We start from the raw sequence: 115,343 nt of genomic DNA on the forward strand, positions 1-115,343 counted from the left end.
TGCCCGCCCTGCCCACCCCCGCGTATGGCGAAGCGCATGGACGGGCAAGAGGTGATGGGCGAAGCGCCCTCGGCGGATGCGATCGAGGCGCACGCGCGCGGCGTGATCGCGCGCCTTCCGGCCGAATTTCGCGCGCACGTGGGCGATATAGTCTTTGCGGTAGAAGAGCTCGCCGATAACGAGACGCTCGCCAATATGGGCATCGACCATCCGCTTGATCTGACGGGCCTGTATCATGGCCGGCCACTGGGCGAGAAATCCTCGCTCGATTCCGGCGCGATGCCCGATCGGATCCTGCTTTATCGTCAGGCCATCCTGGCCGAATGGTGCGAGACGGGGGTGCGGCTGGACGATCTGGTGGCGCATATCACGATCCATGAGATCGGGCATCATTTCGGCCTTTCCGACGACGACATGCACGCGCTGGAAGACGCGGTGGCGGATTGAGCGCGCGGCTGAATTTCAGCAACGTGCAGTGCGTGCGACGCGGGCGCACGCTGTTCGAGGGGTTGTCCTTCGCGCTTCAGGGGGGCGATGCGCTGATCCTCACGGGGCCTAACGGCGCCGGCAAATCGAGCCTGCTGCGCGTCGCCGCCGGCTTGCTGCCCGTCGCAGCCGGCAGCGTGCAGCATGAAGGCGACCGGGCCCTGCTCGCCGAAGCCACCGCGCTGGACGGGGCGCGCGAGGTCGCTGACGTGCTGCACTTCTGGGCGCGGCTGGATTCCCGGCCCGCACCAGCGGCGCGCGTCGCCGCCGCGCTCGACGCGCTCGATCTGGCAAACCTCGCAGACGTGCCGGTGCGCCTGCTCTCCACCGGGCAGCGGCGCCGCGTCGGGCTGGCGCGTGTGGCCGCGAGCGGCGCGCCGATCTGGCTGCTCGACGAACCCGCGACCGGTCTGGACGCCGCCGCCGTAACACGGCTGGAGGGGCTGATCGGGCGCCATCGCGCGCGCGGCGGGATTGCGCTTATCACCACGCATCAACCGCTTGCCGTGGTTGACGCGCTGGAGATAAGGCTGTGACCGCGCTGATCCTGCGCGACCTGCGCCGCGCCTATGCTTCTGGCGGGGCGACGCTGACCGTCACCTTCTTCCTGCTTGTTGCGATCCTTTTCCCGTTTGCGATCGGCCCGGATCAGAAGCTGCTCGCGCGGATCGGCAGCGGGGTGATCTGGGCGGCGGCGCTGGTGGCGGCACTGCTGCCGGTGGAGCGACTGATCGCGCCAGACCTCGATTCGGGAACGTTCGATCAGTTCGCGGTGCGCGGCCTATCCGCCACCACTGTTGCGACTGCCAAGATCGCCGCGCACTGGCTGGCTTTCGCGCCGCCGCTGATGGCCGCCGCGATCGCTGCCGCCGGGCTGCTCGATCTGTCGGCTGAGGTACTGGTGAAAGTGGAGATCGGGCTAGCGCTCGGCACCCCCGGCCTCGCCGCGCTGGCGGTGATGAGCGGGGCGCTGGTCGCCGGGCTGCGCGGTGCCGGCGCGATCGCTGGCCTTGTCATGCTGCCGCTCGCCATTCCGCTGCTGATCTTCGGCGCCGGGGCAATCGAGGGGGGCGCGGGCGGGCTGAAGCTGCTCGCGGCGACCAGCCTGCTGCTCGTCGCGGGCGCGCCATTCGTCGCGGGTGCCGCGATCCGCGCGGGGATGGAATGATCGCCCTCGCAGACATCGCCCTGGCCGCCGGAGCCGGGGTTGTCGGCGGGATGATGAATGCGCTGGCCGGCGGCGGCACCTTCGCCACACTTCCCGCGCTGCTGGCGCTCGGGGTGCCCGCCAATATCGCCAACGCCACCTCGAACGTCGCGCTGATGCCGGCGGCCGGCACGAGCGCATGGGCTTTTCGCGACGAACTGAAGCCGCTCGGGGACGTGAGCGTCCGCGTGCTGGCAGCGATCACGTTCGTGGGAGGGCTGATTGGCAGCGCGCTGCTGGTGCTGACGCCGAGCCACGCCTTCGATCTGATCGTACCCTGGCTGGTGCTCTATGCCTTCGTCCTGCTGGCGATCGGGCCGCGCGCGGCGACCTGGCTGCGCGCGCGCGTTTCGATCGGTGCACGCACGTTGATGACGGCGCAGGCGCTACTCGGTGTTTATGGCGGCTATTTCGGTGGCGGCGTGGGGATGATGACCACCGCGACCTATGGCCTGCTCGCCGGCCACTCCCCGCGTGAGATGTTCGCACCGCGCACGCTGATGCTCGCGATCGCCAATGCGGCGGCGGCAATCGTGTTCGTCATCGCCGGCATGGTAGCGTGGAGCGCCTGCGTGCCGATGGTGACGGGATCGATCATCGGCGGCTGGTTCGGCGCGCGGGTGGGCAGGCGCCTGCCGAACGGCGCGGTGCGAGTGTGGACACTTTTGGTGACCGGGGGAACGACGCTCGTGTTCTTCTGGCGCGCCTATCACTAAGCGGTTATCATGTGCCGTGATGGCCGACCCATTTCCCCCCGGCGCGCGCCTTTACCGCCACCGTATCGCCACGCGGCTCTGGCACTGGATCAACGCTATCGCGATCTTCATCCTGATCGGCAGCGGGTTGGGCATTTCGAACGCGCATCCGCGACTCTACTGGGGGCAATATGGCGCCAACTTCGATCATGCGTGGGCTGAACTGCCGCATTTTCCGGCGTGGCTGACGATTCCGGCGAATTACAATCTCGCGCTGTCGCGGCGCTGGCACCTGTTCTGCGCGCTGGTGCTGGCGTTCGGGCTGCTCGTCTATATGATCGCGAGCCTCGTAAACCGGCATTTCCGGGCCGATCTTCGGCTTCGCGCGGGGGATCTTGCGCCACGCCACCTGTGGGCGGACGCAAGGGCACATCTCGCCTTCCGCTTCCACGATCCGGCGCATCCGGGCGCATATAACGTGTTGCAGAAGATCGCCTATGTCGCGGTGATATTCGTGCTGCTGCCGCTCGTGATCCTTACCGGTCTCACGCTGTCGCCGGGGATGGACGCGGCGTGGCCGTGGCTGCTTGATCTGTTCGGCGGTCGGCAATCGGCGCGCTCGCTGCATTTCATCGCGATGGCCGCGATCTCCGGCTTTATCGTCATCCATCTGGCACTCGTGATCCTTGCCGGCGCGTGGAACGAGGTTCGTTCGATGGTGACAGGCTGGTGGCGAGTGCCGGAATGACATTGTTCACCCGCCGCTCGATCATCATTGGCGCGCCTGCCCTGCTCGCCGGATGCGACAAGGTGGTGCAAAATCCCACGGCCCGCGCCATCCTGTTCAAGGGCGAGGACATGCATCGCGGGCTGCAACGTGCGCTAACCGATCGCGGCGCGCTGGCGCGGGAGTTTTCGGCTGACCAGCGCTCGCCGATCTTCCGGTCGAACGGCACGCGGGATCCGGGCACGTCGGAATATGCCGCGCTCGCGGCAGGCAAATTCACGGACTGGCGGCTGCGCGTAGGCGGTCTGGTGGCACACCCGCTGTCGCTCACCTTGTCCGATCTCGCACGTCTGCCGAACCGCGCGCAGATCACCCGCCACGATTGCGTCGAGGGGTGGAGCGCGATCGCCAAATGGCAGGGGCCGACGCTCGGCGCGGTGCTGAAGGCCGCCGGATTGCGTGACGCGGCGCGCTACATCGTGTTCACCTGCGCGGATCTCTATGGTGGCGCGCCCTATTACGAATCGATCGACCTGGTTGATGCCTTTCACCCGCAGACGATCCTGGCCTGGGCACTGAACGACCGGATGCTTCCAATCGCCAATGGCGCGCCTTGCCGCCTGCGCGTGGAGCGGCAGCTGGGCTACAAGCATGCCAAGTATCTCATGCGGATCGATGCGGTGGCGAGCCTAGCCGACATCGGAAAGGGGCGCGGCGGCTATTGGGAGGATAATGTCGATTACGACTGGTATGCCGGCATCTGATTGCTATGCCCGTGCCATGTCCCTGATCGACCTGTTTCTTTCGCGCTCCGTCAAGCGCGGCCGCCTCACGCTCCTCCGCCCCGGCACCCAGCCCGCCTCCTTCGGCACCCCCGAACCCGGCTATCCCGACGTGACAATTCGCTTCGCCGACAAGCGCGTCGCGCTGGCGATCGCGCGCAACCCGGCGCTAGGCGCGGGCGAATGCTACATGCATGGCCGGCTGATCGTGGAGCAGGGAGATATCCGCGATCTCGTCAATCTGCTGACGATGAACGATAAGTGGGAAGCAGGCCAGAACAACCTGGATCCAAGCTGGCTCAGCCGCGCGGTGGGCGCGGTGAAGTATCGCCTCGATCGGATCAACATGGAGCGGCGATCGAAGAAGAACGTCGCGCATCACTATGATCTGTCGGCGCGACTGTACGATCTCTTCCTCGATCGCGACAAGCAATACAGCTGTGCCTATTTCACCGATCCGGACAACAGCCTGGAGCAGGCACAGCTCGACAAGCTCGCGCATATCGCCGCCAAGCTTGCACTGCAGCCGGGGATGCGCGTGCTCGATATCGGCTGCGGCTGGGGCGGGCTTGCCCTTTACCTGAACCGTCATTTCGGTGTCGAAGTGCTGGGCGTCACGCTGTCGGAGGAGCAGCTCAAGATCGCGCGCGAGCGGGCCGCGGCAGCGGGCGTGGCCGACAAGGTGCGTTTCGAGCTGATCGACTATCGCCGCGTGACCGGCAGCTTCGACCGTATCGTGTCTGTCGGGATGTTCGAGCATGTCGGCCCGCCGCAATATCGCACCTTCTTCAAAAAATGCCGCGATCTGCTGGCTGCCGAGGGCGTGATGCTCGTCCATACGATCGGCCGCATGGGCACGCCCGGCGTTACCGACGACTGGACGGTGAAATACATCTTCCCCGGCGGCTACAATCCCGCGCTGTCAGAAATTGTCCGCGCGTACGAGGGCCTGCGCCTCTTTCCCACCGATATCGAGACGTTGCGCGTCCATTATTCGTGGACGCTCGATCACTGGTACGACCGCACCGTCGCCGCGAAGAACGCGATCGTCGCGCTATATGACGAGAATTTCTATCGCATGTGGACCTTTTATCTCGCGGGCGCATCGGCGGCGTTCAGGCACGGCGGCCTGTGCAATTATCAGGTGCAGCTCACCAAGGGCCGTTTCGCGGTGCCGGTGACGCGCGATTACATGTTCGAGGGCGAACGGGCCTTGCGCGAATCCGCCTCCGCCGCATAGGGGGCGGCCATGAGCGAGAAGATCAACCGCGTCGTCCTGGCCTATTCGGGCGGGCTCGACACCAGCGTCATCCTGAAATGGCTCCAGCAGACCTATAACTGCGAGGTGGTGACCTTTACCGCCGATCTCGGCCAGGGCGAGGAGTTGGAGCCAGCGCGCCGCAAGGCGGAGCAAGCCGGCGTGAAGCCCGAGCATATCTTCATCGACGATCTGCGCGAGGAGTTCGTCAGGGACTACGTTTTTCCGATGATGCGCGCCAATGCCCTCTACGAAGGGCTGTATCTGCTCGGCACGTCGATCGCGCGGCCGCTGATCGCCAAGCGCCAGATCGAGATCGCGCGACAGGTGGGCGCCGACGCCGTCAGCCACGGCGCGACCGGCAAGGGCAACGATCAGGTCCGGTTTGAGCTGGGCTATTACGCGCTCGCGCCGGACATCAAGGTAATCGCCCCGTGGCGCGAGTGGGATCTCACCAGCCGCACCCGGCTGATCGAGTTCGCCGAGCAGCATCAGATCGCCGTTGCCAAAGACAAGCGCGGCGAGGCGCCCTTCTCTACCGACGCGAACCTGCTGCACACCTCGTCAGAGGGAAAAGTGCTGGAGGATCCGTGGCAGGAGGTGCCGGACTACGTTTATTCGCGCACCGTCAACCCCGAGGATGCACCGGATCAGCCAGAGTATATCACGATCGATTTCGAGCGTGGCGACGGCGTGGCGCTTAACGGCGAGGCCTGTTCTCCCGCGACGCTGCTGACCAGGCTCAACGAGCTAGGCCGCAGGCACGGCATCGGCCGGCTCGATCTGGTCGAGAACCGGTTTGTGGGGATGAAGTCGCGCGGGATGTACGAAACGCCGGGCGGCACCATCTATCACCTCGCGCATCGCGGGATCGAACAGCTCACGCTCGATCGCGGCGCGGCTCACCTTAAAGACGAGTTGGCGGTGCGGTATGCCGAGTTGCTCTATAACGGGTTCTGGTTCTCGCCAGAGCGCGAGATGCTGCAGGCGGCAGTCGATCATAGCCAGGCGAAGGTTTCCGGCACGGTGCGGCTGAAGCTGTACAAGGGCAGCGTGATCGTTGTCGGCCGCAAATCGCCCAACTCGCTTTACAGCGAGAAGGTGGTGACGTTCGAGGACGATCAGGGCGCGTACGATCAGCGCGACGCGGCTGGCTTCATCAAGCTCAATGCGCTGCGACTGCGCCTGCTGGGGCGCCGCGACCGCGAGTTCTGACGGCCGGTTTCATGCGCAGGCCGGGGCGCCCCGGAGCCGGCACGGCTTTAGCCCGATATTAACCACGCCGGCCTAGCCCGGACCCATGGTCAGATTGCCATCCCGGGCGTGGCGCGACGCGCTGATCGCGCTTCTGCTGGCGGTGGCGATCGGGGCCGCGCAGGTCTGGCGGGGCTGGGCAGACCTCAGCGCGTTGCGCCTTCCCGATTCAGACGACATGATGCGGCTGCAACAGATCCGCGACTGGCTCGGTGGACAACGCTTCGGCGACGTGGCGCAATATCGGCTCGGCCTGTCCGGCGTCGCGATGCACTGGTCGCGCCTCGACGATCTGATCCCGGCGGCTATAATCCGCGAGCTTGCACCGCTGGCCGGAAGGCACTGGGCGGAAGTCTGCGCGGTAATCGCCTGGCCGACGATATTGCTCGCGGCCGCGATCTGGCTGATCGGGCAAATCGCAGAAACCGTCGGGGGCAACGAAGCCGGCTGGCGCGCGATGATCCTGGCGCTAGCCGCGCACCCTGCCAGCAGCCTGTTCGTGCCGGGCCGGATCGATCATCACAATCTGCAGATGGTGATGATTCTGGTCGTGGCGCTCGTGCTGGTGCAACCCGCCACCTTTCGCTGCGGGATCGCCGCCGGGATCGCCGCGGGATTGAGCTTTGTTGTGGGCATGGAAACCGCACCGCTGCTAGCCGCCGCCACCGGGCTGATCGTGATCGAGTGGATATGGCGAGGAAATGAATCGCAGCGGCGCCGCCTGCTTGGTTTCGGGCTGGGGCTGGGCGGCGCGACGGCCGCAGGCGCCTTATTCTTCTCGACCGGCGACTGGGGCATGCCCGCCTGCGATGGCTTCACCGCGCTCGTCGCGCGCGCAGCGGGCACGATCGCTGCGCTGACGACCGTTATCGGCATGACCCGATCGAGTTCAGCCCGATGGCGCGCGCTGATCGCAACCATGGGCGGCTCGGTGCTTCTCTATACAATGATCGTGACGGCGCCGCAGTGCCTGTCGCCCTATGGCAATGTCGATCCGCTGCTGCGGCACTTGTGGCTGTCGCGGGTCGGCGAGGCGATCCCGCTTGCCGCCGCCTCGCCCGTGCTTTCGATCAGCTATGCGGGGTTGATGATCGCCGGCATCGTCGCCGGCGCATGGCTGACGCTACGGACGCGCAGCCGCGGCTGGGGGACATTACTGGCACTGCAGCTTTTCGCGCTGGCGGTGACGTTCGTCCAGATCCGCGGCGCGTACCCCGGCGCGTTGCTCGCCCTTCCGGCGCTTGCGTCGGTGATCGCGATCGCCACGCGACATGGCCGCGTGGCGCTGGCAGCATCATGGATCGCGGCAACGGGCATATTCTACCCGCTGGCGGCGGCGGCGCTCCCCGCCCCGCCCGCTCCGGCCAAAACCGCGGGCGGCGACTGCGCATCCACCGCGCTGATGGCCGCGCTGAACACCGCCCCGGTCGGGCTCGTAATGGCCCCGATCGATACGGGCGGCCCGGCAATCGCCACGACGCATCATCGGCTGGTCGCGGGTGCCTACCACCGCAACAACCCCGGAAATCTGGCGATGTATCGTTTCTATCTTGGCACGCCTGGGCATGCGCTGAGCGAAGCGAGGCGCCTGAAGCTCGATTACGTCATCGCCTGTGACGGTCTCGGCATCCGCCCGCCCTCAACCAGCCTTGGAGCGATGCTGGCGGGCGGCAGAAATCCTGATTGGCTGAAGCCGATAAGCAGATCTCCCGACGGGGCGACGCTGTATCGCGTACGCCCTGCAAGCGGACCGCCCGCGCGCTAGAGACCGACGCTGGCGGAGGCAATTCCGCAACGCTTCCCGCGTATCCGCCGCACACCGCCCAACCGCGACAGGTAAAGCCGGGCCGGATGCTCCCGAAGCCGTTGCCGTTTGCGAACCCGGACCCTAGAAGCGCGACGCATGGAAGGTCCGGGGGCTCCTTTACGCTGGTGGCAGACGCGCTGGTTCGTGGCGCTGGCAACGATCGTCGCGATCGTCCCGCTGCTATGGCCGACGATCCCGCCCCTGGTCGATCTGCCGGGGCATATGGGGCGCTATCGCGTCCAGCTTTCGCTCGATACGGCGCCGTGGCTCAGGCAGTGGTTTGATTTCCGATGGTCATTGATCGGCAATCTCGGAATCGATCTGCTCATCATCCCCTTCGCCAAGCTCTTCGGGCTGGAGCTGGGCGTAAAACTGATCGTCATGACGATCCCGGCACTCACCGTCGCCGGGCTGCTGTGGATCGCGCGAGAGGTGCATGGCCGCATCCCGCCGACCGCGCTGTTCGCGCTGCCGCTCGCTTATTGTTACCCGCTGCAATTCGGCTTCGTGAATTTCGCGCTGTCGATGGCGCTCGCGCTATGCCTGTTCGCGCTGTGGCTGCGGCTTGGACGACAGAAGCGCTTCTGGCTGCGCACCGCGATCTTCGTGCCCGCCTCCTGCATCCTGTGGCTGTGCCACACGTTCGGCTGGGGAGTGCTCGGCGTGCTCGCCTTCTCCGCCGAGATGGTACGCGAGCACGATCGCCGCAAGGATGCCGGGTCTGGCCATTGGGTGGCAAGCTGGTTCCGGGCGGGGCTAGCCTGCCTTCCGCTCGCGTTGCCGATGCTGATGATGGTGCTGTGGCGATCCGGCGACCACGTGACGGGCCAGACCACCGACTGGTTCAACTGGCGGCGCAAAGCGGCCTGGACCCTGATGGTGCTGCGCGACCGATGGCTGGCATGGGACGTGGCGGGGATCGCCGCGCTTTACCTGGTGCTGCTTCGCGCGGTGCGTGATCCGGCGAGTGAATATTCGCGCAACCTGGGGCTTTCGGCGCTGTTCCTCGCCGCCGTCTATCTGCTGCTCCCGCGAATTGTGTTCGGCTCGGCCTATGCCGACATGCGGCTGGCGCCGTTCGTGATCGCGATCGCGGTGATCGCGATCCGCCCGCGCACCACCATGTCGATGCGCCAGGCGGGCATCCTGGCCACGCTGGGGCTTGCCTTCTTCATCGCGCGGATCGGCGGCACCACGATAAGCTACTGGCTGTTCGCGCAGGATTATCGCACCGAACTGGCCGCGCTGAACAGGCTTCCTGTGGGCGCGAAGGTCGTCAGCTTCCTCGGCTATCGCTGCGACGATCCGTGGACGATGTCGCGGCTCGAGCATCTGCCGGCGATCGCGCTGGAACGGCGACTGGCCTATACGAACGATCAGTGGTCGATGGCGGGCGCGCAACTGCTCACCGCGCGCTATTTCATCGCCGGCGGTTTCGCGCACGATCCCTCGCAGATCGTCACGCGGAAATGGTGCCTTCGGCAATGGTGGCGGCCGGTGGGCTTCGCGATGGCGCGCTTTCCGCGCAACGCGTTCGATTATGTCTGGCTGATCCGCACACCTGCGTTCGACCCGCGCTACGCGAGCGATCTCGTGCCGATCTGGCGCTCGCCCGATGGGACGAGCCAGTTGCTCAAGGTGGATCACACCCGCCCCGTGCCGGACATCGACGATGCGGAACTGATCCCCGCGCCGCTGCTGGAACTGCGTGAGCGCATGCGTCAGAAGCGCGCCGCCGAAGCGGAAGCAGCCGCCCGGCCGCAGCCTGTCGCTACCCCTTCCTGAACGGCGTGAGCTGCTCAAGGAACGTGCGGTCTTCCTCGATCGCCGCGCGTTCGCGCACAAGGAAATCGGCCACCGCCCGGCGGAAGCCCGGATCGGGGAGATAATGAGCGGAGAAAGTGGGCACGGGCACATAGCCGCGCGCCAGCTTGTGTTCGCCCTGCGCCCCCGCCTCCACCGTCGACAGACCGCGCGTGATCGCCGCGTCGATGGCCTGATAATAGCACAGTTCGAAATGCAGGAAGGGCACCTCCTCAACGCAGCCCCAGTACCGCCCGTACAACGTATCCGCGCCCACCAGGTTGAGCGCGCCGGCGATCGGCGCGCCATCCCGCTCCGCGAGGATCAGCAACACCTTGTCTCCCATCCGCTCGCCGAGCAGCGGGAAGAAGCCGCGCGCAAGATATGGCCGGCCCCATTTGCGGCTGCCGGTATCCTGATAGAATTCCCAAAACGCGTCCCATTCGCGCGTTCCGATTTCCGCCCCGGTCAGGTGGCGGATCGTCAGCCCGTCCACCGCCGCCGCGCGCTCCTTGCGGATCGCCTTGCGCTTGCGGCTGGAAAGACGCGCGAGGAAATCATCGAACGTGGCATAGCCTTCGTTGCGCCAGTGATATTGCGTGCCCTGCCGGACCAGCCAGCCGGCGGCATCGAACAGCGGCACCTGATCGGGCGCGAGGAAAGTGGCGTGGGCGGAAGAAAGCTGGTGCCGGTCCGTAACCGCCTCCAGCGCGGCGATCAGCGCGGGCGCGGCGGCGGGATCACGCAACAACAGGCGCGGTCCGGGCACCGGCGTGACGGGCACAGCGACCTGCAATTTCGGGTAGTAAGCCCCGCCCGCGCGCTGCCACGCCTCCGCCCAGGCGTGATCGAAGACATATTCGCCCTGGCTGTGACTCTTGGCGTAGCTTGGCGCGATCGCGGCCGGGCGGCCATCCGCGCCATCGACGATGACGGGCAGGGGCTGCCACCCGCTGCGGCCGCCGACGCTGCCCGACTTCTCGAGCGCTGAGAGAAAAGCATGGGAAACGAAGGGATTGGCGCTGCCCGCGCAGGCATCCCAATCATCCGGGGAAACCGCGGAAACCCCCTCGACCATCCGCGCGGTAAGCCCGGTCATCGGCGCGACCGCCATGGCCGCGCCGATGACCGGGCGATAGGGTGAAGCATCGAGGAAAGCGCCATCGCCCCTAACTTAAGACGCGCGGCGCTTCACTCAAGCGGCGATCACAGCGGCTCGCCAACCTCGACGATCGCATCGACCTCCACGGCGGCGCCGAGCGGCAACACCGGGACACCCACCGCCGAGCGCGCATGCTTGCCGGCATCACCGAACAGCGCGACCATCAGCTCGCTGGCGCCATTGGCGACTTTCGGCTGATCGACGAAATCGCCGTGCGAGTTGATGAACACGCCCAGCTTAACGATCCGCTTCACGCGGGCAAGATCGCCGAGCGCGGCCTTCACCTGTGCGACCAGCATCAGCGCACACCGCTGGGCGGCATCCTGCCCTTCCTCGACGCTGACATTCTCGCCAAGGCGGCCAGTGACGACCTTGCCGTCCTTGAACGGCAATTGCCCGGAAACGTGCAGCAGGTTGCCCGCCAGGACGGCAGGCACATAAGCCGCCACCGGAGCGGCGGCTACGGGGAGGGAAAGGCCGAGTTCGGCCAGCTTGCGATCGATGAGTTCGGTCATGCGCGCAGCTTCAACACCGCCACGCCGCGCCGGTCAATCCTCCGCGTGCCGCCCGGCGGCGAAACGCGCCGCGATCCATGCTTCGGCCTCCCGCCAGTCGTCGATCCGCGCGTGCGCTTCAGGCGCGGCGGGCACGCCGGGGGCCAGTTCGGGCTCAGACACCATGTGCAGCCGGTGGACGCGCGGAGCATGTTCGGCGACCGAGGCGTGATGATGCGGCAGATCGTCGACGAACACCGTGACCGGATCACCGTGTTCGGCGACCAATTGTGCCACGGGGCCGCCCTTCCCGCCCTGGTTGCACTCGACGCGATGCTCGATGCCGAAAGCGGCCAGTTGCTCGATGCGCGGCGCACGGCATTCGTCGCCAATATTGGTGAGGATCACGATATCCGCCTGCCCAGCCAGGACCGCCAGCGCCTCACGCGCATGTGGCACCAACGTCTGGCGATGCATCTGCGACGGAAAAAAGCCGCCGAGAAAGCCAAACATCTGCTCCCGCGACGGTGGCTCGCCGGTCACGCGGTGGCGCATATTGGCCGCAAGCTCCCACGAGCGCGGGCGGAAATCGATGTCGTGAACCTCGCCCAGCCAGTCACCAAAGTGGCGGATCATATGAAGCAGCACTTCATCGCAATCGCAGATCAGCAAGGGGCGGGTCATGCAGCCTCCAGTGCGACGCGCGCCGCTACCAATTGTCCCGGCGTGACGCCAAGCGCCTCGGCGCAGGCGATCAGATCCGGCTCATGCCCTTCGAGAAACGTCAGACACGCCGCGAGCACCGCCGCATCGCCGATACGCGCGCGCAGATCATCGGGCGCAAGCCCGGTCAGCGCGATTAGCCGCTCGGCCCGCCGCGGCTCGGCTAACACCCACACCAGGGCGTGGAGCGCGAGCGCCTGAAGGTCGGTGTTTGTGTCTGCCTCTCGCATTGCGTATCTTGTCACCAATAGGGGGATATGGCGTGGCAAAAAGGGTGCTCGTTGTCGAGGACAACGAACTCAATCTGAAGCTGTTCTGCGATCTGCTGCGCGCGCACGAATATGCCGCCGAGCCGGTGCGCGACGGGCGCGAGGCGCTGGACCGCGCGCGCGCGTTCGAACCGGACCTGATCGTCATGGATATCCAGATGCCCTATGTCACCGGGCACGAACTTATCCTCGAGCTCAAGGCGGACGAGGCGCTGTGCGGCATTCCCGTGATGGCGGTGACCGCTTATGCCGGGCGCGAGGACGAGGACCGGATCCGCGCGGCCGGGGCAGCCGCCTATGTATCCAAGCCGATCAGCCTAGCGCGCTTCATGGATACGGTCGGCGGGCTGATTTGAGGGCCACAGCAAAAGAGCCGCTGGCGGATCGCCTGCGGCCCCTCTATCCCGGATATTCCGGGCAAGGATGCGGGCGGCGCATTCACGCCGCCGACGGGATCACTTGATCTTCGCTTCCTTGAACTCGACATGCTTGCGCACGACGGGATCGTATTTGTTGAAGGAGAGCTTTTCGGTCTTGGTCCGCGGATTCTTCTTCGTGACGTAGAAGAAGCCGGTGTCGGCCGAACTGACGAGCTTGATCTTGACGGTGGTCGGCTTGGCCATCACCAATTCCTGTACTTGCGAAATAGAAAAAGCGGCGAACTGGCGCGCGCCGCTGACAGGGTCGGGCGAATGACGCAGCACGCGCCGGATGTCAAGCGCCGACAGCGGTTAACGCCGTCTTTACCCGCCGGGCGCATCCTTCCAGCGCAGGGGAGGATCGAGCCATGCGTGGAGAAGATGTGTCTGACGTGCGGGCCGAATTGTCACGCCGGATCGTGGCGATCGAATGGCGCGGCGGGACCGGCGCGGTAGCGCGCGAGGTGGATGCGATTCGCCGGATCGCGCACCGCAACGGCATGATGCCGGCCGTGACGGTCGCGCATCTGCTCGAATCGGCGCTGGCGCGGGGCGAGCACGGCGCGCTGGTGCACGACTGGCTCGCGATGCTGCGCGAGGCGGTGCAGAGCGAGCGGCAGGATGACGCGACCTCCGACGCTTTCGCCGCTGCCTGCCAGGTGCGGTTCGCCTGACACGCGATGGATGCGCTGATGGCCGGGCTGGTGCTGGGCGCCCTGTGCCAGATTGGCGATCGCACGCCGTGGCTCGCGGCGATCCTTTCAGACCGATATCGTGCGCCGGGCACGATCATCCTTTCCGCGATCATCGCGCTGACGGCGAATTACGCGCTCGGAGCGGTGGGCGGCCTGATGATTGCCCCGCTGCTGGCGCCCGAGGCGCGCGATCTGCTGCTCGCGCTGGCCCTGATGCTCGCGGGGGTCAGCGCGTCTTGGCGCGACAAGGCGCCTGACAGGCTGGCGAACTGGAGATTGGGGGCGTTCGGCACCAGCGCGATCGGCCTTGCGATCATGGTATTCGGCGATCGCATGCAGTTCATCGCCGCCGGGCTGGCCATGCGATCCCCGCTGCCGTCGCTGGCGGCGGTTGGCGCGACGATCGGTGCGCTCGCGGTGATCGTGCCGGCGATCGTCATCGGCGAGGCGGGATGGGTGGCACTGCCCCGGCGCCTGATGAGCCTTGCCAGCGCGGCGATCCTTGCGCTTGCCGGCATCATTATCGCGCTCAGATCAATTGCTCTGATCTGATTTCCCGATGGAGCGAATCCAGTATTGATCCGTTATCGCAACGAACCAGATCAATGGAGGATTTCCCGTGGCCGATCCCAATCCGAAGCTGAAAACCCCGAGCGATCTCGCGCGCAACGAGACGCGCACGGTGGCGGACGCGCTCAATTCCGCGCTGGCCGATTGCTTCGCGCTGTATCTCAAGACCAAGAATTTCCACTGGCACGTATCCGGCCCGCACTTCCGTGACTATCACCTGCTGATGGACGATCAGGCGGCGCAGATCCTCGGCGTCACCGATGCGATCGCGGAACGTGTCCGCAAGACCGGCAACACCACGCTGCGCTCGATCGGCGATATCGCGCGTCACCAGACGATCGGCGACAACGACAAGCCGTTCGTATCGCCGGAAGACATGCTGGCCGAGCTGCGCGACGACAACCTCAAGCTGGTCGAGAGCTTCCGCACGGTGAAGGAAGCGGCCGAAGAGGCGAAGGACAATGCCACCAGCGGCATCGTCGACGAATGGACCGACCAGGCCGAAGAGCGCGCATGGTTCCTGTTCGAGGCAAGCCGCAAGGGCTGACGCACGGCGCGCCGGGGAGGCATGTGAAATCCTCCCCGGAGCGACCGATCAGTGCGTGTCGTGGCTCGCCGGCGTCGCGCGCAACATCAGCATCGGCGCGGGCATTGCCGTCATGTGCCACGCGGCGGGTGATGCCGGGATGTTTACCCAGTCGTTGCTGCCAGATGCGCAACGCTGAGTCGTACGGAAAAAGAGCGGGCCGGCCGTAGCCGGCAGCTTCATCATGATTCCGAACTGGTCGAACTGGTCGCCAGGCAACTCTCCCGTCCAGGTGATCGCCGAGACGCGCTCGGTAACAAGCGCCCCCCCTTCCCCCGTTACGGCAGACTTGAGCGGCTGACGCTCCACCGCGAGCGTCCAGCCCGGCTTCGGCTGTGGCCGCGCGGATATCACGCTTTCCGGTATCTCAACACGCACGGATCGCGTCGGGGACGCGCCACAGCCGTGGGCGATGCGGAGGAAGCCGGCATAATAGCCGCCCGCCTGCGCCTCCGGATCGGCGAACACGACATGCGCGCCAGCCGCCGTTCCGGCCAGCACGATGGAAAACGCGGCAAGCGTCGATGAAATGCGCATGGTTGCACCTCCGATTAGAAAGTGAAGCGGACACCGCCGAACACTGAACGGCCCTCGCCCGGGAAAAAGACCGCGCGATTGATGCCGGGCTGGCTGGCATCGGTGATCGCGGCGAATTCGGCGGTATATCGCTTGTCGGCAAGGTTTCGCGCATCGACGAAGATCGTCGCCGGCCCGACCGCGAACCCGCCGCTGATATTCACCACGGCATAACCCGGCGCCTTCATCGTATTGGCATAATCCACCCAGACCGATTTCATCCGCCAGTCGAGGAACGGCTCCAGATAAACGCCGTGCGCGCCATCGTAGCGAACGCCGATGCGATACTGGTGTTCGGGCGCGACCGGCAGGCGATTGTTGCGATAGACGGGATCGTTGACGAAGCGGAAATCCGACCAGGCATAGGTCTGGCGCAGGCGAAGGCCGGGCGCGATCCGCCAGTCGAGGCTCGCCTCCACGCCCTGGTGCCGCGTGCGACCCGCGTTGAACACCGCCGCGGGCAGATTCGCGGCGGGCAGGAAGCTCAGCAATTCACCATCGATATCGGCGCGGTAATAGTCCACGTCCCAGGTGAAGGCGCCTGCGCGGCCGCGCGTGCCTGCTTCCGCCGTCCAGGCTCGCTGCGTATCGAGCGGCACGAACAGCGAGCCGCTGGTATTGGTCTGCGTCAGCGCGCCGAAATGCGGCGGCTCTACCGAGCGGGTATAGTTCGCATAGACCTGCGTGGCGCCATGTTCGAACAGCAGGCCGATACGTGGCGCGAACCAGTCGTAGCTCACGTCGTCGGCCTTGCTGGCGAGCCGGTTCTTGTAGTCACGCGTGGCACGGCCCCACGAGCCGCCCGCGACGAGCGCCAGCTCGGGCACGACGAAAAAGCGCCCCTCCGCAAACACGTCCAGCCCGCTTGCGAGTTGCTGCGCGTCACCGATCCGCGGGCCGTTCTGGCCGCCGAAGTTTAAGTAGAGGTTCTGCTCGGTGCCGCCTTGACGGTAATAGGCACCGAAGAACAGGTCCGCCTTATGTCCGGCGATCTCGCCCGACACGTCGAAGCGGCCGAACAGCCCCTGCGTGTCGGTATCCTGATCGATCACGATCGAGATCGGGTGGTGAAGATCGGTCTGCGTGGCATAGGCGCCGCCCTCGAACACCACATTGTCGCTGAGGCGCAGCCGCGTCTGGAGCGTGACGCGTTCCACCGTCTGGTCGCGCGCCTGCTTGCGCGCCACCACGCCGTCGCCGGCATAGCGCGGATTGTTCAGGGCATCGCTCAGCGTGAGCGCGCCAGGCACGCCCTGGCGGATATCGGCCGCATAGCCGATCAGCCGCACTTCGTTATCCTCGCCGAAGCTGTAGCCAAGGTTTACCGTGCCGCGCGTCACGTCCGACTTTTCCTGCTGGCGAAAGCCGTCGGAATGATAGCTGTGGACCGAGGCGTAATAATCGAACGACCCCGCCTTCCCAGCCGCAGCCGCCCGCACCCGATATGTTTCGAACGAGCCGCCCTCCAGCCGAAAATCGAACGGCGTCTCCGCCGTCTTGCCGTTCGGGGTGACGAGGTTCACGGCGCCGCCAAGCTGCGCACCACCGAAGCGCAGTGCGTTGCCACCCTTGTACACCTCGATATAGCGCGCGCCGAGCGGATCGATCTTCTGGAAATCGGAAAAGCCATCCGCATCCGCGAACGGCACGCCATCCTGCGCGAGCAGCACGCCGCGCTGATGATAGCTCTGGTCCAGCCCCGAGCCACGGATCGACAGCCGCGATTCATCGCCATAGCGCTTGTTGGCAAGCACGCCCGGCACGTCCCGCAGCAGATCGTAGATGCCGGTGACGCTGCGATCCTCATAGGTTTCGGCCGCCACCACGGATACCGAGCCCGGCGTGCGCGCGAGCCGCTGGCGCGCCTCCGAAACGACCGCCGGATCGCCAGCCTGGGCGGCAGCGGTTACGATGATATCGGGCTGCTTTCCATCCGCGCCGTCAGTCGGATCGGCAAAGGCGGGCGTGGCAATGATGGTGGAGGCGAGCAGCGCCGCCTGAATGGTCCTGAACATGAGAATCCCCTTTGCGGCGCGCATCGGTGGCGCGCCGGATATGTCGCTGGTTGTCGAGCGGGCGCGGCCCGTCGGGTCAGGCGATCAGGGGCGGCCCGCGCAGGGGCGGCCGCAACCACGCGGCGGCGCGCGGCGGCAGGGTGACAGCGAGCAGCAGCGCAATCGCGAGGATGAACAGCAATGCCTGCGCAAGCTGGATCGCATCCGCCCCGCCGATCAGCGGCAGCGCGAGATCGGCGAAGGCGCACGGGCTGCGCGCCTGATCGCCTTCGTCGCCGGTGTGGTGCACCTGTTCGAGGCCCGGGACAGACACGGCCATCATCGTCGGTCCGTAACCGCTACAGATGCCGATCACGACGCGGCCATTATCAAGCGTCGGCATAAAGCCCGCCGGCACCAGCACGCGCACCGCCAGCGTTGCCGCGACGATCAGCACGGCAAGTAGAGGAAAGGTTCGCAAAAGGCGACGAAGCGCGCTCACGCGGTTGCGTTAGCGGGGTGCGATACGCTTGTCACCGGCTCTGCCGACAAATCGGGAGGGGTCGCCTTTTCCACTGAAGGAAAGGCGACCCTGCGGGCGTTCCGCCCCTATCGACCGAGCAATACGCGCGCCTGACCCGCGATCTGTGCGAGCATCGCGGCATTGAGCGCGGGGGCGTGGCGGGCACGATCGACCAGCGCCTTGAACTGCGCCACGCGCGCACCATTGGCACCCAGCCATTCATCGACCAGCTTGCCGGGATCGCCCTTTCCGGCGCGGCCGAGGAAATCGAAGCGCAATTGCTGGAAATCGCGCGCCAGCCCGGCGATCAGCAGCCGCTCCCACGGATCGCTGGGAATGATGCGCGCCGCATTGGTCTGCGCCCAATCCAGCCCGAGCGCCTGGCCCAGCCCGGTAAAGGCACGTGCGACCTTCGTTTCGTCAAGCCGCAGGCGATCGCTGAGATCCGCGAGGCCGATCGCGCCGTCCAGCTCGAACAGTCGCACGACCTTGCCGGCCAGCGCCGCCGGGGCGCCCGAAGCTTCCAGCGTGGCAACGATGCGCCCGCTCTGCGCGCGTGCCTCTTCAAGCAGCAGTTCGCCGGTATGCGCGTCGAGATTGGCGAAGCCCTTGCCGATCCGCTTCAGCACCGCCTCCGGCGCGGTGCCCGGCGCAGTGACTCGCAGCAGATCCGCGATCTGCGAACGGGTAGCCGCCGCCACCTCGTCGAACAGCGCTAGCCGAGCGGCCTCCGGCATCGCGCCCGTCTCGATCTCGCCCCACAGCGTGGGCAGATCGAACAGCCGCTCGACCACCACGAACATCGCCGCGATGTCGGAAAGCGCTGCGCCCTCCTCCTCCGCAAGCTCGAACGGGTGAAGCACGCCGATGCGGTTGATGATCCGGTTGGCGAGCTTGGTGGCGACGATCTCGCCGCGCAGCCGGTGTTCGTCGATCGCCTTGCCGAACCGTTCCCGCATCGCCGGCGGGAAGGCGGCATGGAGATCGCGTTTCATCGCCGGATCGGTGGCGAGCGCGGCATGTTCGATCGCCTCCTGCAACGCGAGCTTGGCGGTGGCGAGCAGCACGGCCAGCTCCGGCCGGGTCAGCCCGCGCCCTTCGATGCCGCGACGCAGAAGCTCGTCATTCGACGCGAGGCCCTCTACCTTGCGATCGAGGCGGCCGGCATCCTCGAACATCTCGATCACGCGGACATAGCTCGGCAGCCCGCGCGCACCATCGCCCTCCGCGATCGACAGCGCGAGCGTCTGGAGGCGATTATCCTCCAGCACCAAGTGCGCCACGTCATCGGTCATCGACACGAGCAGCTGGTTGCGATCCTCGAACGCGAGGCGCTTCTCGATCATCTCGCGGTTGAGCGCGATCTTGATATTCACCTCATTATCCGAGCAATCGACGCCGGCCGAATTATCGATGAAGTCGGTATTGATGCGCCCGCCGCGCGCGGCGAACGCGATGCGCGCCGCCTGCGTGACGCCAAGGTTCGCCCCCTCGCCCACCGCAATCGCGCGCACGTCCTCCGCATCGACGCGCAGACGATCGTTGGCGGGATCGCCGACGGTGGCGTTATTCTCCGCCGCCGCCTTGATGTACGTGCCGATGCCGCCGAACCATATCAGGTCAACCGGGCTCTTCAGGATCGCCGAGATCAGCCCGGCCGGCTCGATCTCATCCACCGCAATATCGAGCGCGGCTTTCACTTCCGGGGTCAATCTGATCGATTTGGCGCTGCGCGGAAAGACGCCGCCGCCTTTGGAAATCAACGCCTTGTCATAATCTTCCCAGCTCGACCGCGGCAGTGCGAAAAGGCGCGCGCGCTCGTTCCAGCTCGTCGCGGGATCTGGATCGGGATCAAGGAAGATGTGGCGGTGGTCGTAGGCCGCGACGATCTTCAGCGTCTTGCTTAGCAGCATCCCGTTGCCGAACACGTCCCCGGACATGTCGCCGCAACCGACGACCCGGATCGATTGGGTTTGCACGTCCACACCGCGCTCGGCGAAATGACGCTGCACCGAGATCCACGCGCCCTTGGCGGTGATACCCATCGCCTTGTGGTCATAGCCGACCGAGCCGCCGCTGGCGAAGGCGTCGCCCAGCCAAAAATCACGCTCCAGCGCGATCGCATTGGCGACATCGCTGAACGTCGCGGTGCCCTTGTCGGCCGCGACGACGAAATAGGGGTCGTCGTCATCCAGGATCGCGACGCCCTTCGGGTGCACCACCTTCCCGCCGACGATGTTGTCGGTGATCGACAGCAGCGTGCGGATGAAGATGCGATAGCTCTCCGTCCCCTCCGCCAGCCAGGCGTCACGATCGACCGCAGGGTTCGGGAGTTGCTTGGGGTAAAAGCCGCCCTTCGCGCCGGTCGGCACGATCACCGCGTTCTTGACGCGCTGCGCCTTCATCAGGCCGAGGATCTCGGTGCGGAAGTCGTCGCGCCGGTCCGACCAGCGCAGGCCGCCACGGGCGACCGGCCCGGCGCGCAGGTGGATGCCCTCCACGCGCGGTGAATAGACCCACACCTCGCGCCACGGCAGCGGTGCCGGCAGGCCAGGTATCTTCGCGCTGTCCAGCTTGAACGCCAGCGCCTCGCGCGCCGCATCGGTGAAGGCATTGGTCCGCAGCGTCGCGCCGATCACCGCGCGATACGCGCGCAGGATGCGATCGTCATCGATCGCGACCACGGCCTCTAGCCCCGCTTCAATCGCGTGATCGACCGCCGCATCATCGCCCTTCGCACCGGGCTTGTGGGTGAGGATGAACCGATCGATAAGCGCGCGCGTCACGGCGGGCGCACGGCCGAGCGCATCGACGACGGTGGTGAGGCCGTAGCTCATTCCCGCCTGCCGCAGATAGCGGAACCAAGCGCGCAACAGCACCACCGCATCCGGTGCGATGCCGACATCGAGGATAAGGCGGTTGAACTCGTCATTCTCCGCCTCGCCTTTCAGCACAGCGGCGACGGCGCCCTCGAGCACTTCCTTCGCCACCGCGCCGTCGGCCTCGTTCGCCTCCAGTGTGAAATCATGGACGTAGCTTTCGGCTTCCTCGCGCAGGCGCGTCGCCCATTCGCCGATCACCCGAAAGCCGAAATTCTCCAGCACGGGCACCGCATCCGACAATGCCAGCGGGCCGTTGGTCTTGTAGATCTTGAGGCGCTGCTCGCCCGCGGTGGCTGGGTAGAGATTAACCTGGCGATCCTCCGCGCCATCAAGTTCGGCAAGCCGCAGCACGTCCTCGGCCGCCTCCTCCGCCGTGCCGACGGTACGATAGCTCATCGGGAAGGCCGCCGCCCAGCGCAGCGAAAGGCGCGCCGCGCGCGGCGCCGGCAGACGCTCCATCAGCGCGGCCTCGACATCGCGAACCCAGCCGCGCACCATTTTCTCAAGCTGCGCGTCGAGCGCATCCTCGTCCGGCATCCCGCTCGATCCACGCAGATCAACGGTATAGCGGATCAGCGCGGTGCTGCCGTCCTCCATCGCGACCGTCCAGTTGAGGATCGCCCCGCCGGCGGCATCGGCGATCATATCCCCGATGGCGACGCGGCGCGCGGTGGTCAGTTCGTCGCGCGGCAGCCAGACGAAACCGAACAACTGCCGCCCGAGCGGCGAGCGCACCAGCACCAGCTTCGGGCGCGGGCGATCGGCGATGCTCATCGCGATCAGCGCCAGCCGCTCGAGCGATTCCTGATCGAAGGCGATGACCAGATCGTGCGGCAGCGAGCCCATCGCGTGCGCCAGTGCCTTTCCAGTGTGGCCGGCCGGATCGAAGCCGAACTTCCCCTCCATATCCGCCAGACGCTGGCGCAGCACCGGCACGGCACGCGGCGGCGCGGCGAGCGCGGCGCTCGTCCACAGCCCGGCGTGAATCGACAGCCCGGCGTAGTTGCCGCCCTCGATCACCGGCACGATAATGAGGTCGATCGGCACGCGGCGATGCACCGGGGAGATCAGGCTGGACTTCAGCAGCAGCGGCGCCTCGCCGCCATTCTTGGCGAACCATGCCAGCGCCAGCTCAAGCGAACGCTGGGCGAGCAGCGGCACCTTGTGCGGATTGCGCGCGATGCCAAGCGCCTCGCCCGACCCACGTCCATCCGCGAACCAGCGCAGGTGGCCGATCAGCGTGAAATGACGATCGAGGAACCAGCGCATCAGCGTGGCGCCCTCACTCGACCCCCCAGTATCCTCGATCGATCCGGCATCGGCGGCGAGCGTGGCCTGCATCGCCCGCCAGTCCGAAACGGCCGCGCGCACATCGGCGAGCGCGCTTTCGATATCGGCGACGAGATCGCGACGCTCGCGCGCATCGGCGCGCTGCATCTCGATATAGACCATCGATTCGCGCGCGCCATCGGCATCCGAGACGCCCTTGATAACGCCGTCGGCCCCACGCGTTACGGCGATAACCGGGTGGATGATGCGATCGATCGCAATGTCATGCGCCGCGATCGCCGCCGCGATCGAGTCAACGAGAAACGGCATGTCGTCATTGACGATCGCCAGCCGTTGGCGCCTAGCGCCGGCGTCACCGGGAAGCTGTTCCAGCGCGATCGCGACCGTGCCCGGGGGCCGCCGCTCGGCGGTCGCGGCGAGGAAGCCGGCGGCCTCCGTCTGCTCGGCTGGGCCGAAGCCGTGAAGCTCCCCCGGAAGTGCGCGGTGGGTGAGACGGGCGGCGAGCGCTTCCGAAAGCGCCTTGAGCGATGACCTGGTCATAGGCGGGCGCTATGCGCCCACGCGCCGCCCGGCTCAAGACTTGTGACAAATGCGACAATCCACGATTGTCGCGGCGTGGATTCTGGCGGGCTGTTCCAGTCCGAGACGGCGGACCCCGCCGCATCGAGCATCCTCGCAATTTTCAAGCATATGCCACGCAGGATCGGCAGCGATAGTGCGCCAAGCGCGCGCGATCAGCAACGTTGCACGCCGCGCTGGCATATGCCCGGCAGAGCGCGCCTGGCATCGCGAGCCAGGACTTATCGCGCTAACGGAATTTTCTTTCGGCGATGCCGCCCTGGTCAGACGTGTCGAGCGCCGAATCAGTCCAGCGCCGCAAGCGCGCGTGTCGCAAGTCGCGGATCATTGGCGACCGCGCCCAGCACGTCGAGTTCGCCCGTTCCGTTCGCGCGCGCCACCAGCACGACGATCTCGCCCGCGACGGCGCCCGTATCGAGCGAGACGTGCGCGATAGCCTTGCGATCGGTCGATGGCGCCGGCCGCATCACCTTCGCGGGACGACGCAGCGCGCGTTCGGCCGCGACGATACCCTTCACGCCAGCGGGATATTGATCGATGAAGGCGCCAAGTCCGCCCATCGGCACGCCTTCGCGAAGCGCGAAGCTCAGCACGGCGGCGAATTCGGTAATGCGCGTCTTGTCATAATCCGCGCCGAACACGAGCTTGATGATCGGCGTCATCGGCGCGCGCGCCTGCTGGGAGAGGCCGGCATCCTCCAGCAACTCGCCGAGACCATCCGCATCGCTCCCGGCGGCGAGCGCGAAGTCATGCGCTCGCCCCAGCGCACGATACAAGGCCGAGCGGCTTCGCACATCGGAGGCGCGCGCCGCAGCCGCGCTTTCCCGCGCGAGCGCCAGCCTGTCACCGAGCGAATGCGGCGCCACCGCCTCCTCGGCATCGGCCGCGTCCACGCGCCGGCTCGGCCCGTCAGCCCAAACCTCGGGCGCGTCGCCAGGGGCCTCGGCGGTCGCTGCCGGCGCGGCGCGCATCGCGGCGGCAAGTTCAACATCCAACCGCGCCTGTTCGTCGCCGCCAAGTACTTCCTTCCAGTTGATGACGCCATAGATGAAGTCGATCTGGTCATCGCTGGAGGAGAATGGCATCAGAATGCCGCGATAGAGCGTCTGGTAACCGCGCCGGCCGACGAATTCGGCTTCGAAGCCGATCGGAGCGCGATTGGCGATGATCTGCAGATAATGGTCAGTCAGCCGCGACAGCAGCGAGCGCGCCGGCACATCTGCTATGCGCGTGATCGCGTGATCCAACGCACATTCTTCGCGCAGCGCGCGGCCGAGGAACTGGATTTCGGGGTCGTCGATTCCGCGCGTGAAATCCAGCAACACGCTGTGCGCGCCGAAATCGGCGATGCCGGCGGGATCGAGATCCTCGATCGACGGATATGGCCGCCCCTTCAGCAAGGAAACCCAGTGGTTATAGGCGCGCACGTGCATCCGGCGCTCATCCGTGCCGATCGCTTCCATCGGCTCACCTACCCCGCCGTCGGCCGGATCATTGTCATGTGGCCGGCCATCATCGAAGCCGCGGGCGGTGTCCATAAATTCCCCTCGACGCATCTGTCGGTAACGCCCGCGATTGTGCCCACTCATGGTAAAGGAGCCGTAAACAACAGCGCGCTTGCAAGCCCCTGATACTCCTGCTAGGCGCCGCGCCTCGACACGCTCGCTGGCGTGTCCTGGCCGCTTTAGCTCAGCTGGTAGAGCATCGCATTCGTAATGCGGGGGTCACAGGTTCGAGTCCTGTAAGCGGCACCACTCCCGGTCAAAGATGGGCACCGTGCCCTCTTTGACGGGAAGTCCAACGGCAAGGCCGTTTTCCAGCGCCGACATTGGACCTGAGATGATGATCTCGCTCGGTCCAACGCGAACCTCTGCAACGAACATCCGCAGATAGGCCGAGCGTAAGCTGTTGTCCTCGCCGCGGAGCTTATCTCGCAGCATATCGCCGAAGCGGTCGACGGTGCGTTCGTCGATCTTCCGCTTACCCCTGGCCAACTGAGCCTCAAGAATATCGATGCGGCTGATCACACCCGCCAATGCCGTCCGGTTTATTGCCATCCGCTCAGCGAACGCCGGATCGCGCGGACTCATGGTGCCCTGCTCAATAAGAATCAGCAGATTTTTGGTGGCGCTTTCGAGCCGGGTTCGCTCGGCACGAGCGCGAGCCAGTTCAACCTCGCGTTCCTCCGTGCGCGCCTGTGACACGTCGAGCACACCTGCCAGCAGCTCGCGCAGCCTGTTGCGCTCGAGCAGTCGTTCTTCGATCGCGTCGAGAACGACGCCGTCGAGCAGTTCGCGTCGGATGTTTGGGCACGCGCATTTGCCGCCCTGGTTCACCTTGTTGTTGCAGGTGTAATAGGCATAGCGACCGCCCTTGCCGGTGCGGATTGTCATGCCGCTAGCGCAATTAGGCATACCGCAACGCGCCACCCCCGTCAGGAGCGTAGTGCCGGCCGCGACATGAGGCGCTGTTCGTCTCGGATTGCGCGTCGCCCGGGTCGCTGCGACCCGCTCGAACTGGTCTTGCGTGATGATCGCCGGGCAGGACACAGCGATCGCATCCTCGGCGTCCGGCGTGATGCCCTCATCGTCGGCTGTGCGATCATGATAGACGCCGGTATAGCGCTCGTTGCCGAGAACCCCTGCGACATTGCCATTGGTGAACTTCCTGCCGCGTAGGCTATGCCCACGAGCATTTAGCTGCTGGGCGATCCAACGAGCGCCACGACCGACATCCGCCCAGTCAAAAATCTGACGGACGATTACGGCTTCATCCTCGACGATCTCGAGCTTCTTTCGAGCTTTCTCTCCATCCTGCCGCGCTATGTAGCTGCGGTAGCCCAACGAGATCGGACCACCATTATAGAATCCCTGACGGGCATTCTCCCGTCGGCTCTTGCTGGTAAGGAGCGAGGCATCGCGAGCTTGCTCTTCGCTCAGCAACGCCGCGATCGTCCGGCCCATCCGTTGGCCACGGCCAGTTCCAAAATCCTCCGTGACGGATTCTACCTCAACCCCGGCATCCTCAAGCCGGCCGACTGTGTTGAAGAAGAGCTGCATGTTGCGCGCCATGCGGCTGAACATGTACATCACTACGACGTCGACCGGGTGATCAACAGCCGTCGCCTGCCGCACCATTCGCTGGAACTCGGGCCGCCTGTCGTTCTGGCCGGTAAACCCCGCGTCGGCGAACTCCTCGACGATGACCATGCCTTTCTTGGCGGCATAGCTGCGGATGGCGGTGCGCTGGGCGTCGATGCTCTGCGGCACGCCGCCCTCCTTGTCGACGGACAGGCGCATATAGGCATATGCCCGGACCGGGCCGCGCTTGGGCTTTACCATTTTCCTATCCACTCTTGCGTTCGAAGAGTGTCTCAAATTCTCCCGCGAGGGCTTCGAGCACGAGCACGCATTCCCGTCGGGTCACGGGCGGAGATCGAAATCTAGACGGCTGTAAGTCGTTCGATTGGCGCGCAGTATTGCGCTGCGAGTGCGCGTCGCCCAAGCCGTCAGATGATTGTGAACTCTCTTCCGCCATTCAAACGGCGTCGCGGATTTTCAGCGACGGCGCTTCAACCTCGCCGGGGTAAAACGAACATGTCCCAAGCAAAGCGCGGTCCCCGACACCGCCTTGACCATCGGCAAGGCTGGGGCTCTATGCCATTTACGCCACAAACGGGGACTTTGACGTGATTTGGAATAACGACCGCGGTCGACGATGAACTGTCGAGTAAAGAAACTGGGCTTGAGTCGTTAGCTTCAAAGAGCCACGTCCATCCAAATAGGTGCTATCGCCCTTAGACATGGTCAACGTCAGCTTACGATCAGACCCGGACATTCAACGCCCGTCCCGGATTGGCTGTTTTTGCCGCAAGCCGCCATTCGCTGGCCGGCAATACGAGCCCGATCCAGCCGTGTTCGCTCGGGTCAGCGCGGACTTGAAGCGGATCAGGCAAAATGGAACTTTGCCGCTGTTCCCCAAATTTAACGATCCACTATAAGGTCGCAATGCTAGCTGACGATCAGCCCACCATCAACGATCTCCTCTCGCGCCTCTACACGATCCGCGACGCCGCCGCCGATCGTCTGCGCGAGGAAACGGGCGCGCTTACCACACGCCATGCCGCCCGCGGGATGCTGCGCTCGGGCGCCACCCTGAAGGCGCTCATCGGTCTGATCGAGAAAGCGTTCGACGCGGCGTTGACCGAGATGCTGGCGACCCTGCGCCACATGAAGTCGGTCCCGGAAATTAACTATCAGGCTTGCCGAGACCAGGCTTTTTTGCGCGCGCGCGACCTCGTACCCGTGCTGCGCGGTGCCGCCGACATCGACAAATGGATCGGCATGATGGGACGCGGATCCGCCGGAGATCTGGCTAACGTCAAGATCGAAGGGATGTACGCGAAGATCGACTACCGCTTTCGCCAGTTCGACGTCGGCCTTGATCAGGTCGCCGTTGGGGGCGCTCGGCGTGCAGGCGAAGCGGTATCGCCACCGGCGTCGGCGCCGTCCCCTGACCATATTGAGGCCACGGTTGGAGCAGTAGGCTCAAATTCGAATGATGACGCGCCGGCATCCGAAGGTCGGGCAGCGCGCCCCTATCAGGTCGCCTTGTCCTTTGCGGGCGAGCAACGCGGCTATGTGGAAGCCGTCGCCAAGGCGCTCGCCGCCCGTCACATCGCTGTCTTCTACGACAGGTTCGAGGCCAACGCCTTATGGGGAAAGGACGGTGCCGAGCATTTCCACCAGATCTATTCGCGCGACACGCAATATGTCGTGATGTTCATTTCTGAAGCCTATGTCGCCAAGGCTTGGACTCGGCACGAGCGCCGCTCCGCGATCAGCCGCCAAATGAAGGACGACGGCGAATACATTCTGCCCGTGCGCTTCGATATGACCGAGGTTCCGGGTCTTCCCGACACGATGCAATATCTAACGGCCGAGCGCTTCACGCCCGCCGAGCTTGCCTTGGAGATCGCTGAAAAGGTCGGTGTGGCACCGACTGCCGGTAAGGCGTCCGATCTGCCGCCGCCAGCTTCGGGCGCGCTGTCAGGCGAGGTCAATTTTGATTATGCTGCTCATGACGGTCGTTATGTCATTGGGACTGGCGCGACCGCGTTCGAGACGCGCTGGTCGAAGGCGAGCGATACCAGCATCCATCTGCTGAACGACCCACCGTCAATACATGGCGTCGCGATCGCGCGCGGCGCGAGCGACTTTGCCGAAATCACCGACGCCTCGGCCTACGACTTCACCTCGCGTTCCCGTACACCGCGCGTTGGTGAGATCGCGGTGTTGCGCAATACCAACGGCTTTTTCGCGGCGGTGCAGATTCTGCAAGTCGAGGACGACAGCCGCGGGGCGACAAGCGACGCGCTGACGATCCGGTATCTGATCTTGCCGGACGGTTCGAACAACTTTGCCGCAGCGATCGGAGAAACGACCGGGGCATAGCGCAATCGCGGCAGTAGGGCGCTGTCACAATGCCCGGTGCGCTTCTCATGCCCATCTCCATTTTCAGGGGTGCATTCGTGACAGACAACGAAAATCCAAGTGGGGACGTTACCGATCCTCTTGATGAAGGGGCGGCGGAGGCGGCCGCTCCCGTTCGCCCGTTGATCACCGCGACGATGATTGCGGCGGTCGATCTCACCGAAATGCTTGCCCCCGTAGCGGACCAGGACGAACATGCCGTCGAAACCCGCCTCTACGCGGTCGCCAGGGAAGCTCGCGAGGCCGGCGCCGATACGCGCGCCGACACGCTCGAGCTGCTGGCGGGGATCATGACGATCGCGGTGCGGCCGGACGACGAGAACAATCCGTTCGGGCCCAAGATTGTGCTCGAAGGTCGGCGTAGCATGATCCCCGATGACATTGTCGGCGAACAGTCGGCGATCCTAGCCAATCTTGTCGATACGCTGCCGAACGTGCATCTGCGCGCGAAGATCGGTGATCTCGCTTTCTACAATAGCCGCAAGCACTGGAAGGCCGCCGCCACGGCGATCACCGCTTATTGCGCGATCGCCCGCGGCAGGCTCGACAATACGATCGCGCCGCGCTGGCCCGAGCGCGCGGAATCGATTCTGGATGTCGTCTCCCCGCTCGCGCGGGCGACGGCGCTATCGGGGCTGACCCGGAAGCGCGGCGACGTCTCCGCGGACCTGACCGATACCTTGCGGGCCTGCTATGACGCGGCTCTGACCGGCCGGCACTATGTGGCATTCGTCAAGATCGCGGAGCGTGGTCTTCACTACAAGATCTTGGAGTTCGCCACCGTGGCTGACGACGCGGAGACCCTGGCCGATGTTTCCCCAGCCGATACCTATCCCGAAGCTTTGAAGCGCGTCTTGCTAGTCGCGGCATCGTGCCACGATCGGCTCGGCCGGAACGACGACGCCGCACGATGCGGAATGGCGGCGGCCGAGCAGACGCTCAAGATGCGCGACCAGTCCGATCAGCCAACCGTCAAGGCGCATTGGACCAAGGCCGCAATCGGCGAGATGCGAAGCATTCCCGGCTCGCGCGAGCGCGTGCAGACGCTGCGCGAAGAGCTCCGCTTGTTGCAGATGTCGGCCAACGACGATTTCGGGACCTTTCACACGCCCATCGATCTCGCCGATGATCAGAAGGTTATCGCCGAGCACTTTGCAGGAATCGATTTCGCCGAGGCCTGCATCCAGTTCTGCATGATGGCGGAGCCGGCTTCCAAGCAGGATCTGCGTAAAATCGCCCTTGAACTGGCGGAGCAGCATCCGCTCGGCGCCTCAATCGGCGCGAGCTATTACGATTCTGAGGGCCGCGAGATGGCGCGGGTGCCACCGTTCACGATGGGCGAGGAGCCATCCGACGACTGGTATCGCGCTGAAGCTGTCCGGCACATGGACATCGCCATGTTCCAGCAGGTCCGCGGCAAGATCGAGCCTGCGCGGATCGCCATCGCCGACCGCATCTCGATTCAGGAACGGCACCTCCTCCCGATCGCGGAGGCCAGTGCTTTTGTGCCGCAAGGACGCGATGCGATGTTCGCGATGGGCTTTGCCCGCATATTCCAGGGCGATTATGCGAGCGCGGCCCATTTTCTGTTTCCACAGCTCGAAAACTCGCTTCGGCACATTCTAATGATTTCGAATCGCGACCCGTCGAAGATCGAGCAGGACCTCATCCAAGGTGATCGGACCTTGTCAGCATTGCTCGACGTGAACCGCACCGAACTCGAAGCAATCCTTGGTGAGGACGTCGTCCATGAGATCGACATTCTGTTCAACTTTCGGCCCGGGCCCGCGCTGCGCAACGAACTTGCACACGGGAAGCTGCCCTGGGGAGCATTTTTCCATCACGCGACCATCTTCGGCTGCTGGTTCATCTTCAACCTGACGTGCCGGCCGCTATTCCGCGTCTGGCGCGAGCAAATCGCCCCCCGATTAAGGGAAGAGACGATCGACCTGGCGTGATCTTCTGGCAGGGTCGGAGATCGGCCGTTCATTCGCCGAGCCGGCATCTCGGCGCTGTCCAAGACAATTGCGCCGGATTGGCATGCGTCTTTGCCGCCGGACTGCTAGAGCGACACCATGAGCGATCGTCCACCTCTTATCATCTTCCTCGACACCAATGTTCTCGTGCAGGGACGGGCACTGCACGACTTGCCTTGGTCGGAACTCGGAACCGGGCCGATCGACCTCGTGCTGTGCGGCCCCGTCATTCGCGAGCTGGACCGCTTGAAGACGCGGCCAGGCCGGGCTGGAAAAGTAGCGCGCGCCTACAGCACCAAGATTCGCGAACTGATGAGCAGCGCAGAGAAGAGCGAAGTCCTTGTCGAGTCAAATCCCCGCGTCATGCTGCGGCTCGCACCGGGCAAGACCAACCTTGCTCCGCAACGCCAGGGTCTCGACATCGGTCACGACGACCAGGCCATCATCAACCAGGCGCTCGCCCGGCTCGATCAGGATGAAGACGTCGTCTTGCTAACCGGCGACAATTTCGCGGCGCTGGCTGCCGACGAGTTCGGGCTCCCCGCTCGATTGATGCCCGATCATTGGCTCAAGGAGCCTGAGAAGGACGATAGCGCCCGCGAACTTGCTCGGCGCGATGCCGAAATCGCCCGTCTCAAGGCGACGGAGCCTAAGCTCGAACATCGCTTCATCCATGCGGACGGGAGCGAGATCGAACGGCTCGAGGTCACGATGAAGCGCTACCAACCGGTAACCCCAGAGGAGGTTGATCGGCTCGTCGCTCGTGTCGCCGCCCTCGCGCCTATGGCTGCCGTCACGCCCCTAGCCGCGGCGAAATATGCGAAGCCGCAGGCGACTGGCCGCGGATTCGATTTGTCGGAGATCAGCTACCCGAGCCTGGGCATGACCCCGGTCACTCAGGCCGACGTCGAGAAATATGAAAGCGACTATCGTGAGTGGCTCGCTGGCGTCCGCAACATATTTGCCGGCTTCCATGCGGAATGGAACCGCCGCCGGGAATGGCCACGGGCGATCTTCTGCGCGACCAATACCGGTTCACGGCCCGCTAATGACGTGCTAGTCGAAGTCGAGGCGTCGGGCGACTTCGAACTGAGTGGGTATCGCCAAGAGGGTGACGACGACAAGGGTCCCAAGCGAGGTAACTGGCTCAAGCTTTCGCTGCCGCCGACACCGCCCAAGCCGATGCCGCGGTCGGTCGGCATGCTGGCGCACGATTGGCTAGGACGCGATCCGTCCGCGCTGTCGCGACCGTATTTACCGACAATGCCGCCTCGACGTGATGACGATGCCTTCTATTGGAGGGAGGGCAGGTCCGATCCGACCAAGGTGCTGTCGCTCGAATGCAAAGCGTGGCGCCATGGCCGTGACGAGGAAGAGTTTTCCTTCCGGGTCTGGGCAAGCGACCAAGGTGAGGTCCGGGGCTTGATAACTGCCCGCGTCAATGCGTCTAACCTGAGCGCCCCAGCTGAACGCCGCCTGCCGTTGCGGATCACGTTCGAGGACCACGAGTGCCTGACGATGGCGGAATCGTTGGTCGATGACTTCGCGATCCGATTGGGCCGCCGCTAAGGTCCCGGAGTCAGGCGAGCACTGAATGTCTGATCCTGAAAAGATCTGACGTTCAAAATGAAGCTTGGGAATGGCAGCAAAGTCCCAACGACGGTCATCGTTGCTTCGGCCTCATGCAAGCTGAGGAGACGAGGTTAGGCGCTGCGGCGCTTGCTTACGCGCTCCCCATCATACGCCGCATGGCCTCGACTATGCATCCACCCGTTGGATCGGACCGTGAATTAGACGGATGACCTGCCCGTCGGCTGATCGACGGGTTTCGATCGACACACGCCGGTTGGCGAGGTCAGGACCTCGGAACCAGTGAATCGCTCGGCATGGGTCGACCTCGCTCGAACGAGCGCCGGCTGGACCTGCCGTCCAGACGAACCATCGCTGGTCGAGCCCGACCGACCGCCGAAACCACCGACGTCCAACAGGTTCCTCGACGACGATGGCGAAGGCATCAGTATGGAGGTCAGTCATTCGCAGGATCGCGGCGATGGTGCTGACCCGGAAGCGGTCGGCAACCTCATCGACCAGCGCCATCTTCATGGGCAGGCCGGCAATCATCGGGCCGACCAGAAAGCGGGGCATGAGCAGCGAAGCAGCATAGCGATCCGCTTCGCGCTCGGCACCTGCGGTGGCTGCCGGTTCAGTGGGGTCAGCATCCTGGCAGATCAGGCGCTGCCCGCGATGATGGTGCCAATGACCGAGCTCGTGCGCGACCGAGAAGCGCTGCCGCACCGAACTGGCGTCGGCATCGATGGTAATGATCGCGCGGTCACCGAGGCCGACGATCCGGGCATCACCACGGCCTAGCGAGCGAAGGCGCACGCTCGCCCCAACCATGTAGGCAATCACCTCGAGGTCGATCTCATTGGGCTCGGTGATGCCGAGGTCGTGCAGCAGCTGCTCGGCCGGATCCCCTACTGTCACCGCTCAGGCGGGGCCTTCGCTCGTTCCAGTTCGGCAAGGTCGTCGAGCAGCGCATCGAGATCGTGCGGCGAGGCGCCGCGCGCCGCCAGGGTCAGCGGGGTGTCGGCACCCTCCGCCATCATCGTGGCAAGTCGGGCACGCGCCTTGGCGCGGTCGAACGGCACGACGATATCGTCCTGGCCGCCAGCGTCGAGCATTGCCCGGACGTCGCGCAGGCGGCGTTTCTTGGCCATCAGCATGGCCTGCTCGACCTCGAAGCGGAAATCGTCGAGATCATTGTCGGCTTCCAGGAACGCGTCGAGACGACGGATCCGGGTAAGTTCGTCATCGGACTGAGTCACGGCATGCTCCGGTTTGCGGTGGCGGCGGCAAGCCGACGCCTCAGTTTCTTGCGCTCGTCAGCCAGCTGCCTGGTTGTCAGCCCCAGCCGTTCTTCAAGGGCCTTGCCCCTCAGTCCATCCATGATGGCATCGAGCAACGCCAGCAGCTGCGGGTCTCCGGCTAGCGCGGCCCGGACCGAAGCGATGGTGCGTCGGTAATGTAGCGCGTCGTGTCCCGCCTGCTCGGGCGAGACCATCGGCGATGCGGCGTCGTAGCCGTCCTCGCCGAACACACCGATCAGCACCGGCCGGTTGCCCTCGGCCTCCGCCTCGCGCTCCGCCGACATCATGCTTTTCATGACGCCATTGATAACGCTGACGATCTCCATACCCACCGGGCATTTGCGTCGTCCCTCAAGCAGACGCGCCATCGCCTCCTGACGCAGGTCGGCCGCGAACACTTGATCGCCTTGCGCGATGAACCGCGACACGGTTTCGATCCTGTGGAAGTCGTCCCGCGATAGTGCCAGCAGCATGGAGCGGATTTCTTCCGGATCATGATAGCTGGGCCGAAGCGGCAATTGGTCAGACGAAATACCGGCCTCCTTATCCATAATGCCGACGAGATCGGCTTTTCGGACGGGAAGATGGAAAATTTCTTTCCGCCTGTCCGAATCTCGCCGGTCGTCGGCATTATGGTTTGAAGCTCTATCGATCTCCCCGCCCTGCAGGTCATCTGGCCTGCGTCGGTTACAGGTCGCTGGTCGTCGCAATGATGATCCCGCGAATGAGCAGATGCGCGACCATATGAGCACGATCCCTCGCTAGAAGTCTGTTCCTCATGTTCACGATCTGCTGGTCGACAGTGCGAGGGCTGCTACCGAGCCCCTTCGCGATCTCCTTGCTGGAATACCCCTTGATGACGAGGCGGGCCACCTCTTCCTCGCGCGGCGTCAACGTGATGTGCGGGTAAGACGTCATCTTCGATTTCCTGGATCTGTTTGCAGACCCAAGGGCGCCCAAGCCCTGCGCAGGCAGGTGCTGCCTGCCTGTCTATCCGTACTTTTACCTATTCGTCCTCACGGATTCACAGGCCCGCTGGGCCTGTTAGCGTCGCCCGCATCTAACGCGGAGCGACTATGAACCGACCAACACACCCCGTCAGCGATGCCATGCTCGAGCGCCTGCGCCTGGAGATGTCGCACTATTCGAACTTCGTCGACCTCATCCTCGACGATCCGGACAACCGGTATGGCGGCGAGGACGGCCAAACGACGTTGGTCGAGATGCTTAGCCTGCTGATCGGGCTCACCGGATCTGAAGACGATGCGATCGCCTGGCTGATCAATTCGCGCGGGTTCAACGATGCGACGAAGGACGATGTCTGCGTGGGCCTGGCGCACGGGGATTTCTGGACGCTGGCGGCCCATACCGACTGGCTGCGCGTTATCGACACCTATCGGGACCTGTGCCCCGGATTGATCAAGACCGTCTTTCGTAAGGGCGACGCCCCAATGGGTGATACGCCGTGACCGCACCCGATCTGGGGCTGGGGCTGCTTCTGAGCGGTGCGATCTTGCTGGCGGCGGGTGAGATCGGCAAGAGCCGACAGGTGCGGACCATTGGCCTAGGCGTGCTGTTCAGCGGCTGCGCGATGACCGTCATCAGCCTACTGGCCGCGTCGATCCTGACGGGGGCGTGACGATGGCGAACACTGGCGACCGATCTCCCACGGCGCACGACATCAACGAGGCAGAACGCTTGGCTCGTGCGCTTCATTACGCCGAGGTCCTGCGCGAACGCCCCGAACTCGTGATCGCGGCGGCAACCCGGATCGCCCAGGTCGTCGGGGCAGGCGAGGCCACGCTCGGTCAGCGGCTCTGGCATGCCCTTCTCGGTGAGCCCCTCGACATGATCATCCGATGCATGACGGCGGATGATGCCGACGGGTGCCTGCTGCGATCCAACGACCCGTTCTCGATGCTGATCGGGCAGGCCGACGTCGAGGCGCGCCGTCAAACGCGCCGGGATGCTAGGGACCGATGTCGGTGACCGACCCGGTATCATTTGATCCGTTGCGCTTTGGTCGTGTCGATGTCGGCGCGTGGCCGCGTCGACAGCTTCGCCTCGCGTCCCCGCCTCCAATCGTCTTTCATCTGAGCCGACCGATGATCGGTTACCGCTCATGTCCGCGTTTCCCGGGCGAGACGCCGGTATCGATGAGATCGGTGTTCCTGCCCTTGAGTTTGATCTCCCGCAGGCTGCCTGTCTGCGTGATCCCGGCGGCCTGACCGGCGATACCACGCTTTGCTGGCGCGGTGTCCGGGGCTTGGCCCGGCGGCAACACAGTTGCGGCGGCCGGCACATCTGCGGCGGAGGTCGGGTCGCGGCTCTGCGGCATTCGATCAGCGGCGCGGTTCTCCGCCATTTGGATGCGTGCCCGATCGAGATCGGCCTGAACCCGCCTGATGGTGTCGTTCGCGTCCATCGCGGCGGTCACGAGCCGGTGGATCACGACGTTTCGACGGTCCGCGAGCGCTGTGCCCGCCGGCGGGATCGGGATTTGGCGTACCGCCAGACGCAGACGGTCGCGCACCGCCCGATGCGCTGTGACCAGCTGGTTGTCTGCGGCAGCGCTGGTGCGGTCTACGACGTCGCAGGTGTGTTCGAGCGCGCGACCGACTCCTGTACGCAGTTCGGCGGGCTGGATGCGTTCGGCTTCATCCTGGGCAAGGCCGATGGCCGCCTGCGCCAGGCGCCGCATCGTCTTTTGCCGTGCTGCTTTCAGCCGCTCAGCGGCATCGAGCAGCGTCTGCCGTATCCACCGGGCATGGTCACGCAAGGCCGCCAGCTGCGCCTCACGCGCCTCGAGCGCCGCCAGTCGGCGCGCCAGCGCGGTTTCGACCTGGCCGACCTTGCCACGCGCGGGTGCCGCCATCCCACGCTCGCGGTTCGACTGTGCCGTGTAACGCTTGTCGATCCTGGCCTCGGCCAGCGTCGCGTTGACCGCATCGACCACGGCGCGGCGGCGCGTGACGATGCCCTTGGGCGTGTTGATCTCGGTCCGCTTGGCGGCACCGAACGACCATTCGCAGGTGCCAATGCGCGCGCACGGCCGCATCGAATAGACGAGGTGCAAATGGTAGTTGCGCTGGTCGCCGGCCGCGTCCGGCAGATGAAGCCCGACCGTATAGCCGAGGCCCTGTTTCTCCAGTTCCGCACAGATGCGCTTCGCGGCGTCGCGGCGCTCGCTCGCATTCAGCTCGGCCGGTAGCGCGATGACCTCGACGATATAGACATTGGCGTTGGCGCGGTCGTGCGCCTCGAGCATCTCGAGCGCGCGGTAATGGGCGACCAGTTCGTTGCGGTCCGCCGCGATATTCGACCACCAGCCGAGCTCGCCGTCTTCCAGCGCCTCCTCTCGCACCGAATAGAGCGCCGCGCGTACCGCCTCGCCCGCCCGCCAGCGCCGTCCTTTCGTCGAGCCGAAGCCGCGCGCGGTAAACGCGTAGTGGATGGAATGACAGCCGTCAGGACCCCGGGCATTGGACATGCCGGTCGTCCCCATCAGCATCTGGTCGACGGCGCGGGTGAAGAGCCGGCGCGGCGTCCGGTTCTTCGTACCCGGACGATCTGCCTCGGGCACCCGGATCACGAGGCGCTGGTTCAGCAGCCTGTCGAGTTCGGCTTCGCTTCTGGCTTTGCGCCGACGGCTGGCCTGGTCCTCGATCTGCTGCTCCCGCTTGCGGCGGCTCGACAGGTTGCGCGCGCTGCGTGCGCCAGCGAGCACGGCGGACGCCTCCACCGACCTTGCCTTCAGCGCTGCATATTCGACCTTCACCCGCCTTGCCCTTCCTGTCTGGTCGAGGGGGTGGATGGGCCGTTTGTCTGCCGTCGCAGAACAAACCTTTATCGCGCACCACCCCCTCTACCTCCCACCTTCTGGCACTGTTCTGCCTGGGGGTGCCTCCACCGACCCGGGGTAAAAGTCGGATGGCGGCTTTGTCGTTTTACCCTGGGTAGGTTGAAGCGCGCCGCTCGCCGGGCCGGCAACGCCCGGGGGCATGGACACCGTCACCACCCCGCCTTTTGATCGGCTGCAAAGGATCGCCCACGACTTCGCGGCGACCGAACAGAGGATCGCCGACAGCCTCGCCATCGTCGCAGAGAGTGCCGCCGAGCTTCGGCGTCAGTACCGCGCCGTCGACAAGCGACGTGGCGGGCCGGGCTCGGCTGACGCCCGCAAATATGCGCTCGGCTCGGTCCTCGTTATGGTCGGGCTCGACGGCGTCAGCGACACCGCGCTCCTCGGGCTGTTCGCGCATCCGGCGCGGATGGCGCGCTGGATCACCGCCGCTATCTCCGCGGGGGCAGGGCCGATGATGGGCGACATCATCGGCTCGATCTTCGCCGATTCTGCCCGGCTCGCCTGGTGCGAGCAATGGGGCCGGATCCTGCAGTGGCGCCGCCGCAAGGCGCTCTACGCCGAGGAGGTCGAGCGCTTCCTCACGACCGGACCGACCGATCCGAAGGCATCGTGGCGGACGCGACCGATCAGCGTCGGCCAAAGGGGGCTCGTCGCCACGCTCTGCGAGCTGCTCGCCGTCCCCGACCCCAATCTCAAGACCCGCGGCGAGGCCTTCGAATGGCTCCGCCTGCACAACGGCAACCCGACTTTCTGGCGCGAGCCTTCGCTCCCGCCCAACCTGGAGTACGACCATGGATGACATGACCACGATCGACGACGATCTCGCCGCGTACAGGCGGCTCGCCGAGGAGTATGACAAGGCGGTCGCACGCTATAACGCCGAGGTGGAAGCAGGCCGTATCGGCATCGAAGCCTATTCGCACATGGCCGCGCTAGGCGGAAAGCTCGCCCAGGCGGCTGACGAACTGAAGGGCCGCATCGACGCGGCGCAGCGTGCCCTGTGACGGCGGCCTATCGAAACCACATCGCGGCCAACGGGCGCAAGACGGATGTGCCGAACCTGCTCCTTGGCCTCATGGCGAGCGACGGTGATCCCGTGGGCCTGGTCCGCGACATGCACGAACGGATCTACGCCGGTGGCATCGGCGAGGACCAGTTCGACCGGCTCCTCTTCAGCCCGTCGACCATCGACATCCGCACCCTGCCGCCGGCGATCCTCGACACCAAGGAAGCTGTGGTCCCACTGGAGCTCATCCCGGCGACCAGGGAGGATCTCGATTGCTTCCTGCGGCGCATGATGGTGGCCACCGGGCGAGATTTCGAACCCTGTGAATTGGTCGGTGACTGGTTCGGAGGTCGGTCGCCCGAACGCGGCTTCGATGACCATGTCGGCCGCCTTTGGCAGCTGCGTGGCGAAGAGCGAGGTCTTTACACCGCGCTCGTCGGCGGACGTTTCGGCTCAGTCATCCGCCATCTCCAGCAGAGCGAGATGACGACTGACGCGAGGAGGCGCCTGCGCGACCTGCTCGTCGGGCAGGCGATGATCTGGTGCGCCCATGACGTCCAGTTGGTCGTCGCACGGCTGACCAAAGCACCGGACTATGGGCACCTGCTTCCGGCTAATCGCTCGCTCGAGGGTTCGCTCAACGACCTGCGCGACCGCCGGATCGCGCTCGACAAGGTGCTCGACCTGTTCTTCGGCTCGGGCGAATGGCGCCAGCGCGAGATCCAGCCGGCCTGGTCGGGCGTCAACATGTCGCTGACCCAGCACGCCGACCCCATCATCCGACGCACCGCCAAACACGTTGGACGCGCTGATCGGAACGTCGACACCAGGGTGTCGCTGACGGACCTCGCCGCCATGATGCAGCGGATTGCCGCCCAGCTTCGCGCCGATCCGTTGCTGGACCGCACGGCAACGCCGCGCACCCGGAATGTCGAGGCCAAGGCCTATGCCACCGGCTGGTACGGCCTCTCGCCATTGGCCGCCATGAGCGTCGCCATCCGCCGCCTGATCCAGGCCGAGCAGCAATTGCCCGCCATGATCGATGCGGTGATCGCCGGGAAGGCGTCGGCGATGACCATCCTGCAGCCGCTGCCCGCCTATCCCGACGGAAAGCTGCCCCCCTTGTCGGTCAACCGCCAAGTTGGGCTGCTCGACTTTTACCGCGACGCCGTGTTGGCCGATGGCAGCGCTAATAATTCAGACCCGTGGAAGGCCATCAAGGCGTCCCGAGAATTCCTTGAGAAGCGAGGCGGGCGCCACTTGGGCGCTCATCACGGTTCCGCGAGCGACCCGCATCGGGCCTTCTACCTTCTCGACGTCATACCTGAGCATCGGTTTGCGATTGGCTGACAGCCTTCGCAGGCTCCGTCTGGCAAGAATGCGCACATGCGGCCGCTCGGGGCTCAATCGGACTTCCCAGCTTCGGTCATTCGTTCATGTGCCGGACCAATCGCTTCGGAGTAGTGCGATAAGCGGTCGGCACGCCAAGGGATGGCGGAGAAGGATGTCGTTTGGCGCTCATATACGCCAAACAAAATGGTGGCCGTGCGCATACGACACGGCCCCATTCCCCATCGATGAGCGGAAAGGTGACGCCCACCGACGGTGCGGTATTTGTTATCGAGTTCCAAACGCCGGGACGCCTAGCCTGCTGGCGATCTGCGGATCCAGTCGATACGCGACCGCTTCAAGGTCACGCTTGCTGATGAACCTTAAGACACCTGGCTTGGTGCCGTCTGCTCGAACGAAACGGCCATCCTCTCCCTCCAGCAGGATCGCGCGCGCGAAAGTCTCGATGTCGTTGGGCAGGCGCCTCCGTTCCTTGCCGATCTGATACGTCCCCTTGATGATTGCCGGGAAGCGATCCTTGCCCTCCTTGTCGATCAGGGCGAACTGCGTGTTGTGAGCCATTTCCGAGCCTCCGTTGTTGGCGGCCGCATCAGGTAGCCGCATCGTCTTTGCCAGACCAATGGCTTCCAAGACGGCGTATATGCCGTCTTGCTGCAATTGGCGTCGCGATCTACCGATCCCATGAGAACGGAGGGAAAATGCGATCAGGCGACAGGCCGTTCGCGCTGGATCAAACGGCGCAGCGGAGAGACCCCAATATGGCGATGCTGTTCTTCTATCCGAGGTCGCACGCCGCGGTATTCGCGTCCGCGACAGGGCAGACGATCCATGACTTCATCGTTTCCCGGACCGGGACCGCGCTCCTCATTGGCGCTGTCCTTGCTGCGCCGTCTCGCCCACCTGTCGTCGCCTTGGAGCCGTTTCTTGCCGCCCTGCTAGGTGATACTGCGTTCACCGATGAGATGAAGAAATACACTGGCCGACTAATAAGGCAGGTGATCGAGCATCTGGGCGGGTCATTCGTCCGTCGCAGTGTTAAGATCACCGTCCCGTCGCGATATGGCAGCGGATCGATCTACAGCTTCAGCAGCGGCTTTGCCGTGAATCATGATGACGCTGCCGTCGCCAAGGTTGGGAAGGAAGTCGAATGGGCAGCCAAGCTGCGCGGGTAACCGCGTGTCTCTCCGGACGATTGGAGTGCGGCAGCTGTTTTCCTTGGCGCCGGCGTCCCGCGACAATGGGCCGGTGGCTACCTTGGCAACTGAGACCCAATGTCGGGCGTTCGCCGCCGGTTAGACGCTGCCCGAAGGCGGTCGCTCGTTCAGGTGACGAGCTGCCGAGTGCGCCGCTTGTCGTCAGGCGGGCTTCGGCTGTCGATTCTAGGAAAGCACGCCTATGTTCAGCCAATAGCCCGAAGCCGCAAAAACCAAAAGCTGATACTCAGGCTCTCTACCGGCCAATCGACTTGGGGCGTTAGCTCAGCTTGCGTGCTTGGCAATGGGGCCTTGCTTAGGTGACGTGGCCTGAGACTGGTCCCGACGACGATTGCGTTTGCTGGGCGCGATCCGGAAGGTCTGCGCCTTCACGATCGCTCCGGTCTTTGCCGCGATGTCGGCAGACGTCGCGTTGAGCATCGTGGCGATGTCCTCGCAGGTCGGCGTGGAGCCGTCCGGCATTGCCCCCTTCGCCTTCTGCCCGAGATCGACGATCAGATAATGCCGTGCCTGACGCGCGGCGTGAGGAGATACTGGTCCACCAGCTGCGAACGGCACTTGTCGAGCAGCTCCTCATATTTCCAGCCGTGCAACAGCTTAATCTCGATCACGACGATTGCGTCGCCGGTGCCGCGCAGTTCGATGCGGAGGTCGGTTCGGGTCGCGCTGGACGTCTCGGCTTCCTGCACGATCGAGAACCAGGGCCGCCGCCGGCTGTCCAGCGCATGGCCCAGCCAGGCCCGGAAGTCCGATTCTAGGATGGTGATCGGGAAGAGACCCCGGCGATCGAACTCCGCGGTCGCGAGTTCCTCCTCCAAGTCCGCGACCATCGCGCTGACCCGCGCGAGGAGTTCATCGCCGGACGCGGGGGCTTCGGCGAGATCGCTACCCATTCCGATTATCGTGGCGTGCGACCAGGGGCGCGGCTTTACCGCCTGCTGACCATAGCGGTGGCGCCAGCGATCGGCCCATTCGGACGATACCGGGACGACATGCGCTTCGAGCAGTCGCTCCAGTGCATCGCGCTCAGCAGTATCGAAGTCGGCGCTCAGCAGTTCTCCGATGCTGCTGCGCAGGTGCTGGAGATTGTCGCGCTCGCCCACCGAATGCGGCCCTTCCTTCATCTTAGGGTCGTCGCTGGGTGCGACATGGGAGTAGGCTAGGTCGGCGAAGCGGTAGCGGATGTCGAGCGACGCGGGCGCGGCCTTGGACTCCTTGTCGAACAGCCGGAAGTAGATGCCGAGCCCGTCGGCGACGATCGACGCATCGAGCGTCATCCAGCCGAGCAGCGAGCGGAGAGCACCTTCGTCCTTCTCTGCCCAGAAGGGTAGCCAGTTCAGTGCGCGTCTGACCGAGCCCTCATGCCATGCCTCGCGCGCGTGCCGCGCCGCGAAGGCGGGGAGCAGCTCCTCGATCTTAGGGTCGGCACGCAGGATCCCGACGATCCGCTCGATGTCGATGCCATCTATCACGCGCAATGACGCGATGGCGGCGAACAGCGGTGCGGATAGAGGCGTCCTGATCTCCTCGTCCAGGTGAGAGACGATGGAGAGGAACCGGCTGTATGATCCCGCTTCGCTGTTGGTTGCCGAGGCGATCTCGTCGGCCAGAAGCGGCGTGACCAGCTCCTTCCACGCCCCCAGGTTTGCGAGCGCCAACCCGGTTGCCCAGTCCGGCCAGTCGGTCGCGAATAGAAGCGCCGCCCGCATCGCCGCGGTGGGGTCGACGCCAGGCATCGACCGATCCGCTTTCCATGCGTACTTGAAGCCGGCCTGCGCGAGGATGTCGGTTCCGAGGACTCGCCGCCCGCGATCGACGGGCCGATAGGTGCGCGCGTATGCGCGCGCACCGTCGATCAGCACCGCGCCCAGGCGCTCGCCGAAGCGTTTGACGAGATCGGCTTCCAAAGGCGGATCGTAGCGCTCGCCCAGAACGAGGCTGGTGAGCAATGTGGAAGCGGTGCCTCGGCGCAGCGATGCCCAGCTGCGCCATATGTCCAGGCGAAGGCGGATCGCGGCCGACATCCGGTTAAAGAATGCGCGGGCCCCTGCGTCCGGATCGTATCTCCTCCAGGATCGGCGTGCGCGGTATCGGCGCCACGGCGCTAGCAGCGGGTCGGTCGTCACCTGCCTGACGACGGACCAGTCGCGCTTGCCATCTTTCGTCGCCACCCACGCGATGGTCAGCCGTGCCTTGATCCGGTCCGCCTTGGTGAAGCGATCGGCGACGAAGACGGCAGACTGGGCGTAGTCGCGTCGTTCCTCCCGGTCGCTCTGACCATAGCGTTCCAGGAACCATCGCAGGTCAGCCCGATCCGCGCCCGCGCGGTAGACCGACCAGTCGATGTGCTCGATATAGGCGAAGGCGGTATGCTTATGCCTCTCGTTGGTCGCCAGCCGTTCAAAGAGCGCGTGGCGAAATTCGGCGTTCGAGGTCAACGCCGCAGGAACGGGCGAACCGCGGCGCGACATCGAGAACGACGCACCCAGGTTGTTCGCGTGGCGGACGCGATCGTAGATGAGCAGATCGCGTTCGATGTCGAACTGGGAAGTCTCCGCGAGATACCGGGCGGTGATCTCGAGCAGCCCGCGCAGCAGGACAGTCGCCCGACGGTGCATCTTCGGCATGGCGTGCCCAAATGGACTATAGTCCGGATCGGGTGCATCGAAGCAGAGCCGGTCCAGGCCGACCAGCCAGTCCGCGAGGTCGGCCGATGGCGCGCTTGTGGCCAGCCAGCGGGCGACCGACTTCGCTTCGTGGCTGTAATCCTTGCCATGGATCTGGCTCAGTAGCGTTAGCGCGTCGGCGACGCCGATCGCGTTCGGATAGGCGGAGGTGACCAGATCGAGCAGGAAGTGATCGTTGCGGCTCCTGCCGAATGCCTCCTCGCCCGAGACGGTGGGACCGCCGGTGGAGATGAAGTGCTTGGCCACCGTGCCAAGGTCGTCGCTCCCGCCGCAGGCGAGCAGTGCCCGCATCGCGAACATCCGATCGCCCGAACTGCGCGAGAAGTCACAGAGCATTGACACCAACTTCGGTGCCGCGGACGCGTAGCGGCCCGCCTCGGCCATCTGCATGAGATGGTCGAACAGGTCGCCAACGGGCGGAACTGCGAGATGCTCGACGATGGCGTCTTCGACTTCGGGTCGCGCGAACCGGCGCAACTCGCCGACCTCGAACATGAACTCGCCGTGGAAGCGTCCCGGACCCAGTCGGAAGTGCTGCTCCAGCGCCGCCACCCGGTCCTCCAGCGCTAGGCTTCTCGGATCGCCGCCCTCGATGATCCAATGCGGCGCCGCCTTGATCATCCTGCGGAGCGTGGTCGGATCATAGGAGGCGAGCCAGGCGAGCATGCTGCCGTAGACGATCGGCACTCGCGGTTCGCCGAAGGCGCTCTTGATGAAGCGATCCGTGATCGACAGCGCCGACGCGCCCTCGTCGATGCGGTCGCGCAGCCACTGCGCGGCCAGCAGGTCCCGGGCTTCGCGACGATAGAAGCGGACCCTTGTCTGCCCGGCCGGGACGAACAATGGACAGGCCAGCAGCTGACGGATGCCGTCCGGCGACAGGGCAGCGTGTCCGCCCGCCAGCAGTTCCTGGGGATCGACGCAGTCCTTCCTCGCCGCCCCCACGGCAATATCCATCGTCTGCGCGACGATCGTGGCAAAGGCGAGAAATCGGGCTGCCCTGAGACCCGTGCTGAGGTCCAGCTGCGACCGACGCGTCTCTCCGCCCTGCTCGGTCAGGCGGCGGCGGACCGAGGTGTCGAGCAGCCCGCCGCGTGACGAGAACCGCGCCGCGAGGTCGGGCGTGCCTTCGAACTCGAGATAGGTGTCGAGATAGAGGATCGCGTCGAGGGGCGTCACGATGTCGGCGATCGCCTCGCTTTCTCTAAGCAAGGCGATGGCGTCATCGCCCCCGCGGTCTTGCGCCAGCAGGCGTACGCGAGTGCCGTCCAGCGGCGCGAAGGTGGCGTTGAACACGGAGATCGGATCGGGATCGGTCCGCGCCGCGCTCATCGCGGCGGCCAATTCGTCCAAAGCCTTCTGCTCGACGTCGTCGAACCATTCGGAACTCCGGCACGACACGAAGATCGAGATCCGACCGAAGTGCGGTCCGAGCGCGAAGCTCAGCGCACGGAGCGCATCCCGCAGTGGGCGGGCTGTCCGCGCCTGTGGAAGCTTCGCCTCATCGACGGCGTCGAGGAAAAATTCCGCCGGACGGTTGGCCTTCACCCATTCCTCGAAGCGGGCCCTGCAGTCGGGCGTTTCGTGCGCGCCCTCAAAAGGCCCCGAGCAGAGCCGTTCGACCCGGAAGAAGAATGCGTCCCGGTTCGCGCTGCGGACTTGGTCCACCTGCCGCATGAACTCGACGGTCTTGCCCGACCCCGCCTGGGCCAGAAGCGCCACGACGCGAGAGCGCTCACGCAGCCATTCCCAATTCCGCGGCTTGTCCGCCAGCGCCTCCGCCCAGTATTCGGCGGAGTCGGAGGTAGTCGCTCGCTCGAAGCGGCGATCCAGCGGGACGGTGTCGTTCGGCGCGAGTGCCATCACGCCGCCCACGACGAGCGACGGGAATTCATTCCGCCGCGACCAGCCGCGCCGCGACAGTCACGACGGCGTGCGCGCACGCGTGAGTCGTTACTACGTTCTGCGGTCGATCGATCTTCATTCCGACATACTGCAGTGCCTGAGCACGATGGTCCACCGTCAACTCGGCCACCCTTGTGCGGTGCTACATCGCCTTCATCGGGACGATCGGCGGCGGGCCGCAGTTCAGATAGCTTGGCGGGTCTGAACCTCGATCCGCGACGGCGCTGACAGAAGGAACCAGGGCGATCTGTCGGGGAGCAGCAGGCTTGCCAGCAGGGCCGTCATCGCTACCGCCGGTTGATCGGGAGCCGGAAGGCTCGGCCACGCCGCCTCCAGCCCCGCGATCGTCCAGAAGTCATGGCCGATCACGAACACTGCGTTCGTGCCGCCAATGATGTGATCCTGGCCGAACTGCCGGTAGTCGTCAGCGAGGTAGGCGTTCAGCGCGAGGTGGTCGAGATCACTGAGTGAGGCGTCGAACTCTTCGGCCAGGTCGAACAGGCTGGAGAGGCGCAGCAACGCGAGGACCAGTTCGGTCGGTTGCGCGGCCATCTCGGCGGTCAGCTGCTTCGGCTGGTTTCCCCGCGCGACCAGATAGGCCAGTGTCTTCGAGCCATCGAGATCGCACCGCGCGACCCGTCCTGCGCAGGCGACCGTCGATGCGAACATGTGTCCCAGAATCCGTTCGGCGGCATCGGTCATCCCCGCCGCCGCGCACGCCGTCATCGCCGACATGACGTAGGGTGCCTGGCAATCACTCATCGCCACGAGCGAGAGCGAATAGGTGTCGAAGATGCGATCGAAGAGCGAAGCGAGACTGTCTGCGGCCGGATCCGTATCCCGACCCATGACGCGATGCGTGTGAACCGTGAATCCCGCCCACCCGATCAGTTTCGACAGGCGGATCGGCAATTGGTAGAGATCGCCAAGGCCGCCGGTGACGAGCGCGTATCGATAGGCGTCCACGGCATCGACGACGTCGCCGATGGCTAGTTCGACCAGTTCGGCTATCTCGATGCACTGGGCGGAGAGACTCCGAATGACCGCGTGCTCGTCGCAGAACGGCAGAAGTGCTACGGCGCACGCCGCCCTGACCTCGATCTCGCGGAACCGATCCTGCGATGCCCGAGCGCGCGCGGCGAAGGTCTCCGATACGCGTTGGATGAGGTTGAGCAGAACGGCCGGTTCGTCCTTGAGAGCATCCATCATCGGCGCGACCCGATCGAGGAACTGGCGCGGATCCCACCGCGTCGGGACCGAAACATAGGGTTCCCAAAATCGCGGCAACCCCGCGCGGATCGCGGCGGCCGTGTCGGCGTCCGGCCACCCGGCCAACACGCTGCGCAAAGGGGCGTCTCCCGTGCCGGCATGCGGATTTTTGCAGAAGCTGGACGGGCCGTAGAGGTTGAGACCCCAGACCACCGGCGTCTGTGCGCCGGTGGCCCCGACGCGTTCCGACACCGCGCGGCCGATCTCGACGAGGTCAAGTGCGGGGTTGCCATCCTGCAGGAACACGTCGCCCCGGATGCAATCAAGCAACGCCGCAGTGCCGATACCGTGGCCGCCGGTCTCAGCCGCGGTCTCGTTGGATGCCGCGGTTGCCAGCAGGGTGACGCCGGGTGTGCCGAACTCGCCCATAACCTCCGATTTGAGGATCACGTTAAGATCCGAGATGAGACCGCCGGATTGGCATGCGTCGATCACCAGATACGTCTGTTTCGGAGCGGCTTCCGCGATCATCCGGAACAGGTCGGCGAGCGACAGCGCGGTGGCGGAAAGGCCATTCACTCGCGTATCCCGCAATGCCATGTAGAAGCTGCCGCTGCTTGCCGCGCCATGGCCCGCGAAGGTGATGGTCAGCGTATCCAGCGCCTCGCCTTCGAAAAGCATGGTTGCGAACGCGCCGCGAACGTCTTGAAGCGTCGGCGACAGGAGCAGGCGCGACCGCGCCGCATCGTAGTCGCCGATGCCCGGTTCGATCAGAAGTTTGAAGAGGGCGTCGGCATCCGCCTCCGCGCAGGTGAGGCTATCGAGATGGTCGTAGGCGTTGCACCCGATCGCCAGCAGGGCACGTCCACTCATCCGCAGCCCGCTTGAACTTTCCCTTGCGCTCGGCTTCGCGGTCCAGCGCGTCCTTGATTTTCTCTGCCTTCACGCGCTCGATCTCGGCGCTGAGCTCGGGGGGCACCTTGCTCATTTCCTCGCTAAGACGGGCGTAGAGTTCGGGGCCGACGTGCATTTGGGGCATGCTGACGTTACCATCGCGATCAACCCCAAGTTCGAGCTTGCGGAACATCTCCAGCATCGACTGAGCGAACGATCCGGCGGTCTTCCCATCGACGACGTTGCCGACCCTCTGCGCTGCCGCCCCCACTACACCATACATGTTTTGCGCGAACTGCCTGTCCATCTCCTCGCTGATGGGGAAGATTGTTCGACCGATCAGACTGAGATCGTTATCGGCAATGTCCTTGAACGGTATCGTCCATTCTGCCGAGATGGAATGCATCGTCGTATCGGGTTCCGGATCGCGTGCCGAATGGACCCAATTACTTCCATGGTTCATTCGCAGCACGTTGTGCTCGCTGACGAACGTCTGGCGCGTTTTTTCTTGGAGCCGACCCATTAACGCGGTGAACGATCTGTCAAAAGCTTCATCGTCCACGGGGCGTTCGAAGCACCGGATGCGGGGATCCGCATCGTCTGGATACACCTCCGGCTGTTCGTTGGCATTGGCCATACAACACTTTAGCATGGGTCGCGGATTGGCCAATAATCATTATCCGTCGACCGCGTTGCGTCCGCTTCCAAAATTCACAGATCGCGCGCTCGACGTCTGCAATTATGGCGCAGTGCTGCCGACCAACCGAGCCTGAACGAAAGGCCGCTTACGTTGATTTGGCGCTCCAAAGCAGCCGGGCCGTAATCCATCAGAAAGGCTGTTATCAGCCCGGCCCGACTTCATGAGAGCCAATTCAAACGAGCCGAACGGAAATTCTCCAATGATTTGAGTGCCCATCTTTGGCCTTTGTGGGGCACCACTCCCGGTCAAGCGAAGGCACCCTGGGCTTCTGCTGATCGTGATCGCCGGCAGCGGCTGTATCCAATGGCTTGAGACGCTCGGCGATCGTGTATCGGGCATCACCACCACAGTGTCGATAAATCACTGCGCCTAGCGTTGCGGAGGAAGATCTGCGCGGACTTTCAGGTCTCGGGATGGCGCGTTGACAGGAAGATCCTCTACAAGCCCAGCGACGACCAACTCATGCTCTCGCGGGATCGTTCGAGCCGGCTGACCATCACTTCGCCCGTTTCGGCTGCGCGGCAGTGACGTCAAGATGCTGACTGTCTGTAGCGGATCAAATCGACACCCGCGCATTGATCCACGTTAAGTTGCATCGGACGTATTCCTGTTACTCTTGGGATCGGCAATTTGCGGAGCGACGATGGGGAATTGCGCAACCGGCGTAGTTGGGCTGGATGAAATACTGGCGGGTGGATTGGCGAACGGCCGATTATTTCTCGTCGAAGGCAGCCCTGGCACGGGGAAGACCACAATCGCCACCCAATTCCTGATGGCTGGCGCGGCGGCGGGCGAAACCGTGCTCTACATTACTCTGTCTGAAACCGAAGAGGAGTTGCGGGACGGCGCAACGTCGCATGGCTGGACCTTTCCCAAAGGCTTCGAAGTGTTCGAATTGGTCCCGCCCGAAAGCCTGCTCAACGACGAACAGCAGCAGAGCTTGCTTTATTCGTCCGACCTCGAACTCGGTGAAACGACCAAGCGCATCTTCGAAGTGTTCGAGCGGCTGAAGCCCGCGCGTGTGGTACTCGACAGCCTGTCCGAAATCAGGCTGCTCGCGCAGAGTTCGCTGCGTTATCGCCGTCAGATCCTCGCGCTCAAGCACTATTTCTCGCACAATGACGCGACCGTAATGATGCTCGACGACCTGACCGCCGATGTGATGGACAAGACTGTGCACAGCGTCGCCCACGCGGTGATCAGGCTGGAGGAATTGTCGCCCAATTACGGCGCCGAGCGCCGGCGGATGCGGGTGCTCAAATATCGCGGACGCAAATATCGCGGTGGTTATCACGACTTCGTGATCGACACCGGCGGCGTGCGGGTGTTCCCGCGCCTGGTTTCGGCGGAGCATCACGGCCGTTTCACGCGCGAAACCGTGTCGATCGACAATGCGCCGCTCAACCAGTTGCTCGGCGGCGGATTCGAACGCGGCGCGAGCAATCTGATCCTCGGCCCTGCGGGAACCGGCAAATCGCTGCTGACGCTTAGCTTCGTGCAAGCGGCGACGGCGCGGGGCGAGAGCGCGGCGATGTTTATCTTCGACGAGGAGCTTGGCCTGCTGTTCGAACGGTCCAAGGCGCTGGGAATCGACCTGCAGCACATGGTCGACAGCAAGAAGCTGGTCATCGAGCAGATCGATGCCGCCGAATTGACCCCCGGCGAATTTTCCGAGCGGGTACGCGTCGGCGTCGAAAAGCACGGCGCGCGCACCGTCGTGATCGACAGTCTCAACGGCTATCAGGCAGCCATGCCCGAGGAACAGGCGCTGATCCTGCACATGCACGAATTGCTGCAATATCTGAACCGCCAGGGAGCAACGACCTTCCTGACCGTGGCACAGCACGGGCTGGTCGGCGACATGAAGTCGCCGGTCGACGTCACCTACCTTGCCGACACCGTCGTCCTGCTGCGCTATTTCGAAGCGCTTGGACGGGTCCGTCGCGCGATTTCGATCGTTAAGAAGCGGACGGGATCGCACGAGGACACGATCCGGGAGTTTATGATCGGTGGCAACGGGATCACTTTGGGCGAACCGCTTACCGGGTTCCAGGGCGTGCTGCGCGGGGTGCCCACACTGGTCGGCGAGGACAATGCCGGGCTGCTCGACACGAAAAAAGCGTAACGGCGCTTGAACCGAACTATCGCAGAGGGCGCGCTGATCCTGGCGCCACATGGCCGCGACGCCGCGGTGGCGAAGTCGATACTGCACGAGGCCAGGATGGAGGCGGCGACCGTCCCCGACATTCCGTCCTTCGTGAAAGCGCTGCGCGACGGAGCGGGGTTTGCGATCGTCACTGAGGAAACGCTGCGCGGCGCCGACCTGCGCGATCTGGCCGCGTTCATCGCCGAACAGGCCGAGTGGTCAGATTTTCCGTTTATCTTGCTCACCGCGCGCGGCGGCGGGCTGGAGCGTAATCCCGGCGCGGTGCGGCTGCTCGAGACGCTGGGCAACGTCACTTTCCTCGAACGCCCGTTTCATCCAACGACGCTCATCAGCCTGGCCCGCGCAGCGCGGCGCGCTCGGTTGCGGCAATATGAGGCGCGTACCCGACTCGAGGATATTCGCGCCGGGCAGGATCGGCTGCGCGTAGCGCTGTCGGCGGGTGGGCTCGCTGCGTGGACGATGGAGCTGAAGACCAACACGATATTCGCATCGGACGATTGCAAGGCGCATTATGGGCGCACGCCCGACGAACCCTTCACTTATGACGAACTGCGCGCGTCGGTCCATCCCGACGACAGCGACCGGATGCGCGAGGCCGTCGAACGGTCGATATCGACCGGCGGCGACTATGACATCGAGTATCGCTGCCTGTGGCCGGACGGGTCGCTTCACTGGGTTCAGGTCAACGGCAAGGTCGAAACCGATGCCCGCGATCGGCCCATCCGGATTGTAGGCGTATCGCAGGACATCACGGCGCGGCGCCGTACGCAGAACCATCAGGCCGGCTTGATCGCGCTCAGCGACGGTTTGCGCCAGATGACTGACCCTGCCGACATGTCGTATCTCGCCGCGCAGATCATTGGCACGACATTGGGCGTGAACCGCGCGGGCTACGGCCTTATCGATCGAATCGACGAGACAATCACGATCGACCGCGACTGGAACAGCCCGGGGACAACCACAATCGCCGGGGTGCTGCATTTTCGAGACTACGGCTCATACATCGAAAACCTGAAACGTGGCGAAGTGGTCGCGATTGCCGACGCCCGTCTCGATCCGCGCACGGCAGCGGGCGCCGATGGGCTCGAGGCGATCCATGCCCTTGCGTTCGTCAACATGCCAGTAGTGGATCATGGCGACTTCGTCGCGTTGCTCTATCTCAACAACAAGAGCGTGCGGCAATGGACTGCCAACGACTTGGCGTTCGTGCGCGACGTTGCCGACCGGACACAGGCGGCAATCGAGCGGCGCAATGCCGAGACCGCGCTGGCCAAGCTGGCGGCGTCGCTGGAGCACCAAGTCGAAGAACGGACGCGCGAGCGAGACCGAACCTGGCAGAACTCGCAGGATTTGCTCGCCGTGGTCGCTTCCGACGGCACCTTCCTATCGGTCAATCCGGCCTGGACCACGGTGCTCGGCTGGCAGCCCGATGAAGTTGTCGGCCGCAACTATGCCGCGCTCAGTCATCCTGATGACCAGGCATCAAGTGACGCTGCGCATGAGCTCGCGAAGGCCGACGTGCTGCGTCAGTATGAGAACAGGGTTTTGCACAAGGACGGCTCACATCGGTGGGTGTCTTGGGTCGCGTCAGCCGAAGGTGATCGGGTCTACGCCAGTGGCCGTCACGTCACCTTAGAGAAGGAGGCGCAACTCCAGCTAGAGGCAGCGCAGGAGCAACTCCGGCAGGCGCAGAAGATGGAGGCGGTCGGCCAGCTGACCGGCGGGCTGGCGCATGATTTCAACAACCTGCTGACCGGCATTTCGGGCGGTCTGGAACTGATCGAGATGCGCATCAAGCAGGGGCGGTCGGGAGAAATTGGAAAATATGTCGAAATGGCGCGCACCGCGGCCAAGCGCGCCGCGGCGTTGACGCACCGCCTGCTCGCCTTCTCACGCCGCCAGACGCTCGATCCGCGGCCGGCCGACATCAATCGCCTGATCGCCAATCTAGAGGAATTCCTGCGGCGTTCGGTCGGTCCGCAGGTCGAGATCGAGATGGTCGGCGCGGGCGGATTGTGGACCACGTTGGTTGATGCCAATCAGCTTGAGAATGCGCTGCTCAACCTGTGCATCAACGCGCGGGACGCAATGCCCGACGGCGGGCGGATCACGATCGAGACCGCAAACAAATGGCTCGATTTCTCCGGCGCGCGCGAGCGCGACTTGCCGCCCGGTCAATATGTCTCGCTCTGCGTCACCGACACCGGCATCGGGATGTCGGCGGAGACTATCGAACGCGCGTTCGACCCGTTCTTCACCACCAAGCCGCTTGGCGAAGGCACCGGACTTGGTCTTTCGATGATCTACGGTTTCGTGCGGCAGTCAGGCGGCCAGGTGAGGATTTATTCCGAAGTGGGACAAGGCACGACGATGTGCCTTTATTTCCCGCGTGTGCATTCGCCCGACCAAGCGGAGCCGGAATCGCCCGACCATGCGCCGCCGCCACCGTCCTTGGTCGGTGAGACCGTATTGGTCGTCGACGACGAACCCGCGATCCGCGCGCTGATCCTCGATACGCTGGCCGAACTGGGGTATAACGCGATCGAGGCTGGCGACGGCCCCGCCGGGCTGACGCTATTGCGGTCACTGCCGGGCATACAATTGCTCGTAACCGATGTCGGATTGCCCAAGGGGATGAACGGCCGCCAACTCGCCGACGCCGCGCGGGTCGAACGCCCCGACTTGAAGGTGCTGTTCATCACCGGCTACGCCGAGAATGCGGTGATCGGCAATGGCCAACTCGAACCCGGCATGCACCTCCTGACCAAACCATTCGCGATGGATGCACTCGCGGGCCGCATCCGCGATATCATTACCGAGTGAACCCCGCTCCGCTTCAATGGCCCGACGGCGCCTGATGCGCTCCGACCGTCAAGACCGGGATAGCCGGGTCGGCGGTCCGGGGACGTCGTCGATAAGCCCTTGGATGACAGCTTTTGGGGAGGTCACGCCGTCAGCTTGAATGCCTGCTCTGGAGGCTCGAAGCCGACGGGCGATGATTTTGCCCGCATGGCTCGATAAACGCGCTGCGGCGTTATACCGTCATGAACTGCCGACTGCGCGGAAACCCATGAGGCCCGTCCCGGACCCCATCATGCCCGGTCAGGAAAGCGTCTGGTCGTTCCCACGACCTGCTATCGCCGAACCAACCGCGGCGCACATCATGATCGAACATGCGGGTCTGGTGATCGCTGATACGCGAGCAGCCATCCGCACCTTGGAGACGAGCCACCCGCCCAGCTACTACATCCCGCGCACTGACATACTCCCAGGAATATTGCTGCAAGCCGAAGGTTCGTCATTCTGCGAGTGGAAGGGAACCGCGACCTATTGGGACGTGATCGTAGGCAGTGAGGTTCTCTCGCGGATCGGCTGGAGCTATCACCGCCCGACCCCGCAATTTCAAATTCTCAGGGATCACGTCGCTTTCTATGCAGGGCCGTTCGACCGCTGTTCCGTCGATGGTGAAACGGTCGTGCCACAGGCAGGCGGCTTCTACGGTGGCTGGATCACCAGCAAGGTCACCGGCCCTTTCAAGGGCGTTGCTGGCAGCCGGCTTTGGTAATCGAAGGACGTTCGCATGACGGGAGAACGTGATCGACGCGGTCGTCCGGTGCCGAGCGGGCGGCTCTCCCGCCTTGGCGCGTTCGGCAAGATCGCCGGCGGTGTCGCCGGAGGAGTGCTTGCGGAGAGTGCGAGGCGGCTGGCCGGCGGTCAGCGGCCCAGGATGAGCGACTTGCTGCTGACTCCGGCGAATGTCGGTCGGGTCGCGGAGCAGTTGTCGCACCTGCGCGGCGCCGCGATGAAACTGGGTCAGATGATCTCAATGGACGCGGGCGATTTTCTGCCCGCCGAGCTCACGCAGATCATGGCGCGACTACGCGACCGCGCGCATCACATGCCCCCGGCGCAGTTGCAGCAGGTGTTAGCCAGGGAATGGGGCAAAGACTGGCGGCGGCGCTTTTCCAGGTTCGACGCGACGCCGATCGCCGCAGCCTCGATCGGGCAAGTGCATCGGGCCGTGACGCCTGATCGGCGCGACCTCGCGATCAAGGTCCAGTATCCGGGCGTTCGGGCGAGCATCGACGCCGACGTCGACAATGTTGCGACGCTGCTTCGCCTTTCCGGCGTGCTGCCCAAGACGCTCGACATCGGCCCCCTGCTTGCAGAGGCCAAGCGCCAGCTGCATGAGGAGGCGGACTATTTGCGTGAGGCTAACCAGCTCGATCGCTTCGGCGCACTGCTTGCAGACAGCCCTGGCTATCTCGTGCCGGCAGTCGATCGCGCGTTCACCAACAGCGATGTGCTGGCAATGACGTTTGCCCAGGGTGTTTCGATCGAATCGCTCGTCAGTGAGGAGCAGACGATCCGTGACGCCGCCGCGCGTTCACTAATCGCCCTGGTGTTACGCGAGCTGTTCGAGTTCGGGCTGATGCAAACTGATCCAAACTTCGCCAACTATCGTTACGAAGCCGCGAGCGGCCGGCTCATCCTGCTGGATTTCGGTGCCACACGAGAAGTGAGCGCGGCCACGCGGGATGGCTATCGCGCGCTGCTTGGTGCCGGGTTGTCAGGGGATCGCGCGGCTGTGCGAGACGCCGCCGTCGCGGCTGGATTTCTTGGTATCGACGCGGTCTCGCGACATGCTGCCCTGGTTGACAGGATGGTCGACATCATACTTTCCGAGCTTAATCGCGAGGGGCCCTTCGACTTTGGCGATCGCGCTTTCATCGGCGTGCTGCGCGAGCAGGGCATGGAGATAGCAGCCGATCGCGCCACATGGCACCTCCCACCCATCGACACGCTCTTCGTGCAGCGAAAGATCAGCGGAACGGCGCTGCTTTGTGCCAGGCTCAGGGCGCGCGTGGATGTTCGGGAAATGGTGTTCGACGCTTTGCGACCGCCGCGACAGGCAGTTTAAATCGACTGGCGCTTCCATGCCCCGGGCTTCAGCTCCCAAGATAGATAGCCGATTTAGAGGAAGCATTTCATGATTTCAGCAAAGCGGCGCTGATTCAAGAAAGCATCGGGAACGCTCCGCCTCGATGAGCCAGACGGCATCGCGGGTGCCCCGTTTGGATCATACTCTTGTCATGGCGGAACGCGGCGATCGCGCGCGATAAGTGATAATCGCTCGAGCGCACCTCCCTCGCCACCACGGATCGCGGCAACCTGGTGGAGTTTCTCGCAATCGCCACTGCGGTGAAGAAACTCCCCGGACTTGCCGTCCAAACTGCCGCCCTTCCCATCCAGGCTATCATTGCCGACAAGGATACCTGGATCGATGGCACCCTCGGGATGGTGCTTGACCGAAAAAACTGACCGTGCGCAGCCAGAACCGAGCGTCTGCTCGCCGCTTTCACAAACCGCAGCGCTTGGGATCTGCACCGGTGGCGATGTCAAACAACGCTTGGTCGCGAGATCGATCCGTGAGTTCGGGCAGGAAGCGGACGGCCCGAACCTGTTGCTGAATCACCGGTCGATTGGCGCCGACGATTTCGCCAGCGCCAACGCGTTTGATTTACTGATGCTCATCCGCCGCCGCGTCCGATTCAGCCAACGCCGCTGGGCTACTCCGCCGATCACGTTATGGACGGGCATTCGGCGGACTTGAGCCCAAGCCGGTTCTCTAGAGTTTGGCCCTGAAGGTGATGCCATAGCGAGCCGGCTGGTTATAGTTGATCGTCCGCCCGAGGTACGCGGTCACGCCGGCGCCTGAAGGTGCAGCCAACAACGCCTGCGAAATGATGTTGCGCTCGTTGGTGGCGTTGTTTGCGAATAGCGAGATGTCATATTTGTCGTCATCCAGCCGCAAACCCGCACGCAGATTGAGATTAAACTGATTCGGCACTTGGGTGTAAATCGACTGTGTGACGCCGGTGCCATATGAGCTTGTGTAGGAATATTGCGCGTAGCTGTAGAATGTCGTTCTCGAGCCGATTCTGGCATCCCAGGACGGCGTAACCGACAGCGCCCATTTGGGCGAATAGGGTGCACGCTGCCCCTTGGCGTCGATATTGGCGATGCCGTTATAACTAAGTTCTGCTGGCGCGGGCAGCGACGGAGCCCGAGTATAGATGGCGTCGTTGTAGTTTCCATCGAACGTCAGCCGGAGGCCAGCGCCGAAATTGGCGGCGACGCTCCATTCGACGCCGCGCGCGCGAATATCGCCCACATTGGTAGCGCCGCGTTGTGGCGTGCCGTTGGGGAGCGTGAATGAAATCGACGTCTGAAATCCCTCGAGCTTTTCCTGATAGGCGGCCAGTGAGAGCGTCAGACGATGATCGAGCAGCGATGCCTTCACTCCCGCTTCGATATTGCTGGTCGTGGTTGGCTGTACGGGCGGCGCGGTCGGATTGAGCGAGCGATTGTTGAGATCGAGCCCGCCGGCCTGAAAGCCGGTGGCGTAGGCGATATAAGTAGTGACATCGGGCGTAAGCTTATAGGACAGGCTGGCCGTGTACGACAGATTGTCGTTCGACGTCCGGATGTTGAGCGGATAGCCGGTTGCGGCGACCGCCGTAGGATAGCCCGGCAGCGTATATGAAACACCAGCGTTTCGCTGCACGGCGTCGATCGCATTGTAGAATGCGTTGAGCTGTGCATTGGTGATGCCGACCGGGAGTGATGTCGGCAGCTGGCTGGTATCCACCGGGCTGCTGCCGTTCTTGCGATCGTAGGTGTAACGCAGCCCACCGGTCAGATCCAAAGCCTCGGTGATATGCCAGGTCGCCTGACCGTATGCCGCAATGTTGCGATTCTCCACACGCGTATCTTCAATGATCTGCTTGCCGGTCAGCTGTGATCGGAACGAAAGCGGAATGGGTACGAAGTTCGCGGTCCCTGCCAGGGTGTTATAGGCGTTGTACCAGGGAATTACGTCGGCGCCGAACTGGTGGATCACATAGTGATCGTCGAGTTTTGAATAATAAAGGAACGCGCCGGCCTGCCACTCGATCGGCCCTTTGCGCTTCGACGTCAGCCGAATTTCCTGACTGAACTGGTTGCTCTTGCTGATCGCCATATTGTTATAGATGTCGACCGGCGAGCTATCGCTGTCCTGCGGCGGATCGAACGACCAGCGCCGCCATGCCGTGATCGAGGTCAGCGTCGCCCAGCTCAAGTCATAGTCGGCCGTGATCGCCACCCCGGCGTTTGTGGTATGCATGTGATTATAATTGTTCGTGATGTTGACGCGCGGATCGACCGCCAGATTCCAGTTCTGCACACCACCGAAATTAGCCAACTGGCTCAGCGCATTTCGCGCCACCGTGACGCGCGCCTGTTGTGCCGCCGTGGTGTTTATCCCCCAATTACCGGGGCCAAAGATCTCGCTGATCCCGCCGCCCGAGCTGAAGCCCGATGAGCTGTCATCCTCCACGTTCAGATCGCCGGAGATATTCACCTTGAGTTTGCCGGCCTCGATCAGGAACTGCTGACGGATGCCCCAGCGTCCCGTTCCTGCAGTCTTGTCGTCGGTCGTCGCCGTCGGCGCGAAGATGCCTTTCTGTGCGGCCGCGCTGGCGAAGGCAGGCCGAAACGGTGTGGCGATCCAGCCATCGGCGCGCGTGCCATACGCCACGGTGCGATAAGCGATGTTGTCGCTAAGCGGGCCGGTCAGAATCGCCTTGGCCTGCGCAAAATTGTAGCGGCCATAGGACACTTCGAAAGTCTGGCTGGGCGTGAAGCTGGGCTTGTTGAAAGTAATATTCAGCGCGCCGGCGGCGGCGTTGCGACCGAACAAGGTGCCTTGCGGGCCACGCAGGACCTCAAAGCTCTGTACATCAACCAGATCCTGGAGCACCTGCCCAGGACGGGCTTGGTAGACGCCGTCGAAATAGACGCCGATCGCGTTGTCCAGCCCATCGGCCGCGGTCGGCGCATAGCCTATGCCGCGGATCGTCACCGAGAAGTTGCGCGGGTTCCCGCCGGTCGAATTCAGCCCGGGCGTCTGATCGATCAGGCTCTGCAGATCGATCGTACCTTTGCGCTCAAGTGTCTCGCCACTGATGGCCTGCAATGAAATCGGTACGTCTTTGATGTTCTCCGCGCGCCGCCGCGCCGTGACGAGCACTTCGCGCTGATGGTCTCCATCATCCGCCGGTCTCGCTTCGGCGCTTGGCCCCTCCTGCGCCCAGGCGGCGGCTGGCAGCGCGAGCGTGGATACGGTTGCCAGAAGTACGCGCTCAAACAGCGAACGGACCATCGAAATCCCCCTTACGTAATTCCCATCAATTCAGTATGACTTACTAATCAAGATTATTCCTATCGGATAAGTAGCAAATGTGAGCGCGAGTTTAGTTTTTCTGCATCGCGGCAATTCCAGGACCGATCCAACATCGGGGGGAAGGAGAAACGGACGTGGCAACCATCGGAAAACTGGGCGTCAGCGCGCAAGGGTTTGGCGCTATGGGTTTGTCGCACGTCTATGGGCAGGCGAACGAGGCGGACTCGATCCGCACGCTGCATCGCGCGATCGACCTAGGCATAACCTTCTTCGATACCGCGACCGGCTATGGCAATGGGCATAACGAGGAGTTGCTCGGGCGCGCGATTGCAGGTCGTCGCGACGGTCTGGTCATAGCCAGCAAATTTACACATCTGCGCGACGGTAAGCACGTGACGGCGCGCGAAGCCGTAGAGGCCAGCCTCAAGCGGCTTAATGTCGACCACATCGACCTTTATTATCTCCACCGCGTCGACCCCGACACGCCGATCGAGGAATCAGTCGACCAACTCGCCCGCCTGCGAGACGAGGGCAAGATCGGCGGTATCGGCGTTTCCGAGGCCAGCGCCGCACAATTACGCGCCGCCCATGCCGTCGCCTCGCTGACCGCCTTGCAGAGCGAATATTCGCTGTGGACGCGCGACGTCGAGGTCGAGATCCTGCCGACGACGCGCGAGCTCGGCATCGGCTTCGTCGCCTATAGCCCGCTCGGTCGCGGGTTCCTTGCAGGTGCCGGGCCGGTGGAAGCGAACGACCGCCGCAACATCCACCCACGCTTCACCGAAAACGCAGTCGCGGCGAACAGCCTGCGACGCCGAACCATCGAGGATGTCGCGGAGCGGCTCCGCGTGACCCCTGCGCAGGTCAGCCTCGCCTGGGTGTTGTCGAAAGGCGTTGTGCCGATCCCGGGCACCCGCCACATCGCCCACCTGGAGGACAATTGGGCGGCAGGTGATATCCGCCTCGACGAAGGCACGATCGAAGAGTTGGAGGCCGCATTCCCGCGCGGCGCCACCGTCGGCGACCGGTATCCGGCCGAACAGATGAAATCTGTGCCGGCAGAGCCTGCCCTCGCCTGATGCCGACGCCCGCGTCTCGCTGGCCCAGGGGTTCCGCAACGCTGGCCACCGTCGTGGCCGGGTCGATCGCCGCACTTGTCGCGTTTGCGCCAGTGCGTCACACCGGCGAGGCCAAGGCCGGCCTGCCGCTGACCGCTGCGCTACCCGAGCAAGTTCCGCCGGGCGTCGTGCTGCGGGTCGGCGATCCGGTGACGCGGTGGGTTTTCGAACATAATGGATGGGACAGGAAACTCCCGTTCCGCATTGAATGGGCCGAGATCACCGGCGGTCCGGACGTTACCGAAGCTTTTCATGCAGGCGTCTTGGATGTCGGCTTCGGGGCCAGCGTGCCGCCAATCCACGCCGTGTGGACGGGCATACCGGTACGGATCATCGCCTTCCGTGAATATGCCGACCGCGACAGCCGCCAAGCCTATGTGCTGGGTATCGCGCCGGAGGCGAAGATCCGCACACTTGCGGATCTGCGTGGTAAGCGCATCGCCTTCAGTCCCAGCCAGGTTCAGGCCCAGATCGTCATTGAGACCCTGAAGGCCGTAGGCATACCGCGCGATCAGGTGACGCTCGTCGAATTGCCATCAAGCATCGGCGGCGATGTTTACACCAACGCTTTGGTATCGGGCGCGGTGGATGCCGCGCCGATCCGCGCCGATCTCGTCGCTCAGCGCTACGTCCGCGACTATGGCGCGCGCGGTGCGCGCGTGATCAAGCACCCACCGTTCCGCGATGACGGCGGCACTATCTATGTCCCGGAAGCCGCGCTCGCCGATCCCGGCAAGGCGGCGGCGCTTCGCATCTTTGCCCATTATTGGGGGCTGGGTCAGGCGTGGATCAACGCACACCCAGAAGAGCTGGCGCGCGGCTATTATGCCGGGAAGCGTGGCTTGCCGATCGCCGACGCGCGCGTTCTTGCCGGCTATATCGCCAACGTTTCCGTACCGCGCAACTGGGCCGGCGCGATCGCTTACGAGCAATCCGCGATCGATACGCTTGGCCCCGAAACCAAGCACCCGCGGCTCGACGCCGCGACCCTGTTCGATCGCCGCTTCGAAACCATTGCCGGAGATGCGGCCGCCTCGGCTGAAGGACATCGCTCATGAACGCCTATCCCGAAGGGTTGCACGGACCGTTCTCCGAGGCGGCGACGCCGCTCCGCCCGCGGCATCGCCTTGCCGCGCCCAAGCAGCGCCTCAGCCCCGGTACGCCAGCGCGCTTCGGCGTGTTGCTGGGGCCGGGTCTACTTCTGCTCTACTGGTCGGTCCTGTCCGCGACCGGCTGGCTCGATCCACGTATTCTTCCGCCGCCATGGGCCGCAGTCACCACTGCAATCGACCTGATCCGCGACGGCCGACTGCAGGAAAATCTGTCGATCTCCGCCTGGCGCGCGATGACCGGCCTGGCTTTTGGCGTGGCAGTCGGCGTGACGCTGGCCCTGATCTCCGGCCTGTCGCTGCTTGGAGGCTACGTTATCGACGGATTGGTGCAGATCAAGCGCGGCGTGCCGATCCTCGCCCTGATCCCGTTTATGATCCTGTGGCTCGGCATCGGCGAGACGATGAAGATCACGCTGATCGCGACTGCCGTCTTCTTTCCAGTCTATATCAACACGCACAATGCGCTGCGCGCAATCGACATCCGTCATGTCGAATTGGCCGAAACCCTGCGGCTGAGCCGCTGGCAATTCCTGCGTTATATCGTCGTTCCCGGCGCACTGCCCGGGTTTCTGACCGGACTGCGATTCAGCGTTACCTCGTCATGGCTGGCGCTGGTCGTGGTCGAGCAGCTCAATGCGACGAGCGGCATTGGCTATATGGTCACGCTCGCACGCAATTACGCGCAGACCGATGTGATGCTGGTCGGCCTGGTCGTATATGCATTGCTCGGCTTCGGATCGGACGCGCTGGTGCGGCAGCTGGAGCGACGCCTGCTAGGCTGGCGCAGGACGCTCGGCCGATGACCGCCGATGTCGATTTTCCCGCAGTGCAGGTGCGCGCGCTCGTCCGCACCTTCACGCTGAAGGGTGTGCTCGACGGGATCGATCTCGACATCGCGCAGGGCGAGTTCGTCGCGCTGCTCGGTCGAAGCGGTTCGGGCAAGAGCACCCTGCTACGCGCACTGGCTGAAATCGATCACGAAGCGGCTGGCACCGGAGAGATCCGGCTGCCCGGGCGTAGCGCCGTGATTTTCCAGGACGCGCGCTTGCTGCCGTGGATGCGCATACTCGACAACGTGCTGCTGGGGATATCCGGCCGGCGTGACCGCGGCATTGAAGCGCTGGCCGAGGTCGGCCTGGCCGGAAGAGAACGCGCATGGCCGCACGAACTCTCGGGCGGCGAGCAGCAGCGCGTCGCACTGGCCCGCGCTTTGGTGCGTGAGCCTAAACTCCTGCTGGCCGACGAACCCTTTGGCGCGCTCGATGCGCTTACCCGCATCCAAATGCACACGTTGCTGCGCCGGCTGATCACGGTGCACGCGCCGGCCGTATTGCTGGTGACGCATGACATCGATGAGGCGATCCTGCTCGCCGACCGTGTACTGGTGCTCGAGAACGGCCGGATCGCCGCCGATCTGGCCATAGACCTGCCCGAAAACGCGATCGCGCGGCATCGTCGGACTACAGAATTGCGCGATCTGCTCCACCGATTGCTCGGTGTCGGGAATGAACCCGCCGATGGTCAGGACGACGGCGACACCGCTCGATTTCTCGGAGGACAAAATGGGTGACGTGACCAAGATGTTAAGCCGGCCGGGAGCCGACGCGCATCCTTCGGACGATATGGACGCGCGCCTCGGCCAGCGCCTCTACGATCGCTACCGCGAGCCACTCGACCTTCCGCACGGCTGGAACGAGACGCTCGACACCATATTTGCCCACCGATCGGTGCGAGCTTTTCTGCCCGATCCTGTGCCGTCCGGCACGATAGAGCTACTGACGGCGGCGGCACAGTCGGCTGCCACCTCATCCAATCTCCAGCCGTGGAGCGTTGTCGCGGTCGAGGATCCGGAGCGCAAGGCACGGCTCGCCGCGCTGGCCGGAAATCAGAAGCAGATCATCGAGGCGCCGCTGCTTTTGGCTTGGATCGTCGATCATCACCGCCTGAGCCAGATCGGCGAGGAACTGGGAACGCCCACTGATGGTCTGCACTTCCTTGAAAGCTTCCTGCTCGCTGCGGTCGACACTTCGCTCGCCGCACAAAATGCCGTCGTCGCGCTGGAGTCGATCGGCCTTGGCGGCTGCTACATCGGCGGTATCCGCAATCACCCCGCTGAGGTCGCCGCCGAGCTTGGCCTGCCACCGCGGTCGTTCGCGCTGTTCGGTCTGACGATTGGCTATCCCGATCCCGCAGCGCGCGCGTCGGTAAAGCCGCGTCTGCCGCAGAAAGCCGTGCTGTTTCGCGAGCGCTATGGCTCGCTCGAAGGCGGCCCCCGCCTGCCGGTTGGCTACGATGCGCGGCTGCGAAGTTTCCAGCGCGAGCAGCACATGCCCGAGCGCGACTGGTCCCAGCAGGCCAGCCAGCGCGTGCGCGGGATCGATTCGCTCGCCGGACGGCATGTGCTGCGCGACGTCCTCCACCGTCTCGGCTTCCGCCTCGAATAGCCATTACCACCCATACGCAAGTGACGGAGTAATCCCATGTCGAACCCAACCGAGTTCCTGTGGTATATCCCCAACCAGATCGAGGGCGGCCATCGCGGCGACGTCATCGACGGCGATCCGAGCAGCCTCGACACGTTGACGCGCCATGCCGTGGCGCTCGAGGAGCATGGCTGGAAGGGCGCGCTGCTTGGCACCAGCTGGGGCCGCCCCGACACTTTCACCGTGGCGACCGCGATCACCGCGCGAACCAGAACCTTTGAACCGCTGATCGCGATCCGGCCGGGATATTGGCGCCCGGCGAACTTCGCCTCCGCTGCCGCCACGCTCGATCAGTTGAGCGAAGGCCGCGTGCGAATCAACATCGTCTCGGGCCAGGACAATCTGGCGGCTTATGGCGACAGTGAAGGCGATCAGGCGCATCGCTATGGCCGCACCAAGGATTTCATGCGTCTGGTGCGCCGGTTGTGGACCGAAACGGATGTGACGTTCGACAGCGAGCATTTCAGCGTTACCAACTCGACCGTGGCGCCGCGCATCACCCCGCGCGGTGATCGCCTTCACCCCCGGCTCTATTTTGGTGGCGCGTCCGAAGCGGCCGAGCGCGTCGCGGCGACCGAGGCTGATGTACAGCTGTTCTGGGGCGAACCACTGGATGGCGTCGCCGAACGCATCGCGCGGCTGAAGTCGCTGAGCCGCGACCTGGATCGAGACCTTCCGCCACTCCAGTTTGGGCTGCGCATTACGACGCTGGTGCGCGACACAACCGAGCAAGCCTGGAACGACGCTGAAGCCAAGGTCGACGAAATGGCCGCCAAGCATGGCCAGGTGGACGAGCATCGCCGATCCAAAGCAGTCGGTCAGCAGCGATTGCTCGACCTTCACTCGCGCGGCGAAGTGCTCGACGACAATCTCTATACGGCGCCCGGCCGTTACGGCGGCGGGGGCGCGGGCACGACCTGGCTGGTCGGATCGGCACAGGACGTTGCCAACTCGCTCAATAAATACCGAGCGCTCGGAATCGACCACTTCGTTCTGTCCGATACGCCCTATCTTTCGGAAATCGGGCGTCAGGGCGATCAGCTTCTGCCGCTCTTGCGCGATACGCCTTCGCAAGTGGAGCGCGAACTGGCCCGCGCCGCGCAGGTATGACCGGAAGCCGAACTGTTGCGGGAGGAATCTGAAGAGCGTGTCGCCGGGGGCGGGCTGCTCCACCGGCGCGCGCTGCTCGTTGGCGGCGCGGCGGCTATCGGTGGGCTGATTACGGGCGTCCATGCCGCGGTCAGCACGCGATCGCCCCTGTCGATGCTCACGCCCGGCGCACCGCTTTCAGGGTTCGATGGGCGTGATCGATCGCCAGATGGGCTCCAGCGCATCGTGCCGGACCTGCCATTTGCCGGCACCGGTTCGTCGCGCACGCCGCTTCAGTTGCTGAAGGGGACGATCACACCGAACGGCCTGCACTTCGAGCGCCATCACAACGGCATTCCAGCAATCGATCCGGCAGCTCACGAACTGCTCATCCACGGACTGGCGCGCAAACCCTTGCTGTTTCGCTACGAGGATTTGCTGCGCTACCGCCGCGAAACGCGCATCCTGTTCATCGAGTGCTCGGGTAATAGCGGCGGACTTGGTGCGGCGGAGCCATTGCAGGCCAGCGCCGGCCAGCTCAATGGGCTATTATCGTGCTCCGAATGGTCCGGCGTGAAGCTGTCGACGCTGCTCGACGAGGTAGGCATTGCGCCCGGCGCGCGCTGGATACAGGCGGAGGGCGCCGATGCGGCGGGGATGACGCGCAGCATTCCGCTGTCGATTGCGCTCGACGACGCCATGATCGCGCTGTTCCAGAACGGTCAACCGATCGAGCCGGCGCAGGGCTTTCCAATGCGGCTGCTGTTGCCCGGGATTGAGGGCAACGCCTCGATCAAATGGCTCAGGCGCCTGAAGCTGATGGCAGGGCCTGCCTTTTCGCGGGAGGAGACGTCGAAATATACCGATCTGCGAGCCGACGGTAAGGCCGACATGTTCTCACTCAGGATGGGCGTCAAATCGATCATTCTCCATCCTTCGTTCGGGCTCGATGTGCCGGGACCGGGCTATTACGAGATCAGCGGTCTCGCTTGGTCGGGTCGCGGCCGGATACGGAAGGTTGAGGTATCGGCCGATGGTGGCGCAAGCTGGGCGGAGGCCGCACTTGAGGGCGCAGCGTTGCCGCACGCGCTGACGCGGTTTGTTATGCCGTGGCGCTGGGCCGGCAATCCCGCGACCCTGATGAGCCGCGCGACGGACGAAACCGGCGCCGTGCAGCCCCGGCGTGATCTATGGCTCGCCAAATATGGCGGCGGTCAAGGTTATCACAGCAACGCGGTGCAGAGTTGGCGCGTCGATCCGACGGGCAAGGTCATGAACGTCTATGCCTAAACAGGTCGTCATTATCGGCGGTATCCTGGCCGGCGCCGCATTGCTCTCGCTCGGCAGGTTCCCGTCGATCATCGGCGATCAAGAACGTGGGCGCCCGGCCTCCGAAGAGGTGATCCACCGGATGGAGATCACCGTCGCCGGGGATGGCACTGGCCTGCCGGCCGGCACGGGATCCGTCGCTGAAGGCAGGGCAATCTTCAATCAGAAATGCGCCGCATGCCACGGCCCGGCAGGGCGTGGTGGAGTAGCCGACCGGCTGACTGGCGGAATCGATACGCTCACCGGCCCGAAGCCGATAAAGACCATTGCCAGCTACTGGCCCTACGCGCCCACTCTGTTCGACTATATCCGCCGCGCGATGCCCCTCACCGCACCACAGTCCCTGAAAGACCGCGAGGTTTACGCCCTCGTAGCCTATCTGCTTTCCATCGATGGCATCGTCGCCGCCGACGCCAGGCTGGATGCGCGAAGCCTCGCGCGGATCCGTATGCCGAACCGCGACGGTTTCGTCAGCCTGGAGAACAAGGCCTTCGACGGTAATATCGAGCGGAAGCAACACCCATCGTCCAGTTCGCGCGTTGTGCCCCAAGCAGCAGCACATCCGTGAAAACTAGCTTTGTCGCTGGTAACGCTTGGTGGTCGCACGCGACTTCGTAGGTGCTGGACGCGATGCTCCGCATCGGTTGAGAACGGACAAGCGCCCGCCGCAGCTGGGCATCAGGCTTGATCTAAACCGAAGGTCAACCGGACAGGCGGATGCAGGCATGGTCCCCGTGCAGGGGCCGGACCGACGCCGAACCGCTCGCGTGCCACGCGCTTGCCCTCGGCAGGGGCTGTGCCAGCAGCGGCTTCACGCGGCGCTGCTTGGCGAGCATACCTTCCGATTGGGCGACGATCACCTTCGGCCCGCGTTCCGGCGTGGTCAGCCCTCCCGCTACGTGTCCCGCATCCGCGCCACGTCATCGGATGCGTCAGTGTCCGCACCCACGTGATCCCGATCCCACGCGCCGCTTTCTCGTTCGGATTGTTGGTGCGACGCGTCAGATTCTGCGCGCGCGATGGCAGGATATCCTGATGCGGATAGTCACGGCGCGACCTGCGCCCGGCGTGGCGATCGCGATCGGCACTCAGCCGTTCCTGATGACGCGCGCCGAACCTTCCAGCATCTCGCTGACGGACCGGAAAAAAAGGGGCGCCGCGGAGAGGTTGACAAAAACCGGCGCAGCACGGATCAGTTCGACAATTAAGCGAATAGACTTAATGTGGAGAGAGCATGAAAGCACGCTGCGGCACCCTGGCTATCGGAGCGTATCGTGCGCGCGCGCCGGCCGGCCCCGAGCCCCTCTCGCCGCCCCGTGGGGAGGCCAGCTATGCTGTTTGACGAAGTCGTGCTGGGTCGCCGGAGCATTCGCGGATACAAGCCCGATCCTGTGCCAAGGGCGCTGATCGAGGAGATCATCGCGCTCGCCACCCGCGCGCCCTCGTCAATGAATACGCAGCCGTGGAATTTCTACGTCATCACCGGTGCGCCGCTCGATCGCATCCGCCTGGGCAATAGCGAGCGCATGGCCGCCGGCGTGCCGCAATCGCGCGAATTCCGCACCGGCCAGCCATTTGCCGGGCCGCATCGCGAACGGCAGGTGGATGTCGCCAAGCAGCTGTTCGGCGCGATGGGCATCGCCCGCGACGATCAGGCGCTTCGGCAAGACTGGGTGATGCGCGGTTTCCGGCAGTTCGATGCCCCGGTCTGCATCATCGTCACCTATGATCGCGTCCTCGACGGAAGCGACGATACCCCGTTCGATTGCGGTGCCGTGACCAATGCATTGGTGATGGCGGCATGGTCGCGCGGGCTGGGCACGGTCATCAACAGCCAGGGGATCATGCAATCCCCGGTAGTGCGCGAGCATGCCGGCATCCGCGAGGATCAGGTGATCCTGAAGAGCATCGCGCTCGGCTGGCCGGATGATGATTTCCCCGCGAACGCCGTGGTGTCGAACCGGAAGGCGGTGAGCGAAACGGCGGTGTTCGTGGGGTTCGAGGGCTGAAGCGCGCCAAGCGAGAGGATCGAAGAGTGCATTATACTGAGCTTCTGCAAGCCCGTCGTGAACTAACCGGTCCTGGCGGTCCGTTTGAGATCGTGGAGGCGGACGTTCTGGGCCACCGTCTGCGCGCGTACAAGAACCTGCCGAATTCGGTGCGCGACATGTGGCTCTCGACCGCGCAGTTCGGCGACAGCCCCTATCTCGTCTATCAGGACGAGCGGATCACCTATCGCGAGGCGCACGTGCGGGTGAATGCGGTGGCTGGATGGCTATGGGCGCAAGGGGTGCGTCCCGGCGACCGCGTGGCGATCGCGATGCGCAACTATCCCGAATGGTTGCTTGTCTACTGGGCATGCGTATCGATCGGCGTGGCCGCCGTTGGCATGAACGCGTGGTGGACCGGTGAGGAAATGGCCTACGCGCTCGCCGACTCCCGGCCAAAGGTGATGTTCCTTGATGCCGAACGCCTGGCGCGTTTCAACGAGCGACCGGAGCTTGCAGGCACTGTCACCCTTGTCGGCGTGCGGGTGCCGGACTCGGCCTTGCGTGCCTCGCCGCAGATCACGACCTGGGCCCAGGTCGCGGCGCACGGCGGCGAGATGCCCGATGCGGCGGTCGATCCCGACGACGACGCCTGCATCTTCTATACCTCGGGCACCACCGGTTTTCCCAAGGGCGCGCAGCTAACCCACCGCGGCTGCCTCACCAATTTGTTCAACATCATGTTCGCGGGTGCATCGACGGCGCTGGCGATGCAACGCGCGACCGGCATCGCGCCGCCCGCCGAACCTCCCGCGCCGCCGGTAACGCTGCTGACCACGCCGCTTTTCCACGTCACCGCCAACAATTGCGGCAGCAATGCGACTACCGCGGCCGGCGGCAAGCTGGTGCTGATGTATCGCTGGGATGCGGGCGAGGCGCTGCGCCTGATCGAGCGTGAAAGGGTCAGCTCGATGAGCGGTGTGCCGACGATGGCGCGTGAACTTATCAATCACCCCGATTTCGCTGCCACCGACACCTCCAGCCTGGTGGCTTTATCCGGCGGTGGCGCGCAGGTGCCCCCCGATCTCGTGCTGAAGATCGAGGCGCAGGTAAGCAGCGCGCGTCCCAGCACCGGCTATGGCATGACCGAGACGTGCGGCATCATCACCTCCGTCGCCGGGGACTTTTTCGTCGACAAGCCCGACAGCGCCGGGCCCCCCATGCCCAGCTTCGAGGCGAAGTGCGTGGATGATGACGGGAACGAGGTGCCGCAGGGCGCGATCGGCGAATTGTGGGTGAAGGGCGCCGCCGTCATCAAGGGTTATATCAACCGGCCCGAGGCGACAGCCGCCACGATCACCGATGGCTGGCTGCATACCGGCGATATCGCGCGGATCGACGAGGACGGCTTCATCTTCGTCGTGGATCGCAAGAAGGATATGGTGCTGCGCGGCGGCGAGAACGTCTATTGCGCAGAGGTGGAGGCGGGCATCTATCGGCATCCTGCGATCGCGGAATGCTGCGTGTTCGGCATTCCCGATGAACGGCTGGGCGAAGAGGTTGGCGCGGCGGTCGTGCTCAAACAGGGCGAGAGCATCACGCTCGATGCACTGCGCGATCATTGCTCGGTGCTGATGGCCAGGCATAAGGTGCCGCGCCACATCTGGCTGCTGGATGAAGCGCTGCCGCGCAACGCCAGCGGCAAATTCCTCAAACGCGAAGTGCGTGATCGGCTAATCCCCACTCTCGCCGTCTAGTCGCTCCCCGTTTCCCGCAGCAACCGGGGGAAACGCACACCGAGCGCGGCAGCGCGGTAGAGATAGCTGGCCAGCAGCGCGATCCAGACGCCGGCGACACCGTGCCGCCGGAGCAAAGCGTCGGTCGCGAGATAGAGCGCCAGCGCGAGCAGCGCCGCATTTCGCAGCGCTCGCCCGCGCGTCGCGCCGATGAAGATGCCATCCAGCCACCAGCTCGGCATCCCGATCAGCGGCACCAGCGCGCAGAATGGCAACATCGCCATAGCTTGCGCCTGCACCGCCGGGTCGCGCGTGATGAGCGCGATCAGCCACGGGCCGCCAGCCGCGATGCCGGCAGCGAACAACACGCCGCCCGCCAGCGAGAATTCACCCGTAAGCCGCGCGGCACGCAGCAGGTTGGCGCGCGATCCCGCCCCGATCGCCGCGCCAACCCGCGCCTCGGCGACGAACGCGAAGCCGTCGAGGACGAACGCGCTGACGCTGACGAACTGCATCAACACATGATTGGCGGCAAGCGGCACCGCGCCCAGCCGCGCGCCGGAACGGGTGAACCAGGTGAACAGAAGCAACAGAGCCACAGTGCGGATCATGATATCCGCGTTCACCGACAGCAGGCGGCGGAATGCTCCCGGCGCGAATATCGTTGGTCGCCCAATCCGCCACCAACTCGATCCCAGCACCTGCCGCGCGGCCCACAAGCCGCTTCCCAGCGCGATCCATTCAGCGATCGAGGTGCCGATGCCAGCGCCCCACGGGCCAAGCCCCAGCCCGGCGACGAACAGCACGTCGAGCACGATATTGACGCCGTTGAACGCCACCTGGCACGCCAGCGCCAGCCGCGTGCGCCCAAGGCCGAGCAACCAGCCGTTGAGCACATAGAAGCCCAACGCCGCCGGCGCACCAAACAGGCGCGCCGCCGTAAAGTCGTGCGCGGCCCTCGCCGCCGCCGCTGGCACGTGCATCAGTTCCAGCGCAGTCGGAACGATTAGCGGCGAAAGCAGCAGCAGCGCCGCTCCGAGCAAGATGCCGAGCAACAGCGCCCGCACCAGCAGCACACGCAATTCCGCCGCGTCGCCAGCGCCCAGCGCCTGCGCGCTGAGGCCGGTCACGCCCATGCGCAGGAAGCCGAAGGTCCAGAAGATCAAGCTGACGGTCGTGACCCCCAAAGCGACACCCGCCAGCATCGCGGCGTCGCCGGTACGCCCGATCACCGCCGTATCCACCACCCCGACCAGCGGCACCAGCGCCTGGCCAAGGATGATCGGCCACGCCTGGGCAAAGATATCGCGTCGATCGAATCCGCTCATGCCGCGCGAAATCCCATGAACGCGGCGGGTGCGCCACTATCGATCGACGACTGCATGCACATTTGCAGGGGCGCGACACCTCGCGGCAGTTGCGCGTGCCCGCCGGGGCGCTACCGTTCGGTGCCGCGCGCCCGCGCCATAGCGACCCGGAAAGGCCAAACGACATGAATCACGCCGCCGGCGCCGATGCAGCCCCGAGATCCGCGCGCGCGCGCCTTTGGTCGATCGTCGCGGGATCGGCGGGCAATCTTGTCGAATGGTATGACTGGTATGTCTATGCCGCCTTCACCCTGTATTTCGCGCCCGCTTTTTTCCCGGCGACCGATCGCACCTCGCAATTGCTGAACGCCGCGGCGATCTTCGCGGTCGGTTTCGTGATGCGGCCGATCGGCGCGTGGATGATGGGCCTGTATGCGGATCGTCGCGGGCGGCGCGCGGCGCTGAGCCTGTCAGTGACACTGATGTGCGCTGGATCGCTACTGATCGCGATCACCCCTTCGTTCGCGACGATCGGGCTGCTCGCGCCGGCGATACTGCTGCTCGCACGGCTGATGCAGGGCTTGTCGGTCGGCGGTGAATATGGCGCGAGCGCGGTCTATCTCAGCGAGATGGCGGGGCAGAAGCATCGCGGCTTTTTCTCGAGCTTCCAATATGTCACGCTGATCGCCGGCCAGCTGGTGGCCTTGTGCGTGTTGCTCGTGCTGCAGATGGTGCTGCGCGAGGATCAGCTTCACGCATGGGGCTGGCGCATCCCGTTCGCGATCGGCGGCGTGCTCGCGATCGCGGTATTCTGGTTGCGTCGCGGCATGTCGGAAACCGATTCCTTTCGTCGTCTGGGCGAGCGGCGCACCACGCGCGCCAACAGCCTGACGCTGATCCGGGATCACCCGCGTGAAGTGTTGCTGGTGATGGCGCTGACGGCGGGCGGCACGGTCGCTTTCTACACCTACAGCGTGTATCTCCAGAAGTTCCTCGTCAACACCTCTGGCTTTTCCGTACAGACGGCATCGCGCGTGATGACGGCGGCGCTGTTCTTCTACATGCTGCTACAGCCGGTCGCGGGCGCGCTTTCCGATCGGATCGGGCGGAAACCGCTGATGATCGCGTTCGGCGTCGCCGGAGCGTTATCGACCGTGCCGCTGTTCCACGCGCTGGAAACGGTATCGAACCCGCTCCACGCCCTCCTGCTCGTGATGGCAGCGCTGGTGATCGTGACCGGCTATACCTCGATCAACGCGGTGGTGAAGGCGGAACTGTTCCCCGCCGAGATCCGCACGCTGGGCGTCGCGCTGCCCTATGCGCTCGCCAATACGCTGTTCGGCGGCACGGCCGAATATGTGGCGCTGTGGTTCAAGTATATCGGCGCAGAGAACGGTTTCTACTGGTACGTCACTGCGATGATCGGCCTCTCGCTGATCGTTTACCTGACCATGCGGGAAACGCGCGAAACCGGCACGCTCGCGATGGAAAGCGCAGCGGCAGAGCCTAGCTAACGCGCGTCAGCGCGGCGCTTCACCGGGCGGCGGTTGCGGATGCTCTTCCACCGGCTGTTCTCCGCTGCGCTTCTTCACCGTCACTGGCCGGGTCGGCGCTTCGGACATCGGGCTGGAATTCTTCTGCCCCCTGCCCTTCAGTTCGTCGATCTCGTTCTGGCGGCGCTGGAGGTAGAAATCGCGCGAGCGGGCATAGGGATCGGACTGGCCGTCATGCAACTGGTGCAGCGTATCGTCGAAATCAGCCCGATGATCGAGCGCGCCGACCACGGCGAACGGCACCGCGAATGCCGGCCGCGTGATCCGCTTCCCATAGACGAAGGGGAAGATCAGCCGGTCCAGCGCACCGCCGATCAGGTCGCGCGGCGTGGTCGGGCCGACGATCGGCAGGAACAGGAACGGGCCGGGCTTGATACCGTAGAACCCGAAGGTGTTGGCAAAACCATTGCTGCGCCGCTGCCATTTGAACGGCTTGCGCTTCGCCATGTCGAAAATGCCCGCAACCCCCACCGTGGTGTTGACCGCGAACCGCCCCACCGTTTCGAGCGCGCGCCCGATCTTCAACTGCAGGATGAAGTTCAGGAAAACGACCGGCTCGCGCATATTGTAGAGAAAATTGTGCGCGCCATCGCGGATCGGCTTGGGCACCGCATCGCGATAGGCCAGCGCGAGGGGCCCGATCACCGCCTTGTCCACCGCTTCCGTCACCTCGAAAGATTTGAGGTTCACGCTCGCCAGCGGATCCGGTGCTTCCCAGTTGCTGCGCCCGGTTACGACAACGTCGCGCTGACCCGCCTCACGATCCGGTACGGGCGGACGCTCCCCCGGTGGGGGCGCAGCCTGCTGCTCTTCGTAGGTGGACACGATCCGCAGCGCGGCGGGAACCGCGAGCGGCTCCAGCGCGCCCGTCAGCGTGGGCACGGCCCGAACGGCAGGTGCGGTATAGCCCGCCAGGCCCATGTCGATCGCGCAATGCACGCCGCTTGCGACGATATCGGTGCATGTGCCCTGCGCTTCGGCCGCGCCGCCCACACTTGCCAGAACGCTCGCCGCGACAAGCAGCGCGGGCCGGTAGGCTAGGCACCCAGACATCGATTCCCCTTTTTCCCGGCTACAGCAACGGTAACGCCTCCACCCTCTGCGGCAAGCCACGTTGTTCGTCCATCCCGGCCGGAAAAGTCTGGTCAGCGCTGCCGTTGCAATCTCGTCGCCAGAACGGTCGAAGATGTCGAGCGCCGGACGCGACGGATAGTCATAGCCCGATAGATTACCCCGACGACGCCGTGCGCGACCAGAGCCGCGCGACGCCCCTCTAGGTGAAGAATAAATCAATTCAAAAGCGTATCCCGCTCGATACTCGCGACAGGCCAAATGTTGACAACGCTTACATTGAGCGTATGTTTACGGCGTTCACACTGGAGACTCGTCATGGCCGGAACCGTAGAAACCGCGATCCGCTCCGTTGTCACCAAGGGCGTGGGAATGGTGGCTGATTTCAATCGCAAGCACCTGCCGAAAACCGATCATCCCTTTCTCACCGGCATCCACCAGCCGCTCAGTGGCGAGATGACGCTGGTCGATCTGCCGGTAACGGGCACGATCCCCGAAGCGCTCGACGGCCGCTATCTGCGGATCGGTCCCAATCCGGTCAGCCCCGATCCGGCTGGTTATCACTGGTTCGTCGGCGACGGCATGGTCCACGGCATCGCGCTGAAGAACGGCAAGGCGCTATGGTACCGCAATCGCTGGATACGATCGCGAACGGTTGCTGGGGCGCTAGGCGAGACACCCGCGCCCGGCCCGCGACACGGCGGGTTCGATACGGTCAACACCAACGTCGTCGATATCGCCGGTCGCACCTGGGCATTGGTGGAGGCGGGCAGCTATCCGGTCGAGCTGAACCACACGCTGGACGAACAGACATACAATCCATTCGATAGCACGCTTGAAGGCTCGTTCACCGCGCACCCGCATCTCGATCCGCTAACCGGGGAAAACCACGCGATCGCCTATGAGGCGACAGAGCCCAACAGTATCCGGCACGTCGTCATCTCGGCTGATGGAAAGGTGACCCGCGAGCTGCCGATCCCGGTACAGCACGGGCCGTCGATCCACGATTGCGCGATCACTGCTCGCTATGCGGTGATCCTCGATCTGCCCGTCACCTTCTCGATGAGGGCGCTGATCGGCGGGCATCGCTTCCCCTACCGATGGAACCCTGAGCATCGCGCGCGTGTCGGGCTGCTGCCGCGAAACGGCGAAGCGACGGACGTGATCTGGTGCGACGTCGATCCGGCTTACGTGTTCCACGTCGCAAACGCCTATGACGATGAAGATGGTCGGGTGGTTATGGACGTTTGCGCCTACGAGACCATGTTCGCAGACGGAACGGAGGGGCCGAACGGGCGCAACATGGGCCTGGAACGCTGGACAATCGATCCACACGCACGGCGCGTGGCCCGCAGCACGATAGACAGCAGCCCACAGGAATTCCCGCGCCCGGACGAACGCCGCTTCGGCCAGCCCTATCGCTACGCTTACACGATGGCGCTGCCCGATTCGCCGGACGAGCGCTTCGTTGGCGCGACCCGGCTCTACAAGCACGATTTGGAGACGGGCATCCGTGACACGCATGATTTCGGCGTGGGCCGTTATCCCGGCGAATTCGTGTTCGTGCCGGCGCATGATGATGCGGCGGAGGATGAGGGGTGGCTGGTAGGGCTGGTAATCGATCTGCCCAACGAAACGACTGATCTCGCCATCATCGATGCGCGCGACTTTTCGGGCACGCCAGTCGCAAGCGTCCGTGTGCCGCATCGCATTCCGCCAGGGTTCCACGGCAACTGGCTGGCTTCACAACGAGGCTGAGAAAGTCCATGCGCGTTGCCCTACAATGGGAGGGCGCGCATGGACTTGGGACTCGAAGGCAAGACGGCGATCGTCTGCGCATCCAGCCATGGGTTGGGCCGTGCCTGCGCCGCCGAACTGGCGCGGGCGGGCTGCACCCTGGTGCTCAACGGTCGCGATGCTGAGGCGCTCGACGCAACCGCGCAGGCCCTCCGCGACGAAACGGGCGTTCGGGTGGAGGCCATCGCGGGCGATATCGCCGATGCCGATGTACAACGGGCGCTGGTCGCCGCCGCCGGCGCGGTCGATATCCTCGTCAACAATAATGGCGGCCCGCCACTGCGCGATTTCCGTCAACTCGATGGCGACGCGATCCACGCGGGTCTTGATGCGAACATGGTAACGCCGATCCGCATGGTGCAACAGGTGATCGACGGCATGGTTGAACGCGGCTTCGGCCGGATCGTCTGCATCACGTCCGCCTCGGTGAAGGCGCCCACCCCCGGCCTCGACCTGTCCAGCGGCGCGCGGATCGGGCTCACCGGTTTCCTCGCCGGCGTCGCGCGGCAGGTGGTCGCATCGGGCGTGACGATCAACTTTCTGCTGCCGGGCCTGTTCGCGACGCGCCGGCTGGAGGGAGTTCATCGCTTCGCCGCGCAGGCGCAGGGGGTCGATGAGGCGGAAGCCGAGCGCCGAAGCCGCGAGCGCGTCCCTGCGCGCCGTTTCGGTGATCCGGCGGAGTTCGGCGCAACCTGCGCATTCCTGTGCTCCCGGCACGCGGGCTATATAACGGGTCAAAGCCTGCTGATCGACGGCGGCAGCTACGCCGGCATTATGTAGCTTCGCCCAGCCGGAGCTTTCCTTCGTTGCGTTGCGGCGCTATCGCGCGCAACTCCATTGCTCTTTGTATCGACGGAAAGTTTGCCATGGCCGCCAATTGGGCCCCCGATAGCTGGACTTCGCATGAGGCGCGCCAGCTTCCCGATTATCCGAACGCCGCCGCGCTGAAGGCGGCAACGGATCAGCTTGGCAACTATCCGCCGCTGGTTTTCGCGGGCGAGGCGCGCAACCTCACCGCCGATCTGGGGCGCGTCGCGGCGGGCAAGGGCTTCCTGTTGCAGGGTGGCGATTGCGCGGAAAGCTTCGCAGAATTTCACCCGAACAACATTCGCGACACTTTCCGCGTGATCCTGCAGATGGCGGTGGTGCTCACCTTCGCCTCGAAACTGCCGGTGGTGAAGGTGGGCCGTATGGCGGGCCAGTTCGCCAAGCCGCGTTCCGCGCCGACCGAAACGATCGATGGCGTGGAACTGCCGAGCTATCGCGGCGACAACGTCAACGACATCGCCTTCACCCCCGAATCGCGCATCCCCGATCCAGCGCGTATGGTGCAGGGCTACAGTCAATCAGCCGCGACGCTGAATCTGCTGCGCGCCTTCGCCGGCGGCGGATACGCGAATCTGCATCAGGTTCACCGCTGGACGCACGATTTCATGGGCCGGTCGCCGTGGGCCGCGAAATATGCCGAAACGGCCGACCGTATCGGCGAGGCGCTGGAGTTCATGGCTGCCTGCGGGCTCGATCCCGAAACCGTGCCGCAACTTGCCCAGACGCAATTCTACACCAGTCATGAGGCGCTGCTGCTCCCCTATGAGCAGGCGTTGACCCGGCAGGATTCGCTGACCGGGGACTGGTACGACACCAGCGCGCATATGCTGTGGATCGGAGACAGGACGCGCTTCGAGGGATCGGCGCACGTGGAATTCCTGCGCGGTGTCGGCAATCCGATCGGTGTGAAATGCGGACCGAGCCTGGAGGCGGACGCACTGTTGCGGTTGCTCGATCTGCTCAATCCGGCGCGGACGCCAGGCCGAATCACGCTCATCACGCGCTACGGTCATGACAAGATCGAGGCGGCCTTCCCGCGCCTGCTTCGCGCGGTGACACGCGAGGGGCATCCGGTCGTATGGAGTTGCGACCCGATGCATGGCAACGTCGTGAAGGCCGCCACTGGCTACAAGACGCGGCCGTTCGAGCGAATTCTCGCCGAAGTCCGCGGCTTCTTTGCGGTCCATCGGGCGGAGGGCACGCACGCCGGCGGCATTCATGCGGAGATGACCGGGCAGAACGTCACCGAATGCACTGGCGGTGCGATCGACGTGACGGAACAGGCGCTGGCAGACCGCTACCATACTCACTGTGACCCGCGCCTCAACGCCAGTCAGAGCCTGGAGCTGGCTTTCCTGCTCGCCGAGATGCTGAACACCGAAATGGCGGAGCGTCGCAAAGCTGCAGCTTGACGCAGCGCGCGGCGGGCCCTAAGCGCCCGCCTCCACCTGCAAGATGGCCCCTTCGTCTAGCGGTCTAGGACGTCGCCCTCTCACGGCGAAAACACGGGTTCGAGTCCCGTAGGGGTCACCATTTCCGGCCAAGCACCGGAAATCGCGTGATTTACGTTGTTTGCACCATCCATGAGTACAAAGGATGGGTACAAAACACGTGAAGAAATGCGTTATGGCAACCCCATTTAAAGATCCCCGCACCGGGGTGTTGTACTTCCGCCGCGGGGTGCCCGAGCCCCTGCGGCCGGCCTTCGACGGCAAGGCTTTGGTGAAGGTGTCGCTGCGCACCAAGGATCCGGCGATCGCTAAAATCGGCTTCGCGCGCGAGAATGCCGCGTTCGAGGAGCGGCTTGCCGAAGCACGCCGGTTGATGGCAGAAGGAATGTTGGTGCCGACGCCAGGCGCCCTGGTCCGACGCTGGTTCGAGACACCGGCCACGAAGCCTGGTCTATCCGGTGGCGAACGCCTGATCGCGACGTTGATGGAGTTGGATGCCACGGTCGGCGGCAGCGTCAGCGCCGGGGTCGACGACATCTTCCCGCCCGCGACGTATGGGCCCGCGGCCAACACCGACTGGTCGGCGGTTCACGCCAGCCGCGATCGCTACGACGCGATGCTCGACGAGAGCTACGAAGGAAATCCAGAAAAGGTCGGCAATAACTGGATCAGAGCACGGTGGCACGAGGACGAACCTCTTTGGCGCCCTGCCCTCGCAGGACCGATTACGCGGTTGCGCGCCGCCGATCCCGGCGCCGACCGCTTCTCTGACGACGAACTGGGCAAGGCGTTTCTTGCGCAGCTCGACGACAAGCGGACTGGCGACGAGGAGCTCAACCGGGCTCGCCTCGCGGATCGCCGCCCACGCGTGCCGCAGCCGCGGCTGCGCCCGACGATGCGACTCAAGACACTGTTTAACGAATGGAAGGCCGGTAATCAGCCGCGCCTGCAGAGCGCGCAGGAATATGAGGCATCGGTCGATGACTTCATCGATTTCGCGGGCGACATAGCGGTTTCGACGATCGATGCCGACCTGCTGTTCGACTATCGCGACGCGGCCAAGGATCTACCCTCGTCGATGCCGCGGGCCGATCGCCAGCTGCCGTTCCGCGAACGGTTGAAGAAGCATGCATCATCATTGCCCAAATGCTCGCCGCAGACGCTCAAGAAGCGGATCGGGGCGCTGCAAGCGTTGCTAACCTATGCTTTCCAGCAGCGCTGGATCGCGACCAACACCGGGGTCGGCATCACCATCATCGGCTACAGCAAGACCAAGAAGAAGCGGCGCAGTTCCCAGGACGGCGAGTTGACGCAGCTGTGCGCCGCCCCGTTGTTCACCAACCCGTCGAGCTGGGCATCGGCGTCGCGCATCAGTGATGCCACATTGTTCTGGATCTTCCTGATCGCGATCACGACCGGCGCCAGACTCGAGGAAGTCGGCCAACTCGCGCTCGCCGACGTCAAGCGGGACGGTGACATGATCTATCTCGACATCGACGAATATGCGTTCGATGACGATGGCGAGAACAAGTCGGTCAAGACCGAAGGCTCGATCCGGCTGATTCCCGTCCACCGCAAGCTGATCGACCTTGGATTTCTCGACTATTGCGAAACGCTACGCCGGCTGGGTCAGACGCAGCTGTTCCCCGACCTGAAGGAAAACAAGGTCGGCAAGCGCACCAAGGAGGCCAGCCAGCGTGCCAACCGGGTCATCGACCGCTACGTGTCCGAGGACAAACGGCTGGTGTTCTATTCGACCCGCCATGCGTTCAAGGCCAAGGGCAACGATGCGGGGATCACCGACAAGACGCTTGACCAGATCTGCGGCCATGCGCCGGTCAGCACCGGCGGTCGGTACGGATCGGAGCCGCGGATTCATACGCTGCATGAAGCGCTCCATCGGATCGATTTCTCGTGCATAGCATGGGACGCGATCTTAGCCGCAATGAGCGAAATCGACTGGGCAGCGCGGATCAAGCTCACTTAGTCTACCCGACCCATCGATAAGCTAGCCCGAGCCAAGCACGTCCGTTATCTGACCGTCAGGCAGTGTAGCGGCTCGACACCTGCGCACGCCTGCAAAAGTACTTGTAATCAGCCTGTTGGTACGAGACCCCGCCCGTGCGGAAGTTTCCCCGCTGAGTCGAGACGCCTGTCGATCCAGCAGCGCCTGGTTGGCCGAGTCGACAAGATCCGCGCCTGACGCGACGCGCTCGCATTTGCCGACATCGACATCGGAAAGTGCTTTCATCAACGACGTCGTAAAAGGGCCGGGCTGCGTGCCTCTGTCCTTTAGCGGGTCCGACGCGCGAGCACCTAATGTCCAACCGTTACATTTCTGCACCGCTCGAAGACTTGCTGCTGCGTAGCGGGCTGACGGCAACAAAAGTCGATGCCGCACTTCAACGCCGATCGCGAATGCAACATGAGGCACGCCTATATCCCAGCCACACTTATCAGTGCCGGATTCGCCAGCTTACGGGCGTTCGGATCGTCGGAATTGAACGGCGTTACGGTCGATTGCTGGCAAGGATCGAGCACATCCACAACAACCGTATCGCTTGGCAATATTTCGAGCGCAGCCGCACGCAGTGCCAATTCAACTGCCCCGGTAACATCCCGCACACCATCAGCAGTGCTCTGATCGGACGGCCGCTGAGCGCCTTGGCGATTCCTACGCCCACGCTTGGGGAAGCGCTTATCGCCAGCATCGAGCCCTTCGACGGTTGGCTCGGTTTGGATGTGACGCCCAAATGGCACACGTTCTAGACAGGCAGCCACTCATCGTTGCTCATTGCCGCTGGGTAGATGCGAGATCGAGGCTAACCCTCGACGCTCAAATGTACTTGTAATCAGTCTTTTAGTACGAGACACAGTTCGCGCGGATGTTTCTCCGCTGAGTCGAGACGCCTGTCGATCCAGCAGCGACTGGTTGGCCGAGTCGACAATAAACGCGCCTGACGCGACGCGCTTTCGGTTGCCGCCGTCGACACCGGCAACCGATCCCTAAAACCAGCAAGTGGACAGTCACCGGCAGCACGCCTGTGGCTTTCGCACACTTGCGATCTGCTGACCGCGGGCTGGTCGTTGTCGTTTCGGCAACGCCCCCGCCTTGGAAAGGTGTGACCATGATGGATGACTATGCGCAGGTACCGTTCGGCGAGGATGTTGCGCCCACCGGATTCGATCTGATCGAGTTCGCCGACAACCCGGAGCCGCGCTGTGCCTGCGTGCTGCTGCTCGACGTGTCGACATCGATGCAGGGCGAAGCCATCGCTGCCCTCAATGCTGGGCTGCAGCAGTTCGCAGCGGACGTTCGCGAGGACAGCCTGGCCTCCAAACGCCTTGATATCGCTGTCGTCACGTTTGGCGACTCGGTCGATGTCGTGGCCGAGTTCGGTTCGGCCAAAGCCTTCTATCCGCAGCCGTTGAAGGCGAAGGGTAGCACCCCGATGGGCGAGGCGATCAACGTCGCGATCGATCTCGTCGCCGCGCGCCAGACGCAGTATCGCAGCGCCGGCATCACGCCCTATCGGCCGTGGATCTTCATGATTGGCGATGGAGCGCCCACGGACAGCTGGGACCGTGCCGCGCGCCGCGTCGAGGAAGGCGAGCGGCGCAATTCCTTCTCGTTCTTCGCAGTCGGCGTGGACGGTGCGGATACCAACACGCTTGAACAGATCGCGGTGAGCGCACCGGTGATGCTGCGCGGGCTCGCGTTCGATACGATGTTCCGCTGGCTGTCGAGCTCGCTCTCGGCAGTGTCGCGCTCGACCGCGGGTCAGGCCGTGACGCTGACCAACCCGGCCGGTCCCGCCGGCTGGGCCACGATCGTCTGAGCATGCCCGGCTGGACCTGGGCGGGAGCCTCGCAGCGCGGCACCGCGCATGCGCAGGCAGGCGAGCACCGCCAGGATGCATTTTGCGTCCTGGCGGTCGAGCCCGGTTATCTGATCGCTGTTGTCTGTGACGGCGCCGGCAGCACGAAGTACGGCGGGCTCGGTGCGGCGATCGCCGCCAGGGTCCTGACCAATCGAGCGGCCGACTGGATCGCCGCAAAAGGCCGCATGCCGACCCCGTCTGAGATCGAGCTTTGGGTAGCGGAGGTCCGGCTGATGATCATCGTATCGGCCGACCGGCTCGGTTGTGCGCCGAGCCAGTTCGCCGCCACGCTGGTGTTGGCAGTCAGCGACGGGACGAGCGCCATCACCGCGCACATCGGCGACGGGGCGATCGTTGCCAGACCAGCCGGCGACACGGCGCTAGTCGATCTGAGCTGGCCCGACAGCGGCGAGTATGCGTCCACCACCTACTTCTTAACCGACGCCAGCCCGCGCCTGCGGATCAGCGTAATCAATCACTGCCCGATCGATCGCCTCGCGCTGCTGACCGACGGGCTCGAACGGCTTGCACTGGATTTTGCCGCTTCTGCGTCGCACCGCCCGTTCTTTGACGGGCTGTTCAGCGCAGTGGCCGCTTCAAACACCGTAGGCGCCGATCGCTCGCTATCGCACAAGCTGGCTGCATGGCTGGATTCAGCCGATGTGAATTCGCGCACCGACGACGACAAAACGCTTATCCTCGCATCCTTCGGATGACGGCGCCCGTAGTCTTATGCGGCGGCGCTCGCCTTCCGCTTGCAGACCGCATCGGCCGTGGTGGCGAAGGCGAAATCTACGCCGTGGCCGATGGCTCGGGACGCGCGGTCAAAGTCTATCTAAAGCCTGACGCCGCGCGCGAAATCAAGGTTCGCGCTATCATCGTCCGCAATCTCGGCGATGCTTGTTCGAACGTAACTTTCCCGCTTGAGATCGTGCGCTACCCAGACGGCCGTTTCGCCGGCTTCACGATGCAGCAGGTTGCGGGCCACCAGCCGATCCACGAACTGATCACCACCGCGTCGCGGCGGAAGCACTTTCCGAAGGCCGACTACAGATTTCTAGTACACGTCGCGCTGAACGTGGCCCAGATCGTGGCAAGCGCACACGCTGCCGGGGTGGTGATCGGCGACATCAATGGCAGCGGGTTTCTCGTCTCTCAGCGCGGCACCGTGACGCTCATCGATGCTGACAGCTTGCAGGTCGGTGCGCACCGCTGCCCGGTCGGCATGGCTGAGTATACGTCGCCCGAACTTCAAGGCGTTGCGTTCGGAACGGTCGATCGTACGACCGATCAAGACGCATTCGGGCTCGCCGTCATCCTATTTCAAATCCTGGCGCTCGGTCGTCATCCATTCGCGGGCGTGGTTCGCGGGCGACCAGTCCAAATCGATCAGGCGATCACCAAAGGCCAGTTTGCTTATTCACTGCTCCGCACCGTCGGGGCGACGCCACCACCCGGGGCACTGCGGCTCGACGACCTGCCCCGCGCAATCCGGCTGCTTTTCGAGCGGGCATTTGCAGGTCGCGGTTATCCAAGGCCGACGGCAGCGGATTGGGTGGAAGCGCTTGGTGCATTGGCAAAGAGCCTGACGCCCTGCTCAAACAGGTCAGATCATCACGTCGCGGTCGAGCGCGGATCATGTCCGTGGTGCCCGATCGAGCGCGAGACCGGCCGACCGATCTTTGTTGGCGGGATAAACACATCTGACGTTCAGCGCGTGGCATCGCCTTCGAAGATGGAGGATGTCGTTGCTGAGGCTATCCAGCATGCCAAGCGCTATGCCGGTGAAGCCGTTATGCCGATGTGGTCCCGACCGCCCGCCGCCCCGGGCAAGTCGGCCAGGAAAGCGCTCGCGACGATCGACGGCAGGGTCGGTCAGTCGCCCCCTTCCCTCCGCGCGCTGCAGTTGGGGTCAGGGTTGGTCGACAAATTTATCGGGCGGAACGACGTTGCCCAGCGAACGGCAAGCCGAGCCTTGAATGAATGGCGATCACGGCTCGGCGTCTGGGATATCGCCAAGCTGATCGACCAGTTGCGTGAGCAGTCGGAGCAGCTCGATCGCCTCCAGATGAATAGGGCAGTCGTGGTCGCGCGAGCCACGGCGAGCGGCGGGTCTACGCCTCTCGTTCGGTTGCGCGTACGCAACCTTGCGCAATTCAGCATGACGATCTGGAACTGGGCGCAGCAGCGCCGCACTGTTCGTAACTACCTATAACAAGGCTGCGAGAAGCGAAGCGCCGAGCGGCCGATCCTTGGCTTCACGCCCCGCGTGAAGCCCCATCCTGTGTCAAATTTTCCGCTGTCCGAAACAAGGAGAGGCATCACACGACACCACCTGACGTGACATAACGCAACGTAACGCCACGAAGCATATTGCAGCGCGGCGCTACCAAAACCTATCTAATGGGAACGGCGGAAGCTCAGCGGTATCGTCAAAAACTGGAATGCGCGGCACTGGCAGCAACGCCGCTGCGGGCAGCGGACTGCGATACTTCCTGGCGATGCGACCTAGCCACGTGAGGGGGTCATCCGCTTTGAGATAGGCTGCCATATCGGCAGCGTCGTCAAAGCCCAATGCCTTGGCGTACGGCTCGCTAACACCGCCACCGTCATCATCCTCGAAACGGCGGCCGACAAAGGCGAACGGCGCCAGCAATCCGCGCTCGAACGATGATAGCGACGCGATGCTGCCCCCCGCTTTGCTCACAACTTCTGCTAGCGTCTGATCCGATGCGAGTCGCGCGGCGCGAGCGCGGGGGCCGCGCTGCCAGCGATCTGGTTCGTCGAGTTCCCAGCCTTTGATCGATGGTAGGTCTGGTCCCAGCACCTCGTCACGCATCAGCGCCCGCACAAGTTGCAAGCTGGCCGTCGTCTTCTTGCTCTCTAGCCTGGCAATCGTCTTGCGGTTGACGCCAGCTTTGGCGGCCAGGCGACTTCGCGACCATTTACGCTTTTCCCGCGCCGCCATGACGAACTCGCCGAATTTGGCGGGCAGGGCTTCGCGGGGGAACGGCGTCTTCGGACACGGCATGACAGCGGTATAACATACTTCAACAACAAAATGGGACATCTTTCTACAAATTGGATTGTCTCGACATAAAACGTGGGAATGAACCCTAACCCACCCCCTCGCCCGCCCGCGAATGTCGGCAAGCGCCGGCAGATCGACCGCGCCACGCTGCACCAGGCGCTGGCCGAGCAGCAACGCCGCGACGCCGAGACGCCGCCAGCGAACCTGCTTACCACGATGGGCGCCATCCGGCTGCTCGGCGATCTCATCCTCGATCGTCACGCTCGCGGTTGGACCGACCCGATGCTGGTCACGCAACTCCGCGAGATGGGGGTCGAGATCAGCGCCGACACGCTGCGGGTATATCGCGGCAGACTGAAGGAGGAACGCGCGGCGCAAAGCGACACTTTGCCCACACCCGCGCCTGCGCCGCGACCGACGATCGCCCCATCGGTACCTCCGCGATCGCCCGCGTCGCCACAATCGCACGCGGCGTCAGCGAAGCCAGTTGGTGCAGCTGATGCTGACAGTGGTCCCGCAACGCCCCCCAGCGAAAGCAGCGCGGCGAGCCCGACGGACTGTGCGAGCTTCAGCAGAACCGTGAATTTCGACGACCAGGTCTGATCATCAATGAGGAGAATTATGATGACGAAGTACAAGCGTATCGCGCTCTACGGCAGCAAGGATAAAGGTGGCGCGGGCCTGTCGACCGCACTGCTTGGAATGACGACTGTATTGCGCGCAACGGGGCGCGATGCATTCGGCGTGCTGGCGATCGATGCCGACGGGTTTAGCCGCACGTTCACCCAGCGGCTGGGACAGCGGGACGATGGCGGCGCGCTGTTGCGCGACCAGGATCCGTTGACCGGCGTTGGTCAGGCGGATTTGTTCGCCCGCGATGGCGCGGCGCCGATCTTCGATGCAATCGAATCGGACGCGCGGGCGGTCGTGGTCGACACCCCTGCCGGCGGGCTCACACAGTCCTCGCGGCTAAGTGTGAACTTGACCGGCCGCGATTTAGTTCGTCACTGCGTCGAGAACGATCGCACCGCTGTCATCCTCGTGCCGTTCGGGCCCAACATGGCCTCGATCCGCGGTGTCGCGGACGCTATCCAGACGTTCGGCCCCGACGCGACGTACGTGGCCGTCAGAAGCTCGGTCGGGGTCGAGGAAGCCGACTATCGGCTGTGGGACACCCACGGGTTCTCCGATCGCTATGGGCGCAATGTCGGTGGCCGCACGCGCAAGCTGTTCGAGGAGGCCGGCGGCCGGCTGATCGTTGCACCCGCGCTCGCGGCGGGCGCCAACGCGGTCGCCGAGGCGATGAGCCTCACCTATGGTGACGCCGTCACCTACCGGCAGGCACCGTGGAAAATCTATGACGCCGCAAACGTCCGCAACTGGCTCAACAGCTGGATGGATCAGTTGCGCTCCATCGCCGACACGCTCGGCATGGAAGACGTCGAGTGCAAGGCATATTGATGACCACCGAAGACAACGGGGGGGCAATGCCGCCCGTCTCCGCCCGCAAGCTCCTCGAGCGCTTCTATTACGGTCACAGCGACGAGGTCGAGGCGATCCTGCGCTTCGCGCACGAGCGTCGGCTCGCCGACGATGATGCGGTGTTCCTGTTGACCGCGATCCTCAAGGGCAACGAAAATCTCGTGGGCTATATCCTGCAGGCCATCGCCGCGTCCGACGAGGTGGTGGATAATTCGCGCGAGGCCGGCAAGGAACTCCGCGCGCTCGCGCTACGGCTTGCCACTTACATGGAGCAGGCCGCCACTCGCAGCATTGCGAAGCTCAACATCGCTGCGGATCGGATGAGCGCGGTGGCGCTTCAAACCGAAAATCTTTGCGCCGCGATCCTCGCCGCCAGCCAGGATCTGGTTCGCGTTGAAGGCGTACTCGGTCGTGCGGTGGAGCTGCAGGACGGCAAATCCGGACTGGATCGGCTCATCGACCATATCCGGCGCCAGGCGCTCGCCGATATTCGTGACCATCATGCCGATCTCATCGAGGAACTGTCGCAAAGTGTGTCGCGCGAGGCTTGGGCTATCCACGCCTATGGGGTCACGACCCTGCTTATGATTCTGGGGTTCGTCGTGCTCACTTTCTTCTTGCGCTAAAGTCGCGGCAGGAAAGGCCACAATCCAGCAAGTCGCCCTTGGCGTGAGGCGCCAGAAGCGAAACGCTGTCACCCATCAGTCGGCCCGCCAGCAAAAATATCAGCGCAATCCCTAACCGCGCAGCCGCTTACGCACTCTTGGAGCGATCACCAGCACATGCTCCGCTGAACCCTCCACGCGGCGCCGTGTAAACTCAGCAAAGGGCCACAGCGAAGGCCCCCTTTTGTTGGCCATACTCTATCCGCTTTACTTTCTCCGAAATTTACACAGACCGTGCAAAACCCACCAAACTGCGCCGCTCCGAGGATGATGGCCACTGTGACAGGTGCGCGTGACGGACTGGCTGGCTGTGCGCGCAGTCGGCGCCGAACCACGCTCTGGTCGCTTGCCCCTTTTTTGCAGGGGAATAAGAAGGTGGAATCACAAATAGAGGTCGAATAGTGGCCCACCACGATCTCGAGCCCCGCGGATTTGCGCGGTTTTGCCGGTGCGCGCCCTATCCGGCTCTCACGCCAGTACGAATCCAAGACGATCCTGATCGAGGATCAGGCGTCAGGCACGCAATTCATCCAGGCCCTCCGTCACGAACAGCCGCAAGGTGTAGCCGTGGCTTTCGTCAGTCGATCAATGAACCTGGGTTTAGTCGATCATAAAGAAGATGCATCGACAAGCTAGGTGCTGCCGCGATCGAACCGACCTACTCCCTTAAGCGCGCACATTTGCGACCCAATCGCAATAATTTACCAAATCCTATTGAACGTCCTAAATTTTGGACGCGGCAAGCGCTCAAAAATGCTGCTTGGATCGCCGTATCCGAGCGTCAAGATGAAATTTGTCCTTATGTGCGGACTGCCTACGAAGAAAGCCTCATCGACCTTGGCATTGTCAAATCCGGACATCGGTCCCGTGTCTAAGCCGAGCGCACGAGCCGCAATGATCAAATACGCCCCCTGAAGCGTCCCGTTACGGAAGGCCGACGTTTCGCGCAAAGCAGCATCGTGTTCGAACCAACTCTTCGCAGTCTGATTATGCGGGAAAAGGCTTGGTAGATGGTTGTGAAAATGATTGTCCGTGGCTAGAATTACGGTCGCAGGTGCCGACAGTATTTTCGGCTCGTTTTGGGCGCTGACGCAGGCGGCGAGTTTGCGCTTCGCTGCATCTGACAAACACCAAACTAAGCGAGCAGGAAGCTGATTTGCTGAGGTGGGGCCCCATTTCATCAGATCCCAGATGGCGTGGCACGTTTCTTCGTCTATCGGCTTGTTTAAATAGCCATTGTAACTTCGCGCTGTCCTGAACAGCATATCGAGCGCCGCGTCGTCCAACGGAGCGTTCATTTTGATGCCACCTTCGGTAACGCGAACACCCACAAGGTTCGGCTACCCGGGCTGCTCCTAATCTCCGGCGTCAGTCCGCGAATACCAAGATCGAATGGTGTGTTGCCGCCTGTAACGACAGCGACATACTGTCGACCCTCCGCAGCATAACTGATGGGAAATCCATTGGGGCCGTCGTCGAGCCGCGTCTTCCACAGGACGTCCCCGGTATCTTGGGCTCGCGCCCGAAACCACCGATCGCGACTACCCTCGAAGACAACCCCTCCCGACGTGGCGAGCATCGCGCTGGCGGGGGCAGCACGCATGCGGTCGACCCATTTGAACTTGTGCGATTCCAGATCGAGCGCAAGAACGCGACCGAACTTGCCGTCGGAGTCCGGCCTCGGTCGCGTTACCAGCTTGAAGTCGCCGAGAGTTTCCGAACTCTCAAGCCCGATATCCATGCACGCTTCCAGCAACGGATAGAACACTAGGCGTCGTTGCGGATCCACGGCACTCGCTAACCAGTTCCGGCCGCCCAAAGCGCTGGGGCACACCGTGCGCATTTCGCCCTTCACGGGAATAAGCTTCTGATCGGTTGTTTTCCGGCCCGTTTTAGCGTCAATCGCCGTGATCAATGATTGAACGCCGAGATCGGCAGACCACAGGTAATCGCCGGTGCGAGCGTCTAGTGCATCGACGATGCCGATTTTCCCGGCAGTCACGATCACTTTTCGCGGCCCAGCCGGACCGGCCATCGTGATTAACGCTCTCTCGAACGACCAATCGAAATCCCAGACGTCGCCCGCCAAGTGCTGGTAATGCCAGACCAGCGCCCCGGTATCTGGGTTCAAGGCCAATGTGCTGTCGGTATAAAGTGCATCACGCGTGCTGCCGGCGGCCGCCGGGTTGAGGTTGAGCAGGGTCGTGATCTTATAGGTCTGGCCGACGCCGAAATAGACCAAGTTCAAATCGGGGTCGTAACTGCCCCCCGACCAGACCGAACCTCCAAAGCGGCCTGCCAACGGTGCGCCGTTCCAGCTGCTGCCGCCAGAATCGCCCGGGCGCGCGATGGTGTTGAACCGCCATAGTTCGCGCCCGTCGCCGGCATCCAACCCGACGATGAAGCAACCACCAGGATTGCTTTGCCCGAAACAGCCGGACACGCCTTGGATAATCTTGCCGTTGACGGCGGTCGGAGCCCCCGTAAGGATAAATGATTGGCCGGCGGTCTTCTTTATGGCGTGATCCCACAAGAGCTTGCCAGTTCTGGCATCGAGCGCCAGCATATGGGCGTCCAACGTCGGGATATACAAATTGCCCTTGTAAAGGGTCATGCCCCGCGACTGCGTCAGCGGTATCGCCGCCTGCGCGATCGGCAGGCTGTACTCCCAAACGACGTCGCCGCTCGTGCCATCGAGCGCTTGTATCTCGCCACCCGCATTGACGAACAGGATTCCGTCCTGCGCGAGGGGCTCGAACCCGTTGGTGCCGGGTTTCAGACTCAGCGACCATGCTACGCCGAGCTTTGCCACGTTGCCCTTGTCGATCTGCGACAGCGGCGTGAACCCGTTGAGGGATCGGGACCGGCGCCATGTCGGCCAGTCCGCATCGGCTGGGCGGCTCAACATGTCATCCGACACTGGACGCAGCCTGGCCGCCAAGGCGCGCATGCGCTCGTCGTGCGCCTTGACGAAGGGGTCATCGACAAGGCCGCTTACCGAGAGCGCGCGCCCTTCCGGCTTGGTGGCTGCCGTTTCGCCTGCGGCCACGGCTTTATCCGGCCCCGACGCGCTCGCCAGCCCGTTGGCCGATCGCAGCAGGCGCGCGAGCGCGGTATAGGTTGCCGGCGAGAGCTTTCCCGGATTGGCGGGCGGCATCGACTTGCGGATATAGTCGGCCAGCGCGTCCACAGGCTTTTTGCCCCATTTCGCGACGAAGGCCGATCCCTTCAGCGGCGGCGCGAAGCGACCCCCCATGCTGTCGCCGTGGCAGGCCGCGCAATTGTCGGCATAGGCCTTTCTGCCGACATCGACCGCTGGAGTCGGTGTGCTCGCCCCCTTCCCACCGCTGGCCAGTGCGACGACAAAGACGGCGACGGATAGAATTCCCAAATATCTCATGCCGCCGCCCTCTCGCGCTGTTCGTTCGACCACGGCATCGTGGCCGTTTCCGCATTCTTGTCCTCGAGCGTAGATAGCCGGGCATGTCCGACCAACGCGAAAATTCGCGATGGTTGATCGCACAAATGGCGATCCAGAACGGACATCGGTGCGCCGCGGCCATCATGCTTCCCTGCCATCGGCGTTCGCGAATTTGATCGTGGCCCGCGATATCACGCGATGTCACGCTGCTTTCCGGAGAACCCGCGTCACGACGGGGCCAGTTGCGGAGGATGCGATGGAACGAGCGAAGCAAGCAGCGATGACCGTCGAGTTCCGGCAGAATTGGCGGCCGCTGTTGGGCTGCGCGATCGGTCTCGCGTTCGGCGCCTCCATCCTATTGTATATCAACGGCGCATTCGTCACGGCCTTTCAAAAGGATTTCGGCTGGTCGCGCAGCCAAATGGCGACCGTCAGTTTGATCAACGTGCTGACGGTCATCCCCTTCTCTCCGGTCGCAGGTGCGATCGTCGATCGGTTCGGCGTCAGGAGAATCGCCGTCATCGGCCTGCTGGGTCTGGCGCTGGGGTTTTTCCTGCAGTCGAGGATGTCGGGCTATTTTCCCGAATATATCGCCATCAATATACTGATGTGCACTACGGGCCTGTTTTCAACCAGCCTGTGCTTCTCGCGGCTCATCAACGAGCGGTTCGACGCGGCCCGGGGGATGGCCCTGGGCGCCGCGGCGATGGGATCGGGACTGATGGGCGCGGTGGCGCCCCCGGTCCTGGCGCACGTCATCGGCAGCCACGGATGGCGAGCCGCCCTTGTCTATATGGCGCTCGTGGTGCTCGCCGCCATTCCAGTCGTATGGCTTCTGCTGGGCCAAGACCGCCGAACCGCGAAGGACTCAGCGGCGACGCCCGTCGCCGGCGACGTTCCGGTTTCCGTAGTCGCCATGTTCCGCGACACTCGTTTTGTCAGGCTGTCACTGATTTTCTTCTTCATGGCGCTCGGCGTTACCGGCTTCACCTTTCACCTCATCCCGATGCTGACCGACGGCGGAATGTCTCCGGTCGGCGCGGCAAGTGTTCAAGGCATCTTCGGTCTGGCCATGATCAGCGGCCGGATCGTCTTAGGGTCGACTGTCGACACCTTCTTCGCGCCACGTATCGCGGCCTGCATCGTGCTCGTCACCGTCGCTGGCATCGCATCGTTCAGCGTCGTCGGCATGCCTGCCGCCCCCTTTTTCGCGTTCGCCATCGGATTCTCGATGGGCGTCGAGGGCGACCTGATCGGCTATCTCAACGCCCGCTATTTCGGCCTGCATGGCTATGCAAAGCGCTATGGCGTCCTGTTCAGCGTCTATCTGTTGGCCAACGGGTTGAGCCCGGTGCTCATCGCATTGGGCGCGGAGCAACTCGGCGGCTATCGTCCCACGCTTTGGCTGTGCGCGGCGGCCACCTTCATTCCGGTCATCCTGCTGCTGACGGCACCGCCCTTCGATGCGTCTCGCCAGACCGGCCAACGCCGCTTGGGCTGGCCGTTGCGCCGCGGACCCGCGCCCATTTCGTTTGCCGAACCGATTGACGATCAGCCTCGCGCGACGCAACGTTCGTGACATCCGCACAGAGGAATTGAGCAACATGGACACGAGCAAGTTCTTCAGCCTTGGAGGGCGCGTCGCGCTGATCACCGGCGGGTCGCGCGGGATCGGCAAGATGATCGCGGCGGGGTACATCGCGCAAGGGGCCAAGGTGTACATCTCGTCGCGCAAGGCACCGGCATGCGAGGAGACCGCGGCGGAACTCGGGCCGAACTGCATCCCGATCCCGATGGACGTGTCCACGGTCGATGGCTGCAAGGCGCTGGCTGCCAAAATGGCGGAACATGAGGATCACCTCGACATCCTGGTCAACAACGCCGGTGCCGCCTGGGGCGTGCCGTTCGAGGAATTCCCGGAAAGCGGCTGGGACAAGGTGATGGACCTTAACGTCAAGTCGCCGTTCTTCCTCACGCAAGCGCTGCACGGCATGCTGAAGGCGAAGGCGAGCCATGACCGGCCGTCGAAGGTCATCAACATCACGTCGATCGACGGGCTGCGGCTCAACCCGTGGGAAACCTACAGCTATCACGCCTCCAAATCGGCGCTGATCTACCTGACCAAGCGAATGGCGGCGCGACTGATCCAGGACGGCATTATCGTCACCTCGCTTGCTCCTGGCGCGTTCGCCAGCGAGATGAACAAGGCCGCGCGCGACCATGGCGACGAGGTCGCGCGGCGCATCCCGATGCGCCGGATCGGCACCGACGAGGACATGGCGGGCGCCGCGATCTTCCTCGCGAGCCGCGCGTCGGACTATGTCGTAGGCGACACGCTGGTGGTCGACGGCGGACTGGTCAACGCTGCGCTTGGAACATCGGTCGACGCTTAGGCGAAGACCACTCCTCCGCCACGCGCATCGCGCCGATCCTCGAATAAATTTCGTAATCGTCGGGCGTATCGACATCCATCGCCAAACCGCGCCGGTTGACGACGCGCGCGCCAGGACCGGCAGCCGTCAAATGACGCCCGAAGCTGTTGGCGCCGAAGCCGAAGTTAAATCCGCCGGACATGGCAAGCGCGATCGCATTGGTCCCGGTTCGATGCCGGTCAGGCGCAATGGCGATGCCACTCGCCGCGGCGGCGAACAGCGCCGCCAAATCGTCGACCGACATAAGCGGCAGGTCGGCGTGGACGACGAGCATCGGCGCGGGCACGATCGTCGTCGCCAGTGCATTGAGTTCGACGTTCAGGCCTTGCCCCGCGTCATGTCGAAAGCCGTCGGTCCATCCGTCTGGCTGAACGTCGGATAACAGGATGATTTCCGCGATCTCACGGCACGACTGCAGGACGCGATGCACATGAGCGAACATCGCGTCGGTAAGTTGGCGGCGCTCATCGACCCGCAGGTGTTCGGCCAACCGCGTCTTGCGCTCGCCATGCCCCTTCAGCGGGATGACCGCCGTCCACGTCATCCGCGCACCTGATCGGCGAGCGCCAACGCTTCGGACGCCACGCGCGACCGGTCGGCGAGCGTGACCATCAACGTGTCCGCCGAACGGGTCGGTACGGCCAAGGTAACGGCGTCGTCCTGCTCGTCGATCAGCAGGCCATCGATCATACCGGCGTAATGTTCGGCTATACTCGCCGGCGTCGCCGCTATTCCGAGCTCTGCCATCAGCTTCGCCGTGGGCCCCTTCACGGCCTGCCCGGCGATAATCGGCGAGACGGCAATGACGGGCGCGGTCGCTGCGCGCAAAGCGACGCGGATGCCCGGTACGGCAAGGATCGGGTCGATGCTGAGATACGGGTTGGACGGCGCAACGATGATTGCACGAACATCCGGATCGCCGATCGCATCGAGCACTGCCGGCGTGGGTGCTGCATCTGCCGCGCCCTGAAACGTGACGGCGCTGACGACAGGCTCGCACCGCCGCTGCACGAAATAGTTCTGGAAAGGCAGTTCGCCTTCGTCGGTCTGCAGATGGGTCGAGACACGATCATCGCTCATCGGCAGAATACCGACGTCCACGCCCCATGCGCGCGCGAAGTCGGCGGTGATCCGCGACAAACTGTCGCCCTGTGCCAAACGGGCGGTGCGCAGGACATGTAGCGCCAGGTCGCCATCGCCCAGCTGGAACCAGTCTTCGCCCCCAAGCGACCGGACGGCATGCATGAACGCCCACGTCTCGCCCTCGCGTCCCCAGCCTTGTTCGCGATTAGCCTTGCCCGCCAGCGTGTAGAGCAACGTGTCGATGTCCGGCGACACGGCAAGACCCAGATGCCGAAAGTCGTCGCCCGTATTCACGATCGCCGTGATCGCCGCGGGTGGCATGACTTGTGTCAAGCCCAGAACGAGCTTGGCGCCCCCTACCCCGCCCGTCAAAACGACGACTTGTTCGCTCATCGGAACAAATCCTCTTCGATCGGCCGTACCAGTGCCGACGCCGGCGACGATCGACCCGGCGGAGGCAGTCCCCGGACAAGAGCGGCCGGAATGCCTTCGGCCCCCTCGCCCGTTGCCAGCCCTGCCGCAGTTGCGATCATGTCGCCCATTGCGATCTGGGTCACTTCCAGAAGGCGACCGTCGCGATCGTGCTCGCCGCGCTTGTCGACCAACGACGGCAAGCCGCTGACGCCGATCGCGACGCATACGACGCCGTGTCGCCACGGCCGTCCGAAGCTGTCCGAGATCACAATGGCGGGCTGTCGAGCGAACCGCGTGGCGAGCTCCCCCCGCAGGCGATCGGCCGACTCATCCGCGTCCTCGGGCAACAGCAACACCCGATCGGCGCTGCCGCTCCCCAGATTGGACCGGTCGATGCCCGCGTTCGCCATCACGTACCCCTTGCGATGGCGCGTTATCAGGACATGCGGCGCCGCACGCACGACGGCCGTTGATTCGGCCAGCACCGTCTCGACCAGGCGGGCGTCTTTGCGGGTGATGTCGGCGATCCGCAGCGCCTCCGGGCCCGGCGTGACGGCAGCCAAGTCGACAAACCGCCCCTCCGCCTTGGAAACGATCTTTTGCGTGACGACCAACACGTCGCCAGGTCGATCGTCGAACGCCGCGAGCGCCGCGTCCAACATGGCGGCTAGATCGTCCCCCGAATGGACTTCGCCGATCGACGCCAATGGATGTATCTCGATCATATAGCGCGACGGTGTCAGCTGCCGGGAGCGATCAGGTTGCCGGTGATCCTGATCCCTGCCCCATCCACGCTATAGGTCTTGTTCATGAAGATCAGCACCGACGTCAGCGCTTCCGCGGCGGCGGAATTGGCCAGGGCTCCGCCATGCAAGCCGCGCAGGCCGACGGCATCGGCAAGCTCGACCACCACGGCACGCGCGTCCTTATCGTCACCGAAGACCAGGACATCGCAATCGACGATTTGATCGGTGATGAGCTTATGAGCGGCAACGCTGTGGAACGCCGATACCAGGGTCACATCCTCGCCCAGGAAGGATTGTGCCCGGACCGCGGCGCTGCCTTCTGTGGGCAATTGCACGCGCATGACCTTGGGCGGCACCAGCGGAACCGTGGTGTCGACAACGATCTTGCGGGAACAGAATGGTGCGATATCCGCCAGGGTCGCCTCTTGCGCACCGAACGGCACAGCGACGATAATCACGTCCGCCGCCGACGCGGCGTCGGCGTTGTTCAGGCCGGTCAGCCCGAACCCCAGCTCGCGCGCAGTCTGTTCGGCACTCTCCGCCGATCGCGAACCGATGATGACTCGTCGTCCCGACTTGGCCAGCCGCCGCGCCAGGGCCGCGCCGAGCTTGCCGGTACCGCCGATGACGGCGATCGTCGCATTATCGTTCATGTCATGCTCCAGCTGGCGCGACCGAGCCCGGCGCGACGGATCGGTACAATGTCGTCCGCTGACGGGCCACGCCGCCGGCCTGCGCCGCGAGCTGCGCCATCTGCGCCGGATCGCACAATTGTCCGTTCCGGCCGCCCGCAGCACGCGTGATCGATTCATCCATCAACGTGCCGCCCAAATCGTTGGCACCCGCCCGCAAGGCCGCGACGGCCCCGTCGTGACCAAGCTTTACCCAGCTGGCCTGGATGTTCGATATCAGCGGGTGGAGCACCAGACGCGCCACCGAATGCATTAGCAGCGCCTCGCGAAAGCTCGGCCCCGCCCGCGCCTGGCCCTTGCGCCACATCGGCGCCTCCATGTGTACGAACGGTAGCGGGACGAATTCGGTAAATCCGCCAGTATCTTCCTGCAGATCCCGGATCGCCAGCAAATGGCGCGCCCAATTCACATAGCCATCGACGTGACCGAACATGATGGTCGCCGTCGACCTAAGTCCAACGCGATGCGCGGTGCGCATGACCTCGAGCCATTCGCTCGCGCTCACCTTGTCGGGACAGATGATCGCCCGGATTTCATCGTCGAGTATCTCCGCTGCCGTCCCCGGCAACGTCGACAGCCCGGCGCGGCGAAGCTGGCCGAGATAATCCTCCAGCGGCAGACTCAGGGTGGTCGCGCCGTGAGTCACCTCCAATGGGGAGAAAGCGTGGATGTGGATCGATGGCGCAGCCTCGCGGACGGCGCGGAGGACGTCGAGATACGTGTGACCATCATACGCCGGATGGATGCCGCCCTGCAGGCAAACTTCGGTGGCGCCGCGCTCGACCGCTTCGGCTGCGCGCCGTCCGACTTCATCGAGATCCAACCGATAAGCGGGGCCGCGTTCGGCCCGGGTGCTGCCCTTCGAGAATGCGCAGAAGCTGCACTTGTACAGGCAGATATTTGTGTAATTGATGTTCCGGTTCACGACATAGGTGACATCATCGCCCACCGCCGCGCGCCGCACGTCATCCGCCGCGTCGGCGACGATACCTGCATCATGCCCGTCCGCTTCGAACAGCGAGACGATATCGGGGATCGAAAGCCGCTCGCCGGCGCGCGCGCGGGCGATCACATCGTCCAGCTGGCTTGTCCGTTTCGTCGCTCCGCCGTCGGTAATGGCCGGTATGCTGTCGCCGGTGCCAGCATGCCATTGATCGACGATCGGCAAGCCGCGAGCATCGACTTGGCGGCGCACGATGGTCGCCAACGTGGGGTCGAGCCACCGTTCCGGATCGCGCGCGAAGACCGGAGCGACCGCCAGTCGTTCCCGCAGCAGCCGCCCCGCCTTGGCCGTTGCCTCCGTCAATGCGTCCAGATGCGGCCATGGGGATTCGGGATTTACATGATCCGGCGTGACGGGCGAAACGCCGCCCCAATCGTTCACGCCGGCACGCAACAAGATCCCCAGTTCCTCGGGCTGATGGAGGTTGGGGGGCGCCTGGATGGTCATCGCGGGATCGAGAATTAGGCGCGCGACGGCGATCGTCCACACATGCTCGTCGAGCGATGGTTCCGGATGATCCACCATCTTGGTGCCGGGCTTGGCCCGAAAGTTTTGGATGATGACTTCCTGGATGTGACCATAGCGACGATGCAGATCGCGGATCGCGATCAGCGCCGCGATGCGCTCGGCGCGTGTTTCACCGATGCCGATCAACAGACCGGTGGTGAAGGGGACGCGGGCTTCGCCGGCGGCCTCGATCGCGGCGAGGCGGTGCGCCGGCGCCTTGTCCGGCGAACCGAAATGGGGGCCGCCCTTTTCGGAGAGACGATCGGCGGTCGTTTCGAGCATCAGCCCCATGGACGCGGCGACGGGGCGGAGCACGGCATAGTCCGCATCCCCCATCAGTCCGGGATTGAGATGCGGCAACAGGCCGGTCTCCGCCAGCACCGCTGCCGCGACTTCCTGCAGATAGGACAGGGTCGTGGCGTGTCCCAATGCGGCGAGCGCGTCTCGCGCCACGGCGTATCGCGCTTCCGGCTGGTCGCCGAGGGTGAACAGCGCTTCTCTGCACCCCGCCGCCTCGCCGGCCCGCGCGATCTCGATGACCTCATCCTTCGTCAGATAGGCGGATGCCACCGTTCGCGGCGTGTGAGCGAACGTGCAATAATGGCAAACGTCCCGGCACAACTTCGTCAGGGGGATGAAGACCTTGCGCGAATAGGTAACGAGCGGGCCATGGACCTTCAGCGTCAACGCTTCGGCCTCCGCCGTCAGAACATCGAGCGGTATTGGGTCGAACGTCGCGGCAAGCGCCGCAACCTCCGAGCCAACCATAACACCCTCATCACCCATCCCACCCTCGCCTCATCCAAAGATCATTAAAACTTCTTCCGGCGTCGGGCGCGGCAGGCTGAAGACCCGCCCCACGGCACCGTAGTCCAGATACCCGAGCCGACACAGCGGGTCGGTCCTTTTGACGTCGACCATGCCGTCGACGATGACGCTGTCGTCGATATACACCTCGACCACTCGGCCGATGACGATCGAACTGTTATAATCCACGCCTTCATAGGCCGGCATGACGATCGTACGTTCATATTTGCATTCGATGGCGATGGGCGAGAGCTTTACGCGAGGCGGCGCGACTTGGACGGACGGCTCCAACGCCAACTCCATGGCACCGGCCTCGCTCTCTTCGGCGTCGAACGAGGCGGACGACGAATTGACATATTGGCGCAAACCGTAGGTGGCCATGTTGGCGACGAATTCGCCTTGCTCTTCGGCATTGGCCTGACTGTGTCGCCGCGTACCGCTCGTGAACATCAGATACGACGGCCGATGGCCGACGATATTGAAGAAGCTGTAGGGTGCCAGATTGACGACGCCCGACTTGGTCAGCGTCGTGATCCAGCCGATCGGGCGCGGCGCGACGAGCGCCAGATACGGATCGTGCGGCAGTCCGTGATTGTCGAGGTCCGGCTGATACCGCATTCATCAATCCTCTCCGGCCGCCGCCATCCCTGCGCGTTGCGACCGACTTCCTTGGCAGTGCAGGGTTACTTTGGGAGCCCGGCATGGCGGGGCAACGAGTATCTGCGCGATGCCACGTTGCATCGATAACCGGCCGTTACGATCGACGCTTGGATGCACTAGCCGGCGACCACAGTCTGTCGGATCGCGCCGAAAATGGACGCGCCGTATCGATCGAGCATATCGATGTCGATTTGGTCGCCACCGCTCAAGTAACGCGTGGTCGGCGCCCCGCCTTGTCGCTGTTCGATGAGCCGTCGTTCGGCGATACAGGCGCCCCCGATGTCATCGTCGTAGTTCGACAGGGTGCCCGCCGCCAGTACGGTTCCGGCCGGCAACGGCTTATAGGTCGCGCAATACGACACAAGGCGCGGAAAACCGAAACTCGCGTCCCGACCACCATCGGGTGCGCCAATCAGCACCCCATTGACGTGGCATACCAGCGGTAGCTTCAGGAGCTGGCCGTCCCACGCCTGGCCCAGTTCGTCGGGCGTGACGGCAACGGGTGCCATCGTCGGATAAGGCTTGGCGAAAAGCGTCACGGATCGGCCTCGCTTCGCCGTCTCAGCCAGAACCGTTCGGAGACTGATATCGTTGATGATCGTGATTAGCCGGATGTGTCTTGCCGCTTCCGCTTCATCGGCGCCGATCGGCACGTCGTCGAGGATCACCCCAACCTCGCCTTCGATATCCATCCCGACGTCGCCCGCCATTAGCGGCAGTGGATCGCGACCGCCGAGAAACACCGATACTCGTTCGCCCATCAGCGGTTCTTGCGAGAAGTCTTCAGGCAGGCTCACGCCGCGAAGGGCGCGAGCACGCTCCATATGCGAAAGGTATGAAGTACCGTCGATCCAGCCGAATGCTCGAGGCAATGGAGCGGCCAACAGGCTAGCGTCGAAAGCGACTGCTCCATCAGCCTCGCCGCGTTCCACTTCGTCATATAATTGTTCGAGGCGCGGCGCGATTGCATCCCAATTGTCCAACGCCGCTTGCATCGTCGGCGCAATATGACTCGCTCGGATCATTCTGGTGAGGGTGCGATCGACCACCATCAAGGTGCCATCGCGCGTTGCGTCCCGAAGAGTGGCAAGCTTCATGACGGTTTCCTTACCCAATTCGTTCTTCGAGCGTGGGGATAAGACGACAAGCGGTCGCCGACGCGGGGAATTTATACGAACCGATGTCGCACAAACGACGGGCGCCCAAATCATCCCGGAGCAGGCCGCATAGCCGTGCAAAATTGCTTCGCAAAAATTCGCGTGGCCATCGACGCGGAGCTCTGCGACGGACAGCGTCGATAAAGCCATTCCGGAGAGGATGAGACGTATGCCCAAGCCGCTGCATTTGGCGCTATTCGGAGCCGCCGGCCCCCAGGAAAATTGGTTCGACAACAGCCTATATGATTGGCGGGATCCGGCGCTGGATCGTGATATCGCGAAAATGGCCGAGCGCGCTAAGATCGACATGATGTTCTTTGCCGATACGCTGGCGATCCCCGAGAATTTCAACAACAGCTATGAATATGGCGTGCGGATCGGCGGGACGCAGATGGACCCGCTGCTGACGCTGGCCAACGTGGCGGCCGTCACCAAGCATATCGGCCTGACCGCGACCGTTTCGACGATCTACCCACCCTACATCGTGGCGCGGCAACTTGCGACGCTCGATAGTCTCAGCAACGGTCGCGTGGGATGGAATGTCGTGACCAGCCATGACGCAGCCGCCGGCCGAAATTTCGGCGTGGAATTGCCGCCGCACGACTTGCGATACGACATTGCCGACGAACATTTCGAGCTGTGCCAGCGGCTATGGGCGAGTTGGGAACCTGGGGCGCTGCTGAACGACTATGAAAACCGGGTCTTTGCCGACCACACGAAGGTACATCGCGTCGATTTTGAGGGAAAATATTTCAAGTCGCGCGGCCCGTTCAATCATCCGCCGATGCCACAGGGCAGCCCTGTCATCATCGTCGCCGGTAGTTCGGAGCGCGGCATTCGCTTCACCGCCGAACATGGCGAAATGACGATCGGGCATAAGAGCTCGATCGAAGACATGAAGAAGCTGACGACCGACCTTCGCGCCGCGCTAGTCAAGGCCGGCCGGGATCCCCATGCCTGCAAGGTCTTTTTCTCGATCCATCCCTGGATGGGAGAAACCGAGTCCGAAGCCAAACAACGTATGCAAGACAATGCGGCACGGGCCAATATCGAGGACGGCGTTGCCCGCTTGTCATATCTGCTCGGCATCGATCTCAGCAAGTTCGACTGGGACAAGCCGCTGCCCAACGATCTCGAACTAAATGCCATGAAGGGCAAGATCATCCAGGAATCCACCGGCCAGAATGCGAAGACCATCCGTGAACTCGCCCACGCGGAAGCCGCACGCGAGGACATGCCGATCTACGGTTCGTACGGCCAGGTCGCCGAATATTTGGGCTGGCTGGCCGAAGAAACCGGCGCCGACGGATATCACTTCCGTCACGCTACCAAGGATTTTGCCTATGTCGTTCAAATCACGGCAGGACTGATCCCCGAACTGCGCAAGCGTCGCCCGCCACCTTGAGACCGTCCATCGGCTCCCCATGGTTGTGATCGTGTTCGGCGAATGTGAGATCATAGTCGTGGCTGTGACCGCCATGTCCGAGCGACACCCGAGCTGCAAAGGCGTGCGGCTCGGGGATCTCTTCAACGCTCTCGATAAAGTCGCCGCGATCGACGAAGCGGAAGGTCTGCGACCGTCCCTCGTCGCGGGTCGTGGTGACGGTCACGTCATCCGCCTTCCAACCGCCCTTGCCGAAGTGCGCGCGCCAGCGAGGCGGTACGCCGTCCTCGAAGATTTCGAGACGCATCATGCCGTGGCCGGTATCGATTGAGCGGACCTCATCCTCGCCATGATGATGATGGTGATCGTGGGCCGCTTCCGCCTTCTGGTCCGCGCGCGTGCGCCAGACCATCCAGAGGCCGATGCCAAGTACGATGACCGCAGAGCCGAGTAACAGGTAAGGCTCGGTCGTCTCGGTGTTGATGCCGCGGCCAAGATACTGTCCACCGAGCGCAATCCCCCAAACGATCGCAGTATGCGACAAGGCCGCGCACAGACCGAGCAACACGGCTTGGCCGACCGTGCCGCGCACCGCGATAATGAACGCGGCCATCATCGTTTTGGAATGACCGGGCTCCAAACCATGCAACGCGCCCAGCAGCAGCGCGCTCGGGATGAACAACCACAGGTTCGTACTGCCCTGCTGAATAAGGTCTGCAAACGAGGTCATCATGCTTCCCGATGTTTCAGAGCGTCCAAACGATAGCTTTGCCTGAGTGCCGCGATCAGGCTTCTGTATCCCCCCAGGGGGATTGAGTCTATCCCCCTGGGGGGATACTCGACAATCGTTCAAGGAATGTCCTACATGGGGTGACATGGCCCACAGCGATCATTCCAGTCATCCTGCCATCATCAAGCGGCTGAACCGTGCGAACGGCCACCTTCGGAGCATCGTCAGCATGATCGAGGAGGAGCGCCCGTGCGTCGACATCGCGCAGCAGCTTCAGGCGGTCGAGAATGCTATCGCCAGCGCCAAGCGCGCGCTCATCAACGACCATATCGATCATTGCCTTGTCCACGCAGAAGAGGGCGAAGGGACCAAGGCCGCAGTGGAACAGTTCCGAGCAATCTCGAAATATTGGTGACACGGCTCAGCACGAAGCCGAACGTCATCACGACCAGCGATCTCGTCCTTCCGCAGCTTTGATGATCGCCCTGCATCGCAGGTAGCGGTTCGTACCGAATGTCACGGCGAGACTTTCACTGCCATTGATATCCGCTATGCTGGATATATGGAAAACGAATCGGCAATCTCAGCACTCGGTGCGCTCGCACAAGGGACACGTCTAGACGTGTTTCGCCTGTTGGTGCGCCACGAGCCGGATGGCTTGGCGGCGGGCGAAATTGCCCGCCAACTCGAAGTGCCGCAAAACACCATGTCCGCACACCTCGCCATTCTGGCCCGTGGCGGACTGGTACGATCCGAACGGCATAGCCGCTCAATCATCTACCGTGCAGATCTGGGTGGCCTGCGCGCGCTCACACTGTTCCTCGTCAAGGATTGCTGCGCCGGTAGTGCGGAGCTGTGCGCCCCGCTGATCGCCGAGCTTACCCCCTGTTGCTGAAAGGACGCCCCGTGGCCGTCGACATCGTCATCTATCACAACCCCGAATGCGGCACGTCGCGCAACACGCTCGGCCTTATCCGCAATGCCGGCATCGAGCCGCATGTCGTGGAGTATTTGAAAACCCCGCCAGCTCGCGCGCTATTGGTCGAGCTGATCGACCGCGCCGGCATGACGCCCCGCGAGCTGCTGCGCGAGAAGGGCACGCCCTATGCGGAGCTTGGCCTGAACGACACGTCGCTGTCCGACGACGCGCTGGTGGATGCGATGATGACGCACCCGATCCTCATCAACCGGCCGCTGGTCGTCTCCCCGCTCGGCGTGAAGCTGTGCCGGCCTTCCGAAGCCGTGCTCGATCTACTGCCGGGCGATCATCTCGGCGCATTCGCGAAGGAAGACGGACAACAGGTGGTCGACGCCTCGGGCCAGCGCGTCGCCTGATGCTCCTTGCCGTTCTGATCTTCATCGCCACGATCGCGCTCGTCATATGGCAACCCAAGGGCCTCGGGATCGGGTGGAGCGCGCTGGGCGGTGCCGTCGTGGCGCTGCTCGCGGGCGTCGTCACGTTGTCCGACGTGCCGGTCGTGTGGGGCATCGTCTGGAACGCGACTGCCGCGTTCGTCGCGATCATCGTCATCAGCCTGCTGCTCGATGAAGCCGGATTCTTCGAATGGGCGGCGCTCCACGTCGCGCGCTGGGGCAGGGGGCATGGTCGCCGCTTGTTCGTCCTGATCGTGCTGCTCGGCGCGGCGGTGTCCGCGCTGTTCGCCAACGATGGCGCGGCGCTGATCCTGACGCCGATCGTCATCGCCATGCTGCGGGCGCTGGGCTTCAAGGACAAGGCGACGCTGGCCTTCGTCATGGCGGCCGGGTTCATCGCCGACACGGCCAGCCTGCCGCTGGTCGTCTCGAACCTCGTCAACATCGTGTCGGCCGACTTCTTCAAGATCGGGTTCGGCACATATGCGTCCGTGATGGTGCCGGTCGATCTGGTGTCGATCGCCGCCACGCTGGGCGCGCTGCTGCTGTTCTTCCGGCGCGACTTACCGGAAGACTATGACGTAGGCGCGCTGCGTGCGCCCGGCGAAGCGATCCGTGACGTCGCGACCTTCCGCGCCGGATGGATCGTGTTGGCGCTGTTGCTCGCCGGCTTCTTCCTGCTCGAACCGCTTGGCGTGCCGGTCAGCGCCGTCGCCGCTGCCGGCGCGATACTGCTGCTGGTGATCGCGGGGCGCGGCCATGTGATCCAAACCCGCAAGGTGCTTCGCGGCGCGCCCTGGCAGGTCGTGATCTTCTCGCTCGGCATGTATCTCGTCGTCTATGGCCTGCGGAACGCCGGCCTGACCGATCATCTGGCAGCGCTGCTCAATCGCACGGCGCAAGGTGGCGTGTGGGGCGCGGCGCTGGGTACGGGCGTGATCGCGGCCGTCCTGTCGTCGGTGATGAACAACATGCCGACCGTGCTGGTAGGCGCGCTCTCGATCGACGCCACCCACGCCACGGGCGCGATCAAGGAAGCGATGATCTACGCCAATGTGATCGGCTGTGATCTCGGCCCCAAGCTGACGCCGATCGGCTCGCTCGCGACGCTGTTATGGCTTCACGTCCTCGGGCAGAAGGGTGTGCGGATCGGATGGGGTTATTACTTCCGTGTCGGTGTCACGCTGACCGTGCCGGTACTGCTGGTCACGCTTGCCGCCCTGGCATTGAGGATCACGATCGGATGACAGCCCTGATCTACATCGGCGCGGCGCTTGCCGAAATTGGCGGATGCTTTGCCTTCTGGGCATGGCTTCGCATGGGAAAGTCACCCTTTTGGCTTGCCCCCGGCATCGCCTCACTGATCCTGTTCGCATGGCTCCTGACCCGCGTGGACAGCGATGCCGCGGGACGGGCGTATGCCGCTTACGGCGGCATTTACATCTGCGCATCGCTAGCCTGGCTCGGGGCCGTCGAAGGCGTGCGGCCAGACCGCTGGGATGTCGGTGGAGCGGCGCTCTGTCTGATCGGCACCTGTGTCATCCTCTTGGGACCGCGAACCGCCTGATGCCTGTTCGAACACTATTCGACCCCTATGATCTGCCCGCGCTCGATCGACGCTATGCGATCGAACGACCTGCTCTCGGCCTCGGCGCGGGTAATCCGCCGCCACGAATCCTTCTGCTCTACGGTTCCCTGCGCGAGCGGTCATTCTCGCGGCTGTGTGTCGAGGAAGCGGCGCGGCTGCTGCAATTCTTCGGGTGTGAGACGCGCATCTTCGATCCGTCCACCCTGCCGCTTCCTGACCAACACGTCGGCGACGATCATCCGGCTGTCCACGAGCTGCGAGAGTTGTCGCTATGGTCGGAAGGACAGGTGTGGTGCAGCCCCGAACGGCACGGCCAGATCACCGGAATCATGAAGCTGCAAATCGATCATCTGCCGTTGTCGATGGGCGGGATGCGACCGACGCAGGGGCGCACGCTGGCGGTCATGCAGGTGTCGGCGGGGTCGCAGTCGTTCAACAGCGTCAACACGCTGCGCGTGTTGGGCCGCTGGATGCGGATGGTCACGATCCCGAACCAGTCGAGCGTTGCCAAGGCGTTCAACGAGTTTGACGATGCCGGGCGCATGAAGCCGTCCAGCTACTATGACCGGATCGTCGACGTGATGGAGGAACTGGTGCGGTTCACTGTGCTACTGCGCCCTCATGCGGTCCAGCTCGTCGATCGCTACTCGGAACGGAAGGAGGTCGGCGTGCCGATCGACACCGCAACGGATCTGTCGAGCATCGCGACCGCACGTCAAGTATAGCATGACAACGCCGCTCGCCCGCTTTGCGGGGGAGCGGCGCGCGATTTCGGGGCTGGTCGACGCGGAAGCTGCCGCGCCTGCCCCGGAACTCGCCGACGACGGCACCTTGGTCCCAATGGCGCGAAAGGATGCCGCGCCGGGTAATGCGGGGATAGCCGTGCCCGGCAAGGTCGCGCCCGCGGGCTCGTAGATCAGGCCCCGATCGCTTCTGCGTCCCACCCCGTCAGGAAACAGCCTTGGATGGGACTTGCGAACGGCATCACCGGGAACGCCTGCCAATGCCCCTTCATGCGGGACGGCCAGGATGTCACAGGATTGATCCGCCTGACGAAACAGCTGGCTACGGCCGCGGCACCATAGACACGCGTGCGCCGCTCCAGATCGCTACCAATATCCACGAGATGCGGTGCCTCGAACGGCTTGGGCACCAACGGCTGATTGATGACGCCTGCGTTCCACAGACGGGCGGGATGCGCGCTGATGTTGCGCACGAACGCGAGCGTCTTGATCCAGCTCACCAGCGTGTCGGGAAGACGGCCGTCGCACTTGGCGATGGCGGCACGATCTGATCGGTAAAACTGAGATGGTGTTTGGGGTAGGGCTGAAGCATCCGGCCCAGATATGACGAAGGCTGCCCCTTGATGCCAGCGGCAACAGAGGGGGCGGCCATGTTGCATCCGATATATGCGGGTGCGCATGAGGCTTCAATTAAAAGTTGAAAGCCGCTCGACCGCTGTGCGCGTCTGGAAGCCTTTGGCACGGCGCGCGCGATCCGTGAGCGCCGGTCGATAGGCAGGCCTCGCCTTATTCCTCGAATGTGCCGACAGCGCACCCTTTCGCACTGTCGTCCACCCGGGAACGTGCGCTATCCTCCTCGCCAGGGCGTCTCAAAGGTTCTGCGTAGCGTTCTTGCGGGATCTGCCGCCTTCATCACCTGCGACGCGATCGGTTTGGTAAGATCGACGCCCCTGTCCAATGTAAGGCGGCCTTTGAGCGCACCTACACCGCGCACAGTCTGAAAATTACCCGTCTTTGGGTCGCGAACCGCGGTGCTCGTCGTGGTAGGCTGGGTCTTTGCCATAGCTCGAATATACTTCGTCGCTCGCGCTGACGAAAGGTGTGCCACGTGGCACACCTGCTCTATCGAAGCCCGATTAACAGGCACCAGCGAGGCAGTTGCTCTTTTCCCTACGGTCTCTAGACACGCCATACCCGCGGCCGCTTATCAAGCGTGTCCGTTTCCCGAAAGGGTACTAGCAGACCGGGGCTGTCGTATGGGCGGCCCCGGTCTCGCCCACGCTCGGTGTGCGACTTCCCGCAGCGTGCAGGTCATCGGTCGGCGAAAGCACGAACCGGAATGCCCACACGCGAGACGCACCTCAGTAGATGTCAGGCAAAACGATGCGAGTTCGTGCTTTCGACGACCGATCGTGATCAACCGGCATTGCGCTCAAAGCGGACTGTAGCCGCAACATGAGCGATCTGCCGAAGATCGCGGGCAGGTTGGAAGGAGGATGGAGTTGCAAAGCCAAAATTCAGTCGCCGCCTGCAGAACCCTCGGAAATTCCGGTTCAGGCTGAATACCTTCTTGCGGGCTGAACGAACGAACTCAGCTTCGGCTGCCCTGCTGGTAAAGCTGTAATATAAGGGTTGGCATCAATCTCGGTGGAACGCCCTCGTCAAGCATCATTGCAAACAGATCATCGTCATCTGCCGTCGGTGCAAGCCCCTCGATGACGAGGTTCGCGCGCGCTTCCGCCAAATCGTCACGCCAAAGTGCGATTTCATCTGGCGTGCCGCGTTCAAACGTCATCGAGCGGATCTGCCTTCGCATCTCTGCTAGATCAACATTGCTCATCGTGGATCCGCCTACGTACGTTTGAGGGTGTCCTTGAACCTATACGACCGATGTAGATCGAAAAAAGGAACGGGTCAGCGTTTGCGGCGCACCGTGTCGCAAAACTCATTCTCCGGGTCCCCACCGAACATTACATGCCAAGCTCCGTAATTAGCGATAACGCTGATTCCTGCTAAAAGGATGTTGGGTTCGATCGCGGTACCGATCGTTTGGTTGAACGATCTCCTGCCTCTGTCAGTAACCGCGCCGAACGATCCAGTCAGTAACCGCATCCATCAACTGAGCCGCATTGGTGCTACCAACGACAATACCACCGTGCGGTTCGACCGAGTAGTAGCCGGTCATTGCTGCGGCACCGGCGACAAAGCCGGTTTTCCGCGCGATGATGTTCAAGGTGCGTCGATTTTCCTGCCAGTAGGTCAGGACTGATCGATGTATGCCGCCGGGTGGGCTTCCCGGATGGATAGCCTGCGACGGCCCCGTGAACGGCAGATAGCGGTGATGGGCGTGAAGCAGTGTTGCATCATACAGGCGGGCGACAAACGCGCGCATCTCGTCAACACTTCCGGCGGCTGTCACATCCTTGCACTCGATGGCAACGCGGGGACGCCCCGTGGGCACGCCACCCGCGGGCAGCGCACGAAGAGCGCGGCCGACGCTCTCAGACACGATTGCGAGGTCGATCTCGTGGCTAGCGTTGCTGCGGCCGGCGAACTGCACGCCGTTCCAAATCTCCCAGATAGGCCGACGCCGCCAGCGAAAGCCAATTGTGCTCGCGTTGTTGGTGCCCTGCGCGCTCCCGGCTACGCCAGTCGGCGCCCCGCCGCGTTGAATGAAGCGCCGATCCGCATCGCCGGGCATAATTTTCGAACCATCAGAACGCTGCAGCCAAACTTCAAAGCCGCGTGCTTTGAGCTCGCGCGCGATGCCGGTCATGACGAACAGCTCGAATGCTCGGCCGGCGCCAGCAGCGTTCTGGAGGGTCGTGACACTCCCCAATATCGCGTCCAGCGCCGTGCGAACGTTGCCGATCACGTTTCCGAAGTTCCACGCGCTTCAAGGACCCATTGGCCCAGCGCCGTCCTGAGCTTGGATATGGCCAACCGCGCTGATTCTACATCGGCGCGTCCCGCTTGGCGCTGCTCTTCCCCATAGAGGAGCACAATGATCGGCTCGCTTGCGCTAATGGCCTTCGCGCCGTCGACCGGGCCTGCAAGTATTTCAAGATTTCCCATGGCAGCCGACATATCTGCTAGCGCCGCATCGAGACGATTTGCTACAAACAACGCCGCCCACTCGATTTGTTCGTCCATGGGAATGGACTCAGCGGGTACCGTCTCTGCGGAAATTTCCTTACCGCGTTTGACGATTTCCCCCTGTCGTACTTGGTCGCGCGTGAACGCCAGCACGTCTTCGATTTCTTCGCGCTCCCGTCCGCGCCGTATGCCGTCCATCAGCTCGAAAGCGAGCCAATCCGCACCTGCATCCGCAAGCGTCGTGATCAGCGGAGCGAGCCGTGGGTCGAGACGCGACATGCGGCGCTAACGACGCAGGTTAACGCGAAGCCGCCGCGCACGCTCGCGGAACGCGTGTTCGCCGCCTTCCAGGATGTCGCACACGGCCTCTCGGATGTCTGCGTCTTCAAGGCCACCGGATAGATAGCTGATGCCAGGCAATCCGCCATCAGCGCGCGGCCCGGCACCGGCGATGATGATTTGGTCGGCATCGGTGTTGATAACCAGGTTGGCATTGTGCGTGACCATGATCACTTGTCGCTTTGTCTTTGCCGCGAGGAACAGGCCGACAAGCTCATCGTAGATCGACTTGGGATCGAGGTTCTCTTCGGGCTGATCGATAATGAGGGGACGATCGTCGGCATCGTCGAGCGCCAGATACAGCAGGAGCAACACAATTCCGCGCGTGCCAGGCGACAGGCTGCGGATGTCGGTGCCGTCATAATCGACGCTGTAGCGCACCGCGATGTGATCGGTGCTGTACAGCCACTGCGCAAACTTCTTGAGCCACGCGCGGTAGTCCGCATGAGTACCCTTTGGGATCCGCGACAGCTCCATCAGCTCGTCCTGATTTTGCTGCCGGAATTCCCCCATCGCAGCCGTCACGGCGGCCGCATCGCCGCTACGCCAGGCCGGTGCAAGTGTGCGTTCGGCGCGAGCTTGGAGTGCACCCTTGCCCTGAAACGGCCCGTAGTGGCGCAGATCGAGAAAACTTTCTCCGGCTTCTGCCCACCGCTCGATGTCGACGACGCGTCTGATACTAAACGACAGTTTGGCCAGCGTCCCGCCCGACGCATCCAGGCGCGCCCGGATCGGGGCATACAGGTCGCGCAGCACCGCTTCTTCGGCCAGGATCGAACCGAATATCCTAGCGTAACCCGCCTGCCGATCGATCAGCAGTTGGGGTACGCGCTCTTTTGCGCCCTCGTAATCGGTTAGCCGGTCGACCAGCTTCTGGAGTTCAGCACCTTCCGCGGCAATGCGTTGAGTCAATGCCGTAAAGCGCTTTTGCGTATCGGCGTCGAGACTGACCAGCTTAGTGAGGCGCGCGACTTCGGCGTTGAGCAGCGCCAGCGATTGCTTATCAAGCTCAACGTCATCAGCGATTAAGGGCTGCTGCGGGTCTGCCAACGGTGGCGGAGGGGTGCCTCGCCAACTCTGAGCGTTGGCTTTGACGGTCTCAAGCTGCTTCGTCAGGAGGGTGTCGACGTCGCCTTGGTAATTCAGGAGAAAGGTATTCCAGTCGTCGTCCGCGATGCCGCTGGGTCGATGGCGCTCCTTGGTTGCGCTTAAGGTAGCTGGTGCGCGGTTGGTTCTCAGATCGGCCACGTCATCACGCAGCGTCAGCAGTGCCGTTTCGCGGTTCGCGAACCAGCGCAGATAACCGCTAACTTTCTCAGCAGCAGACGCAACCAAACCGAGCCTCGCCGCACGAACCTCACTGCCCTTGGAGACAAGGCGCCCCCGATCGGCTGCGTAACGGGCAATCGTCTGCCGCTTGTCGTCAACGAGTTTGCGGACGCCGGCGACGGCCTTGGTCTTTTCGAGCTCTGTGCCGATCCGATCGGAAAGCTCGACCAGCGCCTCCTCTTCGCGTTCGCGGGCTTGTCGATGCCGTGACGACCGCGTGTCGAGCATGTCTTGGAAGTCGACCGCACCATCGCGCGCCTCCGGCGCATGGGCCTCGAACACTACGCGCTCGACTTCGCCGAGCAGGGCGTCGGTCATGCCGTCCGCAGAGCACAGGGTATCGACGAACTGCTGCGATAGATAGCGTGCCTTCGGATAGTCTGAGACGTCGCTGCTCCAGCTACCATCGAGCGGGCGGTCCGTCTCGGTAAGGTCGCCCCAACGGAGGCGAACGGTGCTGCCCGTTAGATGCTCGCGCGCGCGGGTGAGGAAAGATTGTCGGTCGAGCTGGTCCCCAGTCGCGTCACATGCCTGCGCAATCGCGTCGGCAAGCGCTGTCTTGCCCGACCCGCGCGCACCGATAATGGCGACGAGCCCAGGGTTTAGGACGATTTTGGGCGTCAGCGCCCAAGGCGCATTGCGCAGCTCGATGCTGTGCATCACCTGCGAAAAGCTGGCTTCGCTCGGTGGCACTGCCCCAATCCACGCGCGGCCTGCTGGATCGATGCACGCCTGACGAAGCGCATCAAAATGTGGCTGGCCTTTGATCCACGAAAAGCGATCAAGTGCCGGCTGCCCGGTCGTTGGGTGATCATGGGCGTCGCAGCCATGGAGACAAGGCTTAAGCGCACCATAGCGATCGATGATCTCTGTCGGAGACATAGCCCTCCGGCCAAGCCAGAACTCGCGCTGCGCCGGGGTACCGGAAAAAATGATGTGGGCGAAGCGCTCGATCTCGCGCCGTAGCGTCGCATCAGCGGCCTCGTTGACCCCCGAGGTGCCGTCATTGCTGCCCCCTGCGACGGCGATCAGGATGTTGTCCTGGGCCCAACCCATGTCGCGATAAGCCTCCTGCAACTGATCGAGCGACACTTTGAACTGTGTCGAGCCGTGCGCGAGCGCGGCGCCAGGATCGGTGATCGCAGGGTCGGCTGCATAGCCGAGGCGGGTCAGATCCTCGGGCGTGCAGGCGAACTTATCCTCATGCGCGCGTAGCGTAAGGCGCCCGAGGAAACGCTTGATTTGCACGATGTGATCGGGGTCATCGGGACTGACCAAGAGGTGGACGTTAACGAAGGCGTTGCGCACCGTGCCTATACCGAGGCGCATTTCGATGTTCGGGAACAGCAGATTACAATTCGGCAGTCGGCCGGCCATTTTGGCCGAAAGCAGGCGCTCATAGCAATCGAGGCTATAATAGTCGGTGACCCCGATGGCGCGCATCGGCGGCGTCGCCGCCTCAAGGTTCTCCAGATAGAAATCCCATGGATCTGCGCCGCCAAATTGGTCATTGAGCTTGGTGCCGGGTGCGTGAATGTGCGGCTCCCAACGATGCCAGCGGGCACCGACGCGCCAAGCCCGGAGCTCTGGGGTCATCGATTTTGCCATCAGCGGATCACTGAGATTTTGACCCCTACCGCGGCCGCAATGGTCTTCCAGACCTTGTCGGCGGTCACCGCGGTCGCCTTTTCGCGTTTCGCGAGCGCAAGACAGAAGCGATCGCCAAGCGACAGTCCTGCTGCCAAGGTCGTTGGGCGGAGCATCCCCGCAGCGAGCGCCAGTTCTTCATCGGCCGGAACGACCGCGATCGGCAGCGCGCGGAGCATGCGCGCGGTTGCCAGCTCGTCCGAGCCGAGCTTTGCATAATAGGAGACGACCTCCGCGTAATTGACGGCGCTGATGCGCGCCTCATCAATCAGCGTCGCCACCTTGGCGGCGCCTGGTTCGTCGCGGAGCAATGCCAGGACCGCTGAGGCGTCGAGGATCACTCCTGCCATTGCCGACCCTCTGCGATGAACGAGTCCACCGTCACGTCGGGCTTTCCTTCGAGCAGGGCACGGCTGATTGCTTGGGCGCGGGCTACAGCCTGTGAGACGGTCCTCAAGACGACTCCGTCGTCGGTTTCCTCGACCAGAACCGAGCCGCCGCCAACAAGCCCCAAGCGCTTGCGGATGTCGATCGGCAAGCTCATGCGTCCGTTCGGCGTCACGTTCACCTGCAATGTCATGTGACACTCTCCGCTTACCATGTCATGGTTGAGGATCACTAACACTTCCCGGGCACGGGGGCAATCAAAAGCCTAAGTTGCAACGACGCTCAGCCGTGCACCGCAGGGGACCGCAGGTTTCGGAAATGCGATCCGCAGAAGGTTCTCGACCGGTCTTGTTTATTCCGATAAGTGCGATTCCCGGAATAAACATTCGTGGTGGAAAAAGGGGCGGTCGACGTGGTCGAAGACGAGTTTGAGCGACCGAGGCAGGCGGTCGTGCCCGTCCAGACTCAGGCTCCGCTCATCGTTGGGCTGGAGCCGCATGATCAGGAACGCGTCGCGCGCTACGTGGAGCGCGCCTCGGCCGAGGGCACGCTGCGCGCCTATCGATCCGACTGGAAGATCTTCGTCGCATGGTGCGACGTGCGAGGGCTTGCGAGCCTGCCGGCGACGCCTGAGACCGCCGCGGCCTTCCTGACCGACCTCGCAGATGCCGGACGCGCGCGCGCCACCGTCGGCCGGCGACTTGCCGCGATCGTGTTCGCGCATCGTGCCGCGGGCGTCCCGCCGCCTACCGAGCAGGTTGGCAACGTGCTTCTTGACCGTGCGATGCGCGGCATTCGTCGCGCCGGGCGCGATCGCCCGCCTGCCAAGAAGCGCGCCGCAGACGGTGACATCCTGCGCGACATGCTGCGCGCAATCGAAGACGACAGCATCCGGAGCGTCCGCGACAGGGCGCTGCTCGCGGTCGGCATGGGTGGCGCGTTCCGGCGCTCGGAATTGGTCGCCATCCGCCTCGAGCACATCGTCGAGGTCGCTGAGGGGCTCGAAATCCACGTGCCACACGCCAAGTCGGACCAGGAAGGCCGCGGTGCCAAGGTCGTCATTCCCGATCGCCGACGGATCGCGCCGGTGGCTCTATATAAGGCATGGATTGAGGCGGCCGCGATCGACAGCGGAACGGTGTTCCGCAAGCTTACCCCGCAGGGTCGGCTAACCGCCAAGCCGATGAGCGATAAGGGTGTCGCGCTGGTGATCAAGGCGCGTGCCGCCGCCGCTGGCTACGACCCGTCGCTGTTCTCAGGACATAGCCTGCGCGCGGGGTTCATGACCGAAGCAGGACGTCAGGGCGCAAGTCCGTTCAAGATGAAGGACCATAGCCGCCACAAGTCGCTCGAGATGGTCAGCGAGTATGTCCGCGACCATGAGGCATTTCGCGATCATGCCGGGGACCGGTTTCTTTAGTTCGCGATAGGGGCGGAGATTCGACTATGAGCAAACTTGATAGCGTCTTCATTGTTGAGGCGCTCCGTCCCAAGGACTTCTATGAAGGCTGCCTCGACGGTCGAGCCGCCGGCGAAATGCTGCGTATTCTCGGCACCAGGACGGAATACCGGATCGCCTTCACACGCCCACTGCTCGAGCGCGCGATCGGCGAAGCCAGGGCTGGCAATTTCGAGATCCTCCACTTCTCGTCGCACGGTGACAGCACCGGGATCGAGATCACTAATGGCAAGGAGTTGAACTGGTCCGAGTTCGTCGACCTCGTTAAACCGGCCTCCGGCCCTAACAAGGCGCTGGTAATGGCCACCTGCGGCGGGGGTGACGAGGAACTGACGAAGGCGCTTATCGCCTCCGGTGTTATCTTTGGTTGGGTGTTCGGCTCAACGGCGGCATCGGTCCATTTCTCGGCCTCGTGCATCGCATGGTCAATTCTCTATAATCGGCTCTTTGACCATGGCTTCAAACGCAAAGACCTGATGATAACCCTGAAAGCGATCAACGCGGCGATCGTCGGCGACTTCGTCTATCGGCGCTGGGATGGGAAAAAGTACCGGCGCTATCCCAATTCGAAATAGCTTTCCCGCAGCGGCAGGCCGACGCCGTTCGCTCGCACCGATCTGGAGACGATGACTGCCATGATGCTGGGCTTTGAAGAAATGATCGTTCGCTGCGTCGACGAAGAGGCGAAGGTCCACATTCGCGAGGCGGTGCGCTGCTACGAAGCAGGCGCCTATCGCGCGTCGATAGTCTCGGCGCATGTCGCGGTATGCTTCGATCTGATCGCCAAGCTGCGCAGTCTGGCGTCCGGCGGCGACCAGGACGCGATCACCCTTGTCACCAAGCTTGACGGGTTTCAGCAACAACAGCGCCAAGGCAATCTGCAGGCGATCAAGGGGCTGCTCGAAATCGAGCGCACGCTGCTTGATGAGTTTCGCGACAAGTTCGACTTCTTCGGCCATCAGGAATTCGAAGAGCTAAGCCGGCTGCGTTCCGATCGCAACCAGTGCGCGCATCCCACCTTCTCGCACGATGCGCTGCCCTACGCCCCCGCTGCCGAACTCGCCCGGCTTCATATCCGCTCGGCGTTGACCTACGTGCTGTCGCAACAGCCCAAGCAAGGAAAGGCGGCACTCGCAAGTCTCCATGCGATAGTCGTCTCGCCCTACTTCCCTACAGTGTTGGGCGAAGCGGTGGTACGTCTGCGCGGTGCCGAGATCGGTACGGCGCGCGATTCGCTCGTTCGGGCCTTTGTCGACGACCTTGCTTTTGGATGGCCCGACTTAGCGCACCCCTATTATGCCAACCCCAATGTCCTCGTCGCTATTGAGGCGACGGTCGAGTTGCATCGACCGATTGTCGTGCCTCGGCTCGTAATCGCGATCGGGAAGCTGGCAAAAAGCGGTATCGCAGAAGCCGTCCGGTTCGCAGGCGCGCTGGCTCTGCGCATTCGCGAAGCCGGCGAGCAGGTCGACGACGCGACGAAGGCGGTACTGCGGATTTGGCTCGTTCAAGAGCAATCGGACAACAAGGGCAACGCGATCAAAGGCGCACTGCAGATTGCTTGGTGGCGAGACGCCGCACTCGAAGCTCTCGAAACGCTGACTGCAAAGCAGCTCGGTGGCGTAACCGACCCGCCGACCGAGATGGTGACGCGGGCAGCGCACCTCTACGCCATGGCAACGAATTGGGGCGACGCGAATGAGCTCGCGGCGGATGTTGCGAACCCTCTCGCCGATCGCTTTGCGCCGGCGGACATCGCGTATGTCTTCGAGAAGGCGCATCAGGGTGCAGACCTTATCGGCAGTCACGGGTTCAGGGAATTCACGCGGTTGCTTTACGATAAGAACCCGATACCCGATCCCGAGCTCGAAGCGCTCTTCGACGAGCATAATCTTGAGCATTACAAGCGTGTTGAACAAGTCGAGGAGGCCTGAAGAGTCGCGTTCGCTGCAATCGCTGCTGACCGCGCAAGGCCCCGCCGAAATTTACCAGCGCTTCAAGCGAATGCCCGGCTTCTTGAACGAGAGCGGTGAAAAATTGCTCTCGTGGCCGGCAGACTTATAGTCGCCGCATGCGGCCAC

At 63.8% G+C, this 115,343-nt stretch carries 106 protein-coding genes and 2 tRNA genes; 66 read left to right on the top strand and 42 right to left on the bottom strand.

All coding sequences use genetic code 11. From position 1 onward, the window contains the following. The first annotated feature begins 24 nt into the window (after positions 1-24). The 10 genes from FFS35_RS12480 (at position 25) to FFS35_RS12525 (ending at position 10,001) form a co-directional block, all read left to right on the top strand. Positions 25-447, top strand: a complete 423-nt coding sequence (locus tag FFS35_RS12480) for a metallopeptidase family protein (protein WP_137787430.1) — start codon at positions 25-27, stop codon at positions 445-447. Then, the gene (gene ccmA, locus FFS35_RS12485) at positions 444-1,022 is read left to right on the top strand and encodes a heme ABC exporter ATP-binding protein CcmA (RefSeq protein ID WP_137787431.1); all 579 of its coding nucleotides are present in this window, start codon (positions 444-446) and stop codon (positions 1,020-1,022) included. Before FFS35_RS12480 ends, ccmA begins: the two co-directional genes overlap by 4 nt. Further along, on the top strand, positions 1,019-1,654 hold the full coding sequence (locus FFS35_RS12490) for a heme exporter protein CcmB (RefSeq protein ID WP_137787432.1): 636 nt from the start codon (positions 1,019-1,021) through the stop codon (positions 1,652-1,654). The genes ccmA and FFS35_RS12490 overlap by 4 nt, the downstream gene beginning before the upstream one ends. After that, on the top strand, positions 1,651-2,409 hold the full coding sequence (locus FFS35_RS12495; RefSeq protein WP_137787433.1) for a sulfite exporter TauE/SafE family protein: 759 nt from the start codon (positions 1,651-1,653) through the stop codon (positions 2,407-2,409). Before FFS35_RS12490 ends, FFS35_RS12495 begins: the two co-directional genes overlap by 4 nt. Before the next feature lie 19 nt (positions 2,410-2,428). Continuing rightward, a complete protein-coding gene (locus tag FFS35_RS12500) occupies positions 2,429-3,136 on the top strand; it encodes a cytochrome b/b6 domain-containing protein (RefSeq protein WP_137787434.1) in 708 nt (235 codons plus the stop codon). Next, positions 3,133-3,879: a molybdopterin-dependent oxidoreductase gene (locus tag FFS35_RS12505; protein WP_137787435.1), complete on the top strand. Its 747-nt coding sequence runs from the start codon at positions 3,133-3,135 to the stop codon at positions 3,877-3,879. The genes FFS35_RS12500 and FFS35_RS12505 overlap by 4 nt, the downstream gene beginning before the upstream one ends. 16 nt (positions 3,880-3,895) lie before the next feature. Further along, positions 3,896-5,137 (top strand): cyclopropane-fatty-acyl-phospholipid synthase family protein, encoded by a 1,242-nt coding sequence (locus FFS35_RS12510; protein ID WP_137787436.1) that lies wholly within the window; start codon positions 3,896-3,898, stop codon positions 5,135-5,137. Between the two features lie 9 nt (positions 5,138-5,146). Beyond that, the gene (locus tag FFS35_RS12515) at positions 5,147-6,370 is read left to right on the top strand and encodes an argininosuccinate synthase (protein ID WP_137787437.1); all 1,224 of its coding nucleotides are present in this window, start codon (positions 5,147-5,149) and stop codon (positions 6,368-6,370) included. Positions 6,371-6,455: 85 nt separating this feature from the next. Further along, positions 6,456-8,174, top strand: coding sequence for a hypothetical protein (locus FFS35_RS12520; RefSeq protein WP_137787438.1), 1,719 nt, complete (start codon positions 6,456-6,458; stop codon positions 8,172-8,174). Between the two features lie 138 nt (positions 8,175-8,312). Then, positions 8,313-10,001 (top strand): hypothetical protein, encoded by a 1,689-nt coding sequence (locus FFS35_RS12525; protein ID WP_137787439.1) that lies wholly within the window; start codon positions 8,313-8,315, stop codon positions 9,999-10,001. Here the strand turns inward: FFS35_RS12525 and FFS35_RS12530 are convergent. The 4 genes from FFS35_RS12530 to FFS35_RS12545 all read right to left on the bottom strand — a co-directional run bounded on the left by FFS35_RS12530 (position 9,988) and on the right by FFS35_RS12545 (position 12,628). After that, a complete protein-coding gene (locus FFS35_RS12530) occupies positions 9,988-11,118 on the bottom strand; it encodes a GNAT family N-acetyltransferase (protein ID WP_137787440.1) in 1,131 nt (376 codons plus the stop codon). The two genes, FFS35_RS12525 and FFS35_RS12530, sit on opposite strands and share 14 nt — an antisense overlap. 107 nt (positions 11,119-11,225) lie before the next feature. Continuing rightward, positions 11,226-11,696, bottom strand: coding sequence for a RidA family protein (locus tag FFS35_RS12535; protein WP_137787441.1), 471 nt, complete (start codon positions 11,694-11,696; stop codon positions 11,226-11,228). Positions 11,697-11,729: 33 nt separating this feature from the next. Next, positions 11,730-12,359, bottom strand: coding sequence for an HAD family hydrolase (locus FFS35_RS12540; RefSeq protein WP_137787442.1), 630 nt, complete (start codon positions 12,357-12,359; stop codon positions 11,730-11,732). After that, the gene (locus tag FFS35_RS12545) at positions 12,356-12,628 is read right to left on the bottom strand and encodes a DUF3572 family protein (protein WP_137787443.1); all 273 of its coding nucleotides are present in this window, start codon (positions 12,626-12,628) and stop codon (positions 12,356-12,358) included. The genes FFS35_RS12540 and FFS35_RS12545 overlap by 4 nt, the downstream gene beginning before the upstream one ends. Positions 12,629-12,660: 32 nt before the next feature. Here FFS35_RS12545 and FFS35_RS12550 point away from each other — a divergent pair, with 32 nt between their 5' ends. After that, positions 12,661-13,023 (top strand): response regulator, encoded by a 363-nt coding sequence (locus tag FFS35_RS12550; protein ID WP_137787444.1) that lies wholly within the window; start codon positions 12,661-12,663, stop codon positions 13,021-13,023. 99 nt (positions 13,024-13,122) lie between these two features. On the opposite strand, the gene rpmG is transcribed toward FFS35_RS12550, so the two are convergent. Next, positions 13,123-13,290 carry a 50S ribosomal protein L33 gene (gene rpmG, locus FFS35_RS12555; RefSeq protein WP_007407030.1) on the bottom strand — a complete coding sequence of 56 codons (168 nt, stop codon included), beginning with the start codon at positions 13,288-13,290 and terminating at the stop codon, positions 13,123-13,125. Between the two features lie 164 nt (positions 13,291-13,454). Between rpmG and FFS35_RS12560 the strand changes: the two genes are divergently transcribed. The 3 genes from FFS35_RS12560 (at position 13,455) to FFS35_RS12570 (ending at position 14,898) form a co-directional block, all read left to right on the top strand. Beyond that, a complete protein-coding gene (locus tag FFS35_RS12560; RefSeq protein ID WP_137787445.1) occupies positions 13,455-13,760 on the top strand; it encodes a hypothetical protein in 306 nt (101 codons plus the stop codon). Positions 13,761-13,778: 18 nt separating this feature from the next. After that, positions 13,779-14,333: a TMEM165/GDT1 family protein gene (locus FFS35_RS12565; protein ID WP_249341609.1), complete on the top strand. Its 555-nt coding sequence runs from the start codon at positions 13,779-13,781 to the stop codon at positions 14,331-14,333. 67 nt (positions 14,334-14,400) lie between these two features. After that, complete coding sequence (locus FFS35_RS12570) at positions 14,401-14,898, top strand: DNA starvation/stationary phase protection protein (RefSeq protein ID WP_137787447.1); 498 nt, start codon at positions 14,401-14,403, stop codon at positions 14,896-14,898. Between the two features lie 48 nt (positions 14,899-14,946). On the opposite strand, the gene FFS35_RS12575 is transcribed toward FFS35_RS12570, so the two are convergent. From FFS35_RS12575 to FFS35_RS12595, 5 genes are all read right to left on the bottom strand, one after another. Next, positions 14,947-15,474, bottom strand: a complete 528-nt coding sequence (locus tag FFS35_RS12575; protein ID WP_137787448.1) for a YcnI family protein — start codon at positions 15,472-15,474, stop codon at positions 14,947-14,949. Positions 15,475-15,488: 14 nt separating this feature from the next. Then, the gene (locus tag FFS35_RS12580; RefSeq protein WP_137787449.1) at positions 15,489-17,528 is read right to left on the bottom strand and encodes a TonB-dependent receptor; all 2,040 of its coding nucleotides are present in this window, start codon (positions 17,526-17,528) and stop codon (positions 15,489-15,491) included. Positions 17,529-17,604: 76 nt separating this feature from the next. Further along, positions 17,605-18,009 (bottom strand): hypothetical protein, encoded by a 405-nt coding sequence (locus FFS35_RS12585; protein WP_249341610.1) that lies wholly within the window; start codon positions 18,007-18,009, stop codon positions 17,605-17,607. A gap of 107 nt (positions 18,010-18,116) precedes the next feature. Continuing rightward, positions 18,117-22,742: an NAD-glutamate dehydrogenase domain-containing protein gene (locus FFS35_RS12590; protein ID WP_137787450.1), complete on the bottom strand. Its 4,626-nt coding sequence runs from the start codon at positions 22,740-22,742 to the stop codon at positions 18,117-18,119. Between the two features lie 323 nt (positions 22,743-23,065). Next, positions 23,066-24,319, bottom strand: coding sequence for a hypothetical protein (locus FFS35_RS12595; protein WP_137787451.1), 1,254 nt, complete (start codon positions 24,317-24,319; stop codon positions 23,066-23,068). A gap of 140 nt (positions 24,320-24,459) precedes the next feature. On the opposite strand from FFS35_RS12595, the gene FFS35_RS12600 reads away from it, so the two are divergent. Beyond that, positions 24,460-24,535, top strand: a tRNA-Thr gene (locus FFS35_RS12600). Here the strand turns inward: FFS35_RS12600 and FFS35_RS12605 are convergent. Continuing rightward, complete coding sequence (locus FFS35_RS12605) at positions 24,506-26,122, bottom strand: recombinase family protein (RefSeq protein ID WP_137787452.1); 1,617 nt, start codon at positions 26,120-26,122, stop codon at positions 24,506-24,508. The two genes, FFS35_RS12600 and FFS35_RS12605, sit on opposite strands and share 30 nt — an antisense overlap. Before the next feature lie 666 nt (positions 26,123-26,788). Here FFS35_RS12605 and FFS35_RS12610 point away from each other — a divergent pair. From FFS35_RS12610 to FFS35_RS12620, 3 genes are all read left to right on the top strand, one after another. Continuing rightward, entirely contained in the window at positions 26,789-28,234 is a 1,446-nt protein-coding gene (locus tag FFS35_RS12610) for a TIR domain-containing protein (RefSeq protein ID WP_171007615.1), read from the top strand. 77 nt (positions 28,235-28,311) lie between these two features. Next, a complete protein-coding gene (locus FFS35_RS12615) occupies positions 28,312-30,231 on the top strand; it encodes a DUF4209 domain-containing protein (protein WP_171007616.1) in 1,920 nt (639 codons plus the stop codon). A 117-nt stretch (positions 30,232-30,348) separates the two neighbouring features. Next, positions 30,349-31,818, top strand: a complete 1,470-nt coding sequence (locus FFS35_RS12620; protein WP_137787455.1) for a PIN domain-containing protein — start codon at positions 30,349-30,351, stop codon at positions 31,816-31,818. Between the two features lie 189 nt (positions 31,819-32,007). Here the strand turns inward: FFS35_RS12620 and FFS35_RS12625 are convergent, their stop codons facing one another. The 4 genes from FFS35_RS12625 to FFS35_RS12640 all read right to left on the bottom strand — a co-directional run bounded on the left by FFS35_RS12625 (position 32,008) and on the right by FFS35_RS12640 (position 34,037). Then, entirely contained in the window at positions 32,008-32,736 is a 729-nt protein-coding gene (locus FFS35_RS12625; RefSeq protein ID WP_137787456.1) for an ImmA/IrrE family metallo-endopeptidase, read from the bottom strand. Continuing rightward, a complete protein-coding gene (locus tag FFS35_RS12630; protein ID WP_137787457.1) occupies positions 32,733-33,077 on the bottom strand; it encodes a hypothetical protein in 345 nt (114 codons plus the stop codon). The genes FFS35_RS12625 and FFS35_RS12630 overlap by 4 nt, the downstream gene beginning before the upstream one ends. Beyond that, positions 33,074-33,670: a hypothetical protein gene (locus FFS35_RS12635; RefSeq protein ID WP_137787458.1), complete on the bottom strand. Its 597-nt coding sequence runs from the start codon at positions 33,668-33,670 to the stop codon at positions 33,074-33,076. Before FFS35_RS12635 ends, FFS35_RS12630 begins: the two co-directional genes overlap by 4 nt. 136 nt (positions 33,671-33,806) lie before the next feature. After that, positions 33,807-34,037 (bottom strand): helix-turn-helix transcriptional regulator, encoded by a 231-nt coding sequence (locus tag FFS35_RS12640; RefSeq protein ID WP_137787459.1) that lies wholly within the window; start codon positions 34,035-34,037, stop codon positions 33,807-33,809. Between the two features lie 191 nt (positions 34,038-34,228). Here FFS35_RS12640 and FFS35_RS12645 point away from each other — a divergent pair, with 191 nt between their 5' ends. The 3 genes from FFS35_RS12645 to FFS35_RS12650 are packed head-to-tail and all read left to right on the top strand — an operon-like array spanning position 34,229 to position 35,108. Continuing rightward, complete coding sequence (locus FFS35_RS12645) at positions 34,229-34,588, top strand: hypothetical protein (protein WP_137787460.1); 360 nt, start codon at positions 34,229-34,231, stop codon at positions 34,586-34,588. Then, complete coding sequence (locus FFS35_RS20010; protein WP_171007617.1) at positions 34,585-34,758, top strand: hypothetical protein; 174 nt, start codon at positions 34,585-34,587, stop codon at positions 34,756-34,758. The genes FFS35_RS12645 and FFS35_RS20010 overlap by 4 nt, the downstream gene beginning before the upstream one ends. Positions 34,759-34,760: 2 nt before the next feature. Beyond that, positions 34,761-35,108 carry a hypothetical protein gene (locus tag FFS35_RS12650; protein WP_137787461.1) on the top strand — a complete coding sequence of 116 codons (348 nt, stop codon included), beginning with the start codon at positions 34,761-34,763 and terminating at the stop codon, positions 35,106-35,108. Between the two features lie 124 nt (positions 35,109-35,232). Here the strand turns inward: FFS35_RS12650 and FFS35_RS12655 are convergent, their stop codons facing one another. Further along, complete coding sequence (locus tag FFS35_RS12655; RefSeq protein WP_137787462.1) at positions 35,233-36,897, bottom strand: MobA/MobL family protein; 1,665 nt, start codon at positions 36,895-36,897, stop codon at positions 35,233-35,235. Positions 36,898-37,120: 223 nt separating this feature from the next. On the opposite strand from FFS35_RS12655, the gene FFS35_RS12660 reads away from it, so the two are divergent. The 3 genes from FFS35_RS12660 to FFS35_RS12670 are packed head-to-tail and all read left to right on the top strand — an operon-like array spanning position 37,121 to position 39,340. Further along, positions 37,121-37,783 carry a hypothetical protein gene (locus FFS35_RS12660; protein ID WP_137787463.1) on the top strand — a complete coding sequence of 221 codons (663 nt, stop codon included), beginning with the start codon at positions 37,121-37,123 and terminating at the stop codon, positions 37,781-37,783. Next, positions 37,776-37,988 carry a hypothetical protein gene (locus FFS35_RS12665; protein ID WP_137787464.1) on the top strand — a complete coding sequence of 71 codons (213 nt, stop codon included), beginning with the start codon at positions 37,776-37,778 and terminating at the stop codon, positions 37,986-37,988. Before FFS35_RS12660 ends, FFS35_RS12665 begins: the two co-directional genes overlap by 8 nt. Beyond that, the gene (locus FFS35_RS12670) at positions 37,985-39,340 is read left to right on the top strand and encodes a hypothetical protein (RefSeq protein WP_137787465.1); all 1,356 of its coding nucleotides are present in this window, start codon (positions 37,985-37,987) and stop codon (positions 39,338-39,340) included. Before FFS35_RS12665 ends, FFS35_RS12670 begins: the two co-directional genes overlap by 4 nt. Positions 39,341-39,607: 267 nt before the next feature. Here the strand turns inward: FFS35_RS12670 and FFS35_RS12675 are convergent, their stop codons facing one another. Next, positions 39,608-39,997, bottom strand: coding sequence for a hypothetical protein (locus tag FFS35_RS12675; protein ID WP_249341612.1), 390 nt, complete (start codon positions 39,995-39,997; stop codon positions 39,608-39,610). Positions 39,998-40,038: 41 nt separating this feature from the next. Here FFS35_RS12675 and FFS35_RS12680 point away from each other — a divergent pair, with 41 nt between their 5' ends. Further along, the gene (locus tag FFS35_RS12680; RefSeq protein WP_212742206.1) at positions 40,039-40,512 is read left to right on the top strand and encodes a hypothetical protein; all 474 of its coding nucleotides are present in this window, start codon (positions 40,039-40,041) and stop codon (positions 40,510-40,512) included. Positions 40,513-40,818: 306 nt separating this feature from the next. Here the strand turns inward: FFS35_RS12680 and FFS35_RS12685 are convergent, their stop codons facing one another. The 4 genes from FFS35_RS12685 to FFS35_RS12700 form a co-directional block, all read right to left on the bottom strand. Beyond that, the gene (locus FFS35_RS12685; protein WP_137787466.1) at positions 40,819-41,016 is read right to left on the bottom strand and encodes a hypothetical protein; all 198 of its coding nucleotides are present in this window, start codon (positions 41,014-41,016) and stop codon (positions 40,819-40,821) included. 32 nt (positions 41,017-41,048) lie between these two features. Continuing rightward, positions 41,049-45,104: a hypothetical protein gene (locus FFS35_RS12690; RefSeq protein WP_137787467.1), complete on the bottom strand. Its 4,056-nt coding sequence runs from the start codon at positions 45,102-45,104 to the stop codon at positions 41,049-41,051. 225 nt (positions 45,105-45,329) lie between these two features. Continuing rightward, the gene (locus FFS35_RS12695; protein WP_137787468.1) at positions 45,330-47,228 is read right to left on the bottom strand and encodes a caspase family protein; all 1,899 of its coding nucleotides are present in this window, start codon (positions 47,226-47,228) and stop codon (positions 45,330-45,332) included. Then, on the bottom strand, positions 47,173-47,886 hold the full coding sequence (locus FFS35_RS12700; RefSeq protein ID WP_137787469.1) for a hypothetical protein: 714 nt from the start codon (positions 47,884-47,886) through the stop codon (positions 47,173-47,175). The genes FFS35_RS12695 and FFS35_RS12700 overlap by 56 nt, the downstream gene beginning before the upstream one ends. Before the next feature lie 706 nt (positions 47,887-48,592). Here FFS35_RS12700 and FFS35_RS12705 point away from each other — a divergent pair. From FFS35_RS12705 to FFS35_RS12725, 6 genes are all read left to right on the top strand, one after another. Then, complete coding sequence (locus tag FFS35_RS12705) at positions 48,593-50,074, top strand: ATPase domain-containing protein (RefSeq protein WP_137787470.1); 1,482 nt, start codon at positions 48,593-48,595, stop codon at positions 50,072-50,074. A gap of 6 nt (positions 50,075-50,080) precedes the next feature. Beyond that, positions 50,081-52,939 carry a PAS domain-containing protein gene (locus FFS35_RS12710; protein WP_137787471.1) on the top strand — a complete coding sequence of 953 codons (2,859 nt, stop codon included), beginning with the start codon at positions 50,081-50,083 and terminating at the stop codon, positions 52,937-52,939. A gap of 247 nt (positions 52,940-53,186) precedes the next feature. Continuing rightward, positions 53,187-53,681, top strand: coding sequence for a DUF427 domain-containing protein (locus tag FFS35_RS12715; RefSeq protein WP_137787557.1), 495 nt, complete (start codon positions 53,187-53,189; stop codon positions 53,679-53,681). 15 nt (positions 53,682-53,696) lie between these two features. After that, a complete protein-coding gene (locus FFS35_RS12720; RefSeq protein WP_137787472.1) occupies positions 53,697-55,037 on the top strand; it encodes an AarF/ABC1/UbiB kinase family protein in 1,341 nt (446 codons plus the stop codon). A gap of 254 nt (positions 55,038-55,291) precedes the next feature. Then, a complete protein-coding gene (locus FFS35_RS20015; protein ID WP_171007618.1) occupies positions 55,292-55,438 on the top strand; it encodes a hypothetical protein in 147 nt (48 codons plus the stop codon). Then, complete coding sequence (locus FFS35_RS12725) at positions 55,422-55,730, top strand: hypothetical protein (RefSeq protein WP_137787473.1); 309 nt, start codon at positions 55,422-55,424, stop codon at positions 55,728-55,730. The genes FFS35_RS20015 and FFS35_RS12725 overlap by 17 nt, the downstream gene beginning before the upstream one ends. Positions 55,731-55,745: 15 nt before the next feature. Here FFS35_RS12725 and FFS35_RS12730 read toward each other — a convergent pair whose 3' ends face one another. Further along, a complete protein-coding gene (locus FFS35_RS12730) occupies positions 55,746-58,322 on the bottom strand; it encodes a TonB-dependent receptor (protein ID WP_137787474.1) in 2,577 nt (858 codons plus the stop codon). A 155-nt stretch (positions 58,323-58,477) separates the two neighbouring features. On the opposite strand from FFS35_RS12730, the gene FFS35_RS12735 reads away from it, so the two are divergent. From FFS35_RS12735 to FFS35_RS12780, 10 genes are all read left to right on the top strand, one after another. Continuing rightward, positions 58,478-59,422: an aldo/keto reductase gene (locus tag FFS35_RS12735; RefSeq protein WP_137787475.1), complete on the top strand. Its 945-nt coding sequence runs from the start codon at positions 58,478-58,480 to the stop codon at positions 59,420-59,422. A gap of 53 nt (positions 59,423-59,475) precedes the next feature. Further along, entirely contained in the window at positions 59,476-60,519 is a 1,044-nt protein-coding gene (locus FFS35_RS12740) for an ABC transporter substrate-binding protein (RefSeq protein WP_249341613.1), read from the top strand. After that, on the top strand, positions 60,516-61,376 hold the full coding sequence (locus FFS35_RS12745) for an ABC transporter permease (protein WP_137787477.1): 861 nt from the start codon (positions 60,516-60,518) through the stop codon (positions 61,374-61,376). Before FFS35_RS12740 ends, FFS35_RS12745 begins: the two co-directional genes overlap by 4 nt. Then, a complete protein-coding gene (locus FFS35_RS12750; protein WP_137787478.1) occupies positions 61,373-62,143 on the top strand; it encodes an ABC transporter ATP-binding protein in 771 nt (256 codons plus the stop codon). Before FFS35_RS12745 ends, FFS35_RS12750 begins: the two co-directional genes overlap by 4 nt. After that, entirely contained in the window at positions 62,091-63,017 is a 927-nt protein-coding gene (locus FFS35_RS12755) for an NADPH-dependent oxidoreductase (RefSeq protein WP_249341614.1), read from the top strand. The genes FFS35_RS12750 and FFS35_RS12755 overlap by 53 nt, the downstream gene beginning before the upstream one ends. Before the next feature lie 36 nt (positions 63,018-63,053). Continuing rightward, positions 63,054-64,166 carry an LLM class flavin-dependent oxidoreductase gene (locus tag FFS35_RS12760; RefSeq protein ID WP_137787479.1) on the top strand — a complete coding sequence of 371 codons (1,113 nt, stop codon included), beginning with the start codon at positions 63,054-63,056 and terminating at the stop codon, positions 64,164-64,166. Between the two features lie 15 nt (positions 64,167-64,181). Continuing rightward, a complete protein-coding gene (gene soxC, locus FFS35_RS12765; RefSeq protein ID WP_212742207.1) occupies positions 64,182-65,435 on the top strand; it encodes a sulfite dehydrogenase in 1,254 nt (417 codons plus the stop codon). Then, positions 65,428-66,042 (top strand): cytochrome c, encoded by a 615-nt coding sequence (locus tag FFS35_RS12770; RefSeq protein WP_137787481.1) that lies wholly within the window; start codon positions 65,428-65,430, stop codon positions 66,040-66,042. Before soxC ends, FFS35_RS12770 begins: the two co-directional genes overlap by 8 nt. A gap of 763 nt (positions 66,043-66,805) precedes the next feature. Next, the gene (locus FFS35_RS12775) at positions 66,806-67,483 is read left to right on the top strand and encodes a nitroreductase (RefSeq protein WP_137787482.1); all 678 of its coding nucleotides are present in this window, start codon (positions 66,806-66,808) and stop codon (positions 67,481-67,483) included. 26 nt (positions 67,484-67,509) lie between these two features. Beyond that, positions 67,510-69,219 (top strand): class I adenylate-forming enzyme family protein, encoded by a 1,710-nt coding sequence (locus tag FFS35_RS12780; RefSeq protein ID WP_137787483.1) that lies wholly within the window; start codon positions 67,510-67,512, stop codon positions 69,217-69,219. On the opposite strand, the gene FFS35_RS12785 is transcribed toward FFS35_RS12780, so the two are convergent. Further along, a complete protein-coding gene (locus FFS35_RS12785) occupies positions 69,216-70,526 on the bottom strand; it encodes an MATE family efflux transporter (protein WP_137787484.1) in 1,311 nt (436 codons plus the stop codon). The genes FFS35_RS12780 and FFS35_RS12785 overlap by 4 nt on opposite strands. A 164-nt stretch (positions 70,527-70,690) precedes the next feature. Here FFS35_RS12785 and FFS35_RS12790 point away from each other — a divergent pair, with 164 nt between their 5' ends. Continuing rightward, the gene (locus FFS35_RS12790) at positions 70,691-72,019 is read left to right on the top strand and encodes an MFS transporter (protein WP_137787485.1); all 1,329 of its coding nucleotides are present in this window, start codon (positions 70,691-70,693) and stop codon (positions 72,017-72,019) included. Between the two features lie 6 nt (positions 72,020-72,025). Here FFS35_RS12790 and FFS35_RS12795 read toward each other — a convergent pair whose 3' ends face one another. Then, positions 72,026-73,111 (bottom strand): VacJ family lipoprotein, encoded by a 1,086-nt coding sequence (locus tag FFS35_RS12795; RefSeq protein WP_137787486.1) that lies wholly within the window; start codon positions 73,109-73,111, stop codon positions 72,026-72,028. A gap of 336 nt (positions 73,112-73,447) precedes the next feature. Between FFS35_RS12795 and FFS35_RS12800 the strand changes: the two genes are divergently transcribed. The 9 genes from FFS35_RS12800 (at position 73,448) to FFS35_RS12840 (ending at position 83,301) form a co-directional block, all read left to right on the top strand. Beyond that, positions 73,448-74,887 (top strand): carotenoid oxygenase family protein, encoded by a 1,440-nt coding sequence (locus FFS35_RS12800; protein ID WP_137787487.1) that lies wholly within the window; start codon positions 73,448-73,450, stop codon positions 74,885-74,887. Positions 74,888-74,926: 39 nt separating this feature from the next. After that, positions 74,927-75,706, top strand: coding sequence for an SDR family oxidoreductase (locus tag FFS35_RS12805; protein WP_137787488.1), 780 nt, complete (start codon positions 74,927-74,929; stop codon positions 75,704-75,706). 86 nt (positions 75,707-75,792) lie between these two features. Further along, positions 75,793-77,166, top strand: coding sequence for a class II 3-deoxy-7-phosphoheptulonate synthase (locus FFS35_RS12810; protein ID WP_137787489.1), 1,374 nt, complete (start codon positions 75,793-75,795; stop codon positions 77,164-77,166). Between the two features lie 45 nt (positions 77,167-77,211). Continuing rightward, positions 77,212-77,287: transfer RNA gene (locus FFS35_RS12815), tRNA-Glu, on the top strand. Positions 77,288-77,380: 93 nt separating this feature from the next. Continuing rightward, positions 77,381-79,192 (top strand): site-specific integrase, encoded by a 1,812-nt coding sequence (locus FFS35_RS12820; protein ID WP_171007619.1) that lies wholly within the window; start codon positions 77,381-77,383, stop codon positions 79,190-79,192. A gap of 332 nt (positions 79,193-79,524) precedes the next feature. After that, a complete protein-coding gene (locus FFS35_RS12825) occupies positions 79,525-79,974 on the top strand; it encodes a hypothetical protein (protein WP_137787491.1) in 450 nt (149 codons plus the stop codon). Between the two features lie 359 nt (positions 79,975-80,333). Further along, positions 80,334-81,044 carry a VWA domain-containing protein gene (locus FFS35_RS12830; RefSeq protein ID WP_137787492.1) on the top strand — a complete coding sequence of 237 codons (711 nt, stop codon included), beginning with the start codon at positions 80,334-80,336 and terminating at the stop codon, positions 81,042-81,044. Positions 81,045-81,046: 2 nt separating this feature from the next. Then, on the top strand, positions 81,047-81,802 hold the full coding sequence (locus tag FFS35_RS12835) for a PP2C family serine/threonine-protein phosphatase (protein ID WP_137787493.1): 756 nt from the start codon (positions 81,047-81,049) through the stop codon (positions 81,800-81,802). Further along, entirely contained in the window at positions 81,799-83,301 is a 1,503-nt protein-coding gene (locus FFS35_RS12840; RefSeq protein ID WP_171007620.1) for a hypothetical protein, read from the top strand. The genes FFS35_RS12835 and FFS35_RS12840 overlap by 4 nt, the downstream gene beginning before the upstream one ends. Before the next feature lie 171 nt (positions 83,302-83,472). Here FFS35_RS12840 and FFS35_RS12845 read toward each other — a convergent pair whose 3' ends face one another. After that, positions 83,473-84,495 carry a helix-turn-helix transcriptional regulator gene (locus FFS35_RS12845; RefSeq protein WP_137787495.1) on the bottom strand — a complete coding sequence of 341 codons (1,023 nt, stop codon included), beginning with the start codon at positions 84,493-84,495 and terminating at the stop codon, positions 83,473-83,475. A gap of 246 nt (positions 84,496-84,741) precedes the next feature. Between FFS35_RS12845 and FFS35_RS12850 the strand changes: the two genes are divergently transcribed. Together FFS35_RS12850 and FFS35_RS12855 are read left to right on the top strand one after the other, a co-directional pair. Continuing rightward, positions 84,742-85,578 carry a hypothetical protein gene (locus tag FFS35_RS12850; RefSeq protein ID WP_137787496.1) on the top strand — a complete coding sequence of 279 codons (837 nt, stop codon included), beginning with the start codon at positions 84,742-84,744 and terminating at the stop codon, positions 85,576-85,578. Then, positions 85,578-86,225, top strand: coding sequence for a hypothetical protein (locus FFS35_RS12855; protein WP_137787497.1), 648 nt, complete (start codon positions 85,578-85,580; stop codon positions 86,223-86,225). Before FFS35_RS12850 ends, FFS35_RS12855 begins: the two co-directional genes overlap by 1 nt. Before the next feature lie 740 nt (positions 86,226-86,965). On the opposite strand, the gene FFS35_RS12860 is transcribed toward FFS35_RS12855, so the two are convergent. Further along, entirely contained in the window at positions 86,966-87,562 is a 597-nt protein-coding gene (locus FFS35_RS12860) for a malonic semialdehyde reductase (protein ID WP_137787498.1), read from the bottom strand. Beyond that, positions 87,559-89,664, bottom strand: coding sequence for a PQQ-binding-like beta-propeller repeat protein (locus FFS35_RS12865; protein WP_137787499.1), 2,106 nt, complete (start codon positions 89,662-89,664; stop codon positions 87,559-87,561). The genes FFS35_RS12860 and FFS35_RS12865 overlap by 4 nt, the downstream gene beginning before the upstream one ends. A gap of 301 nt (positions 89,665-89,965) precedes the next feature. Between FFS35_RS12865 and FFS35_RS12870 the strand changes: the two genes are divergently transcribed. Continuing rightward, complete coding sequence (locus tag FFS35_RS12870) at positions 89,966-91,264, top strand: MFS transporter (RefSeq protein ID WP_171007622.1); 1,299 nt, start codon at positions 89,966-89,968, stop codon at positions 91,262-91,264. 25 nt (positions 91,265-91,289) lie between these two features. Next, the gene (locus tag FFS35_RS12875) at positions 91,290-92,078 is read left to right on the top strand and encodes an SDR family oxidoreductase (RefSeq protein WP_137787501.1); all 789 of its coding nucleotides are present in this window, start codon (positions 91,290-91,292) and stop codon (positions 92,076-92,078) included. Here FFS35_RS12875 and cofC read toward each other — a convergent pair. The 7 genes from cofC to FFS35_RS12910 all read right to left on the bottom strand — a co-directional run bounded on the left by cofC (position 92,044) and on the right by FFS35_RS12910 (position 99,363). Continuing rightward, positions 92,044-92,661: a 2-phospho-L-lactate guanylyltransferase gene (gene cofC, locus FFS35_RS12880; RefSeq protein ID WP_137787502.1), complete on the bottom strand. Its 618-nt coding sequence runs from the start codon at positions 92,659-92,661 to the stop codon at positions 92,044-92,046. The two genes, FFS35_RS12875 and cofC, sit on opposite strands and share 35 nt — an antisense overlap. Next, positions 92,658-93,593: a 2-phospho-L-lactate transferase gene (gene cofD, locus FFS35_RS12885; RefSeq protein WP_137787503.1), complete on the bottom strand. Its 936-nt coding sequence runs from the start codon at positions 93,591-93,593 to the stop codon at positions 92,658-92,660. Before cofD ends, cofC begins: the two co-directional genes overlap by 4 nt. Then, positions 93,590-94,321 carry a coenzyme F420-0:L-glutamate ligase gene (cofE, locus tag FFS35_RS12890; RefSeq protein WP_349290326.1) on the bottom strand — a complete coding sequence of 244 codons (732 nt, stop codon included), beginning with the start codon at positions 94,319-94,321 and terminating at the stop codon, positions 93,590-93,592. Before cofE ends, cofD begins: the two co-directional genes overlap by 4 nt. 32 nt (positions 94,322-94,353) lie before the next feature. Then, positions 94,354-95,013, bottom strand: coding sequence for an NADPH-dependent F420 reductase (gene npdG, locus FFS35_RS12895; RefSeq protein ID WP_137787505.1), 660 nt, complete (start codon positions 95,011-95,013; stop codon positions 94,354-94,356). A 1-nt stretch (position 95,014) separates the two neighbouring features. After that, on the bottom strand, positions 95,015-97,330 hold the full coding sequence (cofH, locus tag FFS35_RS12900; protein ID WP_249341615.1) for a 5-amino-6-(D-ribitylamino)uracil--L-tyrosine 4-hydroxyphenyl transferase CofH: 2,316 nt from the start codon (positions 97,328-97,330) through the stop codon (positions 95,015-95,017). Between the two features lie 30 nt (positions 97,331-97,360). Then, positions 97,361-97,987 carry a flavin reductase family protein gene (locus tag FFS35_RS12905; RefSeq protein WP_137787507.1) on the bottom strand — a complete coding sequence of 209 codons (627 nt, stop codon included), beginning with the start codon at positions 97,985-97,987 and terminating at the stop codon, positions 97,361-97,363. Positions 97,988-98,145: 158 nt separating this feature from the next. Then, complete coding sequence (locus tag FFS35_RS12910) at positions 98,146-99,363, bottom strand: fumarylacetoacetate hydrolase family protein (RefSeq protein WP_171007623.1); 1,218 nt, start codon at positions 99,361-99,363, stop codon at positions 98,146-98,148. On the opposite strand from FFS35_RS12910, the gene FFS35_RS12915 reads away from it, so the two are divergent. Next, positions 99,356-100,591 (top strand): NtaA/DmoA family FMN-dependent monooxygenase, encoded by a 1,236-nt coding sequence (locus FFS35_RS12915; protein WP_171007624.1) that lies wholly within the window; start codon positions 99,356-99,358, stop codon positions 100,589-100,591. The genes FFS35_RS12910 and FFS35_RS12915 overlap by 8 nt on opposite strands. Here FFS35_RS12915 and FFS35_RS12920 read toward each other — a convergent pair. Next, entirely contained in the window at positions 100,542-101,300 is a 759-nt protein-coding gene (locus FFS35_RS12920) for a hypothetical protein (RefSeq protein WP_283214572.1), read from the bottom strand. The two genes, FFS35_RS12915 and FFS35_RS12920, sit on opposite strands and share 50 nt — an antisense overlap. Before the next feature lie 145 nt (positions 101,301-101,445). Between FFS35_RS12920 and FFS35_RS12925 the strand changes: the two genes are divergently transcribed. From FFS35_RS12925 to FFS35_RS12955, 7 genes are all read left to right on the top strand, one after another. After that, positions 101,446-101,715 carry a metal-sensing transcriptional repressor gene (locus tag FFS35_RS12925; RefSeq protein ID WP_010165246.1) on the top strand — a complete coding sequence of 90 codons (270 nt, stop codon included), beginning with the start codon at positions 101,446-101,448 and terminating at the stop codon, positions 101,713-101,715. A 147-nt stretch (positions 101,716-101,862) separates the two neighbouring features. Further along, a complete protein-coding gene (locus tag FFS35_RS12930) occupies positions 101,863-102,195 on the top strand; it encodes a metalloregulator ArsR/SmtB family transcription factor (RefSeq protein WP_137787510.1) in 333 nt (110 codons plus the stop codon). 11 nt (positions 102,196-102,206) lie between these two features. Next, complete coding sequence (gene arsC, locus FFS35_RS12935) at positions 102,207-102,635, top strand: arsenate reductase (glutaredoxin) (protein WP_137787511.1); 429 nt, start codon at positions 102,207-102,209, stop codon at positions 102,633-102,635. Continuing rightward, entirely contained in the window at positions 102,635-103,921 is a 1,287-nt protein-coding gene (locus FFS35_RS12940; RefSeq protein ID WP_137787512.1) for an arsenic transporter, read from the top strand. Before arsC ends, FFS35_RS12940 begins: the two co-directional genes overlap by 1 nt. Further along, a complete protein-coding gene (locus FFS35_RS12945; protein ID WP_137787513.1) occupies positions 103,918-104,241 on the top strand; it encodes a YnfA family protein in 324 nt (107 codons plus the stop codon). The genes FFS35_RS12940 and FFS35_RS12945 overlap by 4 nt, the downstream gene beginning before the upstream one ends. Further along, positions 104,241-104,987, top strand: a complete 747-nt coding sequence (arsH, locus tag FFS35_RS12950) for an arsenical resistance protein ArsH (RefSeq protein ID WP_137787514.1) — start codon at positions 104,241-104,243, stop codon at positions 104,985-104,987. Before FFS35_RS12945 ends, arsH begins: the two co-directional genes overlap by 1 nt. Position 104,988: 1 nt before the next feature. Then, complete coding sequence (locus FFS35_RS12955) at positions 104,989-105,177, top strand: hypothetical protein (protein WP_137787515.1); 189 nt, start codon at positions 104,989-104,991, stop codon at positions 105,175-105,177. A 1-nt stretch (position 105,178) separates the two neighbouring features. Here the strand turns inward: FFS35_RS12955 and FFS35_RS12960 are convergent, their stop codons facing one another. From FFS35_RS12960 to FFS35_RS12990, 7 genes are all read right to left on the bottom strand, one after another. Further along, positions 105,179-105,685, bottom strand: a complete 507-nt coding sequence (locus FFS35_RS12960) for an Abi family protein (protein ID WP_137787516.1) — start codon at positions 105,683-105,685, stop codon at positions 105,179-105,181. 911 nt (positions 105,686-106,596) lie between these two features. Beyond that, the gene (locus FFS35_RS12965) at positions 106,597-106,845 is read right to left on the bottom strand and encodes a hypothetical protein (RefSeq protein ID WP_137787517.1); all 249 of its coding nucleotides are present in this window, start codon (positions 106,843-106,845) and stop codon (positions 106,597-106,599) included. 234 nt (positions 106,846-107,079) lie between these two features. Continuing rightward, positions 107,080-107,880, bottom strand: coding sequence for a hypothetical protein (locus tag FFS35_RS12970; RefSeq protein WP_137787518.1), 801 nt, complete (start codon positions 107,878-107,880; stop codon positions 107,080-107,082). Next, positions 107,877-108,380, bottom strand: coding sequence for a hypothetical protein (locus FFS35_RS12975; RefSeq protein WP_137787519.1), 504 nt, complete (start codon positions 108,378-108,380; stop codon positions 107,877-107,879). Before FFS35_RS12975 ends, FFS35_RS12970 begins: the two co-directional genes overlap by 4 nt. Before the next feature lie 6 nt (positions 108,381-108,386). Beyond that, positions 108,387-111,365 carry a TrlF family AAA-like ATPase gene (locus FFS35_RS12980; protein ID WP_137787559.1) on the bottom strand — a complete coding sequence of 993 codons (2,979 nt, stop codon included), beginning with the start codon at positions 111,363-111,365 and terminating at the stop codon, positions 108,387-108,389. Between the two features lie 11 nt (positions 111,366-111,376). Next, positions 111,377-111,766: a type II toxin-antitoxin system VapC family toxin gene (locus FFS35_RS12985; protein ID WP_137787520.1), complete on the bottom strand. Its 390-nt coding sequence runs from the start codon at positions 111,764-111,766 to the stop codon at positions 111,377-111,379. After that, the gene (locus FFS35_RS12990) at positions 111,754-111,996 is read right to left on the bottom strand and encodes an AbrB/MazE/SpoVT family DNA-binding domain-containing protein (protein WP_137787521.1); all 243 of its coding nucleotides are present in this window, start codon (positions 111,994-111,996) and stop codon (positions 111,754-111,756) included. Before FFS35_RS12990 ends, FFS35_RS12985 begins: the two co-directional genes overlap by 13 nt. Positions 111,997-112,215: 219 nt before the next feature. On the opposite strand from FFS35_RS12990, the gene FFS35_RS12995 reads away from it, so the two are divergent. The 3 genes from FFS35_RS12995 to FFS35_RS13005 are packed head-to-tail and all read left to right on the top strand — an operon-like array spanning position 112,216 to position 115,196. Beyond that, positions 112,216-113,223 carry a site-specific integrase gene (locus FFS35_RS12995; protein WP_249341616.1) on the top strand — a complete coding sequence of 336 codons (1,008 nt, stop codon included), beginning with the start codon at positions 112,216-112,218 and terminating at the stop codon, positions 113,221-113,223. A 26-nt stretch (positions 113,224-113,249) separates the two neighbouring features. After that, positions 113,250-113,837 carry a hypothetical protein gene (locus FFS35_RS13000; protein ID WP_137787523.1) on the top strand — a complete coding sequence of 196 codons (588 nt, stop codon included), beginning with the start codon at positions 113,250-113,252 and terminating at the stop codon, positions 113,835-113,837. Between the two features lie 51 nt (positions 113,838-113,888). Continuing rightward, the gene (locus FFS35_RS13005; protein ID WP_137787524.1) at positions 113,889-115,196 is read left to right on the top strand and encodes a hypothetical protein; all 1,308 of its coding nucleotides are present in this window, start codon (positions 113,889-113,891) and stop codon (positions 115,194-115,196) included. The last annotated feature ends 147 nt before the right edge of the window (positions 115,197-115,343 follow it).

Origin of the sequence: Sphingomonas sp. 3P27F8, assembly GCF_005502745.1 — a bacterium.
Taxonomy (GTDB): Bacteria; Pseudomonadota; Alphaproteobacteria; order Sphingomonadales; family Sphingomonadaceae; genus Sphingomonas.

What these genes read in the sequence shown, in the direction of transcription:
- FFS35_RS12510 (WP_137787436.1), top strand. Translation starts at nt 3,896, where the DNA reads ATGTCCCTGATCGACCTGTTTCTTTCGCGCTCCGTCAAGCGCGGCCGC.
- FFS35_RS12825 (WP_137787491.1), top strand. Translation starts at nt 79,525, where the DNA reads ATGTCCAACCGTTACATTTCTGCACCGCTCGAAGACTTGCTGCTGCGT.
- FFS35_RS12685 (WP_137787466.1), bottom strand. Translation starts at nt 41,016, where the DNA reads ATGCCGGACGGCTCCACGCCGACCTGCGAGGACATCGCCACGATGCTC.
- FFS35_RS12850 (WP_137787496.1), top strand. Translation starts at nt 84,742, where the DNA reads ATGACGAAGTACAAGCGTATCGCGCTCTACGGCAGCAAGGATAAAGGT.
- FFS35_RS12800 (WP_137787487.1), top strand. Translation starts at nt 73,448, where the DNA reads ATGGCCGGAACCGTAGAAACCGCGATCCGCTCCGTTGTCACCAAGGGC.
- FFS35_RS12580 (WP_137787449.1), bottom strand. Translation starts at nt 17,528, where the DNA reads ATGTTCAGGACCATTCAGGCGGCGCTGCTCGCCTCCACCATCATTGCC.
- FFS35_RS12805 (WP_137787488.1), top strand. Translation starts at nt 74,927, where the DNA reads ATGGACTTGGGACTCGAAGGCAAGACGGCGATCGTCTGCGCATCCAGC.
- FFS35_RS12480 (WP_137787430.1), top strand. Translation starts at nt 25, where the DNA reads ATGGCGAAGCGCATGGACGGGCAAGAGGTGATGGGCGAAGCGCCCTCG.
- FFS35_RS12770 (WP_137787481.1), top strand. Translation starts at nt 65,428, where the DNA reads ATGCCTAAACAGGTCGTCATTATCGGCGGTATCCTGGCCGGCGCCGCA.
- FFS35_RS12730 (WP_137787474.1), bottom strand. Translation starts at nt 58,322, where the DNA reads ATGGTCCGTTCGCTGTTTGAGCGCGTACTTCTGGCAACCGTATCCACG.
- FFS35_RS12865 (WP_137787499.1), bottom strand. Translation starts at nt 89,664, where the DNA reads ATGAGATATTTGGGAATTCTATCCGTCGCCGTCTTTGTCGTCGCACTG.
- FFS35_RS12750 (WP_137787478.1), top strand. Translation starts at nt 61,373, where the DNA reads ATGACCGCCGATGTCGATTTTCCCGCAGTGCAGGTGCGCGCGCTCGTC.
- FFS35_RS12610 (WP_171007615.1), top strand. Translation starts at nt 26,789, where the DNA reads ATGCTAGCTGACGATCAGCCCACCATCAACGATCTCCTCTCGCGCCTC.
- FFS35_RS12760 (WP_137787479.1), top strand. Translation starts at nt 63,054, where the DNA reads ATGTCGAACCCAACCGAGTTCCTGTGGTATATCCCCAACCAGATCGAG.
- rpmG (WP_007407030.1), bottom strand. Translation starts at nt 13,290, where the DNA reads ATGGCCAAGCCGACCACCGTCAAGATCAAGCTCGTCAGTTCGGCCGAC.
- FFS35_RS13005 (WP_137787524.1), top strand. Translation starts at nt 113,889, where the DNA reads ATGACTGCCATGATGCTGGGCTTTGAAGAAATGATCGTTCGCTGCGTC.
- FFS35_RS12660 (WP_137787463.1), top strand. Translation starts at nt 37,121, where the DNA reads ATGGACACCGTCACCACCCCGCCTTTTGATCGGCTGCAAAGGATCGCC.
- FFS35_RS12605 (WP_137787452.1), bottom strand. Translation starts at nt 26,122, where the DNA reads ATGGTAAAGCCCAAGCGCGGCCCGGTCCGGGCATATGCCTATATGCGC.
- FFS35_RS12990 (WP_137787521.1), bottom strand. Translation starts at nt 111,996, where the DNA reads ATGACATTGCAGGTGAACGTGACGCCGAACGGACGCATGAGCTTGCCG.
- FFS35_RS12565 (WP_249341609.1), top strand. Translation starts at nt 13,779, where the DNA reads ATGGCCGGGCTGGTGCTGGGCGCCCTGTGCCAGATTGGCGATCGCACG.
- FFS35_RS12620 (WP_137787455.1), top strand. Translation starts at nt 30,349, where the DNA reads ATGAGCGATCGTCCACCTCTTATCATCTTCCTCGACACCAATGTTCTC.
- FFS35_RS12505 (WP_137787435.1), top strand. Translation starts at nt 3,133, where the DNA reads ATGACATTGTTCACCCGCCGCTCGATCATCATTGGCGCGCCTGCCCTG.
- FFS35_RS12835 (WP_137787493.1), top strand. Translation starts at nt 81,047, where the DNA reads ATGCCCGGCTGGACCTGGGCGGGAGCCTCGCAGCGCGGCACCGCGCAT.
- FFS35_RS12515 (WP_137787437.1), top strand. Translation starts at nt 5,147, where the DNA reads ATGAGCGAGAAGATCAACCGCGTCGTCCTGGCCTATTCGGGCGGGCTC.
- FFS35_RS13000 (WP_137787523.1), top strand. Translation starts at nt 113,250, where the DNA reads ATGAGCAAACTTGATAGCGTCTTCATTGTTGAGGCGCTCCGTCCCAAG.
- FFS35_RS12915 (WP_171007624.1), top strand. Translation starts at nt 99,356, where the DNA reads ATGCCCAAGCCGCTGCATTTGGCGCTATTCGGAGCCGCCGGCCCCCAG.
- FFS35_RS12680 (WP_212742206.1), top strand. Translation starts at nt 40,039, where the DNA reads ATGCGATCAGGCGACAGGCCGTTCGCGCTGGATCAAACGGCGCAGCGG.
- FFS35_RS12810 (WP_137787489.1), top strand. Translation starts at nt 75,793, where the DNA reads ATGGCCGCCAATTGGGCCCCCGATAGCTGGACTTCGCATGAGGCGCGC.
- FFS35_RS12640 (WP_137787459.1), bottom strand. Translation starts at nt 34,037, where the DNA reads ATGACGTCTTACCCGCACATCACGTTGACGCCGCGCGAGGAAGAGGTG.
- FFS35_RS12860 (WP_137787498.1), bottom strand. Translation starts at nt 87,562, where the DNA reads ATGAACGCTCCGTTGGACGACGCGGCGCTCGATATGCTGTTCAGGACA.
- FFS35_RS12665 (WP_137787464.1), top strand. Translation starts at nt 37,776, where the DNA reads ATGGATGACATGACCACGATCGACGACGATCTCGCCGCGTACAGGCGG.
- npdG (WP_137787505.1), bottom strand. Translation starts at nt 95,013, where the DNA reads ATGAACGATAATGCGACGATCGCCGTCATCGGCGGTACCGGCAAGCTC.
- FFS35_RS12500 (WP_137787434.1), top strand. Translation starts at nt 2,429, where the DNA reads ATGGCCGACCCATTTCCCCCCGGCGCGCGCCTTTACCGCCACCGTATC.
- FFS35_RS12695 (WP_137787468.1), bottom strand. Translation starts at nt 47,228, where the DNA reads ATGAGTGGACGTGCCCTGCTGGCGATCGGGTGCAACGCCTACGACCAT.
- FFS35_RS12905 (WP_137787507.1), bottom strand. Translation starts at nt 97,987, where the DNA reads ATGCGGTATCAGCCGGACCTCGACAATCACGGACTGCCGCACGATCCG.
- FFS35_RS12715 (WP_137787557.1), top strand. Translation starts at nt 53,187, where the DNA reads ATGAGGCCCGTCCCGGACCCCATCATGCCCGGTCAGGAAAGCGTCTGG.
- FFS35_RS12985 (WP_137787520.1), bottom strand. Translation starts at nt 111,766, where the DNA reads ATGGCAGGAGTGATCCTCGACGCCTCAGCGGTCCTGGCATTGCTCCGC.
- FFS35_RS12920 (WP_283214572.1), bottom strand. Translation starts at nt 101,300, where the DNA reads ATGACCTCGTTTGCAGACCTTATTCAGCAGGGCAGTACGAACCTGTGG.
- cofH (WP_249341615.1), bottom strand. Translation starts at nt 97,330, where the DNA reads ATGGTTGGCTCGGAGGTTGCGGCGCTTGCCGCGACGTTCGACCCAATA.
- FFS35_RS12965 (WP_137787517.1), bottom strand. Translation starts at nt 106,845, where the DNA reads ATGAGCAATGTTGATCTAGCAGAGATGCGAAGGCAGATCCGCTCGATG.
- FFS35_RS12720 (WP_137787472.1), top strand. Translation starts at nt 53,697, where the DNA reads ATGACGGGAGAACGTGATCGACGCGGTCGTCCGGTGCCGAGCGGGCGG.
- FFS35_RS12940 (WP_137787512.1), top strand. Translation starts at nt 102,635, where the DNA reads ATGCTCCTTGCCGTTCTGATCTTCATCGCCACGATCGCGCTCGTCATA.
- FFS35_RS12755 (WP_249341614.1), top strand. Translation starts at nt 62,091, where the DNA reads ATGGTCAGGACGACGGCGACACCGCTCGATTTCTCGGAGGACAAAATG.
- FFS35_RS12875 (WP_137787501.1), top strand. Translation starts at nt 91,290, where the DNA reads ATGGACACGAGCAAGTTCTTCAGCCTTGGAGGGCGCGTCGCGCTGATC.
- FFS35_RS12785 (WP_137787484.1), bottom strand. Translation starts at nt 70,526, where the DNA reads ATGAGCGGATTCGATCGACGCGATATCTTTGCCCAGGCGTGGCCGATC.
- FFS35_RS12530 (WP_137787440.1), bottom strand. Translation starts at nt 11,118, where the DNA reads ATGACCGGGCTTACCGCGCGGATGGTCGAGGGGGTTTCCGCGGTTTCC.
- FFS35_RS12955 (WP_137787515.1), top strand. Translation starts at nt 104,989, where the DNA reads ATGACAACGCCGCTCGCCCGCTTTGCGGGGGAGCGGCGCGCGATTTCG.
- FFS35_RS12560 (WP_137787445.1), top strand. Translation starts at nt 13,455, where the DNA reads ATGCGTGGAGAAGATGTGTCTGACGTGCGGGCCGAATTGTCACGCCGG.
- FFS35_RS12870 (WP_171007622.1), top strand. Translation starts at nt 89,966, where the DNA reads ATGACCGTCGAGTTCCGGCAGAATTGGCGGCCGCTGTTGGGCTGCGCG.
- FFS35_RS12745 (WP_137787477.1), top strand. Translation starts at nt 60,516, where the DNA reads ATGAACGCCTATCCCGAAGGGTTGCACGGACCGTTCTCCGAGGCGGCG.
- FFS35_RS12575 (WP_137787448.1), bottom strand. Translation starts at nt 15,474, where the DNA reads ATGCGCATTTCATCGACGCTTGCCGCGTTTTCCATCGTGCTGGCCGGA.
- FFS35_RS12820 (WP_171007619.1), top strand. Translation starts at nt 77,381, where the DNA reads ATGGCAACCCCATTTAAAGATCCCCGCACCGGGGTGTTGTACTTCCGC.
- FFS35_RS12535 (WP_137787441.1), bottom strand. Translation starts at nt 11,696, where the DNA reads ATGACCGAACTCATCGATCGCAAGCTGGCCGAACTCGGCCTTTCCCTC.
- FFS35_RS12960 (WP_137787516.1), bottom strand. Translation starts at nt 105,685, where the DNA reads ATGCGCACCCGCATATATCGGATGCAACATGGCCGCCCCCTCTGTTGC.
- FFS35_RS12540 (WP_137787442.1), bottom strand. Translation starts at nt 12,359, where the DNA reads ATGACCCGCCCCTTGCTGATCTGCGATTGCGATGAAGTGCTGCTTCAT.
- FFS35_RS12520 (WP_137787438.1), top strand. Translation starts at nt 6,456, where the DNA reads ATGGTCAGATTGCCATCCCGGGCGTGGCGCGACGCGCTGATCGCGCTT.
- FFS35_RS12830 (WP_137787492.1), top strand. Translation starts at nt 80,334, where the DNA reads ATGATGGATGACTATGCGCAGGTACCGTTCGGCGAGGATGTTGCGCCC.
- FFS35_RS12700 (WP_137787469.1), bottom strand. Translation starts at nt 47,886, where the DNA reads ATGGCCAATGCCAACGAACAGCCGGAGGTGTATCCAGACGATGCGGAT.
- FFS35_RS12945 (WP_137787513.1), top strand. Translation starts at nt 103,918, where the DNA reads ATGACAGCCCTGATCTACATCGGCGCGGCGCTTGCCGAAATTGGCGGA.
- FFS35_RS12495 (WP_137787433.1), top strand. Translation starts at nt 1,651, where the DNA reads ATGATCGCCCTCGCAGACATCGCCCTGGCCGCCGGAGCCGGGGTTGTC.
- cofD (WP_137787503.1), bottom strand. Translation starts at nt 93,593, where the DNA reads ATGAGCGAACAAGTCGTCGTTTTGACGGGCGGGGTAGGGGGCGCCAAG.
- FFS35_RS12595 (WP_137787451.1), bottom strand. Translation starts at nt 24,319, where the DNA reads ATGGACACCGCCCGCGGCTTCGATGATGGCCGGCCACATGACAATGAT.
- FFS35_RS12975 (WP_137787519.1), bottom strand. Translation starts at nt 108,380, where the DNA reads ATGTCGCGTCTCGACCCACGGCTCGCTCCGCTGATCACGACGCTTGCG.
- cofC (WP_137787502.1), bottom strand. Translation starts at nt 92,661, where the DNA reads ATGACGTGGACGGCGGTCATCCCGCTGAAGGGGCATGGCGAGCGCAAG.
- FFS35_RS12775 (WP_137787482.1), top strand. Translation starts at nt 66,806, where the DNA reads ATGCTGTTTGACGAAGTCGTGCTGGGTCGCCGGAGCATTCGCGGATAC.
- FFS35_RS12705 (WP_137787470.1), top strand. Translation starts at nt 48,593, where the DNA reads ATGGGGAATTGCGCAACCGGCGTAGTTGGGCTGGATGAAATACTGGCG.
- FFS35_RS12590 (WP_137787450.1), bottom strand. Translation starts at nt 22,742, where the DNA reads ATGACCAGGTCATCGCTCAAGGCGCTTTCGGAAGCGCTCGCCGCCCGT.
- FFS35_RS12545 (WP_137787443.1), bottom strand. Translation starts at nt 12,628, where the DNA reads ATGCGAGAGGCAGACACAAACACCGACCTTCAGGCGCTCGCGCTCCAC.
- FFS35_RS12795 (WP_137787486.1), bottom strand. Translation starts at nt 73,111, where the DNA reads ATGTCTGGGTGCCTAGCCTACCGGCCCGCGCTGCTTGTCGCGGCGAGC.
- FFS35_RS12930 (WP_137787510.1), top strand. Translation starts at nt 101,863, where the DNA reads ATGGAAAACGAATCGGCAATCTCAGCACTCGGTGCGCTCGCACAAGGG.
- FFS35_RS12645 (WP_137787460.1), top strand. Translation starts at nt 34,229, where the DNA reads ATGCTCGAGCGCCTGCGCCTGGAGATGTCGCACTATTCGAACTTCGTC.
- FFS35_RS12650 (WP_137787461.1), top strand. Translation starts at nt 34,761, where the DNA reads ATGGCGAACACTGGCGACCGATCTCCCACGGCGCACGACATCAACGAG.
- FFS35_RS12980 (WP_137787559.1), bottom strand. Translation starts at nt 111,365, where the DNA reads ATGACCCCAGAGCTCCGGGCTTGGCGCGTCGGTGCCCGCTGGCATCGT.
- FFS35_RS12925 (WP_010165246.1), top strand. Translation starts at nt 101,446, where the DNA reads ATGGCCCACAGCGATCATTCCAGTCATCCTGCCATCATCAAGCGGCTG.
- FFS35_RS12855 (WP_137787497.1), top strand. Translation starts at nt 85,578, where the DNA reads ATGACCACCGAAGACAACGGGGGGGCAATGCCGCCCGTCTCCGCCCGC.
- FFS35_RS12790 (WP_137787485.1), top strand. Translation starts at nt 70,691, where the DNA reads ATGAATCACGCCGCCGGCGCCGATGCAGCCCCGAGATCCGCGCGCGCG.
- FFS35_RS12635 (WP_137787458.1), bottom strand. Translation starts at nt 33,670, where the DNA reads ATGGATAAGGAGGCCGGTATTTCGTCTGACCAATTGCCGCTTCGGCCC.
- FFS35_RS12690 (WP_137787467.1), bottom strand. Translation starts at nt 45,104, where the DNA reads ATGGCACTCGCGCCGAACGACACCGTCCCGCTGGATCGCCGCTTCGAG.
- FFS35_RS12525 (WP_137787439.1), top strand. Translation starts at nt 8,313, where the DNA reads ATGGAAGGTCCGGGGGCTCCTTTACGCTGGTGGCAGACGCGCTGGTTC.
- FFS35_RS12840 (WP_171007620.1), top strand. Translation starts at nt 81,799, where the DNA reads ATGACGGCGCCCGTAGTCTTATGCGGCGGCGCTCGCCTTCCGCTTGCA.
- arsH (WP_137787514.1), top strand. Translation starts at nt 104,241, where the DNA reads ATGCCTGTTCGAACACTATTCGACCCCTATGATCTGCCCGCGCTCGAT.